A 113,674-nucleotide genomic window follows, 5' to 3' on the forward strand; every position below is an offset into this window, starting at 1 on the left:
ATTCATCTGCTTATTCCACATCTTGATCCACCACTGTCCAGCAAAACTAATCGCAATCAAGCCGGTAGCCATAATGACTGAAACAACAATCAAAATTCCAACACCCGGCAACTCACGGAAATGTTGCAGATCAGCGGCAAACTGACTGGGGAATACAGCAATAATGGCATGCATTACAGAGCCAAAAACACCGTCGAGCAGGCCTAGACCCCATGCAATCACCCAAATGGTGATTGACATCGGTGCCCACACCAAAATGCCTGCAATAAAGTATTTTTTCATTTGCCTATGCTTACGCCTTGCCTAACCTGGCATTTTAGCGGTTTAAGCGACGGCTGGGGACAGTCTAGTAAAGACCAAGACCGATTATCAGAATCCCAGCCAAAAAGCCGCCCGCAAACAGCAAAGCACCTACCAAGAGGCGGTGAGTGCGTCTTTCCTGCATTAAAAGGCCTTTTAAGACCTCTAATTCAGCGTTTTGATCCTTTCGAGGGATTCGCGCTTGCGCCAAACTTTCGGCAATCAGACGTGGCAAGGTTGGCAAAATTTGGGCCCAACTAGGCGCCTCGGCCTTAATACCATCCACCAAAGCCCTCCAACCTAACTGCTGACTGACCCATTTTTCCAAAATTGGCTTGGCAGTCTTCCAAAGATCCATATCTGGATCAAGCTGGCGAGCAAGACCTTCGACATTTAGCAAAGTCTTCTGGAGCAAAGTGAGCTGCGGCTGAATTTCTACCTTGAAGCGGCGGGAAGTCTGGAATAAACGCATCAGCACGATCCCTAGGGAGATTTCCTCTAAAGGACGATCAAAGTAAGGTTCGCAAACGGAGCGTATTGCACCCTCAAGTTCTTCAACACGTGTATTAGCCGGAACCCAGCCAGACTCAATATGCAATTCAGCAACACGACGGTAATCGCGATTAAAGAAGGCTAAGAAATTCAATGCCAGATAACTTTTGTCAGACTGACTCAGTGCACCAACAATCCCGAAATCCAAAGAAATAAATCGACCAAATGTTTCTGGCTCAAGACTGATCATGATGTTGCCAGGATGCATGTCCGCATGAAAGAAGCCATGCTCAAATACTTGCGTGAAAAATATTTCTACGCCATCAGCAGCAAGTTTTTTAAAGTCAACACCAGCAGCGCGCAAATCTGCTGTTCGCCCAATCGAGATGCCATCCATCTTTTCCATCACGATGACATTGGTGTGACATAAATCCCAATACATCTCAGGAATCATTAACTTTTTAGAGTCAACAAAATAGCGACGCAATTGACTTGCATTTGCCGCCTCACGCATAAGATCTAATTCATCATGCAAATAGGTATCAAACTCTGCAACATTCTCACGTGGCTTTAGACGACGACCATCCTCAGAAAGTCTCTCAATGATTTTTGCTAAGTCATAGAGCAAAGCAAGATCGCCATCAATGATTGGCAAAATTCCTGGGCGTAGAACTTTAACTGCTACTGCACGCCCCTCCCACTCTGGATGCTTCTCGGTTCCACGCAATAAGCCAAAGTGCACTTGGGCTACAGAGGCACTAGCTACGGGGGTTGCATCAAAACTAATAAATACTTCTTCGATGGATTGCCCCATCGCCTGCTCAATCAAGCGACAAGATTCGGCATTCGAAAACGGTGGAACTTGGTCTTGTAACTTCGCTAATTCATTAGCAATATCTTCCGGCAGTAAATCACGTCGAGTAGAAAGAACCTGTCCAAACTTCACGAAGATTGGACCTAGCGCTTCTAAAGTCAAACGAATGCGCTCACCTCTTGGAAGAGACTGACCCGGCGAAGTCCAGCAAAGAATAGTTAATAGGCCACGACGAATACCGGGCTTCAAAATATCGCGTAGCAATGGCAATAAGCCATAACGCCATGCAGTGAAGAAAATGAAAGAAAGACGAGCTAAACGACGCACAATGAATTAACCTTTACGCTCTAAAAGTTGGATGCGCTTTTCTACTCGATCAACCGCATCACGCAATGCGTTTAACTCATTTTTGCGAATCATAAAATCTCGTTTATTCAAAAGTACTTTTCTTTCTTCGCTGACGTACTCCACTACATTTTCAAGTAGATCAGTCGCAGCGGACTTCCCAGCAGAAATAAATTTCTTACCTTGACGAACAGCAAAGTTGGCGGGAGCATCTCCAATGAAATGCGCCAGATCCTCTTCATACTCCCACCGAATTTGGCCTGCTAAGCGACCTAATAGTTGGGCCAAGTCAGCATCGCCAGTAATCTTGACTGACTTCATTGCCTGCTCTCGCAAATTACCTGGGCCACCAGCCAAAGCACTCAGCGCCTCAGAAGAGACTTCTAATTCTAAAGAGGGGTCATCAATATTTGACAAAGAGGCTAATGAGCCCTCGGGCGTCAATTCAAAACAGAGTTTACCAATTGGCAGGCTCAACAAAATCACTTTGCCAGCATGTCGCGCTAGCTCTGCCATCGCCCATGGCTCAGCCTTCAGGACATGGTTGATCCCTCGGCAAGCGGCAGAAGCTGCGATATGGTGGGTAGCGGGAGATGCGGTGGTCATAAGTGTAAAAAACCCGCACAAGTGCGGGCTTTCAATGGAAAGTACCTCAAGCTTAAACCAACTGAGAAATACCCGCTAGTACCCAGCCTCCAGGGCCGTTTACTGGCTTACTTAAATTCCAAATTTCAGAAAAATTATTCGCCTGTGCACCGACTTGCTCACGAATCATGCCCGTGAACTGCACGCTACAGTAATAGGTGTTATCGGTTGTCTCAATTCCGATGAGCTGTGCATTGAGCGTAACGACATCGGTTTGATTGGCGCTATCAGCACGACCCGCAAGATCCTGTTCAATTGTCGCGAACATCTCTGGGGTGGTGTACTCACGCAAGGCAGCAAGATCACCCTGATCCCACGCCTTTTGGAGGCCTGAAAAATATTGCTTCGCATTATCTAAAAATGCGTATTCATCAAATCCTGGCGGCAAGGTGGATTGGAATGGCGCAGGCTCGGCGGCAACACCACCAAATGCATTTGCAGCCGGAGTGAATGCAGGCTCCTGCCTAGGGGCTTGATCCATATTTGCGCGCTGCATTCCCTGAGAGGTAACTTGAGGACCCTTATTTGCGCCAGATAAGGCAGGCAACATTCTTCTTATCACAAACATGATGGCAAAGCCTGCTAAAACTGCAATTAACAATCCAGTAATTAATGAAGATGCAGCTTCACCCATACCAAAATGAGATAAGAGATATCCAATACCAAGGCCTGCAGCAAGTCCACCGAGGATTCCACCCATACCGCCAAAGCGGCTTGGTGCTGGCGCCTGAGGGGCTGCAGCTGGTGCCGCTGGTTGAGCTTGTTGAGTTGGTTTTTGTACAGGAGCGGCTTGCTTTTGCATTGGCGCACTTGGCGCCTTACCAATACTTCTTCCGCCACCTAAACGGGCAGCATCAGCATGACCAACGGTAGCAAATATTAAGCTGACACTTAATAGAACTGCCTTGAAAAAATGCTTATTCATATTTTTATCCCCTATAAAACTACTTTAATTCTTAACTGCTAAAAACTACAAAATCACTAGTATTTAATACCAATATGCAGCGCAACGATACCCCCAGTCATCCTATGGGTATCAACCTCATCAAAACCGACCCCCAGCATGATGTCTTTAAGGGCTTCAGCATCTGGATGCATACGAATAGATTCAGCTAAATAACGATAGCTCTCAGAATCCTGGGCAATTTTTTCACCCAACCAAGGCAATACCTTGAACGAATAAGTGTCGTAAACCGGCTGCAAAAAAGTATCGGGCTTAGAAAACTCGAGCACCAATACACGGCCACCCGGCTTAATCACACGCAACATCTCTTTTAAAGCAACATCCTTATGAGTCATATTGCGCAAACCAAAGGCTACCGTCACCACATCAAAGTGAGCGGTTGGAAAAGGGATTTTCTCTGCGTCAAACTGAACGCAAGGCAAGGCCAAGCCTTTATCTATTAGACGATCGCGACCAACACCCAGCATAGAAGCATTAATGTCACTTAACCACACTTGAGCATCTGGGTTATGCCCCCAAGCTGCAGCACGCGCAAAGGCGGCAGCTAAGTCACCCGTACCGCCAGCGATATCTAATACTTTTTGTCCAGGACGAACTTGCGCGCGAGCAATCGTGACTTTCTTCCATAAGCGATGAAGGCCAAATGACATCAAGTCATTCATAACATCGTATTTACTAGCTACAGAATGAAATACCTCTGCGACCTTACCTGCTTTTTCAGCTTCATCAACGCTTTGGTATCCAAAGTGAGTCTTACTCATATTCTTCGCTCTATTTATTTAAATGCTCAATGACTACCGCAAGACTTGCCACCAGCAACACTCATCGGAGTGTCGCGGTCCAGACCGGCAGCAGCTAATTTATCCAAGTGCTCTTTCCAGAGAGCATCATGGTTCTCGCATAAAAATTGCAAGTAGTCCCAGGAGTACAAACCGGAATCATGCCCATCTGAAAATGAAGGCTTCAGCGCGTAATGGCCTACTGGCTCAATATTGGCGATGAGTACCTCACGCTTACCGGTTTGCAAAGTCTCCTGCCCAGGTCCATGTCCTTGCACCTCAGCTGAAGGAGACACTACCCTTAAGAACTCAAATGGAAGACGATACGTATTGCCATTCTCATAACTGAGCTCTAGTACTTTTGACTGCTGATGCACCACAACATTAGTTGGAATCATTAAACCAATACCCTCTCGATACCACCTTGATTTGCTTTGGAAACATAATCTTGCATCCAATCAGGGCCTAATAATTTTTGCGCCATTTCAACGACGATGTAGTCAGCTGTCGTATCACTATCTGCATCAAAACGAGTGAGGCCTTGCAGGCAAGATGGGCAACTGGTAAGTACTTTGACGTCACCAGTGAAATCATCTTTGCGCAATTCATTAGCGCCCTTCTCCATTTCAATCTGCTTACGGAAACGCACTTGAGTTGAGATATCAGGACGTGTCACCGCAAGAGTTCCGGACTCACCACAGCAACGATCATTCTTCTGAATCGCTTTACCGTCTTCTTGCTGAATCAACTCATTTACCGTCTTCAATGGATCTTGCAATTTCATTGGCGAGTGGCATGGATCGTGATACATATATTTCACACCAGTCACGTTCGAAAGTTTGACACCTTTTTCAAGCAAGTATTCATGGATATCAATAATGCGACAACCCGGGAAGATTTGTTCAAACTGATAGCCTGCCAACTGGTCATAACAAGTGCCACATGAAACTACGACGGTCTTGATATCCAAGTAATTTAAGGTATTGGCTACGCGATGGAAAAGAACACGATTGTCCGTAATCATCTTCTCTGCTTTATCAAAGTCGCCATTACCGCGCTGTGGGTAACCGCAACAGAGGTAACCCGGAGGCAATACAGTCTGCACGCCGACATTCCACAACATTGCCTGTGTAGCTAAACCCACTTGTGAGAACAAGCGCTCAGAACCGCAACCCGGGAAATAAAACACGGCCTCTGTATCTGCAGAAGTAGTTTTTGGATCACGAATAATAGGAACGTAGTTTGCATCCTCAATATCCAAGAGTGCGCGAGCCGTTTTCTTAGGCAAGTTTCCAGGCATCTTCTTATTCACAAAGAAAATAACCTGCTCTTTTATATTAGGCTTTGTGACCGTTGCAGGAGGATGTGCAGTTTGCTTGCGTGCCAATTTACGGAAAACATCGTTACCCAAACGTTGGAGCTTATAACCCCAACCAATCATGGTCTTACGAGCTAACTTGATTGTGTCTGGATCGGTAGCATTCAGGAAGAGCATAGATGCTGCTGTTCCAGGATTAAAACGCTGCTGACCCATCTTGCGTAACAAGTTACGCATATTCATAGTCACATCGCCAAAGTCTATTTTGACTGGGCATGGCGTTAAACACTTATGGCAAACGGTGCAATGCGCAGCAACGTCGTCAAACATTTCCCAATGACGAATCGATACGCCACGACGCGTTTGCTCTTCATATAAGAAAGCTTCGATCAATAAAGAAGTTGCCAAAATTTTGTCACGTGGGCTGTAAAGCAAATTAGCACGTGGTACATGTGTAGAGCAGACTGGTTTGCACTTACCGCAACGTAAACAATCTTTCACGCTATCAGCAATAGCACCGATATCACTTTGCTGCATGATGATGGACTCATGACCCATCAAACCAAAACTTGGGGTGTAGGCAATACTGAGATCAGCATGTGGCATTAACTTGCCTTTGTTGAAGCGACCTTCAGGGTCTACACGCTTCTTGTAAGCGCGGAAATCCTTAAGCTCTTCCTCAGTCAAGTACTCTAGCTTCGTAATACCAATGCCATGCTCACCAGAAATCACACCATCTAATGAGCGGGCTAATTTCATAATTCGATCGACAGCCCGATGTGCATCTTGCAACATCTCGTAGTCATCTGAATTGACTGGAATATTGGTATGTACATTACCGTCACCAGCATGCATATGCAGCGCTACGAACACCCGCTTACGCAAAATATTTTTATGAATAGCTTCTAGCTCATTGAGGATAGGCTCAAATGCTAAGCCGCCAAAAATGATTCGGAGCTCAGCACGAACTTCTGTCTTCCAGGAAGCGCGGAGGCTGTAATTCTGCAAGCCTGGGAAATAGGTATCCATCTCCTTGAGCCACACAGACCAATTTGCTCGTACCTTAGCAATCAGTTCAAGTGCTTGCTGTACACGATCACCCAAGATTTCAGCGCTAGGGATTTCATAGTCTTCATCATTCTTGCCAAGCGGCAAGGCGCTCTTTTTCAAGAAAGCCTCAAGTGCATCTAAAACTTGTAATTTATTTTTGAGGGATAGCTCGATGTTGATACGCTCAATACCATTTGTGTACTCACCCATGCGCGGCAATGGAATGACCACATCTTCATTGATCTTAAAAGCATTGGTATGACGAGCAATCGCAGCAGTACGTGCACGATCCAACCAAAATTTCTTGCGCGCTTCAGCACTCACCGCCACAAAGCCCTCGCCCACTCGGTTATTAGCCATGCGAACGACTTCACTAGTTGCTGCCGCAACAGCCTCTTCATCATCACCAGCGATATCACCAATCAATACCATCTTAGGTAAAGAATTGCGCTTGGATTTAGTCGAGTAACCCACCGCTCTCAAGTAGCGATCATCCAAATGTTCTAGGCCAGCAAGGATTGGTCCACCATCCTTGCTCAAGCCATCGAGATAAGCTTTGATTTCTACAATGCTTGGAATTGCTTCTTGCGCTTGACCAAAAAACTCCAAGCAAACAGTACGCATGAATTTAGGCATGCGATGCAAAATCCAAGTGGCGCTCGTAATTAATCCGTCGCAACCTTCTTTTTGAACGCCAGGTAAGCCTGATAAAAACTTATCAGTCACATCCTTACCCAAACCTTCCTTACGGAAGCGCTTTCCTTCTACCTCTAAAATTTCTGTTTTGAGAATACGTTCGCCTGGCTCACTTGAACCATCAGACCAAGTCAGTTGAAAGCGTACTTTTTCTGCAACGTGAATTTTTCCCAGATTGTGTTCAAGGCGTTCAACATCAAGCCAATTACCCTCGGGATCCACCATGCGCCAGCTGGCTAAGTTATCAAGTGCAGTGCCCCATAAGACCGCCTTTTTACCGCCAGCGTTCATAGCAATATTGCCACCAATACAGCTCGCATCCGCTGAAGTCGGATCAACCGCGAACACAAGCCCAGCGCGCTCTGCAGCGTCTGAAACTCTGCGAGTTACTACGCCAGCACCAGTAAAGATCGTAGACACTTCATGATCTACACCTGGTAAATGTTTGCGTTTCACCGCATCGATTTGCTCAAGCTTCTCGGTGTTAATTACTGCCGACATAGCGTAGAGAGGAATAGCGCCACCGGTGTAACCAGTACCACCTCCACGCGGAATGATGGTTAAACCTAATTCGACACAAGCTTTAACTAGGCCGGGAATTTCAGATTCGTAATCCGGCTTGAGAACCACCAGCGGAAACTCAACACGCCAGTCCGTTGCATCAGTCACATGCGCTGCACGTGAGACGCCATCAAAACAAATATTGTCAGAAGCGGTAATGCGACCAAGCTCTTTGCGAGCGCGCTTACGAATTTCTGTAACTTCCTTAAAGCCCTGCTCAAAATTTTCAACCGCGCGATGTGCAGCCTTCAACAAAACCTGAACTTGCTCCACGGATTCGCCGCTGGATCTTTTCTTTACTTCACCAAGGCGATGCCATAGAGCGTCAATCAATAATTGACGGCGATTGGCGTTATCTAATAGGTCATCTTGCAAGAAAGGGTTGCGTTGTACCACCCAGATATCACCCAAGACTTCGAACAACATACGAGCTGAGCGACCAGTGCGGCGAACCCCACGCAAATCATTCAGAACACGCCATGACTCCTCACCCAATAAGCGAATAACGATTTCACGATCGGAAAAGGAGGTGTAGTTGTAGGGGATTTCGCGAAGGCGGGGTGAACCCGCTTCGGCATCCAGCAACTGATTCAAAGCTAATGGAGCGTTCATAGCGTCATATTTGATAAATATGCATTTTAATTGAGGGATCCTGATATTGGCAGGAAACCAATAAAGATGTTGGCCTAAGGTGATAAACCCTTGCAAATCTAAGGGCTTAGAGCCCATTCATGGTACGCTCATCGCATGGCAACGAACTATTTAAAGAAAATTTTATCGGCCCGAGTCTACGATGTGGCCAGGGAAACAGAGCTCCAAGTAGCCCCCGAACTCACAAAGCGCTTAGGTAACCAAGTTTTGCTTAAAAGAGAGGATAACCAGCCGGTTTTCTCCTTTAAATTGCGTGGCGCCTACAACAAAATGGCTCATTTACCCCCGGAAGCCCTAAAACGGGGGGTTATTGCAGCCTCGGCAGGCAATCATGCCCAAGGTGTAGCCCTAGCAGCAGCCAAAATGAAGTGCAAAGCGGTCATCGTGATGCCCCTCACCACTCCCAGCGTCAAAATTGACGCAGTCAAGGCCCGCGGCGGGTCTTGGGTTGAGGTAATTCTGCATGGCGAATCCTATAGCGATGCCTTCAAATACTCTGAACTGCTAGAGAAAAAACGGGGTTTGACCTTTGTTCACCCTTTTGATGACCCCGATGTCATCGCCGGACAAGGAACAATCGCCCAAGAAATATTTCAGCAATACCAAGAACCGATTGATGCCATTTTTGTTGCCATCGGTGGTGGTGGCCTCATTGCTGGCATTGGCGAATACGTCAAAGCTGTCAGCCCAAAAACCAAGGTGATTGGCGTTCAGTCAGTAGACTCAGATGCCATGCGGCGATCACTCGAAGCCAACAAGCGCATTGAGATGAAAGACGTGGGCCTGTTCTCAGACGGCACGGCTGTCAAGCTGGTTGGCAAAGAAACTTTCCGCATCTGTAAACGCGTGGTCGATGACATCATCACTGTCGACACTGATGAGATCTGCGCCGCCATCAACGATGTCTTCACAGATACCCGCAGTATTCTGGAGCCTGCTGGCGCCCTAGCCATTGCAGGCATGAAGAAGTACGTCGAGAAGCACCGCCTAAAAAAGAAAACATTGGTAGCGATCGCTTGTGGCGCGAATATGAATTTCAGTCGCTTACGCTTTGTCGCTGAGCGTGCCGATGTCGGAGAATTCCGTGAAGCTGTTTTTGCCGTCACCATTCCTGAAGAACGTGGATCCTTTAGACGCTTCTGTGAATTGCTCGGTAATCGTAATGTCACTGAATTTAATTACCGCATCGCCGATCAAAGTGAAGCTCATATCTTTGTGGGTATCGGCACACAAAAGGCGGCCGACAGCACCGCCATTGCAAAGCATTTTCGTAAAGCAAAATTTGCGACGATTGATCTAACGCATGATGAGCTAGCGAAGTCACACCTACGTCATATGGTGGGTGGCCGCTCTACTCTTGCAAAAGATGAACTCCTATACCGCTTTGAATTTCCAGAGCGCCCAGGCGCGCTGATGAAGTTCCTCACCAGCATGGCACCCAATTGGAATATCAGTCTTTTCCATTACCGTAATCACGGTGCGGACTACGGTCGTATCTTAGTAGGTCTTCAGGTTCCTAAAAATGAACAGAAGAAATTCCAAACTTTCTTGGCCTCACTTGGATATCCACACTGGAATGAAACTGATAACCCAGCTTATCGTCTATTCCTTAAATGAGATGTAACTCGTAATGTCATACACACTTACCGGGAAACTCGTCGTTGCGATTTCATCGCGCGCATTGTTTGATTTCGAAGAAGAGAATCGTATCTTTGAATCCACTGATGACAGCGCTTACATGAAACTGCAATTAGAGCGTTTATCTAAAGCAGCTCAAACCGGCGTTGCATTTCCATTGGTAAAGAAGTTGCTCGCTTTTAATGAAGAAGGTGAACAACGCGTTGAAGTGGTCATTCTCTCTCGCAATGACCCAGTTAGTGGCTTACGTGTATTCCGCTCAGCCGAGCACCATGGCCTGCATTTAGAGCGTGGCGTATTTACTAGAGGGCGTCCACCCTATCACTACCTACGCTCGCTACATGCCAACTTATTCCTCTCGGCCAATGAAGATGATGTGCGCGCCACGATTGATGCTGGTTTTCCTGCGGCGCGCGTTTATCCAGAATCTAGCAAAACTGCAGAGTCTCACCCGAATGAAATCCGCATCGCATTTGACGGAGATGCTGTTCTTTTCTCCGATGAAGCGGAGCAAGTATTTCAGAGCGAAGGTTTAGTAGCCTTTGTGGATCATGAAAGCAAAAAAGCTGCGATCCCTTTACCGCCAGGTCCATTCAAGCCTTTACTAGAAGCGCTGCATCGCTTGCAACGTAGCACGAGCGAAAAAGGTATGCGTATTCGTACCGCCTTAGTTACCGCTCGCTCTGCACCTGCACATGAGCGCGCCATTCGCACCTTGATGGCTTGGGGTATCGATGTAGATGAAGCTATGTTCCTGGGCGGACTTTCCAAGAGTGAATTTCTGCGCGAGTTTGAACCAGACTTTTTCTTTGATGACCAAACGGGTCATTGCCAATCAGCTGCATCAGTAGCGCCTACTGGTCATGTTGTATCTGGCGTCTCTAATAAACCTAAAAGCTAATGTCCACTATTCCACTTGGCCAGGCAACGCAATATCCTGATCAATATGATCCGAGCCTGCTCTTTCCAATTCCGCGTTCTGAGAATCGCCTCAAGCTAGACATCAAACCCAATCAAGCATTACCTTTTGTAGGTGTTGATATTTGGAATGCCTTTGAGCTTGGCTGGCTCAACAAAAAAGGGAAACCCCAGATTGCTTTGGCAGAGTTTCAGATTCCAGCAGACTCACCCAACATGATTGAATCTAAGTCATTCAAGCTCTACCTGAATAGCCTGAATAGCGCCCGCTTTGAAGATGAGGCAGAAGTGCGCGAAAGATTGATTACGGATTTATCTGCAGTAGCTGGAAGCAAGATTGCCACCCGCATCAATCCAACTGAACTGATTGCCAAAAAAGGTATGCAGGAAATGAGTGGCGTTCTTATGGATCGCCTAGATATTGAGATCGATCCGAGTCTATCTGCTGATCCTAGCTTGCTAGAGGTAAATGAATCTTTTGGACCGATCGAGCAATGTTTGGTCTCCCACCTACTCAAATCGAATTGTCCGGTGACTGGTCAACCAGATTGGGCAAGCGTGCAGATTCGCTATCAAGGTCGTCCAATTTTAGAAGAAGGCCTACTCCGCTACTTGATCGGATTCAGGCAAAAAGGTGAGTTTCATGAGCACTGTGTCGAAACCATCTTCTGCGACATCAAGCGCCAGTGCAAGCCGGAGAAACTTTCTGTCTATGCGCGTTACACACGGCGTGGTGGGTTAGATATCAACCCTTTCCGCACCGATCACAATGCGCCTTGGCCAGACAATACCCGCCACGCTAGGCAATAACTAAGGCTCGAGCACCTGTTTTGATGGTGCTACGCTGGGACCATAAATCAGTTCAAGATTTTTTTGAATACTCGGCACTTGTGAGAAACAGTTTTTAACTAATGCTGGGTTTGTATACCAAGCATCGCTACCCTTAGCCTCATCAACAAATGACTTCATGACGATAGCGCTATCGACATCATCAAGCCCAGCAGCCTTCAGTTTTATAAATCCCGAAGAACAAGCTTTTGCTAAATCAGAGCCTTCTGCCTTGGAAATTCGTTGTAGCAGACTAGGGGCTGAACTATTTAAGATCTGCATAAAATTTTGGCCTGAGCCAGGCATCTGAAAATTCAAAATAGACTCAGATGAAAGATTTTCTCGACTTGCCAATCCTTCAATATTGGACACCGTTGGATAAAACACGCTACGGAAAAATTGAAACTCCAACTTCACAGTAAACAGCAATTGCTTTTCTGATTTAGGATCTTTTTGTAATTGCAGAATTTGCTTATCAGTGAGGCTGCCAACACTTTGATCGGCTTTGTAAACTTGGATTTCAACTGCTCGAATCCCTTTGCGTAATTCTGACCAGCTAAAAGTAACGGGGACCTTAGCATCAACCATTCCCTGCAAAAGACTATTGGCTTTCTTTTGCGTCTCCCCCACTACCGAATTTCCAACTGTTGCCGAAATCCCGCCAATCGCAGCCGCCGAACCACCAGTTGCCACAATTGCAGCGGCCCCCAATAGCAATTTGGCAGACCCAATGAAATCCTGATTTGAGTCGCTCGAACTTCTGACATTCAATACCAAGGAGAGCGCTCCTGGGTTAAATATGGAATAAGTTCCAAGCACCGACATGGGAACGATGGATAAAGGAGTGGTACTCAGTGAGGCGCACTCAGAACCACCCTCCCTGCCATCAAAGGTGGCAATCGGAATTTCTAACTTATCAAGCTTCCCCTTGAAGCCCTGAGTCACAACTGACAACACGAGTTGGGTTTTATCGGATCCCCAAAAACTACGGCTAGCCATTTGGGTGCAACTACTCACAGGAATCACTTCAGAGCTAATCGTGAGGTACCCATCATTACCCCGCCCATCATGTAACCAATCAGGAGGATCCCCTTTAACAAAAGAGGGGTTCATATCTGGAAAGAAAAACGAGGCTGCCAAGGTTGACTGAGGTAAAGCAGCAACGCAAATGGCTATACATGCCAAAAGTGGAGATTTGATTATCCCTGGGAGATTCATGGATTCATTTTAAGGTGAATACGACAAATCAAGCATTTGCATGCGCCTGTATGAAAAAGAAAACCCCAGGAAGCCTGCGCTTTCTGGGGTTGATCGCTACGCAGTCAAATGACTGCTTACGCACCAATTAAAACGGAATATCGTCATCCATTGCGCCAAGGGATGCAGCATTTGAAGAAGCTGGAGCTGACTGCTCAGCCGGCTTTGAGCGGCTATAGCTTTCACCACCATCACCACTGCCACCTACTGGCTTACCACCAAGCATTTGCATTGTTTCTGCAACGATCTCAGTAGAATATTTTTCCTGACCACTAGCATCAGTCCATTTACGCGTACGCAAACGACCTTCTACATAAACCTGTGAACCTTTTTTAAGATATTGACCAGCGATCTCTGCAAGCTTTCCAAAGAATGCAACGCGGTGCCATTCTGTGGTTTCTTTCATTTCGCCAGACTGCTTATCTTTATAACGATCTGATGTCGCTACTGAAATGTTTGTTACTGCGTCGCCGCTTGGCATGTAACGTGTTTCTGGGTCACGCCCTACGTTACCTACGATGATGACCTTATTTACCGAAGCCATGTTGTCTCCCGAAGAAAAATACTGCTGTTATTACTACTAAAAATAAACTACTCGCTTAAATTAAACCAATGAAGCTACGGTTATGTGCTTGCCGCTACATCCTTTGATTCTGAAGCCCTTGTTGGCATAGAACCCATCGACCAAGCAATTATAAGCCAGCATAAAAGTAGTGCCGCGCCCATCACAAAGACCGATAAATCACCATGGCTATCCATCAAGTAACCCCCAATTACAGCGCCTGTAAAGAGGCCAATCGATTGAGTGGTGTTGTAAACACCCAATGCAGTGCCTTTGGATTCTTTAGCAAAGCGGGATACCAATGAGGGTTGCAGAGCTTCAAGTAAGTTAAAGCCCACAAAGTAAACCAATAAAGCAAATGCAATAGATGTAATCGAAGCGGTATTTGTAAACAACACTTCAGCAATCAAAAGCAAAACAATTGCTACTAATAGGATGGTTCTTAGCTGCTGCTTCTTTTCACCAAAAATTAAAATTGGCGCCATCATGAAAAAAGATAGCAAAACAACTGGAAGATAAACCTGCCAATGGGATGCTAATGGCAGGCCCGCTTGTACCAATAAACGCGGCACCACCAAAAACATCGCAACTTGAGTGGCATGCAATACAAACACGCCTGCATTCAGACGCATCAACTCGGGACGCAAAAATACTTCTTTCAAACTCGCTTGCTGCAGCTTGGCCTCAGGCTTAGTGCTGGGTAGAACATAGTAAGTAACAAACATCGCCCCAATACCCAATACTGCCAGTACTACAAAAATTCCACTCAAACTAATTAGCCGATAGATTGGCGCAGCAATCACAAGCGACAGTGCAAATGAAAGTGCAATGCTGCCACCCACTAGGGCCATGGCACGAGTGCGAACTTGCTCACGCGTTAAATCAGCAACCCAGGCAGAGATGGCAGCTGAAACCGCGCCGGCGCCCATTACTCCGCGACCGATAGCAATCCAGAGAAGATCGTCTTGAGCGGCACAAATTAAGGCGCCAGCTACAAATAAAGAAAGTCCCCATAAAACGACTGGTTTTCGACCGATGCGGTCAGAAAGGCGGCCTAAGGGGATGTAGAAGCAGGCCTGAACAATATTGAAGATTCCAAGGGTTAATCCAACCCAAAGGGCATGCTCGCCACCAGGCAAGCCCCGCGCATGAATACTGAAAACCGGCAAAAGCAGGAATAGGCCCAGCATACGGAGGCCAAAAATGCCTGCTAAGGCCAGAGTGGAGCGAAGTTCAGAAGGATTCATGGGAAAGGGCTATATTAACAAGTTACGCTAAAAAATCATGAATAACGAAATTAAGATCCGCGGTGCGCGCACGCACAACCTCAAAAACATCAATCTAGATATCCCTAGAGAGAAATTGGTCGTTTTGACAGGCCTGTCTGGCTCTGGCAAAAGCTCATTGGCTTTTGACACCCTGTATGCCGAAGGCCAACGTCGCTACGTTGAGTCACTATCCGCCTACGCACGTCAGTTTTTGCAATTAATGGAAAAGCCAGACGTCGATACGATTGAAGGCCTCTCCCCTGCAATCTCGATTGAGCAAAAAGCGACTAGCCACAATCCTCGCTCGACTGTAGGTACTGTTACAGAAATTCATGATTACCTGCGTTTATTGTTTGCGCGTGCAGGAACACCGCATTGTCCAGAACATGATCTGCCACTAGAAGCGCAAAGCGTTTCTCAAATGGTAGATACCGTTTTGGCCATGCCTGAAGATACGAAGCTCATGATCTTGGCTCCAGTAGTCAGCGAGCGTAAAGGTGAGTTCGTCGACTTATTCCAAGATTTGCAAGCGCAAGGCTTTGTACGCTTCCGTGTGCGCTCTGGTGGCGGCACAACCAATACTGCTAAAGCAGAGATCTTTGAAGTGGATCAACTGCCAGCTCTGAAGAAGAACGATAAACACTCGATTGAAGTCGTTGTTGATCGCATTAAAGTACGTCCGGATATTCAGCAACGTTTGGCAGAGTCGTTTGAGACTGCATTGCGCCTTGCTGACGGCAAAGCCATGATCGTCAATATGGACACTGGCAAAGAGATGATTTTCTCTAGCAAATTTGCCTGCCCAATTTGTTCGTATTCCTTACAAGAACTTGAGCCACGCCTTTTCTCATTTAATAACCCGATGGGTGCATGCCCATCCTGTGATGGCTTAGGTCATCAATCTTTCTTCGATCCAAAACGGATTGTTGCGCACCCCGATTTATCGCTAGCATCTGGCGCTATTAAAGGCTGGGATCGTCGCAATCAGTTTTATTTCAAACTCTTGCAGACACTCGCTAAGCATGGTGGCTTTGATGTCGAGAAGCCTTTTGAGACTCTGAATAAGAAACAACAAGATCTCATTTTGTTGGGCTCAGGTGATGTCACTATTCCATTTGAGTACATCAACGAGCGTGGCAAAAACAGTATTCGTGAACATGCCTTTGAAGGTATTGTTGCCAACTTTGAGCGTCGCTATCGTGAGACTGATTCAGCAACAGTTCGTGAAGAATTGTCACGCTATCAAAATGTACAAACCTGTCCATCATGCAATGGCAGCCGTTTGCGCAAGGAGGCTCGCTTTGTCAAAGTAGGTGATGGCAAGCAATCACGTGCCATTTATGAAATCAGCGCCCTGCCTTTAAAAGAAGCTAAAGAATATTTTGAGTCACTAGAACTCAAAGGCGCCAAACGAGAAATCGCCGACAAGATTGTGAAAGAGATTGGTTCACGTCTACGCTTCCTCAATGATGTGGGATTGGACTACCTTTCACTTGAACGCAGTGCCGATACCCTCTCCGGTGGTGAAGCACAGCGCATTCGTCTGGCATCACAGATTGGCTCTGGCCTGACTGGTGTCATGTATGTATTGGATGAACCGTCAATTGGTTTGCATCAACGTGATAACGATAGGCTCATCGGCACCCTGAAGCATTTGCGTGACTTGGGCAACAGCGTACTAGTAGTTGAACATGATGAAGATATGATTCGCGCCTCGGACTATGTCATCGATATTGGTCCTGGCGCTGGCGTACATGGCGGTGAAGTCGTTGCTGAAGGTACTCCTGCTGAAGTAGAGGCTAATCCAAAGTCCTTAACTGGCGCCTACTTATCTGGTCGCGAGTGGATCGCTGTTCCGGAAAAACGTATACCGGTAAATGATAAATTTTTAGAAATCATCGGCGCACGTGGAAACAACTTGCAATCGGTTCACGCCAAGATTCCAGTCGGTCTTTTAACCTGCGTCACTGGCGTATCCGGTTCTGGCAAATCAACACTGATTAACGACACGCTGCACCATGCAGTTGCACAGCATATCTACGGCTCGAATGCAGAACCGGCAGCACATGACGCAATCAAAGGCTTAGAGAATTTTGACAAAGTCATCAGCGTTGACCAATCCCCTATTGGAAGAACACCCCGCTCTAACCCTGCTACTTACACCGGACTATTTACACCAATCAGGGAACTCTTTTGCGGCGTACCTGCTGCACGCGAGCGTGGCTATGAAGCTGGACGTTTTTCTTTCAACGTCAAAGGTGGCCGTTGTGATGCCTGTGAAGGTGATGGCGTCATCAAAGTCGAAATGCATTTCTTACCTGATGTCTATGTGCCTTGCGACGTCTGTCACGGCAAACGTTATAACCGTGAGACATTAGATATTCGCTATAAGGGCAAGAATATTCATGAAGTACTCTCGATGACTATCGAGCAAGCCCATGAATTCTTTGAAGCAGTTCCGATCGTCAAACGCAAACTCAAAACCTTGTTGGATGTGGGCTTGGGCTACGTCAAGCTAGGTCAAAGTGCAACGACCTTATCTGGCGGAGAAGCGCAGCGCGTCAAACTCTCGCTAGAACTTTCTAAACGCGATACCGGCAGAACGCTCTATATCTTGGACGAACCGACCACCGGTTTGCATTTCCATGACATTCAACTACTGCTGACCGTTCTTCAGACCCTCAAGAAACAAGGCAACACGATCGTCATCATTGAGCACAACTTAGATGTGATCAAAACTGCCGATTGGATTATTGACTTGGGTCCTAAAGGTGGCGCTGGCGGCGGGCAGATTATTGCTACTGGCACACCAGAAGAAGTTGCTAAGAACGAAGCGAGCTTTACCGGTCACTACTTAGCACCACTGCTGGTTCGCAAACCAGCTCCTGCCAAGAAGAAAAAGTAATTCAAAATAAATCCGTTGAATTACATCATCCGAGCAATTTAGATTCGGCTAAATCAGTCGCTTCTGAATTGCCTGAAAGTACAAGGATGTCGTTAGCTTGTAAACGCAAGTCTGGGGTGAGCTCTAATTTGACATAGTCAGCACCACCTACTTTTCGTCTGACTGCCTGTACGCTCACACCTTCATTTTCAAGATGCAACTCCTCAAGAGTCTGTCCAATACTGGCAGACTCAGGCAGCAAGGTTACAGAGTGCAAACGCCACGACTCCTTGGAGTCCACTTCATCAGCAACACCACGAAAATAGCCGCGCAGAAGGCTATAGCGCGCTTCACGTGCACTCGTAATGCGACGCACTACCTTACGCATAGGTACACCCATCATCAATAAGACGTGTGAGGCCATCATGAGACTACCTTCAATCAACTCAGGTACAACTTCAGTTGCGCCGGCAGCTTGTAGCTTTGCTAAATCCGCATCATCCTTTGTGCGCACTAATACCGTCATGCCAGGACGAAGGTGTTCGACTTGATGCAATACTTTTAATGTTGCTGGAGTATCCGCATAAGTAATCACCACTGCCTTTGCTCTCGATAAGCCGGCAGCCACTAAATAATTTTCTCGACTAGCATCGCCATAGACCACGTTGTCACCAGCAGCTGCGGCCTCTTTCACGCGATCTGGATCCATGTCTAAAGCAATGTAGGGAATCTTTTCTTGATCGAGCATGCGAGCCAAGCTTTGACCTGATCGCCCAAACCCACAAATGACGACATGGTTTTCTGTGCGGACACTTTTTGCGGCAACACGTGTCAGCGCCAGTGATTGCAATAACCACTCATTACTAGAGAAGCGCATCGCAATACGATCGCTATATTGAATCAAGAAAGGTGCGCCGAACATCGAGAGCAGCATTGCCGCCAATACCGCTTGACTCAAAGCGGGATCAATTAAATCCAAACCATCGATTTGGTTAAGGAGAACGAAACCGAATTCACCAGCCTGCGCCAAACACAAACCCGTCCGAATAGAGATGCCAGGACTTGAGCCAAACGCACGTGACAGCAAAGCAATCAAGCCAAACTTAAAGGCCAAAGGTCCAATCAGCAAGAGAAGGACTAGCATCCACTGCTGATAGATCACCTCGAAATCCAAGAGCATGCCAACGGTAATAAAGAAGAGGCCTAGGAGTACATCCCTAAATGGCTTGACGTCCTCCTCCACTTGATGGCGATAAGGCGTCTCTGCAATCAACATACCTGCCAAGAAAGCCCCGAGTGCTAGCGATAAGCCAAAGTGCTCGGTCAGACCTGCCATACCCAAAACAATGAGTAAGAGGTTCAACATGAAAAGTTCTTGGGAGCGCAACTTGGCGACCAAACTAAACCAACGACTCATCAAGGTTTGGCCAATTACAAAAATTAGAACTAAGGCCACCGTAATTTTGATAGAAGCTGCGGATAGCGCTAAAAATAGGTCTCCAGGATTCTTGCCCAGTGAGGGCAACAAAATCAACAGGAATACCACTGCCAAATCCTGGAATAACAAAATACCGATGATGTTGCGACCATGCTCAGTTTCGATTTCTGAGCGATCAGCGATGAGTTTCGTGACGATGGCAGTTGAAGACATCGCCAAAGCGCCTCCGAGGGCAATGGCAGCCTGCCAGGAGATAGGGTAAATCCAGTTCATCAGCAAGCTGGCGGGGACTGCCAGGAGCATAGTCAAAATAACCTGACTACCGCCCAAACCAAATACGATGGTTCGCATGGCCCGCAGCTTATGGAGATTAAATTCCAGGCCAATCGAGAACATCAAGAAAACCACGCCAAATTCAGCCAAATACTTCACTGTGGCCGAATCATTGGCCAAACCAAGGGCATGCGGCCCAATTAGGACGCCAATGGCTAGATAGCCCAAAATAGGGGGTAGCCCAAAATAGCGGAAAATAACTACCCCGGCCACTCCGGAGGCCAGCAAGATGAGAGTTAACTGAAGGACTGACGGCATATACTCACCCCATGATAGCTAAGACTCGTGACCGAACCCTAAAGCTTGCGCGCGACACCCTCACCATTGAGGCTGCTGCACTGCACACAATGCGTGATCGCCTTGAAGGCGCAAATGCAGATGCCCTCGTTTTGGCAGTGGATTTACTGCATTCCTGTAAAGGCCGCATCGTCGTTTCTGGAATTGGCAAATCAGGTCACATTGCCCGCAAAATTGCAGCTACCTTTGCCTCTACTGGCTCACCTGCTTTTTTTGTTCATCCAGCTGAAGCCAGTCATGGCGACCTTGGGATGGTGACCCGTGATGATGTTTTTGTTGCACTATCCAATTCTGGTGAGACCGATGAGTTACTTACTATCGTGCCGATCGTTAAGCGCACTGGCGCAAAACTGATTGCCCTCACCGGCGCGCCAAATTCTTCTTTAGCAAAGTTGGCAGATGCTCATTTAGATACCAGTGTTGAAAAAGAAGCTTGCCCACTTAACTTAGCCCCAACTACCAGCACGACTGCAGCACTAGCTATGGGCGATGCTCTAGCGGTTGCTCTTTTAGATGCTCGCGGTTTTCAGGCTGAAGATTTTCAACGTTCACACCCAGGCGGTCGCTTGGGTCGTAAACAGCTCATGCATGTCAGTGAAGTCATGCGTAGCTTTGATGAGGCCCCTAAGATTGCAATCTCAGCATCCTTGCAAGAAGCTTTGCTTGAGATGACTGCCAAGCGCATGGGTATGGTGGTTACTTTAGATAAGGCAAATAAAGTTGCCGGCATTTTTACTGATGGTGACTTACGTCGCTTATTAGAGAAGAGCACTAATTTAGATGGTCTCACTTTAGAAAAAGCAATTACCTCGGCACCGCGCACAATTCCTCCAGAGCTATTGGCAGAAGAGGCTATTGAGATGATGGAAAAACATCGCATCAACCATTTGGTGGTAACTGATACAAACGGCGCACTGCTTGGTGCATTGAATCTACATGATCTATTTGCCGCCAAAGTTATTTAAGCTGCTCACTAACCAATAATTCATTTACTCAACATATGCCTAGCGCCTTTAACGTTCACAACACCAACCCTCTGAGTCAATATCCACAGGCTTGGGAGCGTGCTGGCGCAGTCAAACTGCTTGTCCTGGATGTCGATGGCGTCTTGACGAATGGTCAAGTGTTTATTGGTGAAAACGGTAAAGAATCTCTGAAGGCTTTTGATATTCAAGATGGATTGGGAATCAAGCTCTTAGAAAAAATTGGTATTCCAACAGCCATCATCACTGGACGTAGCTCCAAAATGGTTTTGGCCCGCTGTGATGAGCTCGGCATTAAGCACGTGCACATGGGCGTTGATAATAAAGCTGCAGCACTAGAAAAGATTTTGCAATCACTTGGACTGAAGTCATCTGACTGCGCTGTGATGGGTGATGATTGGCCTGATTTTCAGATGATGAAGTCTGCAGGCCTAAAGATATGTCCCTCACAAGGGCATGATGCTGTAAAAGAAGTTGCTCACTTTGTCACGATGCGATCCGGCGGTAGTGGCGCGGTACGTGAAGTCTGTGATTTGATCCTGAAGGCACAAAACCGCTATGACGAATTACTCGCTCAGGCGCACGCTTAAGGTCTTTCGCAATGCAACTGAATGCCCAACAAATCAAACTGAGTATCTGGCGAGCTTTATTACGTCTTATGCCTTTGATCTTGATGGGCACACTAACCCTCGTCACATTTTGGCTTGTCAAGAAAAATACGCCAGCAGAAAAATCTGCCATCGAACGCGTTCGCTTACATGAGCCCGATTACATTATTAACAATGGTGCTTTATCTGCACTCAATGAATCTGGCAACACTAAATATCGAGTGCTAGGTAAAAAAGTGACTCACTATGATGATGATGCTTCAATCGATATTGAAACACCTCGGATACGCTTGTTCCCACCTGAAAAATCGCCCGTTACCGTTAAAGCAGATACAGGTCACTTGGATGGCGATCTAACAATTTTGGATCTTATTGATAACGCCGAAATTTTTCGCCCCCCTCAAGCAGCTACAGCAACTGAGCCGGCAAGACCTCGCATGCTTGCACGCTCCTCGTACTTCAAAGTACTGATCAATGACGACATTATTGAGACCGATAAACCCATTACGCTTGAGCAAGGCTTATCTGTTATTCGCTCAACTGATGGCGGCGTATTCAACAACATCGAACAAAGCATGGTTTTATCTGGGCAGGTAAGAGGCCGTATCGAACGCGTTCAACCCGGGGCCCAGCCATGATCTTTCTACGTAAACTCAGCCTATCTTTTGCACTATTAATAGCCTGCTTTATTACCGTTGCTCATGCCGAAAAAGCGGATCAAGACAAGCCGGTTATTTTGGAAGCTGAAAAAGTTTCCGTGAATGATGTGCAACAGGTTTACGAGCTTGATGGTCAAGTACTCTTAACCAAAGGTAGCATTTTGATTACCGGCGAGAAAGGTAATATCAAAGTTGATCCTGAGGGATATGAATACGTTGATGTTCAGGGCAATCCTGAATCCACTGCCAGCTTTAGACAAAGACGTGAAGGGCCTGCCAATGAGTTCATGCAGGGTCGCGGTCAAACAGTTACCTACAATGCAAAAACCGAACTCCTGACCCTGACTGGGGATGCCAGCTTAAAACGTCTTCACAATATGCAAATGCTGGATCAATTACGCGGCTGGAAAATTGACTATGACGATGTTCAGCAACGCTATAAAGTCTCGCCGCCCGCAAACGCCAAAGCTGAAGACCTCCCGCTGGCTAGAGCCATCCTTTCACCAAGAAGAAAAGCTACACTAGAGAAATGACCACGGAATCCAGCAACAATCAAAACTCTGCAACCTTAAGCGCGCAGCATCTTCAAAAGCGTTACGGATCTCGTACAGTGGTGCGCGACGTATCGATAGAAGTAAAGTGTGGCGAAGTGGTTGGACTCCTAGGCCCAAATGGCGCCGGTAAAACTACCTCGTTTTACATGATTGTTGGGCTTATTCCTCTAGATGGTGGCAGTATTGTTCTAGACGGCACTGACATCACCCATCTTCCGATTCATGAACGCGCCCGCATGGGCTTGTCCTATCTCCCGCAAGAGGCTTCCGTATTCCGAAAGCTCAATGTGGCTGAAAATATTCAGGCCGTATTAGAGCTCCAAGTACAAGGTGGTAAGCCGTTAAGCAAGGCAGAGATAGCGCATCGCTTAGATGAGCTCTTGGGCGAACTCCAAATCAGCCATCTTCGCGACAACCCTGCCCTCTCTCTGTCCGGTGGCGAACGTCGTCGTGTTGAGATTGCTAGAGCACTAGCCTCCCAACCTAAGTTCATTCTGCTGGATGAGCCCTTTGCCGGCGTTGATCCAATTGCAGTTGGGGAGATCCAGCGGATTGTGCGCTTCTTGAGAGACCGCCAGATTGGCGTCCTCATCACCGACCACAATGTTCGAGAAACATTAGGCATTTGTGACCACGCCTACATCATCAGCGAAGGTAGCGTGCTGGCATCTGGCAAGCCAGACCAAATCATTGAGAATGATGCCGTCAGAAGAGTTTACCTAGGCGAAAACTTCCGCATGTAAATTTTCAGAGTTTTTGAATATTTATTAAATAAAAATGATCTGCCCCCTTGGTTTTCAGCAAAATCGCTGATACGCTGGAGGCTCATGAAGTTCATTTCCGTATAAACAAGTACAACATTACAGGGGCATGCTGCGCACCCCGGGTAATTATTTGCGCATGCATTTTGTTTTGCTATGAATAGGAGCTGCTGATGAATCTGAAAATTAATAGCCGTCATGTTGAAGTTACTCCAGCTATGCGTTCCCACCTCGAAGCTGGGTTAGCCAAAATTCGCAAACACTTTGACCACGTCCTAGATGCTTCTGCATTTTTGATTGTTGATAACGCCAAAGAAAAAAATCTTCGTCAAGCAGCCGAGATCACTATTCACCTCAAAGGCAAGGAACTCTTTGCTGAAGCGCACAACGCTGACCTCTACCATGCTATGGATGCGGTGGTTGATAAACTTGAGCGTCAAGTAGTCAAGCACAAAGAAAAAATCCAAGATCATCACCACGAAAAGCATTTTGAGTGATGCTTGGCGTCAGGACACCTATAATCAATTGACATGAATGCCCTGACTAATCTTTTCGCTTTAGACCGCATTGCCTTAAATAGCCCCTGTAAAAATCGGGCTGAGGCATTTGCGGCCGCAGGACAGCTCTTTGCCAAGCAGGCAGGATTGGAAGCCGAAGCAATTGTTGGCTTCTTGAATGCGCGTGAGGACCTAGGCTCAACCGCCTTGGGTGCTGGCGTAGCCATCCCCCATGGCCGCGTAAAGGGGCTCAAGCAACCGATTGCCGCCTTCGTCAAATTAAAAGAGCCAATTGAATTCGCCGCGCCCGATGGTGAGGCAGTCTCTATTTTGATTTTTTTGCTCGTTCCAGAAAAAGCAACTCAGCAGCATTTAGAAATTCTGTCCTCGATTGCACAACTCCTGTCTGATCAAGACGCACGTAAGTCGCTTGCTTCAGAAGATAGTCCGGAGAAGGTGTGCCAGCTGCTTCAAACCTGGGGCTCAGCTTGACCACCCAACCCTTACTCCTTGAGGGAGTTACGGCTCAACAGATCTTTGATGACAATGTCTCTGACTTAAAGTTATCTTGGATTGGCGGCCTAGAAGGTGCAGACCGCACATTTCCACCTGAGGCTGTTAAAGCAGCCGCAGCTAGTTCGGATCTCGTGGGTCACTTAAATCTGATTCACCCAAGCCGTATTCAGATTTTTGGTGAGCAAGAGGTTGACTATCATGCCCAGCTGGAACAAAAGCAAAGACAAGAGCAGATCTCGAGCTTAATTTCCAAGACACCTCCTTGCGTCATTGTGGCGGATGGCAAATCAGCTGACGCTGATCTACAACTGTTCTGCCAGAGATCCTCTACACCACTCTTTACAACAGCCATCTCAGCTGCTGAGGTGATTGATCACTTGCGCACCTATCTCACCAAGATTGGCGCACCCCAGATTACTAAGCATGGCGTCTTCATGGACATCCTGGGCTTAGGCGTCTTAATCATGGGCGAATCCGGCCTTGGCAAAAGTGAATTGGGTCTAGAGCTGATTTCTCGTGGCCACGGTTTAGTGGCGGATGATGCAGTGGACTTTGCTCGTCTCGGCCCAGACTACATTGAGGGTCGTTGCCCCGTCATTTTGCGTAACCTCTTAGAGGTTCGTGGATTGGGCTTGCTTGATATTCGCACCATCTTTGGTGAAACAGCCGTACGCCGTAAATTGAAATTACGTTTGATAGTGCAGTTGGTTCGTCGTAATGATGGTGAGTTTGAGCGCCTTCCATTAGAAGCGCAGCATATTGATGTATTGGGCATCCCAATCAGAACCGTCAAAATTCAGGTGGCCGCAGGACGCAACTTAGCGGTTCTCGTAGAAGCCGCAGTACGAAATACTATTTTGCAGCTACGGGGCATTGATACCTTAAAAGAATTCATGGAGCGCCAGCGTTTACAAATGAACGCCGAGGCTGAATCCTCAAAGTCACAAGGTCGACTGATTTAATATGCAAATCAATCTGATTACCGGCATCTCCGGATCAGGTAAATCCGTTGCATTGAGAGCTTTTGAGGATGCAGGCTATGACTGCGTAGATAACCTTCCGGTTACCCTTTTAGAAAACCTCATCACCACGCTAGAAAATGAAAAGAGTGAGCGCATTGCAGTAGCTATTGACGCTCGTCGTGGTCAGTCCATTGCAGAGCTACCCCAGATCTTAGAAAACCTGCGACGTAACCATCAAGTGCGAGTTGTCTTCTTAAATGCTGATACCAATACGCTGATCCAGCGCTTCTCTGAAACTCGTCGGCGTCATCCGCTCTCCGGAAAAACGCAACAGACTCAAGCAGCTACCCTGATCGAAGCAATTGATAAAGAGCGTAACCTCTTAGAGCCCCTGCGCACTCAAGCCCACAGTATTGATACCAGCAATCTGCCTGCCCATGCCCTGCGCTCGTGGATACAGGACCTTCTTAAAGATAAGCCTCAAGGGCTTACCGTGATTTTTGAATCTTTTGGATTTAAAAAAGGCTTACCGAGCGAAGCAGATCTTGTATTCGATGTTCGTTGCCTACCAAACCCGCACTACGACAAAGTCTTGCGTCCTTTATCTGGGAAAGACCAACCGGTTCGCGAGTTCTTGGAAAAAATTCCTGAGGTCGTCAGCATGGAAAATGACATTATTCAATTTATTGAAAAATGGTTGCCCCACTACATTGCAGATGGCCGCAGTTACTTGACTGTTGCCATCGGCTGCACTGGTGGACAACACCGCTCAGTCTATCTAGTAAGTCGCATCATTGCGCATTTTCTGCCGCAAAAAGATTTGGCAGCACTCCAGATTAATTTCTTGAGCCGTCACCGCGAGCTAGACTCAATCCCTGCAACAGCAATTTGATTGGTTGGGGTAAGCCGTACTTTCCGAGCTGACGCAAAGGAACCCACTTCAAGTCCTGGCCTGAGAATTTCATAGCATCACTTGAATTCACATGCCAAATTTGCATCCATAAACGGCGATGCGTAAAAACATGTTTAATCTCTACTCCCCGCTCAATGGATTTACAACCCTTTGCAATACTGGAGATCTTTTCATCTGGCAGTACTAGCTGAAATAATTCTTTCGCAGTTAAATCCACTGAATTGTTGGCTGAAGGTTTGGAGTTTTTTTCTTTAGCCCTCCAAGCAGATTCCGGTAAAGACCACAGTCCGCCCCAGATGGCTTTATCTGGACGCCTTTGTAGCAAAACCGAATCGCCATGCCTGAGCAACAACATATCGCAATTAAATTCAGGGGATTTTGCTTTGATTGCCTTACGAGGCAATAGCAATACTTGATCACTGAGGTTGGCTTGGCATTCTTTTTCAAATGGACATTTCTTTTCACCACCTAAACAAACAGGCTTGCGAGAGGTACACCACGTTGCCCCAAAATCCATCAGAGCCTGCGTATAGACCGGCATATCCTCAGCTTTTTTAGGCAGGAGTGTTTTAGCTAGTAGCCACAACTCATCATTCACCGCTTTTTCTTGGATGGCACCCTCTATGCCAAACAATCTTGCCAAAATACGCTTGACGTTCGCGTCCAGAATTGGCGCCCGCTCATGAAATGCAAAAGCCGCAATTGCGCCTGCAGTGGATCTACCAATACCCTTGAGTTGCTCAAGTAATACCGGATCAGTTGGAAACTTTCCTCCAAACTCCTCCGTAACTTGCTTGGCACAAGCATGGAGATTGCGAGCGCGCGTGTAGTAGCCGAGACCCGCCCATTCTGCCAAGACATCATCTAAGGGCGCAGCAGCCAACTTCTTCACCGTCGGAAAACGTTTCATGAAGCGGGGATAGCGCTCCAGAACGGTAGCTACTTGAGTTTGTTGCAGCATGATTTCAGAAACCCATACTGCATAGGGATCTCGAATACTTTGCCATGGCAAGCCCTGGCGCCCGTCCTTGCCATGCCAAGCGATGAGCTTAGTGGCGAAGTTCTTAATCAGCGCTTCTGACATTGGGGGCAAAAATAAGTAGATCGCTGACCTTGGACTATTTGCTTTATCAGCGTCTTGCATACCTTACAAGGCTGGTCTTTACGATCGTAGACTTTGGTTTGCACCATGAAGTGTCCTGGGTCACCTTCGCTATTTACAAAGTCTTTTAAGGTGCTACCGCCGGCAGCAATTGCTTTTTTCAAAATCAATCTCACTGCAGCAGCGAGTCGAGAGCACTGCGGACGCGTTAATTTTCCAGCAGCTTTTGCCGGATGAATTCCCGCCTCAAATAAACTCTCTGAGCAATAGATATTGCCAACACCCACTACAGCTTGGCCTGCCAATAGAAATTGCTTCACGGCAACACTGCGCTTACGTGAACATTGATATAAAACATCTGCACCAAGTTCACCCTCAAACTCGGATGAAAAAGGTTCGACCCCGAGTTTTTGTAAAAGCGCGTTGCTCTCAATCGGCCCCTTGGATTTTGGATGCCACAAAACGGCACCAAACTTTCTGGGATCATGCAAACGCAAACTCAGCTTGCCAAACTCAAAGGTCACTCGAGCATGCGTCTTTAATGGATCACTGCCGGGCAACACTCTCAAGGTTCCCGTCATTCCTAGGTGTAGCAACAGATATCCGGCATCAAACTCCATTAAGAGGTATTTACCTCGGCGCTCAATTCCCAAGACTTTCTGACCAGAAAGCAGCGTATTTAAATTGCTCGGCACTGGCCAACGCAAGCGACCATCAATAATTTTGACCGTGCTTACACTGCGACCTTCTAAATGGGGCGCAATACCCAATCGGGTAACTTCGACTTCTGGAAGTTCTGGCATAAATGGATTGTAGATTCGCGGATTAGAATGTGCTCATGACCAAATTTTCATTAAAGCCTTCTTTAAGGGCCTTATTGCTCGTAGCTGGACTTGGATTAAGTCTTTCCTCCAATAATGCCGGCGCCAAAACTAGCAGCCTGGATAGCGGTCAAGCCGTATTCGAGGTTTTAGCCTCAGAAATCGCCCTGCAACGCGGTGAAGCTGGCTTAGCCTACAACACCTATTTAGAGCTTGCTCGACAGCTAGATGACCCTCGTTTGGCCCAAAGAGCTATGGAGATTGCCATTACAGCAGGCGCTCCCGATCAAGCACTTCAAGCAGCTCAAGCTTGGGATAGCTTGGCGGGGCCAAAACAAACTAAGCCCAAAGAAGTGCTTGTCACGCTCTTAATTCTGAATCAACGCTGGTCAGATGCAGTCAAGCCTGCGATCTCACTATTAAATCAGCAGACACCAGCGCAACGTGAAATTACTTTGTTACAGATTCAGGCGCTACTAGCCAAGGCCACTGATGAATCAGAAGCTTTAAGGGCTTTTTATGAAATCGTTTCAGCAGTAAAACCCGAACCCAAAGATCCGGGGCTACTCTACACCTACGCAATGTCTGCTGAAAAGTCAGGACAAATCGAAGTTATGGAGAAAACTCTGCGCGACATCTTGCGCAAGAATCCAAATGACGTTAATAGTCTTAACGCACTTGGTTACTCGCTAGCTGATCGTAACCAGAAATTGCCAGAAGCATTTAAGCTCATTAGCAAAGCGCATCAACTCTCTCCTAAAGATGGATTTATTTTGGATAGTCTTGGTTGGGTCAACTTTCGCATGGGTAAAAATGCGTTAGCGCTTGAACAACTGCAACAAGCATTTAACATCAAGCCCGAGGCAGACATTGCTGCGCATATTGGCGAAGTCTTGTGGGTCATGAATCGCCCAATCGAGGCGGAAGATATGTGGCGCAAAGGCCAGCAATTAGATGCCAACAATCCTACTCTCAAAGAAACTTTGAAGCGCTTAAAGCCAGATTGGTCTGTTGCGGATGCAGCCCTCAAAGGCTCATGGGATGGGCGTTTCGCGGTAAAGGTCACCGGACTCACTGAGAGCAAAAATCAAGGTGGCTCAGGTGGATTTACATTGACTCAAGATGCGCTGACTGATGTATTGGAAATTCGCAATCCTGTTGGCGGATCAATTGCCAAGATTACGATTAAACCCGGTGAGGCAATTCTTGAACGTGACGGTCAATTAACAACAGCCATTGATGCCGACACCCTGATTCAAAATGCATTGGGACTTCCACTACCAGCTCGCGGTTTATCTGACTGGTTGCGCGGAAAAACCCGCCCTGGTAGCAATGCAAGCGTGGAGCGAAATGCAAAAGGTCAAGTCAGCAAAATTACGCAAGATGGCTGGACCTTAAATTACAACTGGAATAATTCTCAGCAATTAGAAAAACTGACGATGACTCGCAGCTCTAATATCGGGTCGATTGATATTCGCTTGGTCTTCGATACTCCGAATGAGTGAAGTACGAATGATGAGTAATGCGATAGAACTTCGTTGCCCCGCAAAGCTCAATCTTTTTCTACATATTGTTGGGCGCCGTAATGATGGCTACCATCTACTGCAATCTGTTTTTCAGCTGATTGACTGGTGTGATGTCCTCACCTTGAAGCTCATTCCAGAGAACGAGGTTCGCCGCATCAATCCCATTCCTGGAGTACCCCCTGAGCAAGACTTGGTCGTTCGCGCAGCCCAACTTCTCAAAGAGCACTGCAAGGTTGATCGGGGGATTGAGATCAGCCTTGAGAAAAATATTCCAATGGGAGCCGGCCTTGGTGGTGGATCCTCTGATGCGGCATCCACCCTCATCGGTCTTAATGCGCTCTGGGATCTGCATCTCGATATCGCTACCCTTTGCCAACTTGGCCTCAGACTTGGTGCTGATGTGCCCTTTTTCATCTTTGGCCAAAATGCCTTTGTTGAGGGGGTTGGAGAGAAATTACAGGCAATTTCCTTGGAAACCCAAGACTTTGTGGTGATCTTCCCCAACCAGGGGATTGCCACTGCTCAGATTTTTCAAGACCCTCAATTGACCCGAGATCACGCTCCGATTACAATAGATCGCTTTCTTGCATCGCCAAGCTCATATCAGTCAAATGATTGTCAGGCGGTAGCGGTGCAGAAATGTCCTGAAGTGAAGCAAGCATTAGATTGGATTTACGAGGCAGTGCCAAACTCGGCGCCTTGCATGTCCGGCTCTGGAAGTAGCGTTTTTGCCGCCTTAGACCCTAAGACGGACATCGCGAATCTGGAAATTCTTCTGCAAAATCTTCCAAAAGGATGGATAGGTCGAATTGTTCGGGGGCTAAATAAAAATCCCGCTTACAATTTGATTTCTTCAGATTGACCTGTAGGGGAATCGCCAAGCTGGTTAAGGCACTGGATTTTGATTCCAGCATGCGAAGGTTCGAATCCTTCTTCCCCTGCCAACTACTGTAGATAAGACCAAAAGACATCCATTCGACCCCTACCAAAATTCCAAAATCACCTATGTCCGCCCCAATGAACGCTGATTTACTGACTCTTTTCACAGGCAATGCAAATCCGGTTTTGGCCCATGCGGTAGCCAAAGAGCTCAATCTCCCAATGGGAAAAGCATTTGTTGGTCGATTCTCTGATGGTGAAATTCAGGTAGAAATTCAAGAAAACGTTCGCGGTAAGAACGTGGTTGTTATCCAATCCACTTGCGCTCCAACGAACGATAGTTTGATGGAACTCATGATCATGATTGATGCCCTAAAACGAGCATCAGCAAGCCGCATAACCGCAGTGATCCCTTACTTCGGTTACGCCAGACAAGATCGCCGCCCACGCTCAGCTCGGGTTGCTATCTCAGCCAGAATCGTTGCAAACATGCTCCAGTCCGTTGCTGGCGTTGAGCGTGTTTTAACCATGGATCTCCATGCCGACCAAATTCAGGGCTTCTTCGATATCCCAGTAGATAACATTTATGCCTCCCCAGTTCTATTGGCAGATTTAGAAGCTCAAAAAACCAAAAAAGATCTCATCATCGTTTCGCCAGATATCGGCGGTGTGGTTCGCGCCCGTGCGATGGCCAAGCAATTGGGTACAGATTTGGCAATTATTGATAAACGCCGCCCCAAGGCAAACGTGTCAGAAGTAATGCACCTTATCGGCGAAGTAGAAGGCCGCCATTGCGTCATCATGGATGACATCATTGATACCGGCGGAACGCTCTGTAAAGCCGCTGAGGCGCTAAAAGAGCGAGGCGCTAAGGGCGTTACCGCTTACTGTACGCATGCCGTCCTTTCCGGCGGTGCTGTGGCCCGTATTGCTGCCTCAGAATTAGATGAATTAGTCGTTACTGACACCATTCCATTGACCCCAGAGGCAATGAAAGTGGCAAAAATTCGTCAATTAAGCGTTGCCCCCATCCTTGCTGAGACCCTTTCCCGCATTAGTAAGGGTGATTCAGTGATGTCGATGTTCGCTGAATAAGCCAAAAACAGCGTTTCTACCCCTGTTTTTGGCAGTTTTGAGCCTTTTCTAGGCAAAAACTGTCATTCCCACGATATAATCAAAGGCTTTTCTGTTTGGTCGCGAACGGAAATTAACCTTAATTTAGGAATTCGATATGAAAGTAGTAGCCTTTGAAAGAAGCGTACAGGGAACGGGTGCGAGCCGCCGTCTGCGCAACTCCGGTAAAACTCCGGGCATCATCTACGGCGGTAAAGACGCCGCAACTGTAATTGAGTTGGATCACAACGCACTGTTTCATGCTCTCCGCAAGGAAGCATTCCACTCATCTATCCTTGATCTCGAAATCGGCGGCAAAGCACAAAAAGTGTTGTTGCGCGATTACCAGATGCACCCATTTAAGCCTTTGGTTCTGCACATCGACTTCCAGCGCGTTTCTGCGACTGAAAAAGTTCATATGCGCGTTCCATTGCACTTCATCAATGCTGAGACTTCAGCTGCAGTGAAATTGCAAGGCGCTGTAATCAGCCACATCTCAACTGAATTGGAAGTTTCTTGCTTGCCAGCAGACTTGCCAGAGTTCATTGAAGTGGATCTGAACAAGATTGAAGTTGGTCATGGTATCCACGCTAAAGATATCGCATTGCCAAAAGGCGTTACTTTGGTATTGCATATTGAGCAAGAGAACCCAGTATTAGCTAACGCACGTATCCCAGCAGTGAAATCTGCCGATACTGAACCTGCTCCTGCTGCAGCTGCTGCGGCTCCTGCTGCTGAAGCTCCAAAGGACAAAGCTTAATTACTTAAGCCTTATCTTTGCGACAGAGGAAGCCCGCTTACAAGCGGGTTTTCTTTTTTGCGGAAATGCTTTTATCCTTAAGCACTCATCATGACTAAATTAATTGTTGGCCTCGGTAATCCTGGCGAAGAACACATAGAAGATCGGCACAATGCTGGCTTTTGGTTTGTTGACGCCCTTGCAAAACAATTGAGCACCCGCTTTGAAGCTGAAAAACGTTTTCATGGGAAAGTAGCAAAGGCTAAATGGGAAGGTGAAGATCTTTTCTTACTTAAGCCCAGCACTTATATGAACCTCAGCGGTCAAGCTGTAGGGGCTCTGTGTCGCTTCCATAAAATTACATCCAAAGATGTGCTGGTAGTACAAGATGAGCTTGATCTCAAGCCCGGTACAGCCCGTATCAAGCTCGGTGGTGGCACTGGTGGGCACAACGGCTTGAAAGATATACAAGCTCACCTAGGAACGCCTGAATACTGGCGTCTGCGCCTAGGTATTGGTCACCCTCGAGATCTTGCTGCGGAAGGCGCGCGCGTAATGGATGTTGCCGACTATGTATTGAGAAGGCCTTTACAGGCAGAGCAAAAACAGATTGATGCCAGTATTGAGGATGGCTTAAAAATTCTCGGATTATTTATGAAGGGTGACACTCAGTCAGCAATGCTGGAGTTGCATTCAAAAACGAATTAGCGCGCTACTTTGTAGCTAGGGCTTTTTTGGCAGCAGTTAAGGCTTGATACTTCGCCATGAGTTGCGTTTGATTTTCTGAGAATGCGGGGTTGAGTGGAATACAGTCTACTGGGCAAACCTGCTGACACTGTGGCGCATCGTAGTGCCCCACACACTCAGTGCATTTATTGGGATCAATCTCATAGATCTCTAGACCCATGTAGATGGCATCATTCGGACATTCAGGCTCACATACATCGCAGTTGATGCATTCGTCCGTAATCATTAAAGCCATCTTGTTTACCTACCAGCCTTACTCTTTGCTCTTGTTCGCTTCGATCTTTTTGACCAACCACTTTTCTACGGATGGAAATACGAACTTACTCACATCTCCGCCCATTGAAGCAATCTCACGCACAAAGGTACCGGAGATAAACTGATATTGATCGGATGGCGTAAGGAATAGTGTTTCAACATCAGGCAATAAATAGCGATTCATGCCGGCCATCTGAAACTCATATTCAAAATCAGATACTGCGCGCAAACCACGCACAATCACACGCGCATTGTGCTCACGCGCAAAGTCTTTTAATAAGCCTGTAAAGCCAACAATCTTTACATTGGAATAATGACCGAGCACTTCTTTGGCGATTTCAATGCGTTCTTCTAAATTAAAGAAAGGGCGTTTGCTACGACTATCAGCCACACCAACAATCAGTTCACCAAAAATGCTTGAGGCGCGACGCACCAAGTCCTCGTGACCACGAGTAAAGGGATCAAATGTTCCGGGGTATACAGCTACAGTCATAACGCTCCTAAGGCTTTTTCGGCTACAGGCAAGAGTTTAGTCCCTCTTCGAGCGAAATAGACAAGCTTTTACCTGCCCAGCCTCTAAGTATTTTCCACAATGCCAGTCCGGCACTAAAGCCTCAATCTGCTCACGAGAGCGACTGGCCGGAAACTCCACGTAAATCCCCCCGCCAGCGCTGTCATCGCAAACGCGAGCAGCCTCTATCAGCGCTTGGTTTAATAAGCCCTCTTCTTGAAAGGGTGGATCTATAAAAATCAGATTGCTTGAACGATCGGCTTGTTGCTTTAAAAACTCCAAACTATCTCGGTGCAAAATTTCGACCACTCCGGGAGCGGGAGATGACTGAAGCAAAGCAAAGTTTGCCAAAAGCTTTGAATAGGCCTTCTTATCTTGTTCTAGCAAGGTCACTGAATGAGCATGTCGTGAGGCTGCTTCAAAACCTAAAACTCCGGTACCGGCAAACAAATCCAAGCACTTCAAACCCACTAGATCCTGCCCGAGCCAATTAAATAAAGTTTCACGAACACGATCTGTGGTGGGGCGTAGACCAGATAGATCCAACACACTCAGCAAACGACTACGCCACACTCCACCAATAATGCGGATTTTCTGAGGGAGCTCGGAACGCTTGCCTGGCACAGCGGACTTAACTGGCTTATTTATTTTTAGCCCCCAAGACCACGATCTTCATTCGATCCATGGCTAAGTATTTTTGGAACGCTGCCTTTACTTGCTCAAGGCTGACCGCTTCCACTTGCTTAGTCCATACCTCCATCGTATCGAGAGGCAAATTGTTCCAGGCAATTGAGGAAACGTTATCCAGCAACTTGCGATTGTTATCAATTCTCAAGGGGTAGCCATTAATCAAATTTGCTTTAGCGGCATCGAGCTCAGATTGTGCGGGTCCATCAGCAATAAATTGCGCAATGGAAGAGCTCATCACCTCTAGCGCCAGAGCTGCCTGATCATTCTTGGTTTGCAAGCCCGCCTGAAATATTCCCGCATCCTTACCGGGAGCAAAGTAACTGAATACGCTATAGGCGAGACCGCGCTTTTCTCGAACCTCTGACATGAGACGGGATACAAAGCCACCGCCGCCTAAGATATAGTTTCCGACTAGCAATGGAAAATAATCAGGATTACTCCGGGTTACCGCAGTCATACCCATGGCGATATGCGCTTGCTGCGAATCAAATGGAATGGTGACTTCGCGTTGACTTAAAGGCTCAACTGGTGAACGCTCAAACTCTGGCAACTTGGCAATAGCAGGACCAGACTGAGGCACTCTTTGCAATAAACCCTGAACAATTTCAGCTGCCTCTGCTTTGCTCACATCGCCCACGATGCTGACAATCATTCGATCGCCGCAGTAAAACTGTTTATGAAACTGCTGCAAGTCAGTTGCGCTGATATTGGCAATACTTTGCACTGTTGGAGAATTAGCTAACGGATAATTCCCATAAACCGATTTTCTAAAACGGCGATCCAAAACAGACTCGGGCTTTGTCTCTGCTTCGAGCAATGCAGTAGTCATTCTCTGCTTCTCACGCGCCAGGATTTTGGCATCATAAGTAGGCGCACTCAACATCGCCGACGCCAATTGAACAGCGCGATCACGCAAATCTTTGCGACTCAAAGTCCGAATACGCATGGCGGCACGCTCACCGCTGACAGAAACACCAAGGTTTGCACCCAAGTCGGCAATCTCATCAGCAATCTGCGCCTCAGTCAGTAAACCTTTTTCAGACTTAGCGCCATAGTTCATCAGCTGACCAACTACTGTTGCTAAGCCGCTCTTTGCCGCTGGATCATAACGATCGCCAGCATCAATACTGATTTCAATATCTACCATCGGCAACGCTTTAGTTTGAACGAGGTAGGCTTGCGCGCCCTTGACGGACTCTAGTTTTTCAATCGGCAATATCGCATAGGCGGAGGTACTGACCCCAGCTATCAGAGCGAATACAAGACTAATTTGCTTGATTAATTTATTTAGCAGCACGATTGTCTCCTTGCTTACTCTCATTGGATTGACGTGCCTGCGGATCTAGCACTGCAACTGTCAAGCCTTCATCGACTAAATATTTTTTTGCAACGGCTTGTACTTGTGCGGGAGTGATGGTCTGCATCTTCTCCAACATCACATCAATATCTCGCCATGAGAATCCAGCCATCTCCGTGCTGCCGATTTCCATTGCCTGACCAAAGATTGAATCGCGCTTATAGATTTGATCGGACAAAATGCGCACCTTGATGCGCTTGAGCTCTGACTCCAGAATTCCCTTATCGACAATTTCTTTTAAAGCCTTCCGAATACTGCCCTCAGCCTGCTCTACTGTTTTGCCCTTAGCCATACTGGTGCTAATTAAAAAGAGTTCCGGTCCTCTTGAGATCATGTCGTAACCCACGCCCACATCATTGACAACCCGCTCTTGCTTAACCAGAGTGCGATTCAAGCGGGCGTTGTCATAACCATCTAGGACTGCGGCCAACAACTCCAAGGCATACGGCTCATCATCTTCTAACTTGCCCACTTGTAACTTGGGAACCTTCCATGCCATTGCAAGCTGTGCGCTATCTGCTGGCGCTTTGACCTGCACCCGCTTAATGCCTTTTTGTGGTGGCTCAATCTGTGGTTTACGTTCAGGCAACGCTCTTGCAGAAGCGACTCCATAATATTTTTCTACTGCCTGCAAAATAGCTTTAGGGTCAACGTCACCTGCAATAACAACTGTAGCGTTGTTAGGCTTGTACCAACTGCGATACCAATCACGTGCATCAGCAGCTTTCATATTGACTAGGTCATTCATCCATCCCACTACCGGATGCCGATAAGGTGAACTCATGTATGCAGTAGCCATGAGTGATTCATTTAGCAAGCTACTTGGATTGTCTTCGGTACGTAGGCGACGCTCTTCCATCACCACCTGAATTTCTTTCAAAAACTCTGCATCATCAAAGTTAAGGTTAGACATGCGATCAGCCTCTAGCTTCATCACATCATCTAGCTTGGACTTTTCTACCTGCTGAAAATAGGCCGTGTAATCGCGAGAGGTGAAAGCATTTTCTCGACCGCCTACTGCTGCCACTAAGCGAGAGAACTCTCCTGACTTGACCTTGTCTGTACCCTTAAACATCATGTGCTCAAGAACATGGGCTACACCAGTCTTACCATTGACCTCATCCATAGAGCCAGCTCGGTACCAAACCATATGCGCAACCGTCGGCGCCCGATGATCCTCTCGCACAATCAACTTAAGACCGTTAGAAAGTTGAAACTCATGGGTATTTGCTTGACTTGCGTCTGTAGCTGCCCAGGCGCTGGAGCAGCAGAGCATCAAAGAGAAAGAAAAACGCAATAAAGTGGAGCGCATCTGTAAGATCACCTATCCCAAGTATTTAATTGATAAGATGCAAGGATTAAATTGTATCGATTATGTTCGGCCTACGTAAAACCCTCGGATCCCTATTCAAATCCAATCAGACTGATGAAGCCTGGTTTGATACCTTAGAAGAATCTCTCATTCTGAGTGATGTGGGTCTTCCCACGACTGAACAATTGATCAGCAAACTGCGTAAAGCTGCTAAATCAGAAAAGGCTAGTAGCCCAGAAGATCTCAAGCAACTGCTCATCCATGAGGTAGCAAGTCTCTTAAAGACTCTGGAGCCAAACCCCAATCCCTTGTTCGTGCATGAGCAAAAGACCACACCAGAGGTGTGGCTAGTAATTGGCGTTAATGGTGCGGGCAAGACTACTACCATCGGCAAACTCTGCAAACTCTTTCAATCACAAGGTAAATCCGTTTTACTGGCAGCTGGTGATACTTTCCGCGCAGCAGCACGTAACCAGCTTCTTGAATGGGGTGGCCGCAATCAAGTCGACGTCATCATGCAAGAGAGTGGCGATGCAGCAGCAGTGGCACACGATGCCATTCACGCGGCGATGTCTCGTAAGAGCGATATTTTGATTATTGATACCGCCGGCAGACTTGCGACTCAAGACCATCTCATGGAGGAACTGAAGAAGGTCAAAAGAGTCATCGGCAAGGCCCTTCCTGGGGCGCCTCACCAGACTTTGCTTGTTCTTGATGGCAATACTGGTCAAAACGGTTTAAGCCAAGTAAAGGCCTTTCATGCTGCCCTAGGGCTTTCCGCCCTAATCGTGACAAAGTTGGATGGCACTGCTAAAGGCGGGGTCATCTGCGCGCTAGCCCACACCCTCAGCGATGGACCAAAACCAGCGGTTTTAGCTTTAGGCAAAGGTGAGGGAATTGATGATTTAGCCCCCTTTACAGCCGCCCAATATTCTTCTGAATTATTCAATTAAATCATAGACTTATAGAAGTAAAAAACCATTAGCACTCTCTTGACAAGAGTGCTAAAATAGAAGTCTATTAATACCTAAAATATATAAAAAGAAAATGGTTCAAAAGAAAGCATACAAACCGCAATTGCAAGCAAGGCAAACATTGCCAGCAGCGCAGACTGCTGCGGCTTCGCTTGCCTTTCCGATGTTGCCTTCCCTTGGGGTTGGCACACTCGACTCTTATATCTCGTACGTTAATCGCGTACCTATGCTCAGCGCCGCTGAAGAACTTCACCTCGCGCAAGAATTTCGTCGCACTGAAAATGTGGATGCCGCAAAAACTTTGGTTCTCTCACACCTGCGCTTGGTAGTGTCTGTTGCACGTCAATATTTAGGCTATGGCATTCCGCATGCCGACCTCATTCAAGAAGGCAATATCGGCTTGATGAAGGCTGTAAAACGCTATGACCCTAACCAAGGTGCGCGCTTAGTCTCTTACGCAATCCATTGGATTAAGGCAGAGATTCATGAGTACATCCTCAAGAACTGGCGCTTAGTCAAAGTTGCAACAACTAAAGCGCAACGTAAATTGTTCTTTAACTTACGTAGCAACAAACCTACTTTGGCTGCCTTAACACCAAATGAAGTTGAGGCACTAGCCAAGGCTTTGGATGTCAAAGGCTCTGACGTTAAAGAAATGGAAATGCGTCTTGCTGGTGGCGATGTTGCTCTAGAGGGTGATGACAATGATGATGAGTCAGCCTATGCACCAATTCAATGGTTGGCTGATAACAGTCAAGAACCTACTGAGATGATGGCTGCTGCTGCAACTGATGCATTGCATGGCCCACAACTTGATCAAGCGCTCATGGCTTTAGATGAACGTAGCCGTAACATTGTGCAATCACGTTGGTTAGCAATGGATGCGGATGGCAATGGCACAAAAACATTGCATGATCTCGCCAGTGAATATGGCATCTCTGCAGAGCGTGTTCGTCAGATTGAGACTGCTGCTCTCAAGAAGATGCGCAGCCTCTTACAAACAGAAGCTGCGTAAGCAGTCTTCTCCTCTCAGTTTTTACTTCAGCAGTTCCTTCAAGTCTTGCGCCAAGGTCTCAGCACCTTGCGCATGCTTGATGTAAAGGCGCAAATGCCCCTCTGGATCAAAAGCATAGCTCCCTGCTGTGTGATCCATGGTGTATGAACCAGGACTCGTACCGGGGACCTTCTTGTAATAAATCTTGAAGTCTTTGGTGACCTTTTCTAAAGCAGCTTCATCTGCTGGACGCAGCCCCAAAAAGCGTGAATCAAATGCAGGAACATACTGTTTCAGAATGCTTGCACTATCTCGCTCAGGATCCACTGTTACAAACAGTACCTGTACCTTATCAGCCTGAGGGCCTAATAGGGTCATGACCTGCTGCATCTCGGTTAGCGTTGTAGGACAAATATCTGGGCACTGCGTATAACCAAAGAACATCACAACTGCCTTGCCTTTAAAGTCAGCCAAGGTCCTCACTTTCCCATCGGGATCAAGCAAGCTAAAGTCAGTACCAAACGCCTTGCTGCCAGTGATGTCGACATTCTTAAAGCTCGGCTTAGGGCTACAAGCTAGCAACGCAATACCAATGAGCGACAAAGTCAAAATGCGTGCAATACGCATAGAAAGTTTTGATAAATTCATATTCGTCTCAAATGAAGTAGTGATCGATCAATAGCGCTGCAAACAGCAGAGATAAATACGTAATCGAAAAACGGAATGTTTTCTTCGCTAACTCATCACTATAAGAAACAAATAAAGCGATCACATAAGCCAAGAACATCAGACCTAAAATGATTGCAGAGACTAAATACACCAGCCCACTCATGCCGTAGATATACGGCAGCAAAGTAGCAGCAATCAAGATCAAGGTGTATAGCAAAATGTTGAGCAGGGTAAAGCGCTCACCATGAGTCACTGGTAGCATCGGCAAACCACTTTGCACATAGTCATCACGACGATATAGGGCGAGCGCCCAAAAGTGCGGTGGCGTCCATACAAAAATAATCAGCACTAAGAGCCAGGCTTCTGCAGATAGGCTATTCGTGACTGCCGCCCAACCTAGAGCCGGCGGCATTGCGCCAGATAATCCACCAATCACAATGTTCTGTGGTGTGGCAGGTTTAAGTAACCAGGTATAAATCACGGCGTAACCAACAAAAGTTGCCACTGTGAGCCACATCGTTAATGGGTTGCAGAAGTTCCATAAGATGACCATTCCCAAACTGCCGAGAACAATCGAAAAAATAGTAATGTGAAAAGGTGTTACTTCACCTGTTGCAGATGGCCTCCAAGAGGTACGCTTCATCTTTGCATCAACAGCCTGTTCAATCAAACAGTTCATTGCAAAAGCAGCGCCAGCCAATAACCATATTCCAACAATGCCGCCAATCAGAACCGGATAAGGAACCATGCCAGGAGTAGCCAAAAACATCCCAATGACTGCACAGAACACTGCCAGCTGAGTGACGCGGGGCTTGGTAAGCACCCAGTATTGACGCCAACGCGGCATCGCTACAGGTGCGGAAGGGGTGGGGCTACTCATAATGATTTAACCATCTTAATATGAACGGGGGCACTCCATGAGGACCACTGAGTCAGGCGAACCAAACAGAACACCAAAGCTGCGGAACCGCCAGTGTGCATCAAGGCAGCAAGGAGCGGCCACTGGAAAACTACATTGGAAATGCCTGTCAGGGCTTGAAGAATTAATAAGCCCAGCAATAACTTGGCAATCTTGCCCATTCCAGATAATGCAGAATTACTTAACTGAAGAGCGCTCACTCCCAATAGACTGAGAGCTGCAATAGCAACTACAGCAAACGCACGATGCGCCCAATGAATTGTTTGCAAGGCAACTGGAGAAATAGATTCACCTTGAGCATTCAGGCCCAGCGCACGCCAAAGAGTAAAGCCCTCTTGCCAATCGGTTTCTGGCAAAAGCGCTCCCATGCAAGTCGGAAAATCAGGGCAGGCCAATACCGCGTAATTTGTGCTCACCCATGCACCCAGGAATATTTGCACACAGAGAGTCATCGCGGCAAGTAAGAGCAGCTTCGCAGAAAGTGGCTTGGGCTCAAAGCGCATTGCTGAAGAGGATTTCTCCTCCCACTCTTGCTGCGCATAAGCCGTTAAACAAGCCAGCAAAACTAAAGCCAGCATCAAGTGGATGGTCACAATGATAGGTTGCAATTTGAGTGTCACTGTCCAAGCACCAAACGCTCCCTGAACACATACCAAAATCAGTAAGCCCAGGCTACCCAAAAAAGGTTTCATGCCTAAGCTCTTTAGCTTACTGAAAGCTAAGCCCACCTGAATCAAAATCAAGGCTCCTACTGTCATTGCCAAATAACGGTGAATCATTTCAATCCAGGCCTTGATCACGGTCACAGGGCCAGTAGGCATATTGGCTTCAGCCAGTTGTATCTCGCCGATCGCATGCCATGGGTTTGATGTGCCATAGCAACCAGGCCAATCAGGACAACCCAAGCCAGAATCTGTTAGACGGGTAAAGGCACCAAAGACAATGAGGTCGAAAGTCATAAAGACCAAAACCCAATTGAGCTTTTTGAAAAAGCTGTAGCCCGGTCTAGTCCAGAGATATACCAAAGGCAGACCCGCAAAGACAATTGCAATTGCAGCTAACTCCGCAAGCAATAACAAACTACTCATTGCAATTGTTCACCCTTACGATTGAGGCGCAGTAGTTTCTCGAGATCTTTTTTAATACTGCCAAATTCTTTTGGAGAATTCGTCACTGGGAAAACCATCATCTTCGCCGGACTTGGATCGATCAACTGAATCTTCTGACCTGCACCATCGCGATTAAGCCAAGCATCAAACTCAGACCTCAACTTAGGATCTGCTGGCAAACTCAGTATCTGAAATCCTGCAGTCTTTTGGTCGTAGGCCAACAAGACTTCTGGGTCTACTGGCTTACCATCCGTGTTCACCCAAACTAACTGAACACGACTACTCTCGCGACCGACTGCAATACGCAACTGACGCATCAAAAATAAAGCCTCAAGGCAAGACTCATTTTTAATGGTGCATTCACCAGCGGGTCTAGCCACTAATAAAGTCCACTTGCCATTAAAAGGTATATCAAACCAAGCAGGATTCACATCTTGCACAGGCTGAACCAGGGTTCCGAAATTTGTTTTCCCTCCCTCTGGCTTAAAGACGTAATAAGCGAAATAGGAGGCAATTACTGGCGCTGCACATGCAAGCAATAAAAATAGCATCTGCAGACGACCGCGGCGAGTCTGCGCATTAATTGCCGAGGAATCCATTTGCGAAGCTGGGATTAATAACTCTTTATCACTCACACTCTATCTCCATTCACAGCAAGCTCTCGCCGATATTTCATAAGCCCATTGATGAGCCAAAATAAAAATCCAGCTAATGCCAAAGCAAACCACTGAAAGGCATAAGCATAATGGCGATCGACTCCATTTGTTGGAGAGGGCCAATTTCTGACTAAACCATCTTTTTTGGCTGAATCGGATTCACGAACAATAAATGGCAACTGCTTCCACCCATGACTTTGGGCCTCGAGCGCTAAATCAAAATTTTGCTCAATTCTAGGGCTCGATTTCGTATCGCCTGTTTGCCCTAATTCATAAACCCTTCCAGGGTGAGCAAAGGCAACACCCTCGACAGTCACTACTTCATCTGCAGTCTTGACTGGAGGTAGCTCAGTGCGATTTTCGTTATTCCGGGGAGCCCAGCCTCGATTGACCCAAACAACAGCATCCTGACCCTCTAATTTCAAAGGCATCATGACATAAAAGCCAGACTGCCCCGCACTGCCAGCCCCACCTTCCGGAATAGGACGAGGGCGGTTATCCAGCCAAATAGCCTCAGCTGGTAGAAAACGGCCACGGGCAAGAATACGGCGCTCTGAAGCCTGCTCTAAGCTCAAGCTATCGGCATTAGCATTGAGTACAGGCATTTGCAGTTTGGAAGCCAGAGAATCACCCAAGCGAATCTTTTGATCTGCCCGATTCAACTGCCAAATACCAGCACCACAGCCCACCAAAATCACCAGCAGGGCTGATAAAGTAGCGACTATACGACTAGTAATTAAGCTAGAAAACATATTCACAGGGGTATTTTGAGATGAAATGGATTATTCCAGTTGCACTGCTAATGATTGTAGGAAGCTTAGGCTCTGCTCTCTACTTCATGATGAAGGATAAGGGCGGTAGCTCAAGAATGGTTCAGTCTCTCATGCTTCGTATCGGACTTTCAATAGTACTGTTTCTTGGCATATTGATTGCCCACTACTTTGGCTATATTGAAGCCACCGGTGTTCGGGTGGGAGCAAACTAAGCAATATAAAAGCAGTGACTCAAAACAAATCGGGGCTTAACGCCCCGATTTTTTATTTCCTTACATCCAGTAAACAGCGATGTAGAGGCCGAGCCAGACAACGTCGACGAAGTGCCAGTACCAAGCAGCGCCTTCAAACGCAAAGTGGTTTTCAGCAGTGAAGTCACCACGAATCATTCGACGCAACACAATCGCCAACATCAAGCCACCCAAGAATACGTGGAAGCCATGGAAGCCAGTCAACATAAAGAAGGTTGAACCATAAACACCTGAAGTCAACTTCAAGTTCAGGGCATGGTACGCATGGTAGTACTCATACATCTGAAAGCCCAAGAAGATGATGCCAAGACCAACCGTTGCAGCCAAACCATTGATAGCTTTCTTCATGTGATTTTCACGAAGAGCATGGTGAGCATAAGTAACTGTTACACCTGAGCTCAAGAGCAACAAAGTATTAATGGTTGGGATTGGCCATGGGCCCATAGTTGTAAATTTCTCAACTAAACCTGCAGGACCGTCGTTAGGCCAAACTGCTGTGAAGTTAGGCCAGAGTAATTTGCTCTCTACATCACCCATCCAAGGCATCGCAATATTGCGTGCATAGAACAATGCTGCAAAGAACGCACCGAAGAACATAATCTCAGAGAAGATGAACCAAGCCATCGACCAGCGATAAGAGATATCAACGTTGACGCCGTTTTTACCGGAGTTAGACTCAGCAATCGTGTCGCCAAACCAGTTGTAGAGAACAAACAAAACCCAGAGGACGCCTACTGCAGTTACTGGGCCGCCCCAAGCTGCATGGTTTACCCAACCAGACATACCAGCGCCAAAAGCAAGCAAACCTAGAGCTGCTGATGCTGGATGACTGGATAGTCCAGGAACGAAATAGTAAGGGGTTGAATTGGATGACATCTTATTCTCTCTATTCAATCAAAAAATAATCAATGGGACACAACTGCTTTAACTATCAAAAGGAGTACACCCATAAAAATCAAGGCGCCTAATACTCCCGCAATAATAATGTGGACAAAACTTAATGAAGCTACATCTTCCTGCAATCCTGATTTTTTACGCACACCCAAAAAAGCCCACAAGACGGCGATCATAGATTGCATAAAAGTACTTTTCTTAGTCATGACACCGATTTCGATTTAGGGGTTGTTGAGCCTGCTGGCTGCTGACCAACGCCTAACTCAAAGAAGGTGTAAGACAAGGTAATGGTTTTCACATCAGCAGGAAGTCCCGCATCAATCACAAACACTACCGGCATCTTCTTCATTTCATGAGCCGCCAAGGTTTGCTGCTGAAAACAAAAACACTCCAATTTGGTAAAGAACTCCATAGCGCTTTTAGGCGCATAACTTGGAATTGCTTGGGCTTCTACAGGGCGATTCAAATTGTTTGTGACTTCGTAGACAATTTCTGTCATCTCACCTGGATGTACTTCTAAAAAGTTCTTTACTGGACGAAACGTAAATGGGCCGCGACTATTAGAGTCAAACTCGATAGTTACCTTACGGGAATAGTCGACCTGGGTATTGCCAACCTTGTTTGCACTGTAAGCTCGGATACCGTAGTCATTCTTACTAGTGACCACATTAATACCAGTCACCTCACACAATGCTTTATACATCGGCACCAATGCGTAACCAAAACCAAACATCATTACTGAAGCGATCAATAGCTTGAGTAAGATTTGGCGGTTAATAGAAGCAATAGCAGACATATTGAATAAGGGCCTTAACCCAGCACGCTCCGCTTAAGCAAAATACCGATAAAGAACACGATAGCTACGCTTAAAAGGATAAAACCCAATCTGCGATTACTGGCAGATTGGGATTTGTGTGCGGCTACTTTAGATTCCTGCAGCATTTAACTCTGCAGCATTAGGAGGAGTTTCAAATGTATGGTGCGGTGCTGGTGAAGGCACAGTCCACTCCAAACCTTTGGCACCATCCCATGGTTTCATTGGCGCTTTTTCGCCTTTGCCGTTGTAAGCCGGCAAGACAACAAAGAGTAAGAAATAAACTTGGGACAAACCAAAACCGAGTGCGCCAATAGAGGCAACCATATTGAAATCAGCAAACTGGGTTGGGTAATCAGCATAACGACGTGGCATACCTGCCAAGCCCAAGAAATGCATTGGGAAGAACGTTACGTTGAAGAAAATCATGGAAGTCCAGAAATGGATCTTGCCGCGAGTTTCATTGGCCATATAGCCAGTCCACTTTGGACACCAGTAGTAGAAGCCAGCAAACATTGCAAACAATGAGCCTGCTACTAATACATAGTGGAAGTGAGCAACAACGTAATAGGTATCTTGCACACCAATATCAATTGGAGCCATTGCCAAGATCAAGCCTGTAAAACCACCCATTGTGAATACGAAAATAAAACCAACAGCCCACAACATTGGAGTTTCGAAAGTCATCGAACCTTTCCACATAGTTGCGACCCAGTTGAAAATCTTCACACCAGTTGGAACAGCGATCAACATTGTGGCGTACATGAAGAACAACTGGCCAGTTACAGGCATACCAGTTGCAAACATGTGGTGAGCCCAAACAATAAATGACAAGATCGCAATAGATGCAGTCGCATAAACCATTGAGCTATAGCCAAACAAGGTTTTTCTGGAGAACGCAGGGATGATCTCACTCACAATTCCGAATGCTGGAAGAATCATGATGTACACCTCTGGGTGACCAAAGAACCAGAAAATATGCTGGAACATGATTGGGTCACCACCGCCAACTGCGGAGAAGAAAGAAGTACCGAAATGACGATCTGTAAGAACCATAGTGATTGCACCAGCCAATACAGGCATTACAGCAATCAACAAATAAGCAGTAATCAACCAAGTCCAACAGAACATTGGCATCTTCATCAATGTCAGGCCGGGAGCGCGCATGTTCAAGATGGTCACGATGATGTTAATCGAGCCCATGATGGAAGAAGCACCCAATAAGTGGAGTGCAAAAATACCCATGTCTAAGCCTGGGCCCATTTGTGAGGTCAATGGAGCATACAAAGTCCAACCACCAGCAGGTGCACCGCCAGGAGCTAAGAATGAACCAAACAACAAGCAAGCCGCTACCGGAAGAATCCAGAAGCTAAAGTTATTCATACGAGCAAAAGCCATATCGGATGCGCCGATTTGCAGAGGAATCATCCAGTTCGCAAATCCAACGAATGCCGGCATGATCGCGCCGAACACCATTACTAAACCGTGCATGGTGGTTAACTGATTAAAGAACTCAGGGCGCAAGAATTGCAAACCCGGTTGGAACAATTCCAAACGAATACCCAGCGCCATCACACCACCAGCCAATAAGCTGACGAATGAGAAGATCAGATACATCGTGCCGATGTCTTTGTGGTTGGTTGCAAACAACCAACGACGCCAACCATGTGGCGTGTGATCATCATGCGCGTGGTCGTGTGCGTGATCGTGGGTGGTAGAGACTGTGCTCATGGATTACTCCGGTTTAGTTTGATCTGTATTAATAAATAAATTACTTGCCAGCACGTGCAGAAACAATATCTTGGGTCTGAATAATCTCGCCCGTTTTATTGCCCCAAGCATTGCGGGTATATGTCATCACGGCAGCAATATCGCCATCTGAAATTACACCAGCCCACTTCGGCATCGCGCCCTTACCATTGATAAGAATGTTGTATTGACCAGCTTTTGGTCCAAGCACTACTTTGCTGCCATCAAGCGCTGGGAATGTGCCTGCACCCTTGCCGTTAGGCTGATGGCAAGCTGCGCAATTGGCTGCATAAACTTTAGCGCCGCGCTCTTTTTGCTCATCCAAGGTGTAAACCTTAGTAGGGTCATCAGATGCCCCACCCATTTCTTTTTTCTTCTCTGCCACCCACTTGGTGTAGTCCTCTTGTGAGACTACATTGACCACGATAGGCATAAAGGCGTGCTCAGCACCGCACAACTCAGAACACTGGCCGCGATAGGTACCGATCTTGTCAGCGCGGAACCAAGCATCACGAACAAAACCAGGGATCGCATCTTGCTTAACGCCAAATGCCGGGATAGTCCATGAATGAATTACATCATTCGCTGTAGTAATGATGCGAATCTTTTTGCCAACAGGTACAACCATCTCGTTGTCGACTTCCATCAAATAGGTATTTGATTTAGGAGCCAGATTATTGATAGCTTCACGTGAAGTAGACATGGTGGATAAGAAACTAATGCCTTCACCCTCACCTTTGATGTAGTCGTAACCCCATTTCCACTGATAACCAGTGGTCTTAATAGTGATGTCAGAGTTAGTGGTGTCTTTCATTGCTACAACAGTTTTTGTTGCTGGCAAAGCCATGCCGATAACGATCAACAATGGAATAACTGTCCAAATGATCTCAACAGTAGTGCTTTCGTGGAAAGAGGCAGACTTAGCACCTAATGATTTGCGGTGCTTCAGGATGGAATAGAACATCACCCCAAAAACGCCAATAAAAATGAGCGCGCAAATAATCAACATCATCCAATGCAACCAATGGATTTCTTGCATGATTTTTGTCGCTGGAGCGGCAAAATTCAATTGATTGACAGCTGGGCCGCCTGGCATATTTTCAGCTGCCTGTGCAATTGCAGTGCCGAAGGCTGCTACTAAATAGAGCGAAGCCCTAGTGACTTTTCCAAATAAATTCATCTTATTCTCTGTTTATTGTCGTGAACTTCTGTAGCCATATAGCTCCAGAAAGCCCAAAAAAGCGGTATCAAGCCAATACTTCCAGCGGTGATTATAGGGTTAATTAAGCTCAACAACAAACCGGGTTAACCAGGCCTGCCTCAATCTTGGCAATGGTTTAAAAGATAGTGAGCACTTACACTTAAGCAGAATCACTCCTAGTCTTGCGTCCGATTTGATTTAGATCAATATAGGCGACATGATCTTGGGCCTTGGCAAGGTGCTTACCTAAAGCCCAGGCATGCCCATAAACCACCTCTAAGGTCAGTTTTTTGGGTAATTGGGCGCATTGAGGGGGATCTTGATCTTCGGAAACAAGCAAATTGAGGGCTCTAGCATCAGCTAATAAAAGTGCATCGGAGTCGTAATCCAAGTTTAAGAACTCCATATCCATAACTGGATCTGAAAAACGCTCGCCCAGCAGGGCATCCCCCATATCGTGCATATCCCAGGGACTGGCTAATTTTTGAAGCGGTAATGGCTGCGCCAAAAGTTCTGAGTTAAGTTCTTTGGCGGTATCGGGGCCCAAATAACTCAATGTCAGCAATCCACCCTCTTTAAGCACTCGCCAGCACTCTTGCAAGAAATGCTTCGGATCAGCCAAGTCCTGAATCAAGAGAACGCTGACTACTAAATCTACAGAATTACTAGGGAGATTAATGCGGCCTGTTTTCTTGTAGTCATCAAGAGAAATCTGGGATGCCGACTTCATTCTTGAATTCCAAAAACGAGACACCCTCAGTTTCAGTAAATCAAAACCAGATAGCTCGCTTTCTGGCGCACTATAAAAACGAATTCCCGGAAAACGTTTTGTCAGAAAAGGGGCATGCGCTCCAGGGAAATCTGGAATCAACAGGACATCTTTTGCATCTAACTTCACGATATCTAATTTTTGCAGCATGCGAGCTGCAATTTCATCCTGAAGCCATCTGATTGATTGGGTCATTGGCTCAGTATACTCAGCGGCCCATGCGCGCAATAGAGAATATTTTTCAATCACTTTGTTCTCACCTATTACCAAGCTCATGCATTGTTTGCGGAGTATTTCAGCAACACACTCTCTGCCTGAAGTGCTTAATCCAACTGCAGTCAGATCAATTATCAAATTACGAGTGCTGCATGCAATGCGGCCTCACCCTTACAGCAAAAGAGGTGAAAGAAAAACGTTGTCGAGAGTGCATCACTAACCCACCCCACTTTGATGAAACTTACTGCCTCGATCGATACGATGGCAGACTGCAACCTGCTTTACATCAATTGAAATATCAGCGTCGACTTGCATGTGCACATGGCCTAGCTTCGGCATGGAATGCTCTGCTTGCAAAAGGCTTAATAACCGCGCGCGCAGACTATCTTCTGCCAGTACCATTGAGCCAGGAAAAACTATGCGCCAGAGGTTTTAATCAAAGCTGGGAATTGGCTAGGCGGATTGACTGCGACAAACACATTCGTAAGAATCCACATATCTTGAAGCGCCACCACCACGCTCAGCATCAAGCCAATGAGAACCGCGCTAATCGTCAGACAGCTATTAAAGACATGTTTTATATCAACCTTCAGTATCAGGCTCAGATAGAGTCTGCCTCAGTCATTGTGTTTGATGATGTCATGACCAGCGGGGCAACTTTAAATGAAATTGCCCGCGTATTGAAGGACAATGGTGTGTCTCGTGTTATTAATTGGGTTGTACTGAGAACACTTCGTCCATCACAAAGATCAGAGCATGTTTAACATTGTTTTATTCGAACCAGAAATTCCGCCCAATACAGGCAACATCATTCGCCTCTGCGCAAACACGGGTGCAAAGCTACACCTCATTGAACCCCTCGGCTTCCCCATGGAGGATGCCAAACTTCGCAGAGCGGGACTGGACTATCACGAGTTCGCAAAAGTAAAGGTTCACAAAAACTGGGCGCAATTTCTAATTGATGAAACTCCCAAACCTGATCGTATTTTTGCATTGACGACTAAGGGGTCTGGAAAATTTCATGATGGCAAATATTTACCAGAAGATTATTTTGTTTTTGGCTCAGAAACCAAAGGCATTGCCGAAGAAGTCAGAAGCTCAATTCAAACGCCTAATCAAGTTCGCCTAGCGATGCAAGATAGCAGTCGTAGTTTGAATCTCTCCAATACGGTAGCGATTGTGGTTTATGAAGCATGGCGCCAAAACGGATTGCTTGGCGGAAGTTAAGGTGCTTAAACTTCGACCTTGGGGTCGCGCCCCATGAGTTTTTTCACAGCTTCATGCGGTGAAAGTTTTCCAGATAAGACCTCCCCCATCATGGCAGTAATTGGCATCTCGACACCTAGGCGTGTCGCCAAATTACCTACCGCAGAGGCACACAGTACACCTTCAGCAACATGGCCTAAGTTGCCCAAAATTTCTGGCAAAGGTTTTCCTGCAGCAAGAGCCAAACCAACGCGGCGATTACGAGAGAGATCACCGGTGGCAGTCAAGATCAAATCACCTACTCCAGTTAAGCCCATACAAGTCTCTGGTCTACCGCCTGCAGCTTTTACCAAACGCATCATTTCCGCAAGGCCGCGAGTTAATACTGCAGCGCGCGCATTTAAGCCAAGGTCTAGGCCATCGCCAATACCGGCCGCAATTGCTAAAACATTTTTAATCGCACCACCTAATTCAACACCAACCAAATCGTCGCTGGCATAGATGCGCATATTGCCATGATGGAAAGCGCCTTGAACAATGTCGCATAAGGCATTCGATTTGCTGGCGACAGTTAATGCACAAGGCATACCATTACCAACTTCTTGCGCGAAACTCGGCCCTGATAGAGCTCCGTAAGAATGATGCAGGCCATGACTGTGTAACTTGTCTTCCCGATCTACTACTTGGTGCGGCAACAAGGTAGTGCTGGGCTCCAAGCCCTTGCATAACCAAACAATATTGAGCGGGTGTTTAGCTAAACGTAATACCTGCGCTACCGTTTCCGACAAACCTGACATCGGAGTGGCAATGACTAAAAGGTCGTTTTCCGAAAGGCGTTCAATAGCCCGTTCAAAACTCACTTCTAGTTGCAAGCCCTTTGGCAAGATGACGCCAGGCAAGTAGTCTGCATTTTCGCCAGACTTTTGAATATCTTCTAACTGCTCAGCGCTTCGTGACCACAAACAAACATCGCCAGCCTGAAGATGGCGCGCTGCTTGCGCGGCCATAGCAGTGCCCCATGAACCAGCTCCAAGCAGCGTCACTTTCATGATCTGTGGGCTTTAAAAAATCGACTTAGTGAGGAAGAATGATTTTGCTTTCATCGGTAGAGCCACTTTCCGTTGCAGCAGCTTGCGCAGCCTGCATGATGCGGTGCTCGTACATACCGTGGAAGTTAATCTCATTCAGATGAATCGGCTGGAAACCAGCGCGACTAATGGTGTCAGCAATATTCGAACGCAAGTAAGGATACAAAATTGTTGGGCAAGCAATACCTAACATTGGATCAATTTGCTCTGGTGGAATATTGCTAAATTCAAAAATGCCCGCTTGCTTAGCCTCAACCAAAAAGAGTGCTTTGCTTTCGACTTTGGCTGTTACTGTCCCAATCAAGGTAACCTCAAAAATTTCATCGCTCAAACGTGTCACTGCAACATCCACCTCAACCTCAACTTGCGGCTCAGCAGCAACCAATAAAATTTGTGGTGCGTTTGGCTGCTCTAAAGACAGGTCCTTGAGGTAAATACGTTGAATGCGGAAACCAGGCTCTTTTGAGTTATCTGCTGTATCTGGAGCGGAAGTAGTTTGTTCAGTCATGGGAAACTTTCTGAGTAAATTTTTTTAAGCCAAGAGTGGGTCAAGCTGGCCGGCGCGATCTAGTGCAACTAGATCGTCATAACCGCCAACATGGGTTTCACCAATGTAAATTTGCGGCACAGTACGGCGGCCTGTACGAGTCATCATGATCTCGCGCTGCGCAGGATCACGATCAATGAGGATCTTCTCTAGATTTGCCACGCCCTTCTTCTGCAACAACTTCTCTGCCATAACGCAGTAAGGACAAACTTGAGTGCTATACATCGTAACTTGTGGCATATCGAAGATCCGCTGAATTATTTGACCAATGGCAGGGCTGCAGCCTGCCAGCCTTGAACGCCACCATCCAGAACTGCGACCTCAGAGAATCCAAGCTTCTTGAGTTCTGGAACGACCTTGCGGGCACTCATACCTGAGTGGCAAACCAAAATGATGGGATTTTTACGGTCCAGCTTGAGCTTGTCGATTCCGGACGGGATTTGCTCGGCCAAAAGATGTTTTGCTCCAGGCAGATGACCAGCCTTAAAGTCAGATTCTGGACGTAAGTCCAAAACAGCTGCTTTACGGCGATTCATCCAAATAGTTGCTTCTGTAGGCGATAAGCCTTTTCCGCTAATAAGCGTAGATAATGTGGGGAAGAAGAGTGCTGCGCCCGAAACAAGCAGGAGGGCGATAAGCGCTAAATTATCAATTTGCGTGAGAAAGTTCATCACCGGATTATAGAATGGCTCTATGAAACAACTTGTCCTTATTCGTCATGGCGAATCCGCCTGGAACCTTGAAAACCGCTTCACTGGCTGGGCGGACGTTGACTTAACCCCAAAAGGCACTGAACAGGCCCTTGCTGCCGGAGAAAATCTCCGCAAAGCAGGCTATGAGTTTGACGTGGCCTACACCTCAGTACTCAGAAGAGCCATCCGCACCCTGTGGCATGTTCAAGACACCATGGACCTGATGTGGCTACCCGTAGTCCACAGTTGGAGGCTGAACGAACGTCACTATGGCGCCCTCACCGGCCTGAATAAAGCTGAGACAGCAGAACAGTATGGAGATGCCCAAGTTCACATTTGGCGACGCTCCTACGATGTGCGCCCACCATTACTAGAAAAAGATGATGAGCGTAATCCGCAAAATGATCGACGCTACGAAAAACTCACTGCCTCCGATATTCCCTTAGGCGAGTGTCTCAAAGATAACGTCGAGCGCGTATTGCCTCTTTGGAATGAATCCATCGCCCCCGCTCTCAAAGCAGGCAAGCGCGTATTACTAGTCGCACACGGCAATAGCATTCGCTCATTAATTAAGTATCTCGACCAGGTTTCTGACGAAGACATTATGGAAATCAATGTTCCTAATGGCATCCCGCTTGTTTATGAGCTCGATGACAACCTCAAGCCTATTCAGCATTTTTATTTGGATTAAGGTAAAACAGAAGCATGCGCGTATTTTTCAAGAACTTTGCCCTAGTCTCTGTCGGCCTCATCGCCGGGGTTGCAGCCACCATTCAACTATCAGCCACCGCCCAGCAGGGTGCGACGCTACCTTTGGATGAACTGCGCACATTATCGAATGTCTTTGCTCAAATCAAACGTGAGTACGTTGAGCCAATTGAAGATAAACAGCTACTAACCGATGCCGTCAAAGGTATGGTGAGCAGCCTTGATCCGCACTCTACCTATCTTGATAAAAAAGATTTCTCTGAAATGCAAGAACAAACCAGTGGCAAGTTTGCTGGTCTTGGAATTGAAATCACTTCAGAAGATGGCGTTGTTAAAGTGCTCAACCCAATTGAAGATAGTCCTGCAGCGCGTGCTGGCTTGCAAGCTGGCGATCTGATTACTCGCTTAGATGACAAACCTGTTCGAGGTATGTCACTGGATAAAGCGGTGCGAACCATGCGCGGTACACCAGGTACAAAAATTACTTTGACCGTCTTCCGTAAAAGTGAAGAGCGTAGCTTTCCAGTAACAATCACACGTGCTGAAATTAAAGTGCAGTCCGTTAAAGCCAAAATTCTGGATAACGATATTGCCTGGGTAAGAGTTACTAGCTTTCAAGAGCGCACCGTTCCTGATCTGGCCAAGAAATTAACGGAGCTCGCAAATCAAGATCCCAAAATGAAGGGCATCATTCTTGACCTTAGAAACAATGGTGGTGGCTTGCTACAAGGTGCAGTGGGCGTTGCTGCTGCTTTCTTGCCAGCTGATGCCGTGATCGTGTCTACCAAAGGTCAGACAGCCGATTCAAAACAAGTATTCAATGCAACCCCAGCGATGTACCGCCTCAGTGAGCCTGGTGATCCCTTAGCCGGCGTGCCGGCGATGTATAAAAAATTACCGATGGTAGTTTTAGTAAATGCCTACTCTGCTTCCGCCTCTGAAATCGTGGCTGGTGCATTACAAGATTACAAACGCGCAACCATCATTGGTAAGACTACTTTTGGCAAAGGCTCTGTACAAACAGTACGCCCACTCACCAATGATTCCGCATTGAAAATCACTACGGCCTATTACTACACACCGAGTGGTAAATCGATTCAAGCTTACGGCATTAAGCCCGACATCGCAGTTGATCAAAATAAAGATGGTGATCCTGATGATGTGTTGATTACACGTGAGATCGATAGCGAGAAGCATTTGCGCAACAAGCAATCTTCAGAAGAAAAGTTAGTTGCTGATCGTGAAAAGCGTCGCCTAGAAGAGCTGCAGCGTATTGAAGAAAAAAATGCCAAGAAGACTCCTGAAGAGAAAGAAAAAGACAAGTCTAAAAAACCTGTCCAGCTTGGCAGCGAAGATGACTTCATGCTTACCCAGGCAGTCGCATTTATCAATGGTGAGCCCGTAAAACGCTCAGCCTCCAAGCTAGAGTAAGTTCTAGCAACTAGGCATGCATATGAATGATGAGCAGCTACTTCGCTACTCGCGGCATTTACTGCTAGAAGAAATTGATGTTGCTGGCCAAGAAAAGCTTCTTGGCTCGCACATCCTCATCCTTGGTGCCGGTGGATTGGGAAGCGCGGCCGCACCCTATTTAGCTGCGGCTGGTGTGGGGAAAATAACGCTAGTTGATCATGACAACGTCGAGCTGACTAATTTGCAGAGGCAAATCATGCATAGTCAGAACTCCATCGGCAAAAGCAAGGTGGAATCAGGTAAACAATTTTTGCAAAGCATTAATCCCACTCTCACGATTAATGCAATCGCAGAGAAGGCAACTGAGAATTTATTGAAAGAACTCTTGCCATCAGTAAATCTCGTTTTAGATTGCACCGATAACTTTACTACCCGTCAGCTCATTAATGCAGCCTGCTTTAATCAGAAGGTGCCACTCGTTTCTGGTTCTGCCCTCAAATTTGATGGTCAATTGAGTGTCTTTGATTTTCGGAGTGCAACGTCACCCTGCTACGCCTGCCTTTTTTCTCCGGAAGAACAGTTCGAGGAAGTGAGCTGTGCCAGCATGGGCATCTTCTCCCCTTTGGTTGGCATTATTGGCGCGATGCAAGCGGCCCAGGCACTTCAGGTATTGATTGGCTTTGGTCAGCCTTTAGTAGGAAGAATGTTGCTTTGGAATGCACTTAACACTCAGATTGATGAGATTCGTATTTCTCGCAATCCCACATGCAAGGTTTGCGGCTCCCAACATTAGGGAGTTAAGAGAGCAATCGCTCCAATGCTTTAGCCTGCTCTTCAGGCTCGTAAGCACGCAGGACTCTAGGAACACGGGCTTTTAATAGACCCACATTTGCCTTTAGGATTTCGCGCTTAACTAACAATAGCTGACTGAAGTGCATTGAGAAATCCGTTAGCCCAAGTGCGAGCAATAGCTTTGTTAGGGCAGGATCGCCAGCCATCTCACCGCAAACAGCAACTGGCACATCCGCACGTTTAGCTTGATCAATAATGCTTGCTAGTAAATTGAGAATAGCGGGATGCAAAGGATCGTACAAGTGGGCTACCGCATGATCTGCGCGGTCAATTGCCAAGGTGTACTGAATTAAGTCATTCGTACCAATCGAAAGAAAATCAAATCGATTAATAAACAACGGTAGCATCAATGCAGCTGCCGGAATTTCAATCATGGCGCCAACTTGAATATTCGGATTGAATGCTTTACCCCGCTGATGCAATTGCTGCTTTGCTTTTTCAATCAATCTAAATGTTTCGTCAATCTCTTTCGCATGCGCCAACATCGGAATCATGATGCGTGCCTGACCATGGGCTGACGCGCGCAAGATGGCCCTAAGTTGCGTTAGAAAGATTTCAGGCTCGGTCAGAGACCAGCGAATCGCGCGCAATCCCAGTGGTGATGCCCCAGTCTGAGAAACATCTCCTCCACCGCCCAATGCCTTATCAGCACCAACGTCAATGGTTCTAATATTGACAGGTAAGCCATGCATTAAATCAACTACACGACGATATTCTTGATACTGCTGCTCTTCGTCGGGCAAGGCTTGCTTGCGATCCATAAATAAAAATTCAGAGCGGAATAGGCCAACACCCACAGCACCCAACTTCACTGCCTGAATAGCATCTTCAGGTAGCTCAATATTGGCAAATAACTCAATCTCAACCCGGTCAGCTGTTTCTGTCTTGGCGTGCTTTAACTGTTTTAGTTTACGAGCCTCTTTTAAGGCTTGAGCTTGTAGCTTTCGATACTCGGCAAGGAGCTGTTCATCGGGGGCAACAACAACAACCCCATGCTCTCCATCTAATATTAGCCAATCACCATGACGAATCATTTCACTGGCGTGTCGCACACCAACTACGGCGGGGATTTCCATACTGCGCGCAACAATGGCGGTATGGGAAGTCTTACCACCAAGATCCGTTACAAACCCTGTAAAGGCATGCTCTTTGAAGCGCAGCATGTCATGAGGAGCAATGTCGTGGGCAACAATGATTGACTCAACGCCGATATCACTTACGGGCAAAAAATCGGCATCATTTAAAGGGTCTTTTTTCTGAGCATTTAAAGCTTTAATTACACGCTCAGCCACCTGTCGAATATCGTTGGCACGTTCTTTTAAATACGCATCCTCAATATCTGCAAATTGCTCTAAAAGATCATTCAGTTCGGTTGTTAAGGCCCAAGCCGCATTTAACCTTTGAGTGCGAATTAATTTAATCGGCTTCTCAGCTAAAGCTGGATCTGCCAGAATCATGCCGTGAACATCTAAGAATGCCGCCATTTCTTGTGGCGAATCTTTAGGTAATCCTTGGCGCAATTGCGCTAACTCCAGGCGCACCTGCTCAAATGCATCTAACAACTTTTGGGCTTCCGCCTCTTCTTTGCCAGCTTCAATTAGATAATGACTAACCTCTAATGCTGCACGTGATATCAGTACGGCTTTGCCAATGGCAATGCCTTTAGATACCGCTATTCCGTGCAAAGCAAAAGTCATCCTTATTCGCCCTCACCAAATCGATCGTTTATCAATGCAATTAAGGCTTGCATTGCCTCATCTTCTTTTTCGCCTACAGTTTCTAGCGTCACAGTGCTACCGATTCCAGCAGCCAGCATCATGACACCCATAATACTTTTGGCATTGATTTGGCGGCCATTGCGCGACAGAAAGATTTCGCAAGGAAACTCTGCGGCAAGTTGGGATAACTTCGCAGATGCACGAGCATGTAATCCCAACTTATTAATAATTTCAATTTCAGCAACAGGCATAGTGAGTCCTATTTCTCCGTAGTGGCTTGTTGGGTTTTAGACCCCAATCGTAGGATGCCATTTTGGCCACCTTGGAGCGCCTTTTGAGCCAACTCTTCCAGACTCTCACCACGATGAGAGATGCAACGCATCAACATGGGTAAATTGAGTCCCGCCAAAACAATCACAGGCGCATTCAAACCAGATAACGGCCCTAGGGCTTCAAGCTTAGATGCCACATTGGCTGGGGTAGCACCCATCACATCAGTGAGAATCAAAACGCCTTGACCCGCATTAACGCCGTATGCGGCCTTTAAAACTCGATCGAAGCTAGCCTTTGTATCTTCGTAGGGCGGAATGTCGACAGCCCTTACTCTCTCAGGCACCACACCAAATGCATGCTCAGCAAAACCAAGCATTGCGCTTGCCACTGGGGTGTGGGCAACAATTACGATTCCAACCATGTTTATGCCAATGCCTTTTCGAGCGCTGTTAACCAAAATTTCGGAACATCAAATCCGCTTTGCTCAGTAATTTCTACAAAACATGTTGGGCTAGTCACATTAATTTCTGTGACATAAGCACCAATTAAATCTAATCCTACCAAGAACAAGCCGCGGGCATTCAAAATTGGGGCGAGACGCTCTGCAACCTTCATCTCGGCATCCGTCAGAGGCATAGCCACTCCTTTGCCACCAGCAGCTAAGTTGCCGCGGATCTCGCTACCCTGCGGAATACGAGCCAATGCGAATGGCACTACCTCGCCACCAATCAGCAAGACCCGCTTATCGCCTTGAGCTATCTCAGGTAAGAATTTCTGCACCATCAATGTACGTGCGCCATTCTCGCCAAGCGTCTCCACAATACTGGCAAGGTTCAAGCCATCCGGCCCGACACGAAACACACCCATACCACCCATGCCATCCAAAGGCTTAATCACAATATCTTGATGCTCTTGATGAAATACCTCGATTGCACTAAGTTCGCGCGTGATCAAAGTTGGCGGAATAAGTTCCGGAAATTCAGTAATCGATATTTTTTCAGAATGGTCCCGAATGGCCATTGGACTGTTAAATACGTTTGCGCCCTGACGAACTGCTGCAGACAATAACCAAGTGGTATTGAGGTATTCAATATCAAATGGTGGATCAGTGCGCATCATGACTGCGTTAAAAGTATTTAATGGGCGATCTTCTACGGCGCCCAATTCAAACCAAGCAGTACCGCTTGGCTTAATGTCTAGAGACTGACAATCCGCTACTACAAAGTCATCCCTCCAAAGGATATTGCGACTTTGACAAAACCACAATTGATGCCCTGCCTCTTGCGCAACTCGCATCATTGCCAAAGTGGAATCTTTACTAATCTTGAAAGACTCCAAAGGGTCAGCAATGAAAAGGAGATTCATCTTATGTCCGAGCATTCAAATAAAGTTAAGCAGCTTCAGCATTAGGATCAGAGCGTTCCAACTCTAAAGAAGCGGCTAATAAAGCTAGGCGAGCAACTACGCCATAGAGATAAAAACGATTGGGCGGTGCACTTCCAGGCTTAGCACCTAGATCTGGCATGGAGTTTTGCTCGAAAGCCAAAGGTACAAAATGCATGCCTGGCGCGTTCAGATTCTCATCAGGACCACGGTCCGTATGTACGCGATAGAAGCCGCCGATTACATAACGGTCAATCATGTACACCACTGGCTCAGCAACAGCTTCATTCACTTTCTCGAAGGTATAAACACCTTCCTGAATCAATACATCACTTACCTCAAGGCCTTCTTTGACGACGCTCATCTTATTGCGGTCTTTGCGATTTAAACCTTTGAGTTGAGCAGGATCATTCACCACCATCACACCCATGCCATATGTACCGGCATCTGCCTTGACAACGACATATGGTTTTTCTTTGATGCCGTACTCACGGTATTTCTTAGCCGTTTTCTTGAGAACCTTCTCAACAGCTGCTTGCAATTCTTCCTCGCCCTTGCGCTCATGGAAATTCACATTAGAGCAACTAGCAAAGTAGGGATTAATCATCCAAGGATCAATATCCACTACCTTCGCAAATTTCTTTGCAACTTCATCGTAGGCAGCAAAGTGATTTGACTTGCGGCGCACATGCCAGCCAGCATGCAGGCCTGGTAAGAGGTATTGCTCATGCAGGTTTTCTAAGATCGGAGGAATGCCTGCTGACAAATCATTGTTCAGCAAAATTGAACAGGGATCAAAATCTTTTAGTCCCAATCGCTGCTTCTTCAAACCCAAACGAGATAAAGGCTCCATCAAGAGACGATTGCCATCAGGCAAATCAATCCACGTTGGCTTTTTAATTTCATCCGACAAAGTACCAAGACGTACATTCAGACCCGCTTGACGCAAGATTGAAGACAGACGCGCAATATTCTGCAAGTAGAAGGTATTGCGAGTGTGTCGCTCAGGTATCAACAGTAAATTTTTTGCTTCAGGACAAATCTTCTCAATTGCCGCCATTGCGGCCTGAACTGCCAAAGGCAACATCTGTGGAGATAGATTATTAAAACCACCCGGGAACAGATTGGTGTCGACCGGAGCTAGCTTAAAGCCAGCATTACGCAGATCAACTGAACAGTAGAACGGCGGAGTGTGCTCCTGCCACTCAAGCCTGAACCAGCGCTCAATAGTTGGAGTTGCTTCTAATACCTTCGACTCGAGATCGAGAAGAGGGCCGCTAAGGGCGGTGATGAGATGTGGAACCATTTCACCATTGTAAGATTTTTAAAAGAAAGACGCGGAATCCGAGGATCCCGCGCTTAAAAACCGGGCAGCTAACTAAAGCCGCCCAGTGAGGGGTAAAACAGCTAATTAAGACTCGTAAGCGGACTCACCGTGGGAGCTGATATCCAAACCTTCGCGCTCTTCATCTTCTTTAACGCGTAGACCGATCACCATATCAACCAATTTGTAGGCGATATAAGAAACCACGCCAGACCAAATTAGGGTAACGATGACACCTTGGCTCTGAATCCACAATTGGCTAGCAATGGAGTAATCAGGTGCTGCAGCATTCGCTACATAATCCCAAATACCTGTTCCGCCTAAAGCTGGGTCTGCGAACACACCGGTTAACAAAGCGCCCAAGATACCGCCAACGCCATGCACACCGAATACGTCCAAGCTATCGTCTGAACCCAAAATCTTCTTGAGACCAGAAACACCCCACAAGCAAACTACACCAGCAGCAGCACCGATAACTAGCGCGCCCATTGGGCCTACAAAACCGGCAGCAGGAGTAACAGCAACCAAACCAGCTACGCAACCAGATGCACCACCCAACATGGAAGGCTTACCTTTGTGAACCCACTCAGCAACTGACCAGCTCAATACTGCTGCAGCTGTTGCCAACAATGTGTTTACGAATGCCAAGGCTGCACTACCGTTTGCTTCGAGAGCAGAACCAGCATTGAAACCAAACCAACCGAACCACAAGAGTGAAGCACCAATCATCACGAACACTAAGTTATGCGGCTTCATTGCTTCTTTGCCGTAACCCAAACGTTTGCCGATTACGAATGAACCTACCAAGCCTGCGATCGCAGCATTGATGTGAACAACGGTACCACCAGCAAAGTCGAGAACACCCTTCTGCCACAACCAACCAGCACGCGCTGTGATTGCCTCAAGTGATGCTGCATCTTTGATGTCATCAGGACCAGGCCAGAACCAAACCATGTGAGCGATTGGCAAGTAGCTGAAAGTGAACCAAAGAATTACAAACAACACGATTGCAGAAAACTTAGCACGCTCAGCAAATGAACCAACGATCAAGCAGCAAGTAATGGTTGCAAACGCAGCTTGGAAGGCCATAAATACATACTCAGGAATCACAATGCCTTTACTAAATGTCGCGGCAACTGAATCTGGAGTAATGCCTTGCAAGAACAAGCGATCGAATCCACCAATGAATGCACCACCTTCAGTAAATGCAAAGCTGTATCCATAGAGGGACCACAATACCGTGATCAACGCAAACACAAACATACACTGTACGAGTACAGAAAGAATGTTCTTGCTACGTGTCAAACCACCGTAGAACAAAGCTAAACCAGGCAATGTCATCAAGATTACTAGTGCTGTACACACCATTAACCAAGCTGTATCACCCTTGTTTGGAACTAATGCAGGAGCAGCAGCAACTGCAGCGGCTGCCGCAGCGGCAACTGGCTTAGCTTCATCAGCAAAAGCTGGCGAAGCCACCATGACACTGGTTGCACCAATAGCCAAGGCCATTGCGCTTCCAGCTAGGAGTCGTTTCATCCAAGTTAACATTTTGAACCTCTCTTTAAAGTGCTGACGCGCCGGTTTCACCGGTACGAATGCGAATGACGTGTTCAACTGGGGAGACAAAAATCTTGCCGTCACCAATTTTTCCAGTACGAGCAGATTTTTCAATTGCTTCAATCGCTCGCTCCAAGATGCCATCTTCAACAGCAGCTTCAATTTTTACTTTAGGCAAAAAGTCGACAACATACTCAGCACCGCGATACAACTCGGTGTGCCCTTTTTGACGGCCAAAGCCTTTAACTTCAGTGACGGTAATACCCGAAACTCCCACTTCTGAGAGAGCTTCGCGCACTTCGTCAAGCTTGAAGGGCTTGATGATTGCGGTAATTAATTTCATACGTTTCTCCGTTCAGAGGAAAGAATTAGAAAGTTTTTGTAAGTGTAAGAACGCCTGTTGAACCAGCCAAATTCTTGCCTGTTGGCGATACATAGTTGTATACACCTGAAGAATTTTTTCCTGCATTAGTGCCGATATAAGCAGCAGCTAAAGATAGGCCGCCTCCAAAGTCCTTAGTTACTCCCAATTTCCAATCGGTATAGCTATATAAACTGGAGTTAGATGTACCATCAACTGTTCCAGCAATGTACTGGTAACCAACGTGTGCATTTACTCCAAGACCCCAAATGCCAGTATCGTAGTTAACAGTCAAATCAGGATAGTAAGATCCAGAGCTGTTTTGGTTTCCAAATGTATTGGTTACTGCATAAGAAAACTTCAAGAAACCAGTTACCGGACCGAATGTATAGTTTTGAGCTGCATAAATCTCAGTTGTATTTGGATTTACGTTGGTACCAGTAAAGTTTCCAGTTGTTGGATAGTAGTACTGCAATACACCTAAGTCAGACGCAAAACCTTCGCCAATTAATTCTTTCTTCAAACCGGCATAAAAGTCCATCTCAACAGATGAGGCTACAGAGCCGGAATTTATATTGTTTACCCAACTAATGGAACTATTCCAGTTCCCGATATAGAAACCACTTTCATGAGCGTAGTCAAAGCCGCCTTGGATAGCTGGCTTCAAGTTGGATTGTGAGACACCACGATAGCGGTAGTCGCTTACCAAAGAAACGTTAGCTGTAATTGGGCTTACTTCAGGAGCCTCTGGTGCAGCTGCAGGAGCTGATTGCGCAAATGCCGCTGTTGCGAATAGGCCAGATGCTGCTAGGGCGATGGCTGTCTTTTGAATAGTTTTCATATAAAACTCCTTAGTGGTCATGAAAAAGGGATAAATGCTTTATTGCATGGAGTGATCATGAATCTCGGGAGCCCTCTCAATTTGGTGCGATTCCCCTAAATAAGGCTTATGCCCAATTTTGGTGCTTAGATATGCACCATTTACGTTCATTTTGGTGCAGTTGCAGCATTTTTAACCGGTTTCGCCTGTTTTTGGCGCCACAACTTAAAATAGGATTTGTATCTTTTAAGCAACTTTCAATAGAACGGCGGGCCGCATTATGCAAAAACCAGGCGAAATCCTAGAACAAATCCAGCGCATTGCTAGCGATATGCAAAACAAGGTTGGCGATGCTATTCGCAATTCACCCGCGCAAGAGATTGAAAAGAATGTCCGCGCGATGATGAATCAAGGTTTTCAGAAAATGGACCTAGTTACTCGCGAAGAATTTGATCTGCAATCCAAGGTGCTTGCTAAGACCAGAGAAAAGTTAGAAGCTCTCGAAGCTAAAGTAGCCGCTTTAGAAAAGTCTTAATCAGAATCAGAGTTTCATCTAGAGACTATTCTGGATGAAACTCATCAAAGAAATTAGAGTAAGCCTCTTCAGAAAAAAATTGTTTTGCAGGCACCCGTGCTGGCGCAGTATGCAAAACTGAGATCTGATAAATCCAAGCCCCGTTATCTGGCGTAATCCTGGTGACCCAACGTACACGCATTGACTGCTCGACTGCACCAGTGGATTTGAATTCCAAAAAATAATCTTTAGTGGGAAGACGCTGACGATTAGCCGCTTGATAAAAAGCATCTGTAGTAACAGCGCTTTCTAAATTAACATTTGCACGGTTCAATAGATTGCCTTGCAATTGCTCCAATAATTTAGGCGCAAGCGCGACTTGATCTTTCACTAATTGAATCGTGCTCACCGAATAAATATCATCCTCAATTTTTACTGCCTCTAAGGTTTGTGGAATTTCTTGATTTTGATACGGGAGTTTTCGTTCAATCTTTTCAGGCTTACCTGGAAACAAAGCGCTATAGCCTTCTTGTGGAGACTGCACAGTGCGCCAATCTAATTTGGGGCTGCAAGCGGCAAGTAGAAATGCAAATACTAAAACTACACCAAACTTTTTAAGAATCAGTTTAGACAATGCCAGCCCCATGCGCTTGTTGATCAGCATGGTAGCTAGAGCGCACCATCGCACCCACAGCAGCATGTGAGAAGCCCATTGCATAAGCCTCTTCCTCAAAACGCTTGAAGACGTCAGGATGTACATAACGACGAACTGGCAGGTGGTGTCCTGAAGGGGCTAGATACTGACCAATAGTCAGCATATCAATATTGTGTTCACGCATGTCACGCATGACTTCTAAAATTTCTTCGTCAGTTTCTCCCAAACCAACCATCAAACCGCTCTTGGTTGGAATGTGCGGGAAGCGCTCTTTGAAATCTTTCAGTAACTTTAAAGAGTGTGCGTAGTCAGCACCGGGACGCGCCTCTTTGTATAAGCGTGGAACTGTTTCTAAATTGTGATTCATCACGTTAGGCAAACCTTGCGGCGCATGCTCTGAAAAAATATCCAAAGCCTTATCTAAGCGACCCCGAAAATCTGGAACCAAGACTTCAATCCGAGTGTTTGGGGAGAGGTCTCGTGACTGAGATATGCAATCTACATAATGCATAGCACCGCCATCACGTAAATCATCGCGATCTACGCTAGTAATCACAACGTAATTTAATTTGAGAGCAGCGATCGTACGCGCTAAATTACCAGGCTCTTTTGTATCTAGTGGATCTGGTCTACCGTGACCCACATCACAAAATGGGCAGCGACGCGTACATTTGTCACCCATGATCATGAAGGTGGCAGTGCCCTTGCCGAAACATTCACCAATATTGGGGCAACTTGCTTCTTCACAAACTGTGACCAACTCATTCTCACGCAAGATTTTTTTGATCTCATTAAAGCGAGAATTTCCAGAAGCAGCTTTAACCCGAATCCAATCTGGCTTTTTGAGCACTTGCTCCAAAGGAACAATCTTGATTGGAATGCGCGCAGTTTTTTCGCTCGACTTTTGCTTACGTGAAGCATCGTAATTAAGGTCCTGGCGACTATTGCCAGTGGCGGTGGTATCGAGATCCGGCTTATTGGTAGTCATGATGAACTCAGTTGCTTTTGCAAATGCCCTAAAAGGGTTTGGCTAATAATGTCTATATTGTCCTTGATCCCAAGGGTTTGCATATCAACCGTCCTTAAGCCCTCATACCCACATGGGTGAATACGGGCAAAAGCTGTCAAATCAGTCCATACGTTCAAAGCCAGCCCATGATAGGAGCACCCCTTAGAGACCTTGAGGCCCAAAGCGGCAATCTTAGCGCCCTGATACTCCAATTGCATTGCACTCTCCCGAGCAACATAAATACCAGGCGCACCAGCATGTCTTTCCGCCTGAATTCCAAAGTCGGCAAGCGTATCAATCAAAGCCTGCTCGATTCGGGAGACCAGCTCTTTTACAAAAATCCCCAAACGTCTCAGATCGAGCAGTAGGTACACCACGATTTGCCCGGGCCCGTGATAAGTGATCTCACCACCGCGATCCACCTGTACTAAGGGAATTTGATTACTAGGGGAATGCAAGTTACCCGCATCCCCCGCTAAACCCAATGTGAATACTGGAGGATGCTCAAGAATCCAAATTTGATCTGGAGTGTCGCTATCTCGCTGCTGCGTGAAATCCCGCATCGCTTGATAAGTTGACTCGTAGTCAGCTACCCCCAAATGTTTTACTAAAAAACTCATGCAAATAATTTAGAGAACAACGCTTACCAAAGGATGTGTCGATAGAGTGCGGTACAACTCATCTAACTGCTCACGGCTGGTTGCAGTAATTGGCAAAGTAATGCCGAGATAATTTCCATCCTTAGAAGGTCGTTGCTCAACCTTGCTCTCATCAAGCGTAGGGTCAAATTGACGAGCAATGTGCAAGATTGCAGGCAGGTATTCTGGATTGGTCTTACCCATCACCTTAATTGGAAATTCTGATGGATATTCAATGAGGGATTTTCTATCTTCAGTCATGTCTTTTTCTCTTTCTGAATTTTCTTTATTGATTACGGTGGTCGGGCATACCCAACCAAGCGCCTGTGATGATGTTACGAATGCAATGTAAACGGCGATGGAAAAAGTGATCTGCTCCTGGCACCACTTGCACTGTTAATTCTTGAGGACGCGCCCAATCCAAAACATCAATGAGAGGAATAGTTTCATCCACTTCGCCATGAATCAAAATCGTATCAGCTGGCACGGGGGCTAGGACCCACTTACCTGCTGCACTACCCACCATGACAAACCTCTCAGCTGGACGACCTAGCTCCGCTAAGCGCTGCACTAAATGCGTTCCGACAAAGCTTCCAAATGAAAATCCAGAAACTACCAAAGGCAAGGTATTTGAAGTCTGCACCCAGGCTTGTTGTGATGTGGCCTCAAATTGATTCCAGCTTGAAGGTGTACGCATCCAATCAGTGACATGTAGCAAATCTTCCATCTCGCCAACGCCATCATCATGCACACCAGCTGTAGCACCCACTCCGCGGAAATTAGGGCGCACGCTGACGTAACCCAATTGATTAAAAGCGCGAGCCATCGTTTGAGCAACCTTGTTGTCCATTGTTCCGCCCATTAGCGGATGTGGATGTGCAACCAAGGCCAAACCTCTCACTGCAAAATTAGGGTTGTTTTTTAATTCATCCGGAAGATCAATCGACATTTCGATTTGGCCAACAACACCATCAATATGAATTATTTTTGTGCGGCTATTCATGAGGCAAACTTTCTCAAATCTTTTTAAGCTAACTGCAGACGCTCTACTGGACGTCCTTGTATTAAATGTGACTGGATAATTTCTTCAATGTCTTCAATATCCACAAAGGTATACCAAATACCCTCTGGATAAATCACTGCAACAGGGCCATCAGCACAACGGTCTAAACATCCCGCCTTATTAATGCGAATGTTTCCAGGGCCAGCCAGTCCCAACTCTTTCACGCGTTTTTTTGCATAGTCAAATAATGCAAAAGCATTATGGCGATCGCAGCAATCTTCGCCATTACTACGCTGGTTTAGACAGAAAAAAACATGGTGCTTAAAACTCATAAAAAATCTCAATCAAGGTTTTAAATTAAAGGTGGCTCTATTTCGGAGCACCCAAAGCAAAGCTAATGGCAACCATACTACGGAAACCCATTGCATTAATTCATTAAAGTGTAATAGCCGACCTTGGTACCAGTGTCGTAAGGTCAAAATGAAATAAGGATTGTCTGGCAAGAGATTAATAACTAGGGTGGCACTGACCAAACAAGCGATTGCAAGCCAAGCTTTATTGGATACAGATAATTGCAGTGTCCATCTCAGCAAGAGGGTTCCCAACACCATCCCCCAAATAGCCCCCGCGGTAAGCCACGAGAAACTAAATTCTGCCCCGAATTGCAATGCAGTAAAGGTAATTTTGACCAAAACGGTGAAGCAAAGCAGGCTATTCAATATTTTCCACTGAGGTGCCTTTGTGCGCATCCCTAGAGATAGCAGGAGTCCGGTGCCAAGCCAACAAACCGCCGTAATGATGGATTCTTGGACGAAATGATTCACCACCATTGTTCCCCAGTCGACTGAGGCAAAAATCGCATGACCCCACACCCCGGTCCCCAACCACGAACTCTGGGGGTAGATCTGAGCCCAAGGAAAAAGTAAAAATAAGGCGCAAGCGGCCCAGTTCAAACCAAACCACTGGTCAAAACGACGACGTACTGCGCTACCAGAGAGCCACTGGGGTCCCAAGGGGATCGCCAATAGGCCGCCCATCAACCCACCCAAGACATTGGCCCACCAATCCATTTGACTGGGGATGCGAGTGGGCAACCAAGTTTGCAATGACTCGACGCTAAAAGCCAATACCGCACTAATGCTCAAGGCAATGCCCAGGGCAACGAAATTACGCCAACGTGGATAGCAGGCAAAGACCAACAAAAATCCCAGGGGGATGTAGGCCAGAATATTGACCGAAACGTCAAACAGCGTAATAAATCGGGGTAAAGGAGCATCCAACCAGGCCCAAGCAGCAATCCCGTTGTCAAAGTTGAAATCAAAGGGATTTAGGCTGACATAGACGATTAAAAGCGCATAGCTCAAGCTAATGGCTCTGGCCAAAGGCATTGCTTGGAGAGGCCAAACAAACTTGCGGGGACGCTGATCTTCGTGAAGCATTCCATCATTCTAGGTCAGCTAGGTCAGATCTTTCTACAATAGGAAAATGAGTCCGAATTGCATCCTAGAGCGCGTTGCCACCACCAAATCAACTAATGATGATTTATTGGCCCGCTGGCGTGCCGGGGAATTAATTGATCCCGTTGCTCGTATTGCCCACGAGCAGACCTCGGGCAAGGGTCGAGCTGGAAGAGTTTGGCTCTCCAACCCTGAAGATACTCTGTGCTTTTCCTTGGCCTACCCATTCCAGAAGCGCCCCAATGAACTGAGTGGGCTTAGTCTAGTTATCGGCTTGGCGGCTATTTCCGGCATTGCGACAGCTCTGGGGCTTAGCGAGGATGCGCTTCATCAACAAGGTCTACGACTGAAGTGGCCTAACGATTTACTACTGAACAATGCCAAACTTGGTGGCATCTTGATCGAAGGTGGACAGAGCAATCCAAATTCACCCACTTGGATGGTAATCGGACTAGGTCTGAACTTACGTAACCCAGCACTAATTGAAAAAGACTTAGAGGGTCAATCCTCTTTCGGAGTTGCTGCACTAGATCAACTCACCCCTCATCAAACACCAATTCCCGATACGGAATTTATTTGGCTAAAACTAATTGAGTCATTTGAAAAGTATTTGGCTCAATTTGAGCAGCATGGATTTAGTTACTTTAAAAATTCCTGGGAACGCTGGGATGCCTTCAATAGCGAGTCGGTTTGTATATCCGGCGCAGGTAAGGATCCCATCGTTGGAATTTCTTCCGGGGTTGATGACACTGGCGCACTCCTTCTAAAACAGCATGACAAATTGATTGCCATTCATGCGGGCGATGTTTCTTTGCGAGTTCAATCATGAGTTTGTATTTGGTATTTGATCTTGGCAACACGCGCCTTAAATGGGCCGCCGTTGAATCCATACAGAATATTGCGGACAGGAATAAAAAACTATGGGCATACTCAGGATCGATTAGCACCAAGTCTTTTCAATCACCCGAACTACGCGCGGAACTATCGGACTACATTTCTAAAACATTGCCAAAGCCGGATGCGATTGCATTTTGCTGTGTAGCAGGTAATGCTGCTATTGAAAATCTACGTAGCCTCTTTCCACAATGGCAGGATCTTGAGTGGAAGCAATTTACAGGTAATAGTGCTTACGATGGTGTGCGCACACTCTATCAAGATCCAGGCAAGCTGGGCGCAGATCGATGGGCAGCACTCATTGGCGCAAGAGCACTCTCAAACACGAACACGCTGGTGATTAATGCGGGAACAGCCACCACCATTGATTTATTAGGTGGCAACGGCGTTCATTACGGCGGCTGGATTTTGCCAGGTCTTAGTTTGATGCAAGAAAGTCTTCAACAAAATACAGCGCAACTTCCACTAGCAGTTCGCGCTAGCAATCCTGAAGCTCAAGCAAGCTTTGGCACAACAACGGATGAAGCAATTACTGGTGGTTGTGATGCGGCACAAATAGGAGCGATACTGCGCGCGGCTTATTTAGCTAAGGCTATGAATCATCCTGTCGAGCGAATTTGGCTTGATGGTGGCAATGCCAAAATTTTGGCAAATGAAATTAAGCAGTTTCCAGAACTGGCAGCACTTCCTGTTGAACCGATTGAAGGTTTGGTACTGCGCGGGCTGTGGGCTTGGCTCTTACAAAATCTTTAGCTAGTACGGATCTTGCCTAACAGGGTTGTCGTAGAGCGCTCATACAGAAATGGAATAGCGACTGCTTTGCCGCCCCAAGTTTTCACCAAGCAAGTTTCTTCAAGAGTATCGATTTCATAATCTCCACCCTTAACGTAGATATCCGGATGGATTTTAGAAATCAGATTCACTGGGGTCTGCTCTGTAAACATCACCGCTAAATCCACGCTCTCCAGCGCTGCCAATAAAGCCTGGCGGTCAGCCTCAGTATTGATAGGCCTGTCATCACCCTTCCCCAACATCTTCACCGAAGCATCTGAGTTCACCCCCACCACAAGACTAGCTCCTAAAGCGCGCGCTTGAGCTAAGTAACTGGCATGCCCGCGATGCAAAATATCGAAGACACCATTCGTAAATACCAGGGGCCTTGGAAGCGCTGCAATACGAGCCTCTAACTCTGCTGGGGCGCAGACTTTCGACTCAAAAGAAGGTAAAGGTAAAGAGCTCATAGCGTCATATTAATGGCATTGCGCTAGGCTCAACGATATTTGCCAGAATGTCTTAGACTTGGACATCCCAGCCCCACCCAAAGGTTCAAGATGATTCGTAATATGCCGAGCTACTTACTGGCACTATTTTTCCTGCTACCGGCCATGCAATTCGCAAAGGCGGCTCCTCCAGCATCAGCCAGCTGCAGCCCCCTCCTGTCCCATACCTTCCCCAGATTGCAGGATGAGGCACCTCAAAACCTCTGCCAATATCAAGGAAAAGTTGTTTTGGTTGTTAATACAGCTAGTTTTTGTGGCTTTACCAGTCAATATGAAGGCCTTGAGAAGCTGTATGCCAAATACAAAGATCGCGGCTTCGTTGTACTAGGATTTCCATCCAACGATTTTGGACAACAAGAGCCGGGTAGTAACAAAGAGATTGCTGACTTCTGTAAAAATACCTATGACGTGAAGTTCCCCATGTTTGCCAAGAGCTCAGTCAGTGGCAGCAATCCCAATCCATTATTTAAGATGCTGATTGCTAAAACTGGTACAACTCCTAAATGGAATTTTTATAAATACCTCATTGATCGCAACGGCAATGTTGTGGACTCATATGGCAGCATGACTAAACCATCGAGCAGCAGCATTACTGGCGAGATAGAAAAACTTCTTGGAGAGAAAATTTAGTGGGTAAGAAAAAAGTTGCCATCATTGGTGCCGGTATATCTGGCTTAGGATGCGCATATGCATTAAGGCAGCACCCAGATTTAGATATCACCATATTCGAAGGTGGAAATCACATTGGCGGTCACAGCAATACTGTAGACCTCACACTTGAAACACCTCAAGGCAAAACTACTCATGGGGTGGATACTGGATTTTTAGTATTCAATCGCAAAACCTATCCTCGCTTAGTTCGCCTATTTGAAGAAATTGAAGTGCCGATTGCCCCATCGGAGATGTCTTTCTCAGTATCGATTGATGCCAGCGAAAAAACTGGGCGCAGCAAAAAAATTGAATGGGCTGGTAACGATCTCAATTCTTTCTTTGGGCAACGATCTAATTTGTTCTCGCTTTCATTTTGGAGAATGGCTTATGACATCTTGCGCTTTAATCGCCTTGCTACTCGGCTCGCCGAAGAACAAATCACTTCTAAGCTCGAATACTCAGAACCTGATGAGCGTATTAAAGATTTTTTAGATCGCAACCGCTTTAGCACCAGCTTCAGAGAAAATTATTTCCTGCCGATGATTGGCGCTATCTGGTCATGCTCTGTTGAGCAGATGCTAGAGTTTCCAATTCAGACTATGGTGCGTTTCTGCCATAACCATGGCCTTTTGCAAATTCAGAATCGCCCGCAATGGCTTACTGTTAAAGGCGGTTCAAGAGAGTATGTAAAGCTTTTAGTGGCGGCCCTTGAGAAACATCAAGTCCAATTTGTGCGCGAATCCGCAACGCGAGTTAATACAAGTCAAACTAAAAACTCTCAGGTTGAAGTCATTACCGCATCTGGGTCACACTGGTTTGATGAAGTAATCATGGCTTGTCATAGCGATCAAACTTTAGAGCTAGTGCATGGTATTGACCAAGATGCTCGCAATATTTTGGCCTCGGTTCCTTATCAAAAGAATCGTGCGATTTTGCATACTGATATCAATTTCTTGCCAACTAGCGAGCGCTGCTGGGCAGCCTGGAACTACACTGCAAAATCAGGTGCAACACCAACTGCACAACAACACGTTAGCGTTAATTATTTAATCAACCGCTTACAACCTCTACCTAAAGCATTCGAGAGCACGCAGATTATTGTGAGCTTGAACCCATTGACAGACCCTGATCCAAAATTGGTGCACGAAGAAATTCATTACTCGCATCCAGTCTTTGATATGCGTGCTGTACAGGCACAAAAGCAGTTACCTTTGATTCAAGGCAACTCTTCAGTTTGGTATTGCGGAGCATGGACTGGTTTTGGCTTTCATGAAGACGGTCTGCGATCAGGCGAATTGGTTGCAATGGATCTAATGGAAAGCATCTCTCATCGCGTTAAATCCAGCTCCATTAAAGATGTTCAGTAAATGAATTTGCCAACGATTAATTTCGGAGCGGTTAAGCATCGGCGTTTTCGTCCTGCTAAAAACGCGTTTGGCTATGGTGTATTTACTTTATCTATTCCAATGCGAGCGCGCAGGAATGATCCAGTATTACTCAGCAAACATGGTCTTAGAGACAATCGGTTTGGACTGTTTTCATTCTTCGACCAAGACCATGGCCTAGGAAGTCAGGATAGTCTTTCTTGGATCGAAACAATTCTTGAAGAAAACAACATCCAGAATATTGATGGCGAGATTTGGCTACAAACTTTCCCACGCGTACTCGGCTATGTCTTTAATCCTGTCAGTTTTTGGATCTGCACCCAAGCCAATGGCCAGGTTCAAGCAGTGCTAGCAGAGGTGAATAACACCTTTGGCGAACGACACTGCTACTTACTTCATCACGACTCTGGAAAAGCTGTGCAATCTGGGGAGACTCTAGTAAGTAAGAAGGTCTTCCATGTTTCACCTTTCTGCGATGTTCGCGGGGAATATCACTTCCGCTTCTTATTTCCTCAGGATAGTCATTCAAAGCGGAATATCGTTTGCCGAATTGAGCTCCATGAAGATGGCGCCCCATTGATCAATACCAGTATCAGCGGCCTTGCGCAGGCACTGAGTAAAAGTGCCCTCTATCTTGCGTTCTTGCGGTACCCGCTGATGAGCCTGGGTGTCATCGGCCGGATTCACTGGCAGGCATTGAAATTGTGGCTAAAAGGTGTACCCTTTTATTCAAAACCTAAACCACCAGAACTTGAAATTACTCGATGAATCGCCCCGGTCAATCTCTACTATCTCGACTCACATTCTCCCGTCCGGAGAAGCGGGAGTCTAAGCAACAACAATATCGTGCAAGTACACAGACTTTATTCAGTCTCCTGGCGCAATTGCGTAGCGGGCATTTAGTTCTTACATTACCAAACAAAGAAGTAAGAGAGTTTGGAAATAGCTCGGACCAACTGCATGCAGAAATTCAAGTTTTAGACTGGTCAGTATTTAAGCAAGTTTTATCTCACGGCGATATTGGCTTTGCCGAGAGCTATATTCGAGGTGAATGGAATACGCCAGACCTCAAGTCTGTTCTAGAGCTAGCTATTCGTAACCGCACCATTTTAGAAAAAGCAATCTATGGAAGCTGGTTAGGTTCTATAGCGTATCGTCTGAGGCACTGGTTTAGAGATAACTCCAAATCTGGAAGTCGTAAAAATATTCATGCGCACTATGACCTAGGCAATGCGTTCTATACCCTGTGGCTAGATCCGTCGATGAGCTATTCAAGCGCTTGGTTCTCCGAGGGAGACAAGCAATCCCTGATGGATGCGCAGCGCGCCAAGATCAAACGCATACTAGACTCCATCCACGCTAAACCGGGCGACCAGCTACTAGAGATTGGCTGTGGCTGGGGCGGCTTTATGGAAGAGGCCTTACGTAATGGCAATCAAGTTACAGGTCTCACTTTATCCACAGAGCAAAAAGCCTTTGCAGACAATAGACTTCAAAAGGTCAATGCAGAAGTGGGTAATCAACAGAAATTCGAGGTACGCCTTCAGGACTACCGGGACTGCGCGCAACAATTTGATGGCATTGCCTCAATTGAAATGTTTGAAGCGGTTGGCGAGAACCATTGGGGTGAATACTTCCAAACAGTTGCCAAGAGACTGAAAGCGGGTGGCCGAGCCTGCATACAAACTATCGTCATCGCAGAAGACTTGTTTGATCGCTACCGACATAGCACTGACTTTATTCAGCAATACGTTTTCCCGGGCGGTATGTTGCCTTCACCTTCTAAATTTAAGGCTGCTGCGGCTAATGCGGGTTTAGAGGTTGAGGCAGAGTTTGCATTTGGTGCTGACTATGCCAAAACCTTATGTCTATGGCGCGATAGCTTTAATCATAAGATTGAAGAGATCTATCGCCTTGGATTTGATGAAGCTTTTATTCGACTGTGGAATTTCTATCTCATGTATTGCGCCGCTGGATTCTCTGAAAAGAATATTGATGTCGTGCAATACACCCTCAAACACTCAGATGTTGCTCACTCGAACGATGCCCTGCGCCCATGAAACAAAAAGGATTTGATTCATTTGTAAATCAACGTATTTGGATCATTGGCGCTTCCAGTGGAATTGGTGAAGCCTGTACACAAGCCTTCATCAAGGCGGGCGCAAGAGTTGCTCTTTCTAGTCGTCGCGCTGAGAAACTCAATACCATCGCACAATCCGCAGAACCGGGGCAGGCCTTAGTCTTGCCGCTAGATGTCACTCATCAAGAACAGCTCATTTCAACCTACCAGGCCATCCTCGGATCCTGGGGTGGCTTAGACCTATTGCTATTTGTGTCAGGTGTGTACACCCCATTACGTGCCGATAAATTTGAGTTTGAGATTGCGCAAAAAACCATTGATGCCAACCTACTTGGTCCTATGAGAGCAGTCAGCATTGTTTTACCCAATATGCTCAAAGAGCATGCCGGCCATATTGCCATCGTGGGTAGCGTTGCTGGATATAGTGGGCTGCCAAAAGCCTTGGCCTATGGACCTAGCAAAGCAGGAATTATTAACTTCTGCGAAACCCTGTACTACGACTTGCTACCGCAGGGTGTGAGCGTGCACATGATTTCACCAGGGTTTGTAGCAACCGAAGCGACTGCACAGAATGATTTTGAAATGCCTGCACTCATCACTGCTGAGGAGGCTGCAAAAGAAATTCTCTCAGGACTACAAGCTGGAGAATTTGATATTCACTTCCCTAAGCGGTTTTCAGGATTCTTAAAGTTCCTCAGAATCCTGCCTTACCCACTCTATTTTTGGATCGTACGACGCTTCGTCAAAATCTAAGACTCTGAATTACTTGTACTTGTCCTTGCGGATTTTTTGCTCCAAGTAATCCATCACTGCAATCGCTTTAGCTTTGGTTCCAGCAATCGATGGAGAGGTCACATAGCGACCCTGCATCACAATAGTTGGCACGCCATCAATGCGGTAAGCATCAGCCATCTGTCTTGCCGCACGGGCTTTAGAAACAACCGCAAATGAACGATAAGTAGCCAAGAAAGTATTGCGATCAATACCCTGAGAAGCAACCCAATCTGCAATCTCATTTTCTGTCATGAGACGCTTATTTTCTTTATGCATGGCGTACATCACCTTGTCATTCATCGCCTCACCCTTGCCCATAGCCTCTAAGGCATAGAACAATTGGCTGTGTGGCATGAAGTCATCACGGAAGGCAACTGGCACCTTACGGAATGTGACATCCTTTGGTTGGCGCTTGAGCCAAGCATTTAACTCTGGCTCAAAGTCATAGCAATGCGGGCAACCATACCAAAAGAACTCGATGACTTCGACCTTGCCTTTAGATTCAACGGGCTGAGGGACAGGCAGAATGCGGTAATCAAATCCCTCTTCGATCTTAGGACTTTGCGCAGTAGCAAGGCCTGAAAAAGAAAAGGCCAGACCAAGAATGGTTGCGGATAAAAGGGCTCTCTTAGACTTAGATAATGTAATCATGATTTGCTGGATTTAATAACGCTTGGTTTAATGCCCATGCCATTTAACTTATCTCGCACAGGATTACTTTCTTCAACACTGTTGTATGGGCCAACGCGCACTCGCCAGAGCGTGTTGCCTTCGCTACTAATTTCACTCAATTGAGACTGAATACCCTGAATAGCCAAGCTAGCCTTTTGCGCATCTGCATCCGCACGCTTATTAAACGCACCAACTTGTAAGAAATAAATAGCATCTGATTTTGCAGTAGAGGCTGGAGCGACATCTACTGGCTTCTTGCCATTGGCCAAATCAGCAATGGGATCTGGCGCACTAGCGGCAGGTGCAGCAGCCTTACCTTGCAAAGGCTTATTCAGGTCGAGCGCTTCCGCTGGGGCAGCAGCCTCTCCTTCGGCAGGCGCTGGTCCTGATTTAATAGTTAATGGGAGATTGGGAGCTCTAACTCCGGGGCGCTCTTGAGGCGTATTTTTAGAGAGGTAAAAGGCAATCACAAAAGCAACGCCTAGGCCAACTCCAAGCCCTAAGATAAAACCAAGAATAGTGCCGCCATACTCGGGGCTCGAAGACTGTGTCTTTGGAGCGAAGCTGGTGTGTTGATTGTTTTTTTTCATCGTGTCCCCATCCTTCTTTTTACTTCTTAAGTGCTAGCAAGTACTACAGCTTACATCTTAGCGGGTGCTGATACACCCAATACTTTTAATCCATTTTCAAGCACTTGACGAGTCGCCGAAAGTAAGGCGAGACGGGCTAATTTCAATGCAGGGTCGTCCACCAAAACGCGGTCTGCGTTATAGAAAGTATGGAAGTCTCCCGCTAAATCACGCAAGTAGAAAGCCAAAGCATGTGGCGCCAAATCTGCAGCCGCATCAGTGAGCATTTCTGGGTATTCAGCTAAGCGGCGCAATAAATGATCCGAAGCTTTGCTTTGCAACAAAGAAAGGTCTGCGCCCTTCAGATCAGAAACTTGTCCGCCCCATTGAGTCAAGATTGAGCAAATGCGAGCATGAGCGTATTGCACATAGAAAACTGGGTTCTCATCATTCTGCTGTAAGGCTAAATCCACATCAAACACAAATTCAGTATCGGCTTTGCGAGAGATGAGGAAGAAACGCACGGCATCTCGTCCACGCTGCAGTGCAAGCTCGCGCTCATCAGCAGTCATCTCTGGCGTAACTCCACCAGACCACTCAACCAAGTCACGCACAGTCACATAGGAGCCTGCACGTTTAGATATTTTGACTTCTTCACCATGGCGCATCACTGTCACCATCTTATGCAATACATACTCAGGGTAGGTTTTTGGAATCTCCCAACCACGCTTCTGAGCCACGCCCTGTAAGCCTGAGCGCACACGGGTGATCGTGCCATGGTGATCACTGCCTTGGACATTAATCACTTTTTCAAAGCCACGATTCCATTTACTGGTGTGATAAGCAATATCAGGCACAAAGTAGGTAAAGCTACCATCAGACTTTCGCATGACGCGATCTTTATCATCACCATCATCTGTTGTCTTGAGCCAAAGTGCACCCTCAGACTCATAGGTCTTACCAATGCTTTGCAGCTCTTCGACAATTTTTGCAACACTACCATCGGTATACAAAGAAGACTCTAGGTAGTAGCAATCAAACTTCACACCAAATGTTTTTAAATCGATATCTTGTTCATTGCGTAAATACGCAACGGCAAATTGACGAATGGCCTCAAGATCATCTTTATATTCAGATGAAGCCTTAAAAGCGGTTGCAATCTCTGCAATGTATTCACCGTTATAAGCGCTCTCTGGCCAAGCGGCATCACCTGGCTTAAGTCCATTTAATCGAGCTTGCACTGAGAGTGCCAAGTTCGCAATCTGGACTCCAGCATCGTTGTAATAAAACTCGCGGTGCACTTTAATGCCCTGCGTTGCTAATAAGTTTGCCAAGGCATCGCCGAGTGCAGCCTGACGGCCATGACCAACGTGTAGTGGTCCAGTCGGATTAGCAGACACAAACTCAATCATGGCACTGGAGACTGGGGCAGCTTCTGGAGCTAACTGACCAAACTGGGATCCTGCCGTGAGAACCTCTTGTACCACCGCAGTTTTAGCGGCGTTGCTCAGGCGAAAGTTGATAAATCCAGGGCCCGCGATTTCGCAAGAGGCGATGAGGTCAGCATAGCCGGGCTGCTGCTCAAGGCGCTCAACCAACGCTTGAGCCAACTCCCTAGGATTTAGCTTCCAAGCTTTGGAGAGCTGGAGGGCAATATTGCAAGCGACATCGCCATGGTCTACTGCCTTAGGGCGCTCTAAACGAGGTGCAGGGGCATCGCCCAAACTACGCTCCTGAGCTAAACCCTGCAGGGCTGCGCTCAGCATTTCAATTAAACGATTTTTATTAGTTAACAACATAGATAAGTGAGTTTATCAGGTGGTAAGCTATCGAAATGATCTATCAATTTCGCTCCAAAGCGGGTCCTGACGTCATCATGCTGGCTGATCTGACCCAGCGAATCTTTGAAATTTTGGGCCGCCCATTAGAGCCGAGAGGTATTTTGACGGTTGAGCAATTGCCAGCCCTCATCACCGCCCTAGAAACCGCCATTCTGAAAGACCTGGAAGAGCGGGCTAAAAGTAATGCGGCTGATCAAGAAAATACTGAAAAACCGAAGCTGGCCGATAGGCTGGGCCAGCGCGCCTACCCCTTCTTAGAGCTCATGAAACAGTCCAAAGCCAAAGATGAGCCAGTGATGTGGGGCGTTTAAAGCACCACATCTAGGAAGCTATTAGTCGATCGAGCTAGCCAGCTGGCGACGGATGTCTTCAACAGACTCATTACGGCGCTTAGCAAGATCTTCAATCTGGTCTGCTGACAACTTGCCTACATTGAAATAACGCGCGTCTGGGTGTGCCAAGTAAAAACCACTGACACTAGAAGCCGGGTTCATGGCCATCGACTCAGTCAAGGTCATACCAATGTCTTCCGAACCAATCACGCGCAATAAATCTTTTTTCACTTCATGTGCAGGACAAGCTGGATAACCTGGCGCCGGGCGGATGCCGCGGTATTCCTCATTGATCATTTGGTCATTCGTCAAAATCTCATCAGTTGCGTAACCCCAAAGATCTGTACGAACGCGATGGTGCATCAACTCTGCAAACGCCTCTGCCAAACGATCAGCCAAGGATTGCAACATGATTGCGCTGTAGTCATCATGCTTTGCATGAAACTCAGCAACTTTTTTCTCAACACCGTGACCGGTTGTAACAGCAAAGCAGCCGAGGTAGTCAGCCACCTTAGAATCTTTTGGCGCTACATAATCCGCCAAGCAACGATTAGGTCGACGAACCCCATCAACTACTGGGCGCTCAGACTGCTGACGTAAGTTGTGCCAAACAAACAATGGGTGCTCGCGCGATTCATCGCTGTATAAGACGATGTCATCACCTATCGTGTTTGCTGGATAGAAAGCCACTACCGCATCAGCCTGCAACCACTGACCTTTGATTAATTTATCTAATAGAGCCTGGCCATCTTCAAATACTTTGCGAGCCTCTACGCCAACAACTTCATCATCCAAGATTGCTGGGAACTTACCAGCCAAATCCCACGTCTGGAAGAATGGCGTCCAATCAATGTATTTAGCAATATCACTTAAAGCGAAATTCTTAAAAACACGGCGCCCAATAAACTTCGGCTTCTCAGGCACATAACTAGCCCAATCAATCAGCTCGCGATTCTTGCGTGCAGCTTCTAAAGAGATCGTTGGCGATGCTTTCTTGTTGGCATGCTGCTCACGAATACGGACATAATCATCGCGCAGATCTTGAATAAATTTCTTAGCGCTTTCATCGGATAGCAAGCTTGATGCAACGGATACCGAGCGGGACGCATCAGGCACATAGACCACAGGGCCATCGTAATGTGGCGCAATCTTCACGGCAGTATGCACACGAGAAGTTGTAGCGCCACCAATCATCAGCGGAATTTGACGTTCACGGAAATAATCATCACGTTGCATCTCTTGAGCAACGTAAGTCATCTCTTCTAAGGATGGAGTGATCAAACCAGATAACCCAACAATGTCTGCTTTTTCTTCTTTGGCACGTTTCAGAATTTCTGCGCAAGGGACCATCACACCCATATTGGCAACTTCAAAGTTATTACATTGCAGCACTACTGTCACAATGTTTTTACCAATATCGTGCACGTCACCTTTAACGGTCGCCATCACAATCTTGCCTTTGGCCTTGGCTTCGCCTCCAGAAGCAATATGCAGGCGCTTTTCTTCCTCAATGTAGGGAATCAAAATCGCTACCGCTTGTTTCATGACACGCGCACTCTTAACCACTTGTGGCAAGAACATCTTGCCAGCACCAAACAGGTCACCAACAACGTTCATGCCATCCATTAAAGGGCCTTCAATGACCTCAATTGGACGGCCACCTGCACCCATAATTTGGGCACGCAGCTCTTCAGTATCTTCTTCAATAAAGGTAGTAATGCCATGCACTAAAGCATGAGTTAAACGATCACGCACGGGGGCTTCACGCCATACCAAGTTCTCTACTTGCTTGGCGCCACCGCCCTTAAATTGGTCAGCAATATCTAGCAAACGCTCAGTTGGAGTCTTGCCGTCTTTTTCTTTAAAACGATTGAGCACCACATCTTCAACGCGCTCACGCAATTCAGGATCTAGGTCTGCATAAACGCCAAGCTGCCCCGCATTGACAATACCCATGTCCATACCCGCTTGAATGGCGTGATACAGAAACACAGTGTGAATGGCTTCACGTACGCGATCGTTACCGCGGAAAGAGAAGCTAACGTTGGAGACGCCACCACTCACTTTCGCGCCCGGCAGATTTTCTTTAATCCAGCGAGTCGCATTAATGAAATCTACTGCGTAGTTATCGTGCTCTTCAATACCAGTCGCAATGGCAAAGATATTAGGGTCAAAAATAATATCTTCTGCTGGGAAGCCAATCTCATTCACCAGAATTTGATAGCAGCGCTGACAAATTTCAGTCTTGCGTTTAAAAGTGTCTGCTTGACCTACTTCATCAAAAGCCATCACTACAGAAGCTGCGCCGTAACGACGAATTAGACGCGCTTGTTTTCTGAAAGGCTCTTCACCCTCTTTGAGAGAAATTGAGTTAACAATCGGCTTACCTTGAATACATTTCAGACCCGCTTCAATCACACTCCATTTAGAGGAGTCGATCATGATTGGTACACGAGCAATGTCAGGTTCTGAAGCAATCAAATTCAAGAAGCGCGTCATCGCTGCTTCAGAATCTAACATCGCTTCATCCATATTGATGTCAATGACTTGAGCGCCATTTTCAACTTGCTGTCTTGCAACTACCAAGGCTTCATCAAATTGATTATTCAAAATCATGCGGGAAAATGCTTTGGAGCCTGTAACGTTAGTGCGCTCACCAATGTTTACAAAACCTACTTCAGGCGTGACATTGAAAGGCTCTAAGCCTGAGAGCTTCATTGGCGGCATTGCCTTAGTAGTCTTACTCATGCTGATACCTCCGCGCTCTCGCGATAGAAGGCGCGTGGCTTGCGCTTAGCAACCGCATTAGCAATCGCACGAATATGGTCTGGCGTCGTTCCACAGCAACCACCTACGAGATTGACTAAGCCATCTTTTGCAAAACCATCAACAAGGCTGGATGTAATTTCTGGAGTCTCATCAAAGCCAGTGTCACTCATTGGATTAGGCAAGCCTGCATTGGGATAGCAAGATACAGCGGCATCGCAAATGCGAGCAAGCTCAGCAATATAAGGACGCATCAGCGCAGCACCTAAGGCGCAGTTCAAACCAAAAGTTAATGGCTTAATGTGGCGCAAGCTATTCCAAAACGCTTCAACTGTTTGTCCAGACAAGATACGACCAGAAGCATCAGTCACTGTTCCCGAAATCATCACTGGCAAACGCTCACCAGTTTCTTCAAAGAATTCATCTAGAGCAAACAACGCAGCTTTGGCGTTGAGTGTGTCAAAAATAGTTTCCACTAAAAATAAATCAACGCCGCCTTCAAAGAGGCCTTCAATCTGTTCGCGATAAGAAGCACGCAATGCATCAAACGTTACATTGCGAGCGCCTGGATCATTTACATCCGGAGAAATACTGGCCGTTTTTGGAGTGGGTCCAATTGCGCCCGCCGCAAAACGTGGCTTATCTGGCGTAGAGTATTTTTCACAGGCAGCACGCGCTAATTGAGCAGAGATGACATTCATCTCACGTGCCAAGCCCGCCATTTTGTAATCTTCTTGCGCAACAGAAGTGGCGCCAAAAGTATTGGTCTCAATAATGTCTGCGCCCGCATCCAAATACTGCTCATGAATCTTGCTGATGATTTGTGGCTGGGTGAGAACTAGAAGTTCGTTGTTACCCTTGATATCACCAGGATGAGCCTCAAAGCGCTTGCTAGTCGGTAATCCACGGTAATCCGCCTCATTAAGTTTGTATTGTTGAATCATGGTGCCCATAGCGCCATCCAAAATCAGAATGCGCTGCTTCAGTAGCTCGGGAAGTGCCTGACCACGGGTGTAAGGCTGGGATAAACCATTAGATTGCATTGCTTAACCGGGATTAATCTCTAGAATCTCTTATTGTATTGGCATTAAGCCACTTTTATCTGACCCGGAGCCTGCCCTATGTTTGGAACTATCCCTGAATTCAATCAAAGCCTAGAAATGATGAAAACCATGTGGGGTCAGGGAGCAGGCGGATCGACGCCAGGGCAATTTCCCTTCACTACAGACGCCTCTAAGGCTGCCGGGGGGTTCGGCTCCGCATTTCCAGGGCTTGATACCGATGAGCTAGAAAAGCGCATCAAGGACCTGAAAAGCGTTGAAAACTGGCTCAACCTCAATCTGAACATCCTGAAGTCAACAATTCAGGGCTTAGAAGTACAGCATGCCACCATGATGGCCCTCAAATCCTTCGGAGATGCTGTTTCAGCAACTGCTGCTGCCGCTACCGGCGGATCTACTGAAGAGTCCGGAACGAAGGCTTCTAAACCACGCAAAACCGCAACACGCCGTCGTCGCAAAGCTGGCGACTCAACTTTCCTCGACGAAGTAGGTAATTCAGATGAGCAATAGCCTCACCCATAGCAAATGTCATTTGGTGAATATCTAATTCACGCCTAAATAAAACCGGCACTATCTCACGAGCAGTTGCCGGTTTTTCACATGCTCCAAGAGTTTCTGCCAAGCGCTCATCGTGATGCGCTTTCAACTGATCAATCCGCGGCTTCATTCCTGTAAATGGCTTGCCATGCGATGGCAGTACTAGTGCGTCATCAGGTAGCGGTAGATATCGATCTAAAGAGCTCAGATATAAACCCAAAGGATCTGCATCTGGATCAGCATCATAGACACTGACATTAGTGGAGATGCGCGGCAACAACATATCTCCAGAAATTAATACGCTGAGATCTTTACAGAAAAGTGAAGCATGTTCAGGCGCATGACCAAATCCCATGATCACTTGCCACTCATGTCCACCAATCAAAATCATTTCACCATCAATGATGCGACGATATTGCCGCGGCACGCCCGGAACCATATTGCTGTAGTAATTTGAGCGCGCCCGAATTTTTTCTAAATCTTCTGGCGCAATCAATCCATGTTTCTGAAAGTGATCCGCAGAACCGCCGCCGCCAGCGCGTGCACCAACCGCAGCACCACCCTCTTTATGACTCAGCCATTGCGCGGTTAAATAATCCGTCATAGAAATCCAGAGCGGCGCATTCCATTTTTCGCAAAGCCATTGAGAGAGTCCCACGTGGTCTGGATGCATGTGGGTTACGATCACCCTGAGCACCGGCAAGCCCTCTAGCTGAGTAGCAAAGATCTGATCCCAAGCTGCTTTTGTCTCATCATTAGCAATCCCACAATCCACGATGGTCCAGCCCTGAACGCCTTCAAACTCGTCACGTAGCAGCCATAAGTTGATATGGTCTAAAGCAAACGGCAGGCGCATCCGCAACCAACGAACACCAGGCGCGACCTCCATTGAACTACCCACTTCCGGCAAAGCATCAGCTAAGGGATAATGAATAGAACTAAGATCGCTGGATTGGTTTTTGGTATTCATCTTTTTTCTATTCTAGGTTTGCTTTGACAACAGTTCCATCACCTTGTATCAACTGGTGCGACATCAACCCTGAAAATGGTTTTTGCCGTGGCTGCTATCGCACGCTATCGGAGATTGCAGACTGGTCTGAACTTTCTAACTCTGACAAGCTTGAGGTCTGGGGAAAACTGGAAATACGCAAACCTCAAGCACCACAGTAAGCATTGTTTATTACTTATTTATTGACATCCACAATTAAGCGGCCACGCACATTGCCCGCCATCAGCTCTGCCGCATATTTAATAGAATCCTCCAAACTAATTTCGTGAGAGATCTCCTCTAGAGTTTTGAGATCAACCAATTTACTCAATTGCTCATAAGCAGCAATGCGTTTTGCTTTTGGTACTGTCACACTATTGATGCCATACAAAGTGACGCCACGCAAAATGAATGGCGCAACAGTCGATGGAAAATCCATTCCTTGAGCAAGACCACAAGCGGCAACTGCACCATCACTCTTGGTTTGAGCACAGGCATTAGCTAATGTATGACTACCAACGCTATCGACTACCGCTGCCCAACGCTCTTTTGCTAAAGGCTTACCAGGAGCTGAGAGTGCGGCACGATCAATCACTTCACTCGCGCCTAATTTCTTTAAGTAATCAGCCTCAGACATACGACCAGTACTGGCAACAACCGTAAAGCCCAGCTTGCTCAAAAGAGTAATAGCAAAGCTACCAACACCACCTGCGGCGCCAGTCACTAAGACCTCGCCATCACTAGGCTTAAGGCCATGCTTTTGTAAAGCCATCACACACAGCATTGCGGTGTAGCCAGCAGTACCAATGGCTAGAGCCTGCTTAGCAGTAAATCCTTTTGGCAAGGGAATAAGCCATTCGGATTTCACGCGCGCTTGTTGAGCCAATCCACCCCAGTGGCCCTCACCAACGCCCCAACCGTTGAGTAACACCATGTCGCCAGCCTTAAATTCTGGGCTAGCGCTCTCTAATACTTCCCCTGCGAAATCAATACCAGGAACCATAGGAAAGCTACGTACCACCGGACCCTTGCCGGTAATTGCTAAGCCATCTTTGTAATTCAGCGTGGAATAGAGCACCTTAACTCTGACATCCCCCTCGGGCAAACTAGCCTCATCGACCTGAGTAAGCTCAGCTCGATAACCTTGATCATCTTTATTTACCAAAATTGCGTTAAACATGTCTCTTCCTTTTTAAAGCGCTGCATTCCCCACAGCGAATACGTAATAGGTTTATCCTAACGAGCATTGCTGATTATGGAGGTTTCCATGAAAAAAATTCTACTATTAACTACGATTTCTGGCTTAGGGCTGATTGGCTGCTCATCGAGTCAAATTAACATGTCCATGGGCAATATGCGCCTCATTACCTCCAGCGCAGCACCTCAAGACGTGATGGACTTTGCCAATACGACCTGTAAGAATGATTTCTACCAGGGCGCAAGCTTCCTTTCTAAGGCCGGCAAGGAATATCGCTTTAAATGCGTTAAAGCCGAAGAAAATGAAATCCTGACTCCAATTCCAGGCACGACTATTCCCGTCGATGCACCCGCTGCGACTGCAGCAAAGTAAGTAACTAAATAAGCAAACAAAATGACCCCATTTACCTCCCAAGAGCTCCGCAAAGGCTTTTCTTCCTTTGCAACTGGGGTCACAGTCATTACCTGCTTAGATTCTGACCAGAATGCTCACGGCATCACCATCAGCTCATTCAATACTGTTTCATTAGAGCCACCACTCATTTTGTGGAGCCTTAAAAAGCATTCACGCTTAATGCCCAATTTTGAAGTCGGTCACAAACAGCTAATTCATGTCTTGGAGCGCTCACAAGAAGCAATGGCAATGCACTTTGCCACCGTAAAAGAAAATCAATTTGTGAGCATCCCCCATAAGCTTGCAGAAAGCGGGCTTACCCAAATTGAAGGATGCTGCGCATACTTTGAGTGTGAAACTGTTTCTGTTCATACTGGTGGCGATCACAATATCATCGTCGCTAAAGTACTTAACCTAAAGCACACCCCAGAAAGTCACCCGCTCATATTTGCACACAGCAAATTTATGGGCTTAGATTCATCACTTTAAAAATAACAAAATAGGAATTCTCATGATTCGCTTATGGGGAAGAAAAAGTTCCATCAACGTGCAAAAAGTGTTGTGGTGCCTTGCAGAGCTGGGGCTGGAAGAGGGTAAAGATTTTGAGCGCATTGATGCTGGCCTTCATTTTGGGAAAAATCGCACCCCTGAATTTCTAGCACTCAACCCCAATGGCCTAGTCCCGACTCTGCAAGACGGTGATCTTGTGCTCTGGGAATCCAATACCATTTTGCGATATCTGGTTCGTCAGTACGATAAGTCGAAGCGCTTTCCAGAAGACATTGCCAGTCAGTACCAATCTGAGAAGTGGATGGATTGGCAACTAGGTACGATGTGGCCAAGTTTGCGCGTTGCCTTTCTTGGACTTACTCGGACACCTGAAAACGAAAGAAACTACGAGGTCATTCACAAGGCATATCAAGACACTAATGCTTTGCTCGCATTACTTGATCAACAGCTGACTAATCAGCGTTATTGCTCAGGAGACTCTTTCAATATTGGAGATATTCCACTGGCGCTCTGTGTAAGCAGATGGATTCTCTTAAATGAAACTTTTCCAGAGCAAACGGGGGCGCGCCTTTCTTTGCAGAACGTCGAAGCATGGATGCAGCGCATAGAAGCAGAAACTCAGTACAGCATAGTTGCAGAAAAAGAACTGAATATTGTGAAGTAAGTCAGGCGCTCCAATAGAAAAGGGTGAACTGAGCTCACCCTTTTTCTTTAGCCACTTGCAGAATCAATTACTGTTGCTTGAATTTCTTCTGATGGTGGTCTGCACCAATAAACAAGTACATCGCTGGCACTACAAAGAGCGTAAATAGAGTGCCGATCGACAAACCAGTAAAGATCACAATACCCATCGATTGACGGCCAGCTGCGCCAGCACCAGAGGCAATGACGAGAGGCACCACGCCCAATACCATCGCTGCAGTAGTCATCAAAATCGGACGCAAACGCACGCTACTTGCTTCCACGATAGCGTCCAACTTACTGCGACCAGCTTCTTGCAATTCATTGGCAAATTCCACAATCAATATTCCGTGCTTACTGATTAAACCCATCAGCGTGACAAGTCCAACCTGGGTATACACGTTCAAGGTTGTGAATCCAAGGTTGATAAAGATAAGTGCGCCAAACAAGGCAAGTGGCACTGAAACCAAAATCACAATCGGATCGCGGACGCTTTCAAACTGTGCAGCCAAGACTAAGAACACGATCAAGATCGCAAAGAACATCGTCACCAAGAAACCGCCTGACTCCGCCATGAACTGGCGGGATGGGCCGGCGTAATCCATGGTGTAACCATTGGGCGCAACTTCTTTCAAAGTTTGACGCATGAACTCGAGCAAATCCGCTTGAGAAATAAATGGTGTACTCACACCAGAGATCGTTGCAGAGTTGAGCTGCTGAAAGTGATTAATAGATTGGGGAACTACTTTTTGCTTAATCGTCGCAATAGTGCGCGCCTGAATCATCTGCCCACTAGGCGTACGGATGTAGTAATCCAAGATCTGATCTGGATTTAAGCGGTCCACTTGCTTTACTTGTGGAATGACGCGATAGGAGCGGCCAGCTACAGAGAAGTAATTGACGTAACCGCCACCCAAAGCAGCGGATAGCGCGCTACCAACCTGCTGTTGAGTCATGCCTAGTGCGGCAACTTTTTCACGATCAATTTCTAAAACGTCTTGTGGCTTATCAATCTTCAAATCTGAGTCCACAAAGAAGAAATTGCCACTACGACGAGCCTTATCCAGAACCGCTTGAGATACTTCGTTGAGCTGCTCGTAAGACTCGGTAGTGTTGATTACCACTTGAACCGGCAAGCCCTGCGCGCCAGGCAAAGCCGGAAACTGGAAGGCTGCTACGCGAGCGCCTGCGATTGCATTCCACTTGCTTTGCATATCTTCTTGGAACTTCGTGGCATTGCGACTACGTTGATCCCAATCCTTGAGCAATACACCGCCAAAGCTACTGGTTGGACTGGTGATCTGGAACATCTGTTCATACTCAGGCTCTGCTGCTGATATTTGATAAATCTGATCAGCGTAGGTCTGCATCTGATTAACTGTACTGTTGGGTGGGCCTGAAGCCTGCATCAACACAATGCCCTGGTCTTCTGTTGGCGCTAATTCAGCACGCGCAGTAGCGTAAAGGTAAGCGACTCCACCCAATAAAATCACACCCATCACAATGATGACCTGCCAAGTACTCAAGAGTTCACGTAAAGTGGTTTGATAACTGTGGTGCACCTTATCGAAAATGCGATCGATCTTTTGCACAAACGAGGAAGCTTCTTGCTCCTCAGTAAAGATGCGGGAACACATCATCGGAGAGAGCGTCAACGCAATCAATCCCGATACCGCCACCGCACTTGCCAAGGTAAAGGCAAACTCAGTAAAGAGGGCGCCTGTTAAACCGCCCTGGAAGCCAATCGGGATATAGACCGCGATCAATACAATCGTCATTGCCAAAATTGGACCGCCTAATTCACGCGCGGCGATTAAAGAGGCCTCTAGCGGGGACTTGCCTTCTTTCATATGACGGTCAACGTTCTCAACCACGATGATGGCATCGTCCACTACCAAACCAATTGCAAGCACTAAAGCTAACAATGTCAGCAAATTAATGGAGTAACCCAATACTTGCATTAAGAAGAATGTCCCAATCAAAGAGAGCGGCATCGCAATCACAGGAACTGCAACTGCACGCGCACTTCCCAAGAAAAGGTAAATCACCACCGTCACAATCAATAGTGCTTCTAGTAAGGTAGCTACTACTTCATCAATCGAAGTAGTAATGAACTTTGTGGAGTCATAAACTACTTTGCCCGACATACCTGTTGGCAACTGCTTCTGAATATCTGGTACTGCGGCACGAACACGTTCAGCTACATCAAGCAAGTTCGCCTGAGGCGCTACCTTGATGGCAATAAATACTGAGCGCTTGCCACTAAATGCGACATTCGTGTTGTAGTCCTCGGAGCCCATACTCACAGTCGCCACTTGATCTAAATAGACAATATTGATGCCATCTTTTTTGACAACCAATTTTCGGAACTCATCAAGCGTGTGTAGATCTGTACCAGCCACTAAGTCCACGGCAACCATGTCGCCTTTAGTGCTACCCACCGCTGATAGGTAGTTATTGGCGGCCATCGCGCTATAGACATCATCAGCACCCACGCCAAGGCCAGCCATCTTCTCGCGATCGAGCCAAGCGCGAAGTGCAAATTTTCTGCCGCCAGTGATTTCAGCATTTTGGACGCCGTCTACGGCATCCAATTTTGGTTTGACTACCCGCAATAAGTAATCGGTAATCGCATTGTTCGGAATGTCATCGCTATAAAAGCCCATGTACATCGCCGCAGTCGACTGCCCAATTTGCACAGTCAATACCGGTTGCTGGGCTTGGGGTGGCAGTTGATTCTTGACCGAACTAATCTGCGTCTGAATTTGCGTTAATGCTGCGTTGGAATCGTAATTCAGTTTGAGAGTAGCGGTAATCGTCGAAAGACCGCTCACGCTCATTGATGACAAATAGTCGATACCTTGAGATTGAGCAATCGCCGTCTCTAATGGTTGCGTAATAAATCCAGCAATCGTCTCAGGATCAGCACCATAGTAGGCTGTTGTAATGGTAACAATCGCATTTTGGGTTTGCGGATATTGATTGACTGGCAAAGATCCAACCGCCTTCAAACCAAACACCAAGACAAGCGCACTCACTACCAGTGAGAGCACTGGTCTACGAATAAATATGTCAGTCCAATTCATCTAGGACTTATTCCTGTGGCTGCGGGTTTGGGGAATTCGAAGGCAACACTTTGTTGTTCACAATCAGCGGTGTACCGTTCTTCAGCTTGAGCTGACCGCTAGTAACCACTGTTGCGCCCTCTTCAACCCCCTTGAGAATCGCTACTTGGTCGCCACGTGTTGGCCCTGTAGTCACAAAGACTTGCTGGGCCTCAAGCGCCGGCTTGCCCTGCTTATCTTTCTTACCAGTTGGCTTGGCAATAAAGATTGTCGAACCGTAAGGGTTATAAGTCACAGCCGTTTGGGGCAAAGTCAGCATCTTCACCTCATCACCCAGCTTGATATTCACATTCGCAAACATACCCGGCAAAATCTTTTTATCTGGATTAGCTAGTTGAGCTTCAATCTGAATATTTCGGGTATTGGTATCCACCTTCGGACTGACTGCAGTGATCTTGCCAGTGAAGCTCGCATCTTTGAATGCGTCAGTCGTCACTACAATTTCTTGGCCCACCTTAATCTGCTCAGCATTGCTTTGGGGGAGATTGAAATCTACAAAAATAGGATCCAAGGTTTGAAGGGTGAGCAACTTATCACCTGGGTTAACAAACTGACCAGGGTTAATCATCACGATACCTACACGGCCGCTAAAGGGGGCCTTCAAATTCTTCTTGGCAACTAAGGCGGTTTGCTGTTCTACCTGAGCTTGCTTGGACTTTGCGTCTGCTTTGCTTGTATCAAATACGTTCTTACTAATCGCCTGAATCGCCAACTGCTGTCTATCACGCTCATTAATGACTTTAGCCAAATCTGCCTGAGCCTTCAATGAATTCAGTTGCGCAACATCCGAAGCATCATTCAACTTAATGAGTAGGTCGCCTTCTTTTACATCCATGCCAGATTTAATGGGCACGGTTTGTACAAGGCCACCGATTTCAGTGCTGAGATCTACACCCCTAAATGCGCGCACATTACCAACGCTGGAGAGCTTAGGCTGCCATGCAGTGGTCTCTACTACCATCGTGGAAACAGTTGCAGGGGGCAATCCCATACCAGCAATGAAGTGCTTGATCATGAAAGTCTTGAGTTGATTAAACCCAAAGATCAAGCCCAGCAACAAAAATACGCCACACAACATAATGGTCATGCGTCGACCCAAAGGAGTCATCGATTGCAGTTTGGCGTTGACCTTACTGCGCAAGAAGCGTTCGCGCAAGCGAAACCAAAATCCTTTAGTTTTTTCCCCCAGCGCAATAAGTCTCTCACGCAGTTTCCACTCAACTGCCTTCGCAAGCATCCAAGCCCACAAGGCAACTGCAGCAGCAGTGACTTTGGTTTTAATTGTTTCCAGAAGTTTCATTTTGATCTTTGTTCGCTATGGCTTTTGGTTGAAAGGCTGGGCCGGTACGATTCCACCAGCCGCCGCCTAGTGCTGCAAATAATGCTGCCGTGTCAGAGAATCGAGTTGCTTGCGCAGAAACCGATTTGACTTTAGCAATTTGATATTGATTTTGATAATAGAGAACAGCCAAGTAACTTGCAGTGCCTAACTTATATTGCTGCTGCACTAACTCTAAAGTTTCATAGGCGTAACGCTCTGCGTCTGATGCAGACTTCAATGCTTGGGCACCAGTCTCTAAAGCGCGTAAGGAATCTGCCACTTCTTGAAATGCTTTGAGCACAGTAGCTTGATATTGATAAACCGCTTGCTCGTAATTAGCAATCGCACCACGGCGTTGTGCCAATAACTGACCACCCTGAAACAACGGCTGGAAGATGCCGCCAGCAATAGACCACAGAGTAGCGTTCGGTCCAAACAAAGCTGCACTAGTGAGTGCCGCAGATCCAATGGCACCCGTAATATTAAATTGTGGCAATAAATTAGCGGTGGCTACACCTACCAAAGCATTCGTTGCCTTGAGCTGCGCTTCTGCTGCACGGACATCTGGGCGTTGACGCACAAGGCTTGAAGGCACTGACAGTGGTAACTTCTCTGGCAAATGCAAAGACTTCAAATCAAACTTGGTGATATTGGCATTGCTAGGCAACTCACCCACCAATACTGCCAACTGATTGCGCGCAAACGAAAGATTGCGTTCATAAGTAAATAAATCTACTTGCGAGTTGGAAACTAAAGTCCTTTGTGATGTCACGTCTACTCTTGAGACTGTGCCAATGACTAATTGCTTTTCAGTAACTTCGGCTAAATTGGTTTGCGCTTTCAGAATTTCTTCGGTGGCTTGCATTTGTGCGCGGAGTGCAGCTTCACGGACAGCACTAGTCACAATATTGGCTGTTAGGGAAAGGTATGCACCCTCCAACTGAAACTGCGCAATCTCTGCCTGAGCTCTTGCGCCTTCAACCGCACGACGTGCACCACCAAACACGTCGAGCTTATAGGTGACGTTTACAGAGGCGTTATACAGGTTGTAGGTGTCGGAGCCATAAGGCAAGCCATAAATAGCGGAAGGTTGGAGCTGACGTGTAACCCCACCATTTAAACCAATGGCTGGGAAATACTGACCACCAATTTGTGCGCTGACGTTTTCTTGACTGGCACGTAGGGCAGCATCAGCAGCGCCTAAATTTGGGTTTTGCTGCAAAGCTTTTTTGATCAATACATCAAGCTCTGGAGATTTAAATAATTCCCACCACTGAGCCTCAATATCCGCACCCTCAACAAACTCTTGATCGGTACCGCCTGGAACACCAGGCGCAGTAGCTAGTTTTTTAGAAAGCGCAGTCTCGGTATAGGTAGAGGTATTAGGAGCATCAGGCTGTTTGAAGTCGGGACCAACAGCACATGCAGAGAGAAACCCCGCGGATAACAACGGAAGGTAACGCAAAATAAAGAATTCTTTTGAACCAAACATGTACTGTGACAAATTTCCTTTTCTACAGCAGATATTTGAACATACTTTTCTAATCCAGTCTGTGTAAAGCCTTGATTTAACTAATGAATTTTGTTCACAGCTAAGTGCAGATGTCAAACGAATTTTTTATACCCAAGTCAAATTTTTAATGGGCAATTTTTCCAAAGCTTCCGCTATTGAAATCCTGCATTGCCTGAGCAATCTCTTCTTTGGTATTCATGACAAATGGGCCATAACCCACAATAGGCTCATTAATCGGTTCGCCACTCAGCAGCAAGGCAATCGAGTCTTCCAGTACATTCACTTGAATATCTTGACCTTGATTACTAAACATCAGCATCTGGGCATCTTTGGCGACCACGCCCTCACCAGCCTCAACGGCACCCTTCAGCACAACTAGGGAAGTATTCCAGCCTTCAGGCACGGGAATAGTTGCTGAGCCCTTCTTTAACTTCAGGTCAATCACATTGAGAGGAGTAAAGGTGTTGGCTGGCCCTGTATGGCCATCAAACTCACCAGCAATAATGCGCGCTTGTCCTGCGCCGTTCTTCAAATCAATCGCAGGAATCTGTTTATCCAGAATGGCTTGATAACCAGGCTTAGTCATTTTGAGTTTTGCTGGCAAATTCACCCACAACTGCACCATATTTAGATTGCCACCATTTTTGGCAAAGTCTTCAGAATGAAACTCTTCATGCAAGATGCCGGAGCCGGCAGTCATCCACTGAACATCTCCAGGACCAATAGTGCCGCCCTGACCTGTTGAATCTTTATGAGCTACCTCACCTTCGTAAACAATGGTGACTGTTTCAAATCCACGATGAGGGTGTGAGCCCACGCCTTTACGCTCAGTTGTTGGGGGAAACTCTGCTGGACCTGCATAGTCCAGCATCAAGAAGGGACTCATTTGCTTCCCGAGGTCTTGATAGAAGAACAAGGTGCGCACAGGAAATCCATCGCCCACCCAGTGACCTCGATCATTTCCTTGTAAACCAATGAGTTTTTTCATGATTCCCCCAATTTCTTTCCGATAAAAATCTTACTTAGCTTTTAGTTCAGCGGCAATCTTGGCAATACGCTCACCATAGAGGCGTGCTGTTTCTAAATCGCCCACATTTACCTCATCAGCACTTGCGTCTGAAGGAGTCTGCATCATCGCACCAGCAGAAGAGCCAACATAGTTCACATCATCACGCTTCGCAGCTTTGGAGTTCGAAGGCATTAAACCAGTACCAACCCAGATACCTGAATGCTGCATTGCTAGAGTGAAGAAGTAATGCAAGGTGGAATGCTTATCACCGTTCATCGTGGCAGAGTTTGTGAAACCACCAAATACTTTATCTTTCCACTGCTGTGAAAACCATTGCTTAGAACTGGCATCAGCGAACTTCTTAAACTGCCAGCTCACAGTACCCATATAGGTTGGCGAACCAAATACGATGGCATCAGCAGTATTAAGAGTTTCCCACTGCGCATCGCTGATATTACCTTCGGCATCAATTGCTACCAAGGTGGCATTAGCACCCTTGGCAAGGGCTTCTGCTTGTTTAACAGTGTGGCCATATCCACTATGAAATACAACGGCTACTTTAGTCATGATTATTTCCTTTGAAAAATTGATTTAACTTCTTTTAAAACTGTCACTACTTGTTCAATTTCTTTTTTACTTAACTTCCCGAAAGCTTTGCTTAGATATTCCACATGCTCTGGAAATACCTTCTTAAATAACTTGTCACCGCTCTTCGATAAGCCAATCTTGTAGCTACGTCCATCGTCGGCATTCATAAACTTTTCAATGAGGCCTTTGGCCTCCAGTCGCTCCAGAACGCCCGTCATGGTGCCCTTGGAAACGAGTGTCTTATCCCCCAGCTCCTTGCAAGTCATCGGAGGCTGATTGCCTAGGGTCGCAACAATATCGAACTGGGTCGTTGTTAAGCCCATCTCTTTGATATGCGCTCCAGAGTACGCTTCAAAGGCTTGATATGCCTGAACCAATTCCTTAACGAGCGATAGGTGATTCATCAAAGTACCTCAATTTAGTCTGTATGCGTACTAGTTTAGTACTAGTTCGTACTAATTGCAAGACCCTACAGAAAACAGGATCTTATTGCGCAGAGTCTGGATTACGAAAAATTGTTGGATTGACTGGGCGGGCGCCCAAGGAAAATGCTAAACAGTAATAGCTAGATTCTGAGCGGGGAAACCCGCTCAGAGGGTTGAGTCATTAGCCCTACAGACCAACCATGTATGTAGCCATTACAGAAGTGGTTGTAACACCCTGATATGGCTCTTGACGATAGATGCCATTGATACCCAGGCGCTGATTCTTAGCTAGATCATAGTAAGCACCCAATGTGGCGGTAGCGCGAGTTCTTACAGGGCTTGCATTGAAATTGATGGAATTTAAGCCATATAAACCAGTGGCAGTGTAATTACCGTTACTAGTGTTCAGATCATTTTCTAAGCCAGCACTGGCTAGTAAAACAACATCCGGCATCAGCTTGTAGTTGGCACCCAAACCAGCAACAACAGTTGTAGCGTTTGTATTTACTGCACCATAAGTCAAGGGCGCTGTCACAGCAGCAGAACTACCCTCAGTGTAGCCACCCATATTATTTTGTGAATACCGCAACCCTACATATGGAGACACAGTGGTTTTATCAGCAACAGCAAAGCCATACTTACCAATTGCTTGAGCACCCTGGGATGTCAACGTAGAGGAGCCACTTCCTGCCTCAGTTCCATCAACAACTGGACGAGTCATTGTTGTGTTCTTTTGACCATAGCCAGCAGAAACTTTAACTTCCGCACCCGTACCATCTAAGCGCTCAATCCAAACGCCAAATACACCAACCATTGGACTGGCATTAGCAACCTTCACAATGCCTGTTGAATTGGTTGAGACATTTTGATCGATATAAGCACCCATACGAATCTGATTGTTCATTCGGTATGCACCAATCAATAGTCCGCCAGTACTATTCACGGAGTCGGTATTAGCCGTTGTATAACGACCACCAACGGATACGCAAACATTGTTCTTATCAAACACTGGGCAATCGTAAGTAAAGCCATTTACGAGCACTGTGTTTTGAAGGGTGAATGCATTTTGAAGAGCAGCCGTAGTTTGATTTAAAGCAGCCATTGCTGAAGTGTTGGTGCCACTAAAAGTCAAATCCCAATTATCAGTGCCCGCCACTGCGCCTAGTGTCCAAGTTAAACCTTGGTAAGTTCCAGTCCTAGTTGCTCCAATATTGCCAGTAGGCAAATTCTCTAAAACATTGGCATATGAATTCGTGGTGATAGCCGATCCAGCATAAACCCCAAAATTCATTGGTCCAGAAGTAGGATTTGCGGGCAATACAAAGTAAGTTTGACCGTAATTTACTGCGCCACCAAAAATAATGACGTTGTAATTGCTTGGTAGTTTGGCGCGATAAAACAAATCATTCTGCGCGCTATTTAACGTTCCGATAGTTCCAGTATTGTCAATGCCTGAACCAGAAGCACCGAAACCAGTATGAGCAGAGCCCGTGACAGCACCTAAAGCTAAGTTAGTAATAGTGCCAACCGAACCACTATTGAGAAATCCATACGCACCCGTATTTGAAACTACAGAACCTGAATTAATAAAAGTACCGATTGTTCCACTAGCACCACCAGGAATAGATGCATTTTGTATTGCGTTAGTTGTGGTGCTTTGAATAGTACCGCTGTTGTTTAAGTTTGTAATAGCTCCGGAGGGTGAGATATATATGGAATTACCAGTTAGCCCGTAAATATTCCCAGTGTTATTGAAATTTGAAATAGTAGCGCCACTTTGAACAGCGACACCAAAGGAACTACCAGGGTTGATTGTTGCATTATTGGTAAATGTACCGAGTAAAACACCAGAGCCAGTCGTATTGAAACTACCGGACCCGGTTGCGGTTAGGGAGTAATTATTGGTTATTGATCCGGTAGAGGTATTTACCGTTAAATCGGAACAGTCAGCGGTAGGACTGGCATTGGCTGTACAGGCAGTTGCATGACTGAGACTTGAAAATCCACTCAAACCTCCGATAAGTGAAATTTGAACTAAAGCTAATAATTGATTTTTGATTTTCATTTTTCTTACTCGTTTTTATATACGTTCACCGTTCCACCACAAGTAGCAAAACACTGTCTATACGATTCATCACACTGCCAGTAATTCGGATTTGCTGGGCAGTACTGAGGATTAGGATTGCACTTCTTCACATCATCATGGCTTTGCGCGCGATTAACACAGGCTTGATAGCTGTAATTATTTTGTTGGTGGCAATTATTGGCATTGTTCTGCGCCTGCTGACCCATGGCGTTGTAACAAACTTGCTTGGTTGTCATGCATTGAGTTGCGCAAGTTCTACCTGTTTCAGTTGCAGGGGCAATGTATTCGTAACGGTAGGTAGTGCAAGCGGTCAAGCCTACTGCGACCAATAGCCCTGCGAATAGTGCCCTAATCATCATTATTTGTTAACATGTTATCTATAATACCTATAATTATTACATAGAAACTTACCGGTTTTATTAGCCTACGATGACAAAAGATATTGAAAAGCTAGAAGAAAAAGCTAAAAAATCTCAAAGGCAGATTGATTCAATTGTAAAAGTGGCTCATCGTCTATTTGAGAAAACTGGATATGAGCAAGTGGGGATGCGCGAAATCAGTGCTGCAGCCAATACAACCCCAATGCAGCTATATCGCTTAGGGCTTGATAAACAGGATTTATTGGCCGAAGTCATCCTAAAAGTAAATGCCAAACAAATCGAAGGCATTAAACCATTTAAAGCAAGCAAAACTGGCTCAGCCTCAAAGTTCGTTGAGGGCTATTTACTAACACTGTATGAACAAGATATCGCACTAAAGAGTATTCGCAAGGAAGGCGCAGCATTTGGCTGGAAATGGTCTGAGAAATATGAGTCTTTAATTATTGAACAGCTCATGCAGATCATCAAACCCATCTCAGATGCTCTTATATACGATGGCTTTGATGACATTCAGGCAAGATGCTTTGGTATTTGGTCGCTCTACTATGTAGGCTATCGAAACGCAGTCATGAATAATGCGGATGCTCAAGCTTGCCTTGATTCCATCAAACCAAGTTTGAAACTACTCCTAAGGAAATAAGATGAAATACGCTATTGCACTGGCATTGATGATTATCGCCCTGCCCGCCTTTGCAATTGAGAGGCCTGAAGGCGTTGTTTATTGCCACGGCAAAACGGTCGTGGAGTTCCGTCTGGTGAATCCTGAAAAAAATGGTACTGCATCTGATGTTGATTTAACGATCAACGGTAAGACTAGTCGCGTAATGACTGCCTATTCTTGGTTTGGATCAAACCAAGCTAGCCCCAAAGGGTTTAAGTTTGCGATTCTTGGTGAAAAGCAGTTTGATCCACTTTTGGTATTTGATGGCTATCTTCTGGACGCTAAGAAGCAAAAATACACAAAGTGCAACTGAGTCAAACTACTCGACCGTAACGCTCTTTGCGAGGTTGCGTGGCTTGTCGACATCGGTACCTAGGGCACAAGCGGTGTGATAGGCCAGCAGCTGTAATGGAACTACATGGAGGATTGGGGAAAGTTTTCCGTAGTGCTCAGGCAAACGAATCACATTGATGCCTTCACTACTAGTGATCTCGGTATCTTGATCTGCAAAGACATACAGCTTACCGCCACGTGCTTTGACTTCCTGCATATTGGACTTGAGTTTTTCTAGCAAATCGTCGTTAGGGGCAACTGTGACTACTGGCATCTTCTCAGTAACAAGTGCGAGCGGCCCATGCTTTAACTCACCTGCTGGATAAGCTTCAGCATGAATATACGAAATCTCTTTTAACTTGAGAGCACCTTCAAGGGCAATTGGGTAATGCATTCCACGACCCAAGAACAAAGCATTTTCACATTTAGCAAATGCAGTGCTCCAAGCCATAATCTGAGGCTCAAGTGCTAACACTGCATGCAAAGCTTTTGGCAAATGGCGCAAGTCACGCAAAAGCTCTTTTTCTTGTTCAGGGCTGACCTTGCCTGCGCGCTTGGCTAATGAAACAGCTAGCAGATAGAGCGCAACTAATTGGGTCGTAAAGGCTTTAGTAGAAGCCACGCCAATCTCAGTGCCAGCCTTGGTTAAGAAATTCCAATTCGTTTCGCGAACCATGGCGCTACTTGCAACGTTACAAATCGCCAGGGTGTATTGATGACCCAAAGACTGGGCATGACGTAAGGCTGCCAAAGTATCCGCAGTCTCACCAGACTGGGAAACCACCACAATTAATGTATTCGGGTTAGGAACAGTGGTGCGATAGCGATACTCGCTCGCGATCTCAACCTGCGTCGGAATACCAGCTAAATCTTCTAGCCAGTATTTAGCAACACAAGCAGAGTAGTAACTAGTGCCGCAAGCCAGAATCAGAATCTGATCAAACTTCCTCCACTGCTCAGGATCCGCATTAAAGAGTTCCGGGCCAAAGCTAACAATATTGGCCAGCGTATCGCCGATCGCTCCTGGCTGCTCAAAAATCTCTTTTTGCATGTAATGCTGATAAGGACCTAGATCCACTGAGTCAGCTTGTGCAGGCATAGCCTTATGCTCTCTTTGCACAGATTTACCGGCTTGATCAAGGATCTCAATGCCTTCAGCCTTCAGAATGGCTACATCACCCTCTTCGAGATACATCATCGAATGTGCGCGACCAGCTAAAGCCAGTGCATCAGAAGCGAGGAAGTTTTCATTCTCACCAAGCGCCACAACCAAAGGTGATCCAACGCGTGCACCAACTAAAACATCCGGACGATCTTGCGCAATCACACCGATCGCATAAGCGCCATGTAGTCGTGGCAATACAGATCGTACTGAAGCAACTAAATCAACCTGCTTGCTTGCTACATAAGCTTGATGAATTAAATGCGCGATCACTTCAGTATCAGTTTCAGATGCAAATACATAACCTGCAGACTTCAACTCTGTACGCAGTGATTCGTAGTTCTCAATAATGCCGTTATGAACAACCGCAATCAATCCATCAGAGATATGAGGATGTGCATTTTGTGTGTCTGGTTTACCGTGCGTTGCCCAGCGGGTGTGAGCAATACCTAAAGTGCCGTGAAAATCCTTACCCTGCTCGGCTAACTCAGAAACGCGAGCGGTAGTACGAGCACGCTCAATTGGATGCTTTGCATCATCGCCATTAATTACGGCAAAACCACATGAGTCGTAACCGCGATATTCAAGGCGGCGCAGACCTTCGATCAATACTTCAACAATATTCTTACGCGATGCTGCGCCAACGATTCCGCACATTATTTTTTAGCCTTCACGGATTTTTTGGTGGCTACTTTCTTTGTCGCTACTTTCTTTTCCTTCTTTACTGGGCGTTGCCACTGTAAAGAGATTTGCTTAGCGCGCGACACGGTAAGTTGATTAGGAGGCGCATCTTTAGTCAGAGTCGTGCCCGCACCCAATGTGGCGCCACGGCCAACACGCACTGGGGCAACTAACTGAGTATCAGAACCAATGAAGACATCATCTTCAATAATGGTTTGGTGCTTATTGACACCATCGTAGTTACAAGTAATCGTACCCGCGCCGATATTAACTCTAGAGCCCACGATGGAATCACCAACATAGGCCAAGTGATTGGCTTTGCTATTGGCGGCAATCTTACTGTTCTTCACTTCTACAAAGTTACCAATGTGCACATCATTCGCTAAGTCAGCACCTGGGCGCAAGCGAGCATAAGGTCCAATCAGCGAACTTGCGCCAACTTTTGCACCGTCAATATGGCTGTATGGGTGAATGGTGACATTCTTACCAATCACACTATTGCGAATAATGCAGTATGGACCGACTTTTGTGCCCGCAGCTAAAGTAACGCAACCTTCAAATACACAACCCACATCAATAAAGACATCAGTACCGCACTCTAGCGTTCCACGGATATCGATGCGCGATGGATCCGCCAATGAAACACCGGCATCCATTAATACATTTGCTTGATTGAGTTGATGCACACGCTCTAAAGCGGCCAACTGATCGCGGCTGTTAACGCCAACAGTTTCATATTCAGCATCAGCTTGCGCAGTGCGAATGGGCACACCATCTTTAACCGCCATCGCGATGACATCAGTTAGGTAGTACTCACCTTGAGCATTACTGGCTCGCAAAGACTTCAACCATTTCTTAAGTGAGTTAGTTGGCAGCACCATGATGCCGGTATTAATTTCTTGAATACGCTTTTGCTCTGGCGATGCATCTTTTTCTTCAACAATCTCTTTTACGGAGCCGTCGATATCGCGCACAATGCGACCGTAGCCCGTTGGATTGCTGAGATTTTGAGTCAGAAGCGCTAAAGCGGAATCTTGACCACGTACGCCATCAGCCAATTTAGCTAATTTAGACAGCGTCTTTTTACTTGTAAGTGGCACATCGCCATAGAGAACCAGCGTGGGTTCATTTAAATCTAACTTAGGCAGCGCTTGTAATAAAGCGTGACCCGTTCCTTTTTGCTCAGCCTGCAATGCAGTGCCTACTTTGCCAAAGCGAGAATCTTGTTCGCTGGCAACTTGAAGAAACTCTTTAACATCGGCTGCGCCGTGACCAACAACAACGATGGGGCCAGTTTTAGCGCTCTTGCCTTGTAGATCTAGAGCGGTATTGAGAACGTGCTGGAGAAGGGGTTTCCCGGCCAAGGTTTGGAGAACCTTGGGTAATGCGGACTTCATCCGCTTTCCCTGCCCAGCAGCCAAAATTACGATGTTCATAAGGAGGGATTATAAGACCCCTGAATCAGCGTTCCGCAGGCTATTTCATCGATTTCTGTCTCGTCAATCGCTTTGTCGCCAGCCGATCTTGCGGCAATGCCCGATAGCTCTGTAGAAATCTCGAGATTCTTGAAATCAAAAGCCTCTCCATCCATTAAATGGGATGGCACGATATGGTGCATTGAGCGGAATAGATTCTCGACGCGCCCTGGGTGCTTTTTCTCCCAATCGCGCAGCATCTCTTTCATAGCGCCGCGCTGGAGATTAGGCTGACTGCCACAGAGATTGCACGGAATAATTGGGAAGTTCATATCTACCGCATAACGTTCAAGTAACTTTTCAGGAACGTATGCGAGAGGACGAATGACAATATGCTTACCGTCATCAGATCGTAGCTTTGGTGGCATGCCTTTGAGCTTCCCGGCAAAGAACATATTTAGCATCAATGTTTCTAAGATGTCATCACGGTGATGACCTAAAGCAATCTTGGTAGCACCCAACTCATCCGCAACACGATACAAAATGCCACGACGCAATCGAGAACAAAGACCGCAAGTCGTTTTTCCTTCTGGAACGACACGCTTGACGATGCTATAGGTATCTTGGTTTTCAATATGGTACTGAACGCCCAAAGCTTTTAAATAGTTCGGCAAAATCTCCGCTGGAAATCCTGGCTGCTTTTGATTCAAATTGACAGCAATAATCTCAAAATCAATTGGGGCACGCTCGCGCAACTTCAACAAAATATCGAGCATGGCATAACTATCTTTACCACCTGACAGACAAACCATTACTTTGTCGCCATCTTCGATCATGCCAAAGTCGCCAATTGCTTGGCCAACTAAACGGCAGAGCTTTTTCTCTAGCTTGTTTTCTTCGAAGACGACTTTACGAATATCACTCATAGCGACTAAATTTTTCTGGCTTTTCTTTAAACTTGCTTCATCCGAAATACTTCAACGCCAACAGAGTGGCAATCTGGATAGACATCAGGCTTAGCTGTACTAACACGAGCCGCAATGACCTTCGGATGCAAGAGCATCGCAGTCACGATGTCGTCACAGAAGGTTTCCTGCAAGTGGATATGACCCTGGGAAGACCGTGCCTTAATGGTTTCACGCATAAAGTCGTAATCCACAACCTCTTCCAATAAGTCTTTAGAAGGGGTATTCATATTCAATGGAATATAGAGATCAACATTGAGAATGACGCGCTGCTCAGCCTTCTTCTCAAAATCATGCACACCGATATTAATATAGATTTCATAGTCACGCAGGAATAAGCGGCGGCAATCAACTAAAGCAGGATGAGAAAGAATAGCGTGCATAAATTTTTAACTTTTAGTTTGTTTTAAACATCACATCGCGTGATGATGGCAATAGATGTTGTCCCCCATCCACATATAAGGTCGTACCAGTGATTGCATTTGAGCTAGCTAAAAATACAGCTGCTTTTGCAATATCACTTGGTGTTGATGACTTACCTAATGGAGTCATCTGATGCGCCTTAGTAAAACCTGATTCAGTTTGATCGCCAGAAGTCAGCGTAATACCGGGAGCCAAGCCAATCACCCGCAAGTGCGGAGCAAAATCTACTGCTAGCACTTCAACTGAAGTAAGCAGTGCCGCTTTAGATAATGTGTAAGACAAATAATCTGGATTGAGATTAATTAATTTTTGATCGAGCAGCTGAATCACCGAGGGGATTGATAAATTACTCTCGCTTGCTTTCTTTGTCTGGCTCTTTTGATAGTCAAACATCAACTGAGATAGCAAGATGGGCGCCGCTAAATTAACTTGCATATGTTCTTGCAAACTTTTACTGCTGAGCGGGGCATCTGAATTAGCGCGATCATATTCAAAGATTGAAGCGCTATTCACGAGACACTCGAGACTTTGAAACTCAGCAACAACTGCGGCAAACAAAGAATGGATTTCTGCTTCGCTAGCGAGGTCAGCCTTAAATGCCACGGCCTTACGCCCTAAGCCCTGAATTTCCGCAACGGTAGTCTGGGCATCTGCTGCAGACTGGCCATAATGAATCGCGATATCCCAGCCCTGACGAGCAAATTCCAAGGCAATTTCTCGGCCAAGACGCTTGGCAGCGCCGGTCACTAAAACTGCTTTATTTTGCTGAGGTTGTAGGTTTGAACTCAAGTTCACTTAAATTCTCTTAGACTAGCGAGCTATGGATATTACCTTGACCAGCCTTGAAACGGCTCATACCGAGCTTCTTAGCCAGAAAATAATGGCCGAAATCGCCTCTAATGGCGGCTGGATGCCCTTTTCAAGGTATATGGAAATGGCTTTATATGAGCCAGGCATGGGTTATTACAGCGCCGGAGCCCACAAATTGGGTGCTGGCGGTGATTTCACGACAGCCCCAGAGCTCTCCCCCCTCTTTGGCGCTGCCATCGTAGAAACCCTTTTACCGATTCTGGAGGGCCTGCAAGCCCAAGGACTCCCTACCCAAATTCTGGAGTTTGGCGCCGGAACCGGCAAATTGGCTGAATCCATTCTCACCAGATTGCACGATCTTGAGTTTTCCCTGGATCGCTACGACATCATTGAGATCTCGCCAGACCTAGCCCAAAGACAAGATGAGCGCCTCAAACAACTGGCCGAGAAACTAACCCTATCTACTCAATGCAATTGGTTAAGTTCTTTACCTAGCAACTTCAAGGGCATCATTCTAGCCAACGAGGTAATTGATGCCATCCCTTGTGACGCCATCATTTTTCAAAATGGCTTTTGGTATCAACAAGGCGTCGCTGTAATTGATGGCAAGCTTGCTTGGTCAGCAGGACAACCCGTTGAGCAGTCACTGCTTCCAGAGACCTTACTCACCGGAAACTTTTCTGAAGGCTACCTTACTGAATTACATGCGCCCGCAAATGCTTGGATGCGCCAAGTAGCCAAGCATCTCGATACCGGACTCTTCCTCACTTTTGATTACGGATTTCCGGAGAGCGAGTATTACCATGCACAACGCCTAGAGGGCACACTCATGGCGCATCATCGCCATCATGCTATTCAAGATCCATTTCACCTTCCGGGACTATGTGATTTAACAACGCATGTGGAATGGTCACAGATTGCACGCAGCGCACTCGAGGAAGAAGTTGATGATGTCTATCTCAGCAATCAGGCGTCTTATTTACTAGATGCCGGCATTGGCGATATTGCATTGAAGATTGGTGACCCCAGCAATCCAGAAACTTTCTTACCTATTTCGAACTCGCTGCAAAAACTATTGTCTGAAGCGGAGATGGGTGAGCTCTTCAAAGTCTTTGCATTTTCAAAGAAACTATCTGAGGTACTGCCAGACCATGTCTTAGAGGACTTGCCTGGCCTTCGAGGCAGAAATCGGCTGTAAGTTTTTAAATGCTTACGGCTGCAGTAATAGCTAAGAGTCGCGCAGCATCAACTGCACTACGAATTCTTTCACCGTTAGTTCTCTGGTCTGCAGGAACACCTTCAATAATTTCGGCCGTATTGAGCGATTGAGCATTTTGCATTGCTGAAATTAAAGCGCTGACATTCAAGCCAATACGCTTTGCTAAATTCAACAAAGCATTTCCACGCTCAGGCTTACGCCAAACGTCTGCACGATTAAACCAGGCCAATATATCTGCAGGCTCATAGCTAACACCTGCATCATTGACTGATTTCTCAACGAGTACATTGAGCTCGCTAAATATTTCACTGAAATCACGCACTTCATTTGGCATCTTGACGCACTCCGCCCAAGAGCGAATTTCACTGGCAGGTAAATGCATGAGAGTGACGGCGCATCGATCTTCGAGACGGTTATCTGCTGCATGCAAATGTGCAATGAGTTGCTCGCGGAACTCTTCTTTAGCCAAATAGGATGTCAGCGTTGCCGGCAGCAATACCCTGGCTGCATCAACATCCAGTAGAACTTGGAACATCCGCATTGGCTTATCGGCAGTGAAGCCTCTAGCTAACTCCTGCCAAACTCTCTCAGCCGAGAGTGCCGATAATTCATTGGAATGAACAATCGCCTGTAAAGCAGCCATGGTTTCTGGCGCAACAATAAATTCTGGAAAGCGCGCTGCAAAACGAGCGATACGTAATAGACGCAAAGGATCTTCAGCAAATGCATCGGATACATGACGAAATACTCTAGCCGCTAAATCTTGCTGGCCGTTGTAGGGATCCAAAATAGGCCCCACCCATTTGTCATCAGCACCGACTTCTTGTGCCATTGCATTAATAGTCAGATCACGACGCTCTAAGTCTTGCTCTAGCGTGACGGTCGGGTCGGCATAAAACATAAAGCCCTTATAGCCCTTGCCCGTCTTACGCTCTGTGCGAGCCAAGGCATATTCAGCCTGGGTCTCTGGATGCAAGAACACTGGAAAATCTTTGCCTACCGGACGATAGCCCTGGGCAATCATTTCTTCTACGCTGGAGCCAACAACCACATAATCAATGTCATGCACCGGCAAACCCATGAGGATGTCCCGAATGGCGCCACCAACAGCGTAGATCTTCATGAGCTTATTTCATGCCTTCTAGGGTACGACGGCTAATGCCAAATACTTTAGTTAAAGCATCCACACCATTCAGCGGCAAGATGTTTGGTAACTGCATTGAAGCAATATTGTCGCGAGACATCAAAGTTGGAACAGGTAGGAACTCAAAAGCTAGGGCCTGAAGATAACCAACAAAAGCGGGCACAGGAATGATCGCGCATTTTGTATTGACCTTGCGCGCAGCAAATTCCACAATCTCTTTCATGGTGTAAACGGTAGGGCCAACTAAGTCATAGGATTGATGAATAGTCGATGGCATTTTCAGAGACTTAGTAAATGCACTAGCCACATCATCCACGCTCACCGGCTGAAACTGTGCCCCCGAGTTTGCCAAAGGCATTGCAGGGAATAGCTTGGTTAACTTGGCAAATAAATTAATGAATTGATCTTGAGCGCCAAAAATCACTGACGGTCTAAAAATAGTCCAGTCAAGATTGCTAGCTTTTACTGCGGCCTCTCCATCACCCTTGCTTCGCTGATACATCGATGGGCCATTCGAATCCGCGCCCAATGCACTCATGTGTAAGTAACGCTTGAGGCCATGCAACTGCATTGCAGTAATGATATTTTTAGGGAGCTCTACATGTGCAGCTTCAAATACTTTTCCGTAAGGCTGTGCAGGCTTGTCATGCAATACGCCCACCAAATTAATGACTGCGCCTCCTGGCTTAATTCGTGAGCAAAGTTCTTGCAAGGAATCAAACTCATGTACATCCGCATCTTCTAAGTGCACTTTCGGCAGCATGCGCAATTCACGCGCAGATGCTAAGTGTCTAGTAGGCAGCAAAACGGAATATCCCTCTGCTTGCAACTGGGCAGCCAAGACTCTGCCTACAAAACCGTTACCGCCAATTAGCAGAATGTCATATTTCATAAAACTCCAATGTAGTTGAAATACTAAGGTAGCTCAGATGAGTTTGCCGCTTTAGGAGTAATCACACCTAAACGCTGCTTTAAAGACTGCGACTGCCCATGCATCACTGATGAATAATACGTTGCATTGGCTAAAACATTTTTTACATAGGTTCTTGTTTCATTGAACGGAATGGTTTCCGCGAAGATTGCACCTTCTGTTGGGCTGGTGAGTTTTTCCCGCCAAGTTTTAGAGCGTGATGGGCCAGCGTTATAAGCGGCAGACGCCAGAACCCAAGAACCATCTAAATCTCCCAAGACCATATTCAAGTAATTACTACCCAAAGTGAGATTGGTATTGGTATCAGCAAGTTTGTCATTGGTATAGGAGGTCATGCCAATTTTCTTGGCCACATACTTTGCTGTATTTGGCATTACCTGCATCAAGCCTGAAGCGCCAACCGATGAAGAGGCATTCATGATGAAGCGTGACTCTTGACGAATCAGTCCATAAGCCCAAGCCAAGTTCAAATCAATTTGCTTAGCAATTGGGGATAGCTCATCCCGATATGGAGTTGGGTAACGCAAACTAAAGTCATGTTCTTGCTTAGTACGATCTGCTGTATTCACTACGCGGTCATACAAGCCAATGCGCTTGGCATATTCAGCTGCTGCGAGCAACTGCTTATCGCTCATATTGCGCAACTCCCAATTCCAATCGCGATTACCTTCAAAGCGTAAATTCATGGCATAGAAGCGCTCACCCCGAATAAAGCCCTTACGTTGAGACATGGCATCAATCTCTGCATCGCTAACTTTGGTACGCACAGGCGCATGATTCGATTTACCTAGATCTTCTCGTGCAAGCTGTCCATAAAAGTTGTACTGGTCAGAAACGAGCTCGAGATTCTCGCGAGCTTTTTCATTTTGGCCATCTACCTTTAATGCACGCGCATACCAATAAGTCCAAGCAGGATCTTTGCTGCGCACCGCAGGATTCATACCTTCAATTGCATTCTTTACCAGCGTCCAATCCTTAGCACGTAGGCCCGCACGGACTTTCCACTCTTGGCCCTCCGTAGAAAGAAGCTCGTTGTAGCCTAGCTCCTGCTGAAGGCGATATGCATCATCCGCATTGGGATCTAATTTCTTTGCGAGGAATTGACCTATCACACCCCAAGCAACCGCCTGATTCTCTTTGCTGTAACGAGATGCATTTTGTGAAAAATCTTTAAACGCTTTTGCAGGATCTGCTTTGGCAGATTTAACAATCTCAGCAATAGGATCCTCGCCACCCAAGCGGCGTGACATCGTGTCAAAACCCATCTCGCTAGCAGCGCGACCAATCGCTTTTGCTTCGCTCGGCGTCATACCACCAGCGCCAACCAAAATAGGCACCAATTCTTGGCAAGCCTGACCGAAATAACGCGGGTCCAACAATATTGCGCGCGCATCAAGCCCTACTTTTGTTGGGTTCTCACCTTGAGCTAACTTCGATTGCAAGGAATAGCACTTCACCTGAGTGTCATCATCTAAAACAAACTTGGAGTATTCAGCATCAAAGCGAGACCAGTCTTTACGCTTACCTAAAACGAGCAACCAATCATTGCGCATCCGATCAGCCAGTGCAGTGCCTTGGTATTGATTTAAAAAAGCTACAACTTGAGAGTCCACATTGCTGTCGGATCGAGCACCACCAGCGCTATCAAATAACTGCGGCTTGATGCGGAAATAAGCTACGTAATCGTCATACGGGTAATTCGAGAGGCTGGCAGCTAAGGCCTGTGTACGAGCCACATCATTTCGTTTGGCAGCCTCACGCAATTCAATAAAGGTACGATCACCTTCGGTAATTTCAAAGGCTGAAACTCTGCTTTCTTTAGCAGGAGTAGCTTTTTTAGCTTTTTCTGCAGAAACGTTAGGCACAGCAACTGCCAGAGCTAGAAATAAAATTCCGCCCACTGTTTTTTGCCAGCCACTAAAAACATCAAACCTCTTTTTCACCGTCTTACCTTATCGATTTACTATATCTCTTAATTTTCGCCTGATAATGGTCGATATGCACGGCAATTCTCCAAAATCGCTACGGCAGGACTTACTAGCCCAAAGGAAACAGTTTGCGGCCAGCGCAAGCTATCCCATGGCACGAGAAGCCATTTCGGCTGGCCTAGCCAGTTTTCTGGGCAGCCATGATGCTCAAGTTCAATCTATAGCCCTGTATTGCCCCATACAAGATGAGCTTGATCTGCGGCCCGCTCTATTGGCTTGGGTTAAGAGTCATGCAGGCAAAACACTGGCCCTTCCTTTTGCGCGCCCTGATAAACATTTGGATTTTTATGCATGGCAAGAGGGCGATCTACTAATTCCAAGTCGCCATGGCGTTCCGGAGCCAGACCCTAATAACCCCCGTAGACCTCAAGTCACTCCAGACTGCATCTTGATACCCTGCGTGGGCTGGTCAGAATCCAAGGTGGGCGATAAAACACATTATTGGCGGCTTGGTTATGGGGGCGGCTACTTTGACCGCACCTTGGCTCAGTTACGTCAAGCTAAGCCCAAGCTACTATGCATCGGCATAGGCTTTGATTGGCAAAAATTAGATGATGCTCAATGGCAGGCTCAAACACATGATGAGCCTTTAGATGCCATGCTGACTGAGTCAGGCTTATTAATTACTTATTGAGACTGAGATTGTCTGCAATCGCTAAAACAGCATCTGCCTGATTCAGCGAATAGAAATGCAATCCTGGAGCACCAGCAGTTAAAAGCTGATCGCAAAGGTCGGTAACCACCTCTTCACCAAACGCACGAATCGAAGCAGTGTCATCACCATAAGACTGCAAACGCAAACGAATCCAACGTGGAATCTCTGCGCCACAAGCATCTGAAAAACGCAGCAACTGAGTGCTATTAGTAATCGGCATAATTCCGGCGATCACTGGCTGAGTAACGCCTAAGTCATAAGCCTCATCCACAAAGCGGAAGTAGGCATCGCTGTTATAGAAATACTGAGTCACTGCCGAATTGGCTCCAGCCTTCATCTTCTGTACAAAGAAATCCACATCAGTCGCTGGCGACTTAGCCTGAGGATGACTTTCTGGATATGCGGCCACATCAATGTGGAACCAGTCACCAGTTTCAGCACGAATAAATTCAACTAATTCATTGGCGTGATGGAACTCACCATACTGACCCATGCCAGATGGTAAGTCGCCACGTAAAGCTACGATACGTTTAACACCTAAAGCTTGGTATTGCTTCAACATTTCGCGCACGCTCTCACGTGAGCTACCAACACAAGATAAGTGAGGAGCAACCGCTGCACCTGCAGCATGAATATCGCTCACCACTTTTAATGTGCCAGATTGAGTAGAGCCACCAGCACCAAAAGTCACAGAATAAAAAGCGGGCTTGAGCGTTTCACTAAAACGCTCGCGCACGAGATGCAGCTTGCTCTCACCTTCAGGTGTTTTTGGAGGGAAGAATTCAACGCTTAATTCCATGATCTTGGGCCTGTATCTCTATTTCTCTATTGAACAATATCTAGCAAGGGTACAAATTAATAACGGTAGTGGTCAGCCTTGTATGGGCCTTCCTTCGTTACGCCAATGTAAGAAGCTTGCTGATCTGACAATACAGTTAACTGTGCATTCAATGTCTTGAGCTGCAAACGAGCAACCTTCTCATCTAAATGCTTAGGCAAGGTGTAAACACCGACTGGGTATTTATCTGTACCAACTGCATTCCACAATTCGATCTGTGCAATCACTTGGTTCGCAAATGAAGAGCTCATTACATAAGATGGGTGTCCTGTACCGCAACCCAAGTTAACTAAGCGGCCCTTAGCCAAGATGATGATGCGCTTCTCAGGATTGCCATTAGCTGCCGGGAAAATCACGTGATCTACTTGTGGCTTGATTTCTTCCCACTTGTACTTCTCGATACCAGCAACATCAATCTCGTTATCGAAGTGACCAATATTACAAACGATGGCTTGGTTCTTCATCTTGATCATATGATCATGTGTAATCACATGGTAGTTACCTGTTGCGGAAACAAAGATGTCTGCCTTATCTGCGGCGTAATCCATTGTGACAACACGGTAGCCTTCCATTGCCGCTTGCAATGCGCAGATTGGATCTACTTCAGTAACCCAAACTTGAGCAGACAAAGCACGTAGAGCTTGAGCTGAGCCTTTACCCACATCGCCGTAACCACAAACCACTGCAACCTTACCGGCAACCATGACGTCAGTAGCACGCTTGATCGCATCAACTAAAGATTCGCGGCAACCATAGAGGTTATCGAACTTGCTCTTAGTAACAGAATCGTTCACATTAATTGCTGGGAACTTCAATTCACCCTTAGCAAACATCTGATAGAGACGATGTACACCAGTAGTAGTTTCTTCGGTTACGCCTTTTACTTTTTCTAAGCGTGTGGAATACCAAGTTGGATCTTGCGCCAATTTCTTTTTAATAGCCGCGAACAAAATAGTTTCTTCTTCGCTGGTTGGATGATTCAAGCAAGCTTGATCTTTTTCAGCGCGTGCGCCGAGGTGCAATAACAAAGTCGCATCGCCACCGTCATCCAAAATCATATTGGTGAAGCCGCCATCTGCCCACTCAAAAATACGGTGGGTGTAATCCCAATACTGCTCAAGGGTTTCGCCCTTGATCGCAAACACTGGTGTGCCGTTTGCAGCAATCGCTGCAGCAGCATGATCTTGTGTAGAGAAAATATTGCAAGATGCCCACTGCACTTCAGCGCCAAGCGCTTCAAGCGTCTCGATCAACACTGCAGTTTGAATGGTCATGTGCAATGAGCCAGTAATACGTGCGCCACGCAATGGTTGCTGTGATGCGAACTCGTCGCGAATCGCGATGAGGCCTGGCATTTCAGTTTCAGCAATGGCGATTTCTTTACGACCAAAGTCAGCCAAAGAAATATCGGCGATAGCGCAACGGGTTGCTACAAAGTTATTTAAATCGGAAACGGTACTCATGAATGCTCCAGCTAAATACGATCCAATGCTGGAGTAGAAACTCGCTAGCCATTGAATCATGGGTTAGCGAGCGCAGTTGCAATTAGCAAACTCTGGGGTTACCTAGGAGTCCACTCCCTTCAAGCCTGGGGAAACGCTGGTTCTCAGCATTCCTTGCAACGCTCCTTGAAGGTATGGCGAAATTGTAATCAATTTCGCCATATTTCGCCTCAATACAAAACAAACTGCAAATTTACTACCTAGAAAGCAGATTACAAGCCAGCTGCTGCACGTAAGGCAGGCGCTTTATCGCACTGTTCCCAAGTAAATTCCGGCTCTTCACGACCAAAGTGGCCATAAGCAGCAGTCTTGCGATAAATCGGACGCAAGAGGTTCAACATCTTGACGATGCCTTTTGGACGCAAATCAAAGTGCTCAGATACCAATTGCGCAATCTTCTCGTCAGAGATCTTGCCAGTACCAAAGGTGCTCACCATCACTGAAGTTGGTTTAGCAACACCAATCGCGTAGGAGATCTGGATCAAGCACTTGCTTGCCAAACCAGCAGCAACTACGTTCTTCGCCACATAACGACCAGCATAGGCGGCGGAACGGTCAACCTTGGATGGATCCTTACCAGAGAACGCGCCACCACCGTGAGGGGCTGCACCGCCGTAGGTGTCCACAATGATCTTGCGACCTGTCAGACCGCAATCGCCTTGCGGGCCGCCGATAACAAATCGACCTGTTGGGTTTACCAAGAAGTTAATCGCGCCTTTGATCAAATGCTTTGGCAACACTGGTTTGATGATTTCTTCGATCACTGCTTCGCGCAATTTCTCGAGAGAAATTTCTTCATCATGTTGTGTAGAGAGAACTACGGTGTCGATTGAGTCAGGTTTGCCGTCGACGTAACGCAGGGTCACTTGAGACTTCGCATCTGGGCGCAACCAGTTCAAACGGCCATCACGGCGCAGTTGAGATTGACGCTCTACTAAACGGTGTGACAAATGAATTGGCAAAGGCATGAGCTCTGCAGTTTCGTCACAGGCGTAACCAAACATCAAACCTTGGTCACCAGCGCCTTGATCTAAGCCGTCGTCATGCGCTTTATCAACACCCTGAGCGATGTCAGGACTTTGCTTGTCATAAGCAACTAAAACGGCACAACCTTTGTAATCAATACCGTAGTCAGT

The 113,674-nt window shown here is 46.6% G+C and carries 120 protein-coding genes, 1 tRNA gene and 1 riboswitch (2 of these 122 only partly in view); of the genes, 45 read left to right on the top strand and 76 right to left on the bottom strand.

Annotation, left to right across the window (positions count from 1 at the left end; all coding sequences use genetic code 11):
• From ICN25_RS00570 to ICN25_RS00600, 7 genes are all read right to left on the bottom strand, one after another.
• Positions 1-282, bottom strand: partial view of a DUF502 domain-containing protein gene (locus ICN25_RS00570; protein WP_216178568.1) — the 5' portion only. It extends 372 nt beyond the left edge of the window; only the first 282 of its 654 coding nucleotides appear in the window; it begins with the start codon at positions 280-282; its stop codon lies beyond the left edge, outside the window.
• A gap of 64 nt (positions 283-346) precedes the next feature.
• Positions 347-1,933 carry a ubiquinone biosynthesis regulatory protein kinase UbiB gene (ubiB, locus tag ICN25_RS00575; protein WP_216178569.1) on the bottom strand — a complete coding sequence of 529 codons (1,587 nt, stop codon included), beginning with the start codon at positions 1,931-1,933 and terminating at the stop codon, positions 347-349.
• Between the two features lie 6 nt (positions 1,934-1,939).
• Entirely contained in the window at positions 1,940-2,557 is a 618-nt protein-coding gene (locus tag ICN25_RS00580) for an SCP2 domain-containing protein (RefSeq protein WP_216178570.1), read from the bottom strand.
• Between the two features lie 52 nt (positions 2,558-2,609).
• Positions 2,610-3,521, bottom strand: a complete 912-nt coding sequence (locus tag ICN25_RS00585; protein WP_216178571.1) for a Tim44 domain-containing protein — start codon at positions 3,519-3,521, stop codon at positions 2,610-2,612.
• A gap of 56 nt (positions 3,522-3,577) precedes the next feature.
• Positions 3,578-4,321, bottom strand: a complete 744-nt coding sequence (gene ubiE, locus ICN25_RS00590; protein ID WP_216178572.1) for a bifunctional demethylmenaquinone methyltransferase/2-methoxy-6-polyprenyl-1,4-benzoquinol methylase UbiE — start codon at positions 4,319-4,321, stop codon at positions 3,578-3,580.
• A gap of 26 nt (positions 4,322-4,347) precedes the next feature.
• Complete coding sequence (locus tag ICN25_RS00595) at positions 4,348-4,737, bottom strand: gamma-butyrobetaine hydroxylase-like domain-containing protein (RefSeq protein ID WP_216178573.1); 390 nt, start codon at positions 4,735-4,737, stop codon at positions 4,348-4,350.
• Positions 4,737-8,576 (bottom strand): FAD/FMN-binding oxidoreductase, encoded by a 3,840-nt coding sequence (locus tag ICN25_RS00600; protein ID WP_216178574.1) that lies wholly within the window; start codon positions 8,574-8,576, stop codon positions 4,737-4,739. The genes ICN25_RS00595 and ICN25_RS00600 overlap by 1 nt, the downstream gene beginning before the upstream one ends.
• A 135-nt stretch (positions 8,577-8,711) precedes the next feature.
• On the opposite strand from ICN25_RS00600, the gene ilvA reads away from it, so the two are divergent.
• The 3 genes from ilvA to queF are packed head-to-tail and all read left to right on the top strand — an operon-like array spanning position 8,712 to position 11,981.
• Positions 8,712-10,232: a threonine ammonia-lyase, biosynthetic gene (gene ilvA / locus ICN25_RS00605; RefSeq protein WP_216178575.1), complete on the top strand. Its 1,521-nt coding sequence runs from the start codon at positions 8,712-8,714 to the stop codon at positions 10,230-10,232.
• Between the two features lie 13 nt (positions 10,233-10,245).
• The gene (locus ICN25_RS00610; RefSeq protein WP_215333972.1) at positions 10,246-11,154 is read left to right on the top strand and encodes a 5'-nucleotidase; all 909 of its coding nucleotides are present in this window, start codon (positions 10,246-10,248) and stop codon (positions 11,152-11,154) included.
• Positions 11,154-11,981, top strand: coding sequence for an NADPH-dependent 7-cyano-7-deazaguanine reductase QueF (gene queF / locus ICN25_RS00615; RefSeq protein ID WP_216178576.1), 828 nt, complete (start codon positions 11,154-11,156; stop codon positions 11,979-11,981). Before ICN25_RS00610 ends, queF begins: the two co-directional genes overlap by 1 nt.
• Here the strand turns inward: queF and ICN25_RS00620 are convergent, their stop codons facing one another.
• The 3 genes from ICN25_RS00620 to ICN25_RS00630 form a co-directional block, all read right to left on the bottom strand.
• Positions 11,982-13,184 carry a hypothetical protein gene (locus ICN25_RS00620; RefSeq protein ID WP_216178577.1) on the bottom strand — a complete coding sequence of 401 codons (1,203 nt, stop codon included), beginning with the start codon at positions 13,182-13,184 and terminating at the stop codon, positions 11,982-11,984. It abuts the gene before it with no gap.
• Between the two features lie 160 nt (positions 13,185-13,344).
• Positions 13,345-13,800, bottom strand: coding sequence for a single-stranded DNA-binding protein (ssb, locus tag ICN25_RS00625; protein WP_215333974.1), 456 nt, complete (start codon positions 13,798-13,800; stop codon positions 13,345-13,347).
• Positions 13,801-13,880: 80 nt separating this feature from the next.
• A complete protein-coding gene (locus ICN25_RS00630) occupies positions 13,881-15,065 on the bottom strand; it encodes an MFS transporter (protein WP_216178578.1) in 1,185 nt (394 codons plus the stop codon).
• 37 nt (positions 15,066-15,102) lie between these two features.
• Between ICN25_RS00630 and uvrA the strand changes: the two genes are divergently transcribed.
• Positions 15,103-17,991 (top strand): excinuclease ABC subunit UvrA, encoded by a 2,889-nt coding sequence (gene uvrA / locus ICN25_RS00635; RefSeq protein WP_216178579.1) that lies wholly within the window; start codon positions 15,103-15,105, stop codon positions 17,989-17,991.
• Positions 17,992-18,016: 25 nt separating this feature from the next.
• Here the strand turns inward: uvrA and ICN25_RS00640 are convergent, their stop codons facing one another.
• A complete protein-coding gene (locus ICN25_RS00640; protein WP_216178580.1) occupies positions 18,017-19,999 on the bottom strand; it encodes a monovalent cation:proton antiporter family protein in 1,983 nt (660 codons plus the stop codon).
• 11 nt (positions 20,000-20,010) lie between these two features.
• On the opposite strand from ICN25_RS00640, the gene ICN25_RS00645 reads away from it, so the two are divergent.
• From ICN25_RS00645 to rapZ, 9 genes are all read left to right on the top strand, one after another.
• Positions 20,011-21,003, top strand: coding sequence for an SIS domain-containing protein (locus ICN25_RS00645; RefSeq protein WP_216178581.1), 993 nt, complete (start codon positions 20,011-20,013; stop codon positions 21,001-21,003).
• A gap of 35 nt (positions 21,004-21,038) precedes the next feature.
• Complete coding sequence (locus ICN25_RS00650; RefSeq protein WP_216178582.1) at positions 21,039-21,611, top strand: HAD family hydrolase; 573 nt, start codon at positions 21,039-21,041, stop codon at positions 21,609-21,611.
• Between the two features lie 11 nt (positions 21,612-21,622).
• Positions 21,623-22,267 (top strand): LPS export ABC transporter periplasmic protein LptC, encoded by a 645-nt coding sequence (gene lptC, locus ICN25_RS00655; protein ID WP_216178583.1) that lies wholly within the window; start codon positions 21,623-21,625, stop codon positions 22,265-22,267.
• Positions 22,264-22,821, top strand: coding sequence for a lipopolysaccharide transport periplasmic protein LptA (lptA, locus tag ICN25_RS00660; protein ID WP_216178584.1), 558 nt, complete (start codon positions 22,264-22,266; stop codon positions 22,819-22,821). The genes lptC and lptA overlap by 4 nt, the downstream gene beginning before the upstream one ends.
• Positions 22,818-23,585, top strand: coding sequence for an LPS export ABC transporter ATP-binding protein (gene lptB / locus ICN25_RS00665; protein ID WP_216178585.1), 768 nt, complete (start codon positions 22,818-22,820; stop codon positions 23,583-23,585). Before lptA ends, lptB begins: the two co-directional genes overlap by 4 nt.
• A 191-nt stretch (positions 23,586-23,776) precedes the next feature.
• Entirely contained in the window at positions 23,777-24,100 is a 324-nt protein-coding gene (gene hpf / locus ICN25_RS00670) for a ribosome hibernation-promoting factor, HPF/YfiA family (protein WP_216178586.1), read from the top strand.
• A 33-nt stretch (positions 24,101-24,133) separates the two neighbouring features.
• Entirely contained in the window at positions 24,134-24,592 is a 459-nt protein-coding gene (locus ICN25_RS00675) for a PTS sugar transporter subunit IIA (protein WP_216178587.1), read from the top strand.
• Positions 24,589-25,578, top strand: coding sequence for an HPr(Ser) kinase/phosphatase (hprK, locus tag ICN25_RS00680; protein WP_216178588.1), 990 nt, complete (start codon positions 24,589-24,591; stop codon positions 25,576-25,578). Before ICN25_RS00675 ends, hprK begins: the two co-directional genes overlap by 4 nt.
• Position 25,579: 1 nt before the next feature.
• Positions 25,580-26,470, top strand: coding sequence for an RNase adapter RapZ (gene rapZ, locus ICN25_RS00685; RefSeq protein WP_216178589.1), 891 nt, complete (start codon positions 25,580-25,582; stop codon positions 26,468-26,470).
• On the opposite strand, the gene mutY is transcribed toward rapZ, so the two are convergent.
• On the bottom strand, positions 26,415-27,575 hold the full coding sequence (mutY, locus tag ICN25_RS00690; RefSeq protein ID WP_216179477.1) for an A/G-specific adenine glycosylase: 1,161 nt from the start codon (positions 27,573-27,575) through the stop codon (positions 26,415-26,417). The two genes, rapZ and mutY, sit on opposite strands and share 56 nt — an antisense overlap.
• Complete coding sequence (gene mutM, locus ICN25_RS00695) at positions 27,560-28,396, bottom strand: bifunctional DNA-formamidopyrimidine glycosylase/DNA-(apurinic or apyrimidinic site) lyase (protein ID WP_216178590.1); 837 nt, start codon at positions 28,394-28,396, stop codon at positions 27,560-27,562. Before mutM ends, mutY begins: the two co-directional genes overlap by 16 nt.
• Positions 28,397-28,431: 35 nt before the next feature.
• Between mutM and ICN25_RS00700 the strand changes: the two genes are divergently transcribed.
• The 6 genes from ICN25_RS00700 to pth all read left to right on the top strand — a co-directional run bounded on the left by ICN25_RS00700 (position 28,432) and on the right by pth (position 33,379).
• A complete protein-coding gene (locus tag ICN25_RS00700) occupies positions 28,432-29,919 on the top strand; it encodes a lipoprotein insertase outer membrane protein LolB (RefSeq protein WP_216178591.1) in 1,488 nt (495 codons plus the stop codon).
• A gap of 7 nt (positions 29,920-29,926) precedes the next feature.
• A complete protein-coding gene (gene ispE / locus ICN25_RS00705; protein WP_216179479.1) occupies positions 29,927-30,802 on the top strand; it encodes a 4-(cytidine 5'-diphospho)-2-C-methyl-D-erythritol kinase in 876 nt (291 codons plus the stop codon).
• A gap of 5 nt (positions 30,803-30,807) precedes the next feature.
• Positions 30,808-30,884, top strand: a tRNA-Gln gene (locus ICN25_RS00710).
• A 73-nt stretch (positions 30,885-30,957) separates the two neighbouring features.
• Complete coding sequence (locus ICN25_RS00715) at positions 30,958-31,914, top strand: ribose-phosphate pyrophosphokinase (protein WP_216135680.1); 957 nt, start codon at positions 30,958-30,960, stop codon at positions 31,912-31,914.
• Positions 31,915-32,050: 136 nt separating this feature from the next.
• On the top strand, positions 32,051-32,692 hold the full coding sequence (locus ICN25_RS00720) for a 50S ribosomal protein L25/general stress protein Ctc (protein WP_216178592.1): 642 nt from the start codon (positions 32,051-32,053) through the stop codon (positions 32,690-32,692).
• A 90-nt stretch (positions 32,693-32,782) separates the two neighbouring features.
• Complete coding sequence (gene pth, locus ICN25_RS00725; protein WP_216178593.1) at positions 32,783-33,379, top strand: aminoacyl-tRNA hydrolase; 597 nt, start codon at positions 32,783-32,785, stop codon at positions 33,377-33,379.
• A 4-nt stretch (positions 33,380-33,383) separates the two neighbouring features.
• On the opposite strand, the gene ICN25_RS00730 is transcribed toward pth, so the two are convergent.
• From ICN25_RS00730 to ICN25_RS00750, 5 genes are read right to left on the bottom strand one after another with little or no spacing between them, the layout of a single operon-like run.
• Complete coding sequence (locus tag ICN25_RS00730; RefSeq protein ID WP_216135287.1) at positions 33,384-33,653, bottom strand: YfhL family 4Fe-4S dicluster ferredoxin; 270 nt, start codon at positions 33,651-33,653, stop codon at positions 33,384-33,386.
• An 18-nt stretch (positions 33,654-33,671) separates the two neighbouring features.
• On the bottom strand, positions 33,672-34,166 hold the full coding sequence (gene coaD / locus ICN25_RS00735) for a pantetheine-phosphate adenylyltransferase (RefSeq protein ID WP_216178594.1): 495 nt from the start codon (positions 34,164-34,166) through the stop codon (positions 33,672-33,674).
• A gap of 36 nt (positions 34,167-34,202) precedes the next feature.
• The gene (gene rsmD / locus ICN25_RS00740) at positions 34,203-34,808 is read right to left on the bottom strand and encodes a 16S rRNA (guanine(966)-N(2))-methyltransferase RsmD (protein WP_216178595.1); all 606 of its coding nucleotides are present in this window, start codon (positions 34,806-34,808) and stop codon (positions 34,203-34,205) included.
• A gap of 16 nt (positions 34,809-34,824) precedes the next feature.
• On the bottom strand, positions 34,825-36,171 hold the full coding sequence (locus ICN25_RS00745; protein ID WP_370624676.1) for a M16 family metallopeptidase: 1,347 nt from the start codon (positions 36,169-36,171) through the stop codon (positions 34,825-34,827).
• Positions 36,158-37,543 carry a pitrilysin family protein gene (locus ICN25_RS00750; protein WP_216178597.1) on the bottom strand — a complete coding sequence of 462 codons (1,386 nt, stop codon included), beginning with the start codon at positions 37,541-37,543 and terminating at the stop codon, positions 36,158-36,160. Before ICN25_RS00750 ends, ICN25_RS00745 begins: the two co-directional genes overlap by 14 nt.
• Before the next feature lie 62 nt (positions 37,544-37,605).
• Between ICN25_RS00750 and ftsY the strand changes: the two genes are divergently transcribed.
• Entirely contained in the window at positions 37,606-38,496 is an 891-nt protein-coding gene (gene ftsY / locus ICN25_RS00755; RefSeq protein ID WP_216178598.1) for a signal recognition particle-docking protein FtsY, read from the top strand.
• 94 nt (positions 38,497-38,590) lie between these two features.
• Positions 38,591-39,532 carry an RNA polymerase sigma factor RpoH gene (gene rpoH / locus ICN25_RS00760; protein ID WP_216178599.1) on the top strand — a complete coding sequence of 314 codons (942 nt, stop codon included), beginning with the start codon at positions 38,591-38,593 and terminating at the stop codon, positions 39,530-39,532.
• Positions 39,533-39,553: 21 nt separating this feature from the next.
• On the opposite strand, the gene ICN25_RS00765 is transcribed toward rpoH, so the two are convergent.
• From ICN25_RS00765 to ICN25_RS00785, 5 genes are read right to left on the bottom strand one after another with little or no spacing between them, the layout of a single operon-like run.
• Entirely contained in the window at positions 39,554-40,138 is a 585-nt protein-coding gene (locus ICN25_RS00765; protein WP_216179481.1) for an SCO family protein, read from the bottom strand.
• 28 nt (positions 40,139-40,166) lie between these two features.
• Positions 40,167-41,060 (bottom strand): heme o synthase, encoded by an 894-nt coding sequence (cyoE, locus tag ICN25_RS00770; protein WP_216178600.1) that lies wholly within the window; start codon positions 41,058-41,060, stop codon positions 40,167-40,169.
• Positions 41,057-42,187, bottom strand: coding sequence for a heme A synthase (locus tag ICN25_RS00775; protein ID WP_216178601.1), 1,131 nt, complete (start codon positions 42,185-42,187; stop codon positions 41,057-41,059). The genes cyoE and ICN25_RS00775 overlap by 4 nt, the downstream gene beginning before the upstream one ends.
• Positions 42,184-42,843: a hypothetical protein gene (locus ICN25_RS00780; protein WP_216178602.1), complete on the bottom strand. Its 660-nt coding sequence runs from the start codon at positions 42,841-42,843 to the stop codon at positions 42,184-42,186. The genes ICN25_RS00775 and ICN25_RS00780 overlap by 4 nt, the downstream gene beginning before the upstream one ends.
• Positions 42,840-43,616 (bottom strand): SURF1 family protein, encoded by a 777-nt coding sequence (locus ICN25_RS00785; RefSeq protein ID WP_216862864.1) that lies wholly within the window; start codon positions 43,614-43,616, stop codon positions 42,840-42,842. Before ICN25_RS00785 ends, ICN25_RS00780 begins: the two co-directional genes overlap by 4 nt.
• Positions 43,617-43,636: 20 nt before the next feature.
• Between ICN25_RS00785 and ICN25_RS00790 the strand changes: the two genes are divergently transcribed.
• The gene (locus ICN25_RS00790; RefSeq protein ID WP_114692020.1) at positions 43,637-43,849 is read left to right on the top strand and encodes a twin transmembrane helix small protein; all 213 of its coding nucleotides are present in this window, start codon (positions 43,637-43,639) and stop codon (positions 43,847-43,849) included.
• Positions 43,850-43,909: 60 nt separating this feature from the next.
• Here the strand turns inward: ICN25_RS00790 and ICN25_RS00795 are convergent, their stop codons facing one another.
• The 7 genes from ICN25_RS00795 to ICN25_RS00825 form a co-directional block, all read right to left on the bottom strand.
• Positions 43,910-44,764, bottom strand: coding sequence for a cytochrome c oxidase subunit 3 (locus ICN25_RS00795; RefSeq protein ID WP_216178603.1), 855 nt, complete (start codon positions 44,762-44,764; stop codon positions 43,910-43,912).
• Positions 44,765-44,793: 29 nt separating this feature from the next.
• Positions 44,794-44,967 carry a DUF2970 domain-containing protein gene (locus ICN25_RS00800; protein WP_370624677.1) on the bottom strand — a complete coding sequence of 58 codons (174 nt, stop codon included), beginning with the start codon at positions 44,965-44,967 and terminating at the stop codon, positions 44,794-44,796.
• 17 nt (positions 44,968-44,984) lie between these two features.
• Positions 44,985-45,578, bottom strand: a complete 594-nt coding sequence (locus ICN25_RS00805; protein WP_216178605.1) for a cytochrome c oxidase assembly protein — start codon at positions 45,576-45,578, stop codon at positions 44,985-44,987.
• A 14-nt stretch (positions 45,579-45,592) separates the two neighbouring features.
• Positions 45,593-45,724, bottom strand: coding sequence for a cytochrome oxidase small assembly protein (locus ICN25_RS00810; RefSeq protein WP_015422090.1), 132 nt, complete (start codon positions 45,722-45,724; stop codon positions 45,593-45,595).
• On the bottom strand, positions 45,708-47,327 hold the full coding sequence (gene ctaD / locus ICN25_RS00815; protein ID WP_216178606.1) for a cytochrome c oxidase subunit I: 1,620 nt from the start codon (positions 47,325-47,327) through the stop codon (positions 45,708-45,710). The genes ICN25_RS00810 and ctaD overlap by 17 nt, the downstream gene beginning before the upstream one ends.
• A 40-nt stretch (positions 47,328-47,367) precedes the next feature.
• On the bottom strand, positions 47,368-48,441 hold the full coding sequence (gene coxB, locus ICN25_RS00820) for a cytochrome c oxidase subunit II (protein ID WP_370624698.1): 1,074 nt from the start codon (positions 48,439-48,441) through the stop codon (positions 47,368-47,370).
• Between the two features lie 265 nt (positions 48,442-48,706).
• On the bottom strand, positions 48,707-49,510 hold the full coding sequence (locus tag ICN25_RS00825; RefSeq protein WP_255536621.1) for a methyltransferase domain-containing protein: 804 nt from the start codon (positions 49,508-49,510) through the stop codon (positions 48,707-48,709).
• Positions 49,511-49,683: 173 nt separating this feature from the next.
• Between ICN25_RS00825 and ICN25_RS00830 the strand changes: the two genes are divergently transcribed.
• Positions 49,684-50,295: a ComF family protein gene (locus ICN25_RS00830; protein ID WP_255536622.1), complete on the top strand. Its 612-nt coding sequence runs from the start codon at positions 49,684-49,686 to the stop codon at positions 50,293-50,295.
• Positions 50,288-50,758 carry a tRNA (uridine(34)/cytosine(34)/5-carboxymethylaminomethyluridine(34)-2'-O)-methyltransferase TrmL gene (gene trmL / locus ICN25_RS00835; RefSeq protein WP_216178609.1) on the top strand — a complete coding sequence of 157 codons (471 nt, stop codon included), beginning with the start codon at positions 50,288-50,290 and terminating at the stop codon, positions 50,756-50,758. Before ICN25_RS00830 ends, trmL begins: the two co-directional genes overlap by 8 nt.
• Before the next feature lie 5 nt (positions 50,759-50,763).
• On the opposite strand, the gene ICN25_RS00840 is transcribed toward trmL, so the two are convergent.
• Genes ICN25_RS00840 through ICN25_RS00855 form a run of 4 tightly spaced genes read right to left on the bottom strand, consistent with a single transcriptional unit; the run spans position 50,764 to position 53,043 of the window.
• Positions 50,764-51,786, bottom strand: a complete 1,023-nt coding sequence (locus tag ICN25_RS00840; protein WP_216178610.1) for an NAD(P)H-dependent glycerol-3-phosphate dehydrogenase — start codon at positions 51,784-51,786, stop codon at positions 50,764-50,766.
• 25 nt (positions 51,787-51,811) lie between these two features.
• Positions 51,812-52,333 carry a protein-export chaperone SecB gene (gene secB / locus ICN25_RS00845; RefSeq protein ID WP_216178611.1) on the bottom strand — a complete coding sequence of 174 codons (522 nt, stop codon included), beginning with the start codon at positions 52,331-52,333 and terminating at the stop codon, positions 51,812-51,814.
• A 24-nt stretch (positions 52,334-52,357) separates the two neighbouring features.
• Positions 52,358-52,612, bottom strand: a complete 255-nt coding sequence (grxC, locus tag ICN25_RS00850; protein WP_216178612.1) for a glutaredoxin 3 — start codon at positions 52,610-52,612, stop codon at positions 52,358-52,360.
• A gap of 17 nt (positions 52,613-52,629) precedes the next feature.
• On the bottom strand, positions 52,630-53,043 hold the full coding sequence (locus ICN25_RS00855) for a rhodanese-like domain-containing protein (RefSeq protein ID WP_216178613.1): 414 nt from the start codon (positions 53,041-53,043) through the stop codon (positions 52,630-52,632).
• Between the two features lie 22 nt (positions 53,044-53,065).
• Here ICN25_RS00855 and gpmA point away from each other — a divergent pair, with 22 nt between their 5' ends.
• Genes gpmA through ICN25_RS00870 form a run of 3 tightly spaced genes read left to right on the top strand, consistent with a single transcriptional unit; the run spans position 53,066 to position 55,978 of the window.
• Positions 53,066-53,755, top strand: a complete 690-nt coding sequence (gpmA, locus tag ICN25_RS00860; protein WP_216178614.1) for a 2,3-diphosphoglycerate-dependent phosphoglycerate mutase — start codon at positions 53,066-53,068, stop codon at positions 53,753-53,755.
• A gap of 14 nt (positions 53,756-53,769) precedes the next feature.
• Positions 53,770-55,203: a S41 family peptidase gene (locus ICN25_RS00865; protein WP_216178615.1), complete on the top strand. Its 1,434-nt coding sequence runs from the start codon at positions 53,770-53,772 to the stop codon at positions 55,201-55,203.
• Positions 55,204-55,225: 22 nt separating this feature from the next.
• A complete protein-coding gene (locus tag ICN25_RS00870) occupies positions 55,226-55,978 on the top strand; it encodes a molybdopterin-synthase adenylyltransferase MoeB (RefSeq protein ID WP_216179484.1) in 753 nt (250 codons plus the stop codon).
• 4 nt (positions 55,979-55,982) lie between these two features.
• Here the strand turns inward: ICN25_RS00870 and ptsP are convergent, their stop codons facing one another.
• The 8 genes from ptsP to ICN25_RS00910 form a co-directional block, all read right to left on the bottom strand.
• On the bottom strand, positions 55,983-57,734 hold the full coding sequence (ptsP, locus tag ICN25_RS00875) for a phosphoenolpyruvate--protein phosphotransferase (RefSeq protein WP_216178616.1): 1,752 nt from the start codon (positions 57,732-57,734) through the stop codon (positions 55,983-55,985).
• Positions 57,735-57,736: 2 nt separating this feature from the next.
• Positions 57,737-58,006: an HPr family phosphocarrier protein gene (locus ICN25_RS00880; protein ID WP_216178617.1), complete on the bottom strand. Its 270-nt coding sequence runs from the start codon at positions 58,004-58,006 to the stop codon at positions 57,737-57,739.
• A gap of 8 nt (positions 58,007-58,014) precedes the next feature.
• Positions 58,015-58,449, bottom strand: coding sequence for a PTS sugar transporter subunit IIA (locus ICN25_RS00885; protein ID WP_216178618.1), 435 nt, complete (start codon positions 58,447-58,449; stop codon positions 58,015-58,017).
• A gap of 2 nt (positions 58,450-58,451) precedes the next feature.
• A complete protein-coding gene (gene gshB / locus ICN25_RS00890) occupies positions 58,452-59,393 on the bottom strand; it encodes a glutathione synthase (RefSeq protein WP_216178619.1) in 942 nt (313 codons plus the stop codon).
• A gap of 25 nt (positions 59,394-59,418) precedes the next feature.
• Positions 59,419-60,717, bottom strand: coding sequence for a glutamate--cysteine ligase (gshA, locus tag ICN25_RS00895; protein WP_215334022.1), 1,299 nt, complete (start codon positions 60,715-60,717; stop codon positions 59,419-59,421).
• A 105-nt stretch (positions 60,718-60,822) separates the two neighbouring features.
• Positions 60,823-62,286, bottom strand: a complete 1,464-nt coding sequence (locus tag ICN25_RS00900) for an ammonium transporter (RefSeq protein ID WP_216178620.1) — start codon at positions 62,284-62,286, stop codon at positions 60,823-60,825.
• 13 nt (positions 62,287-62,299) lie between these two features.
• Entirely contained in the window at positions 62,300-62,638 is a 339-nt protein-coding gene (locus ICN25_RS00905; RefSeq protein WP_011903792.1) for a P-II family nitrogen regulator, read from the bottom strand.
• A gap of 25 nt (positions 62,639-62,663) precedes the next feature.
• Positions 62,664-63,497: a TorF family putative porin gene (locus ICN25_RS00910; RefSeq protein ID WP_216178621.1), complete on the bottom strand. Its 834-nt coding sequence runs from the start codon at positions 63,495-63,497 to the stop codon at positions 62,664-62,666.
• A gap of 259 nt (positions 63,498-63,756) precedes the next feature.
• Between ICN25_RS00910 and ICN25_RS00915 the strand changes: the two genes are divergently transcribed.
• Positions 63,757-64,011, top strand: a complete 255-nt coding sequence (locus tag ICN25_RS00915) for an accessory factor UbiK family protein (protein WP_015422110.1) — start codon at positions 63,757-63,759, stop codon at positions 64,009-64,011.
• A gap of 25 nt (positions 64,012-64,036) precedes the next feature.
• On the opposite strand, the gene ICN25_RS00920 is transcribed toward ICN25_RS00915, so the two are convergent.
• From ICN25_RS00920 to ICN25_RS00950, 7 genes are read right to left on the bottom strand one after another with little or no spacing between them, the layout of a single operon-like run.
• The gene (locus ICN25_RS00920) at positions 64,037-64,624 is read right to left on the bottom strand and encodes a hypothetical protein (RefSeq protein ID WP_255536623.1); all 588 of its coding nucleotides are present in this window, start codon (positions 64,622-64,624) and stop codon (positions 64,037-64,039) included.
• On the bottom strand, positions 64,617-65,633 hold the full coding sequence (lipA, locus tag ICN25_RS00925; protein WP_216178622.1) for a lipoyl synthase: 1,017 nt from the start codon (positions 65,631-65,633) through the stop codon (positions 64,617-64,619). The genes ICN25_RS00920 and lipA overlap by 8 nt, the downstream gene beginning before the upstream one ends.
• A complete protein-coding gene (gene lipB, locus ICN25_RS00930; protein WP_216178623.1) occupies positions 65,630-66,274 on the bottom strand; it encodes a lipoyl(octanoyl) transferase LipB in 645 nt (214 codons plus the stop codon). Before lipB ends, lipA begins: the two co-directional genes overlap by 4 nt.
• Before the next feature lie 9 nt (positions 66,275-66,283).
• A complete protein-coding gene (locus ICN25_RS00935; RefSeq protein ID WP_114654086.1) occupies positions 66,284-66,553 on the bottom strand; it encodes a YbeD family protein in 270 nt (89 codons plus the stop codon).
• 25 nt (positions 66,554-66,578) lie between these two features.
• A complete protein-coding gene (locus tag ICN25_RS00940) occupies positions 66,579-67,295 on the bottom strand; it encodes an alpha/beta hydrolase (RefSeq protein WP_216178624.1) in 717 nt (238 codons plus the stop codon).
• Between the two features lie 23 nt (positions 67,296-67,318).
• Positions 67,319-67,627 (bottom strand): ferredoxin, encoded by a 309-nt coding sequence (locus ICN25_RS00945; RefSeq protein ID WP_216178625.1) that lies wholly within the window; start codon positions 67,625-67,627, stop codon positions 67,319-67,321.
• A gap of 12 nt (positions 67,628-67,639) precedes the next feature.
• Positions 67,640-68,734: a VanZ family protein gene (locus ICN25_RS00950; protein WP_216178626.1), complete on the bottom strand. Its 1,095-nt coding sequence runs from the start codon at positions 68,732-68,734 to the stop codon at positions 67,640-67,642.
• A 46-nt stretch (positions 68,735-68,780) separates the two neighbouring features.
• Between ICN25_RS00950 and ICN25_RS00955 the strand changes: the two genes are divergently transcribed.
• Together ICN25_RS00955 and ICN25_RS00960 are read left to right on the top strand one after the other, a co-directional pair.
• On the top strand, positions 68,781-69,581 hold the full coding sequence (locus ICN25_RS00955; protein WP_216178627.1) for a biotin--[acetyl-CoA-carboxylase] ligase: 801 nt from the start codon (positions 68,781-68,783) through the stop codon (positions 69,579-69,581).
• A complete protein-coding gene (locus ICN25_RS00960; RefSeq protein ID WP_216178628.1) occupies positions 69,578-70,399 on the top strand; it encodes a type III pantothenate kinase in 822 nt (273 codons plus the stop codon). The genes ICN25_RS00955 and ICN25_RS00960 overlap by 4 nt, the downstream gene beginning before the upstream one ends.
• Here the strand turns inward: ICN25_RS00960 and rfaE2 are convergent.
• Positions 70,396-70,887: a D-glycero-beta-D-manno-heptose 1-phosphate adenylyltransferase gene (gene rfaE2, locus ICN25_RS00965; RefSeq protein WP_216178629.1), complete on the bottom strand. Its 492-nt coding sequence runs from the start codon at positions 70,885-70,887 to the stop codon at positions 70,396-70,398. The genes ICN25_RS00960 and rfaE2 overlap by 4 nt on opposite strands.
• A 90-nt stretch (positions 70,888-70,977) precedes the next feature.
• Here rfaE2 and ICN25_RS00970 point away from each other — a divergent pair, with 90 nt between their 5' ends.
• The 5 genes from ICN25_RS00970 to ICN25_RS00990 are packed head-to-tail and all read left to right on the top strand — an operon-like array spanning position 70,978 to position 75,795.
• Positions 70,978-71,556, top strand: a complete 579-nt coding sequence (locus ICN25_RS00970; RefSeq protein ID WP_216178630.1) for a glutathione peroxidase — start codon at positions 70,978-70,980, stop codon at positions 71,554-71,556.
• Positions 71,556-72,944 (top strand): FAD-dependent oxidoreductase, encoded by a 1,389-nt coding sequence (locus tag ICN25_RS00975; protein WP_216178631.1) that lies wholly within the window; start codon positions 71,556-71,558, stop codon positions 72,942-72,944. The genes ICN25_RS00970 and ICN25_RS00975 overlap by 1 nt, the downstream gene beginning before the upstream one ends.
• Positions 72,945-73,730: a DUF1365 domain-containing protein gene (locus ICN25_RS00980; RefSeq protein WP_216178632.1), complete on the top strand. Its 786-nt coding sequence runs from the start codon at positions 72,945-72,947 to the stop codon at positions 73,728-73,730.
• A complete protein-coding gene (locus tag ICN25_RS00985) occupies positions 73,727-75,022 on the top strand; it encodes a cyclopropane-fatty-acyl-phospholipid synthase family protein (protein ID WP_216178633.1) in 1,296 nt (431 codons plus the stop codon). The genes ICN25_RS00980 and ICN25_RS00985 overlap by 4 nt, the downstream gene beginning before the upstream one ends.
• Positions 75,019-75,795, top strand: coding sequence for an SDR family oxidoreductase (locus ICN25_RS00990; protein ID WP_216178634.1), 777 nt, complete (start codon positions 75,019-75,021; stop codon positions 75,793-75,795). The genes ICN25_RS00985 and ICN25_RS00990 overlap by 4 nt, the downstream gene beginning before the upstream one ends.
• Positions 75,796-75,804: 9 nt before the next feature.
• On the opposite strand, the gene ICN25_RS00995 is transcribed toward ICN25_RS00990, so the two are convergent.
• From ICN25_RS00995 to argS, 3 genes are read right to left on the bottom strand one after another with little or no spacing between them, the layout of a single operon-like run.
• Entirely contained in the window at positions 75,805-76,467 is a 663-nt protein-coding gene (locus ICN25_RS00995) for a thiol:disulfide interchange protein DsbA/DsbL (RefSeq protein WP_216178635.1), read from the bottom strand.
• Positions 76,464-77,078 (bottom strand): SPOR domain-containing protein, encoded by a 615-nt coding sequence (locus ICN25_RS01000; protein ID WP_216178636.1) that lies wholly within the window; start codon positions 77,076-77,078, stop codon positions 76,464-76,466. The genes ICN25_RS00995 and ICN25_RS01000 overlap by 4 nt, the downstream gene beginning before the upstream one ends.
• Positions 77,079-77,128: 50 nt before the next feature.
• Positions 77,129-78,856 carry an arginine--tRNA ligase gene (gene argS, locus ICN25_RS01005; protein ID WP_216178637.1) on the bottom strand — a complete coding sequence of 576 codons (1,728 nt, stop codon included), beginning with the start codon at positions 78,854-78,856 and terminating at the stop codon, positions 77,129-77,131.
• A 35-nt stretch (positions 78,857-78,891) separates the two neighbouring features.
• Between argS and ICN25_RS01010 the strand changes: the two genes are divergently transcribed.
• Positions 78,892-79,209, top strand: a complete 318-nt coding sequence (locus ICN25_RS01010) for a DUF1840 domain-containing protein (protein ID WP_216178638.1) — start codon at positions 78,892-78,894, stop codon at positions 79,207-79,209.
• 21 nt (positions 79,210-79,230) lie between these two features.
• Here ICN25_RS01010 and metH read toward each other — a convergent pair whose 3' ends face one another.
• Together metH and ICN25_RS01020 are read right to left on the bottom strand one after the other, a co-directional pair.
• Entirely contained in the window at positions 79,231-81,978 is a 2,748-nt protein-coding gene (gene metH / locus ICN25_RS01015) for a methionine synthase (RefSeq protein ID WP_216178639.1), read from the bottom strand.
• A complete protein-coding gene (locus ICN25_RS01020) occupies positions 81,975-83,039 on the bottom strand; it encodes a homocysteine S-methyltransferase family protein (protein ID WP_216178640.1) in 1,065 nt (354 codons plus the stop codon). Before ICN25_RS01020 ends, metH begins: the two co-directional genes overlap by 4 nt.
• Positions 83,040-83,117: 78 nt before the next feature.
• Here ICN25_RS01020 and ICN25_RS01025 point away from each other — a divergent pair, with 78 nt between their 5' ends.
• The gene (locus ICN25_RS01025; RefSeq protein ID WP_216178641.1) at positions 83,118-83,567 is read left to right on the top strand and encodes a PhaM family polyhydroxyalkanoate granule multifunctional regulatory protein; all 450 of its coding nucleotides are present in this window, start codon (positions 83,118-83,120) and stop codon (positions 83,565-83,567) included.
• On the opposite strand, the gene ICN25_RS01030 is transcribed toward ICN25_RS01025, so the two are convergent.
• Entirely contained in the window at positions 83,479-84,564 is a 1,086-nt protein-coding gene (locus ICN25_RS01030) for an MBL fold metallo-hydrolase (RefSeq protein WP_216178642.1), read from the bottom strand. The two genes, ICN25_RS01025 and ICN25_RS01030, sit on opposite strands and share 89 nt — an antisense overlap.
• A 23-nt stretch (positions 84,565-84,587) precedes the next feature.
• On the opposite strand from ICN25_RS01030, the gene ICN25_RS01035 reads away from it, so the two are divergent.
• Entirely contained in the window at positions 84,588-84,764 is a 177-nt protein-coding gene (locus ICN25_RS01035) for a DUF1289 domain-containing protein (protein ID WP_216178643.1), read from the top strand.
• A gap of 14 nt (positions 84,765-84,778) precedes the next feature.
• Here the strand turns inward: ICN25_RS01035 and ICN25_RS01040 are convergent, their stop codons facing one another.
• Entirely contained in the window at positions 84,779-85,762 is a 984-nt protein-coding gene (locus tag ICN25_RS01040) for an MDR family oxidoreductase (protein ID WP_216178644.1), read from the bottom strand.
• Positions 85,763-85,849: 87 nt separating this feature from the next.
• Between ICN25_RS01040 and ICN25_RS01045 the strand changes: the two genes are divergently transcribed.
• The 3 genes from ICN25_RS01045 to ICN25_RS01055 are packed head-to-tail and all read left to right on the top strand — an operon-like array spanning position 85,850 to position 87,347.
• Complete coding sequence (locus ICN25_RS01045) at positions 85,850-86,152, top strand: hypothetical protein (protein WP_216178645.1); 303 nt, start codon at positions 85,850-85,852, stop codon at positions 86,150-86,152.
• A 21-nt stretch (positions 86,153-86,173) separates the two neighbouring features.
• A complete protein-coding gene (locus tag ICN25_RS01050) occupies positions 86,174-86,662 on the top strand; it encodes a flavin reductase family protein (protein ID WP_216178646.1) in 489 nt (162 codons plus the stop codon).
• A gap of 22 nt (positions 86,663-86,684) precedes the next feature.
• Positions 86,685-87,347 carry a glutathione S-transferase family protein gene (locus ICN25_RS01055; protein WP_216178647.1) on the top strand — a complete coding sequence of 221 codons (663 nt, stop codon included), beginning with the start codon at positions 86,685-86,687 and terminating at the stop codon, positions 87,345-87,347.
• A 67-nt stretch (positions 87,348-87,414) separates the two neighbouring features.
• On the opposite strand, the gene ICN25_RS01060 is transcribed toward ICN25_RS01055, so the two are convergent.
• The 8 genes from ICN25_RS01060 to ICN25_RS01095 all read right to left on the bottom strand — a co-directional run bounded on the left by ICN25_RS01060 (position 87,415) and on the right by ICN25_RS01095 (position 97,790).
• Positions 87,415-90,450, bottom strand: a complete 3,036-nt coding sequence (locus ICN25_RS01060; RefSeq protein ID WP_216178648.1) for an efflux RND transporter permease subunit — start codon at positions 90,448-90,450, stop codon at positions 87,415-87,417.
• A 7-nt stretch (positions 90,451-90,457) separates the two neighbouring features.
• Complete coding sequence (locus tag ICN25_RS01065; protein ID WP_255536624.1) at positions 90,458-91,789, bottom strand: efflux RND transporter periplasmic adaptor subunit; 1,332 nt, start codon at positions 91,787-91,789, stop codon at positions 90,458-90,460.
• Positions 91,767-93,302: an efflux transporter outer membrane subunit gene (locus tag ICN25_RS01070; protein ID WP_216178649.1), complete on the bottom strand. Its 1,536-nt coding sequence runs from the start codon at positions 93,300-93,302 to the stop codon at positions 91,767-91,769. Before ICN25_RS01070 ends, ICN25_RS01065 begins: the two co-directional genes overlap by 23 nt.
• Before the next feature lie 145 nt (positions 93,303-93,447).
• Positions 93,448-94,311, bottom strand: coding sequence for a pirin family protein (locus ICN25_RS01075; RefSeq protein ID WP_216178650.1), 864 nt, complete (start codon positions 94,309-94,311; stop codon positions 93,448-93,450).
• Between the two features lie 30 nt (positions 94,312-94,341).
• On the bottom strand, positions 94,342-94,899 hold the full coding sequence (locus tag ICN25_RS01080; RefSeq protein WP_216178651.1) for a flavodoxin family protein: 558 nt from the start codon (positions 94,897-94,899) through the stop codon (positions 94,342-94,344).
• A gap of 2 nt (positions 94,900-94,901) precedes the next feature.
• Complete coding sequence (locus ICN25_RS01085) at positions 94,902-95,324, bottom strand: MarR family winged helix-turn-helix transcriptional regulator (protein ID WP_216178652.1); 423 nt, start codon at positions 95,322-95,324, stop codon at positions 94,902-94,904.
• A gap of 208 nt (positions 95,325-95,532) precedes the next feature.
• Complete coding sequence (locus ICN25_RS01090) at positions 95,533-97,410, bottom strand: autotransporter outer membrane beta-barrel domain-containing protein (RefSeq protein WP_216178653.1); 1,878 nt, start codon at positions 97,408-97,410, stop codon at positions 95,533-95,535.
• A gap of 5 nt (positions 97,411-97,415) precedes the next feature.
• On the bottom strand, positions 97,416-97,790 hold the full coding sequence (locus tag ICN25_RS01095) for a hypothetical protein (protein ID WP_216178654.1): 375 nt from the start codon (positions 97,788-97,790) through the stop codon (positions 97,416-97,418).
• Between the two features lie 70 nt (positions 97,791-97,860).
• Here ICN25_RS01095 and ICN25_RS01100 point away from each other — a divergent pair, with 70 nt between their 5' ends.
• Together ICN25_RS01100 and ICN25_RS01105 are read left to right on the top strand one after the other, a co-directional pair.
• Entirely contained in the window at positions 97,861-98,451 is a 591-nt protein-coding gene (locus tag ICN25_RS01100; RefSeq protein WP_216178655.1) for a TetR/AcrR family transcriptional regulator, read from the top strand.
• Position 98,452: 1 nt separating this feature from the next.
• Entirely contained in the window at positions 98,453-98,785 is a 333-nt protein-coding gene (locus tag ICN25_RS01105) for a hypothetical protein (protein WP_216178656.1), read from the top strand.
• Between the two features lie 6 nt (positions 98,786-98,791).
• On the opposite strand, the gene glmS is transcribed toward ICN25_RS01105, so the two are convergent.
• Genes glmS through ICN25_RS01130 form a run of 5 tightly spaced genes read right to left on the bottom strand, consistent with a single transcriptional unit; the run spans position 98,792 to position 104,246 of the window.
• On the bottom strand, positions 98,792-100,624 hold the full coding sequence (gene glmS / locus ICN25_RS01110; protein WP_216178657.1) for a glutamine--fructose-6-phosphate transaminase (isomerizing): 1,833 nt from the start codon (positions 100,622-100,624) through the stop codon (positions 98,792-98,794).
• A complete protein-coding gene (glmU, locus tag ICN25_RS01115; RefSeq protein ID WP_216178658.1) occupies positions 100,624-102,084 on the bottom strand; it encodes a bifunctional UDP-N-acetylglucosamine diphosphorylase/glucosamine-1-phosphate N-acetyltransferase GlmU in 1,461 nt (486 codons plus the stop codon). The genes glmS and glmU overlap by 1 nt, the downstream gene beginning before the upstream one ends.
• On the bottom strand, positions 102,081-102,989 hold the full coding sequence (gene ttcA, locus ICN25_RS01120; RefSeq protein WP_216178659.1) for a tRNA 2-thiocytidine(32) synthetase TtcA: 909 nt from the start codon (positions 102,987-102,989) through the stop codon (positions 102,081-102,083). The genes glmU and ttcA overlap by 4 nt, the downstream gene beginning before the upstream one ends.
• Before the next feature lie 26 nt (positions 102,990-103,015).
• Positions 103,016-103,411, bottom strand: a complete 396-nt coding sequence (locus ICN25_RS01125) for a dihydroneopterin aldolase (RefSeq protein ID WP_216178660.1) — start codon at positions 103,409-103,411, stop codon at positions 103,016-103,018.
• A gap of 13 nt (positions 103,412-103,424) precedes the next feature.
• Positions 103,425-104,246: an SDR family oxidoreductase gene (locus ICN25_RS01130; protein WP_370624678.1), complete on the bottom strand. Its 822-nt coding sequence runs from the start codon at positions 104,244-104,246 to the stop codon at positions 103,425-103,427.
• Between the two features lie 85 nt (positions 104,247-104,331).
• On the opposite strand from ICN25_RS01130, the gene ICN25_RS01135 reads away from it, so the two are divergent.
• Positions 104,332-105,459 carry a class I SAM-dependent methyltransferase gene (locus tag ICN25_RS01135; RefSeq protein WP_255536627.1) on the top strand — a complete coding sequence of 376 codons (1,128 nt, stop codon included), beginning with the start codon at positions 104,332-104,334 and terminating at the stop codon, positions 105,457-105,459.
• A gap of 4 nt (positions 105,460-105,463) precedes the next feature.
• Here ICN25_RS01135 and ICN25_RS01140 read toward each other — a convergent pair whose 3' ends face one another.
• Genes ICN25_RS01140 through ICN25_RS01150 form a run of 3 tightly spaced genes read right to left on the bottom strand, consistent with a single transcriptional unit; the run spans position 105,464 to position 109,498 of the window.
• Entirely contained in the window at positions 105,464-106,603 is a 1,140-nt protein-coding gene (locus ICN25_RS01140; protein WP_216178662.1) for a polynucleotide adenylyltransferase, read from the bottom strand.
• A gap of 4 nt (positions 106,604-106,607) precedes the next feature.
• A complete protein-coding gene (locus ICN25_RS01145; RefSeq protein ID WP_216178663.1) occupies positions 106,608-107,516 on the bottom strand; it encodes a complex I NDUFA9 subunit family protein in 909 nt (302 codons plus the stop codon).
• Between the two features lie 23 nt (positions 107,517-107,539).
• Positions 107,540-109,498 carry a transglycosylase SLT domain-containing protein gene (locus tag ICN25_RS01150; RefSeq protein ID WP_370624679.1) on the bottom strand — a complete coding sequence of 653 codons (1,959 nt, stop codon included), beginning with the start codon at positions 109,496-109,498 and terminating at the stop codon, positions 107,540-107,542.
• 55 nt (positions 109,499-109,553) lie between these two features.
• On the opposite strand from ICN25_RS01150, the gene ICN25_RS01155 reads away from it, so the two are divergent.
• On the top strand, positions 109,554-110,177 hold the full coding sequence (locus ICN25_RS01155) for a 5-formyltetrahydrofolate cyclo-ligase (RefSeq protein WP_255536628.1): 624 nt from the start codon (positions 109,554-109,556) through the stop codon (positions 110,175-110,177).
• On the opposite strand, the gene metF is transcribed toward ICN25_RS01155, so the two are convergent.
• From metF to metK, 3 genes are all read right to left on the bottom strand, one after another.
• Positions 110,167-110,997, bottom strand: a complete 831-nt coding sequence (metF, locus tag ICN25_RS01160; protein WP_216178665.1) for a methylenetetrahydrofolate reductase [NAD(P)H] — start codon at positions 110,995-110,997, stop codon at positions 110,167-110,169. The two genes, ICN25_RS01155 and metF, sit on opposite strands and share 11 nt — an antisense overlap.
• Positions 110,998-111,053: 56 nt before the next feature.
• Positions 111,054-112,499: an adenosylhomocysteinase gene (ahcY, locus tag ICN25_RS01165; protein ID WP_216178666.1), complete on the bottom strand. Its 1,446-nt coding sequence runs from the start codon at positions 112,497-112,499 to the stop codon at positions 111,054-111,056.
• A gap of 61 nt (positions 112,500-112,560) precedes the next feature.
• A riboswitch (S-adenosyl-L-homocysteine riboswitch) is annotated at positions 112,561-112,672 on the bottom strand.
• Positions 112,673-112,750: 78 nt separating this feature from the next.
• Positions 112,751-113,674, bottom strand: partial view of a methionine adenosyltransferase gene (gene metK / locus ICN25_RS01170; RefSeq protein WP_215302209.1) — the 3' portion only. The gene runs 243 nt beyond the window's last position; only the last 924 of its 1,167 coding nucleotides appear in the window; its start codon lies off the right edge, out of view; its stop codon occupies positions 112,751-112,753.

Source organism: Polynucleobacter sp. 80A-SIGWE, from assembly GCF_018882295.1.
Classification (GTDB): Bacteria; Pseudomonadota; Gammaproteobacteria; order Burkholderiales; family Burkholderiaceae; genus Polynucleobacter.

Bases quoted from the DNA above. Each gene is read 5' to 3' on its own strand.
- ICN25_RS01060 (WP_216178648.1), bottom strand. From the start codon at position 90,450: ATGAATTGGACTGACATATTTATTCGTAGACCAGTGCTCTCACTGGTA.
- ICN25_RS00900 (WP_216178620.1), bottom strand. From the start codon at position 62,286: ATGTTAACTTGGATGAAACGACTCCTAGCTGGAAGCGCAATGGCCTTG.
- hpf (WP_216178586.1), top strand. From the start codon at position 23,777: ATGAATCTGAAAATTAATAGCCGTCATGTTGAAGTTACTCCAGCTATG.
- ICN25_RS00855 (WP_216178613.1), bottom strand. From the start codon at position 53,043: ATGAACTTTCTCACGCAAATTGATAATTTAGCGCTTATCGCCCTCCTG.
- ICN25_RS00810 (WP_015422090.1), bottom strand. From the start codon at position 45,724: ATGCTGCAGGAATCTAAAGTAGCCGCACACAAATCCCAATCTGCCAGT.
- ICN25_RS00995 (WP_216178635.1), bottom strand. From the start codon at position 76,467: ATGATTACATTATCTAAGTCTAAGAGAGCCCTTTTATCCGCAACCATT.
- ICN25_RS01075 (WP_216178650.1), bottom strand. From the start codon at position 94,311: ATGAAAAAACTCATTGGTTTACAAGGAAATGATCGAGGTCACTGGGTG.
- ICN25_RS01010 (WP_216178638.1), top strand. From the start codon at position 78,892: ATGATCTATCAATTTCGCTCCAAAGCGGGTCCTGACGTCATCATGCTG.
- pth (WP_216178593.1), top strand. From the start codon at position 32,783: ATGACTAAATTAATTGTTGGCCTCGGTAATCCTGGCGAAGAACACATA.
- argS (WP_216178637.1), bottom strand. From the start codon at position 78,856: ATGTTGTTAACTAATAAAAATCGTTTAATTGAAATGCTGAGCGCAGCC.
- ilvA (WP_216178575.1), top strand. From the start codon at position 8,712: ATGGCAACGAACTATTTAAAGAAAATTTTATCGGCCCGAGTCTACGAT.
- ICN25_RS00870 (WP_216179484.1), top strand. From the start codon at position 55,226: ATGAATGATGAGCAGCTACTTCGCTACTCGCGGCATTTACTGCTAGAA.
- ICN25_RS00720 (WP_216178592.1), top strand. From the start codon at position 32,051: ATGAAAGTAGTAGCCTTTGAAAGAAGCGTACAGGGAACGGGTGCGAGC.
- ICN25_RS01050 (WP_216178646.1), top strand. From the start codon at position 86,174: ATGACCCCATTTACCTCCCAAGAGCTCCGCAAAGGCTTTTCTTCCTTT.
- gshA (WP_215334022.1), bottom strand. From the start codon at position 60,717: ATGGTTCCACATCTCATCACCGCCCTTAGCGGCCCTCTTCTCGATCTC.
- ctaD (WP_216178606.1), bottom strand. From the start codon at position 47,327: ATGAGCACAGTCTCTACCACCCACGATCACGCACACGACCACGCGCAT.
- rfaE2 (WP_216178629.1), bottom strand. From the start codon at position 70,887: ATGAGCTCTTTACCTTTACCTTCTTTTGAGTCGAAAGTCTGCGCCCCA.
- ICN25_RS00940 (WP_216178624.1), bottom strand. From the start codon at position 67,295: ATGAATAGCCGCACAAAAATAATTCATATTGATGGTGTTGTTGGCCAA.
- ICN25_RS00955 (WP_216178627.1), top strand. From the start codon at position 68,781: ATGAGTCCGAATTGCATCCTAGAGCGCGTTGCCACCACCAAATCAACT.
- ICN25_RS00830 (WP_255536622.1), top strand. From the start codon at position 49,684: ATGCAATGCGGCCTCACCCTTACAGCAAAAGAGGTGAAAGAAAAACGT.
- coxB (WP_370624698.1), bottom strand. From the start codon at position 48,441: ATGCCAGGCGGCCCAGCTGTCAATCAATTGAATTTTGCCGCTCCAGCG.
- ICN25_RS01055 (WP_216178647.1), top strand. From the start codon at position 86,685: ATGATTCGCTTATGGGGAAGAAAAAGTTCCATCAACGTGCAAAAAGTG.
- ICN25_RS00630 (WP_216178578.1), bottom strand. From the start codon at position 15,065: ATGAATCCTTCTGAACTTCGCTCCACTCTGGCCTTAGCAGGCATTTTT.
- ICN25_RS00600 (WP_216178574.1), bottom strand. From the start codon at position 8,576: ATGAACGCTCCATTAGCTTTGAATCAGTTGCTGGATGCCGAAGCGGGT.
- lptA (WP_216178584.1), top strand. From the start codon at position 22,264: ATGATCTTTCTACGTAAACTCAGCCTATCTTTTGCACTATTAATAGCC.
- lptC (WP_216178583.1), top strand. From the start codon at position 21,623: ATGCAACTGAATGCCCAACAAATCAAACTGAGTATCTGGCGAGCTTTA.
- ICN25_RS00795 (WP_216178603.1), bottom strand. From the start codon at position 44,764: ATGTCATCCAATTCAACCCCTTACTATTTCGTTCCTGGACTATCCAGT.
- ICN25_RS01090 (WP_216178653.1), bottom strand. From the start codon at position 97,410: ATGAAAATCAAAAATCAATTATTAGCTTTAGTTCAAATTTCACTTATC.
- metF (WP_216178665.1), bottom strand. From the start codon at position 110,997: ATGGAATTAAGCGTTGAATTCTTCCCTCCAAAAACACCTGAAGGTGAG.
- ICN25_RS01145 (WP_216178663.1), bottom strand. From the start codon at position 107,516: ATGAAATATGACATTCTGCTAATTGGCGGTAACGGTTTTGTAGGCAGA.
- gshB (WP_216178619.1), bottom strand. From the start codon at position 59,393: ATGAATCTCCTTTTCATTGCTGACCCTTTGGAGTCTTTCAAGATTAGT.
- ICN25_RS01025 (WP_216178641.1), top strand. From the start codon at position 83,118: ATGTTTGGAACTATCCCTGAATTCAATCAAAGCCTAGAAATGATGAAA.
- ICN25_RS00935 (WP_114654086.1), bottom strand. From the start codon at position 66,553: ATGACTGAAGATAGAAAATCCCTCATTGAATATCCATCAGAATTTCCA.
- ICN25_RS00985 (WP_216178633.1), top strand. From the start codon at position 73,727: ATGAATCGCCCCGGTCAATCTCTACTATCTCGACTCACATTCTCCCGT.
- ICN25_RS00960 (WP_216178628.1), top strand. From the start codon at position 69,578: ATGAGTTTGTATTTGGTATTTGATCTTGGCAACACGCGCCTTAAATGG.
- ICN25_RS00715 (WP_216135680.1), top strand. From the start codon at position 30,958: ATGAACGCTGATTTACTGACTCTTTTCACAGGCAATGCAAATCCGGTT.
- ICN25_RS00990 (WP_216178634.1), top strand. From the start codon at position 75,019: ATGAAACAAAAAGGATTTGATTCATTTGTAAATCAACGTATTTGGATC.
- ICN25_RS01040 (WP_216178644.1), bottom strand. From the start codon at position 85,762: ATGTTTAACGCAATTTTGGTAAATAAAGATGATCAAGGTTATCGAGCT.
- ICN25_RS00905 (WP_011903792.1), bottom strand. From the start codon at position 62,638: ATGAAATTAATTACCGCAATCATCAAGCCCTTCAAGCTTGACGAAGTG.
- ttcA (WP_216178659.1), bottom strand. From the start codon at position 102,989: ATGAGTGATATTCGTAAAGTCGTCTTCGAAGAAAACAAGCTAGAGAAA.
- trmL (WP_216178609.1), top strand. From the start codon at position 50,288: ATGTTTAACATTGTTTTATTCGAACCAGAAATTCCGCCCAATACAGGC.
- rapZ (WP_216178589.1), top strand. From the start codon at position 25,580: ATGCAAATCAATCTGATTACCGGCATCTCCGGATCAGGTAAATCCGTT.
- ICN25_RS00885 (WP_216178618.1), bottom strand. From the start codon at position 58,449: ATGGTTGGAATCGTAATTGTTGCCCACACCCCAGTGGCAAGCGCAATG.
- ICN25_RS00790 (WP_114692020.1), top strand. From the start codon at position 43,637: ATGAAATGGATTATTCCAGTTGCACTGCTAATGATTGTAGGAAGCTTA.
- uvrA (WP_216178579.1), top strand. From the start codon at position 15,103: ATGAATAACGAAATTAAGATCCGCGGTGCGCGCACGCACAACCTCAAA.
- rpoH (WP_216178599.1), top strand. From the start codon at position 38,591: ATGGTTCAAAAGAAAGCATACAAACCGCAATTGCAAGCAAGGCAAACA.
- ICN25_RS00880 (WP_216178617.1), bottom strand. From the start codon at position 58,006: ATGCCTGTTGCTGAAATTGAAATTATTAATAAGTTGGGATTACATGCT.
- queF (WP_216178576.1), top strand. From the start codon at position 11,154: ATGTCCACTATTCCACTTGGCCAGGCAACGCAATATCCTGATCAATAT.
- ICN25_RS01045 (WP_216178645.1), top strand. From the start codon at position 85,850: ATGAAAAAAATTCTACTATTAACTACGATTTCTGGCTTAGGGCTGATT.
- ICN25_RS01065 (WP_255536624.1), bottom strand. From the start codon at position 91,789: ATGAAACTTCTGGAAACAATTAAAACCAAAGTCACTGCTGCTGCAGTT.
- ICN25_RS00730 (WP_216135287.1), bottom strand. From the start codon at position 33,653: ATGGCTTTAATGATTACGGACGAATGCATCAACTGCGATGTATGTGAG.
- ICN25_RS01155 (WP_255536628.1), top strand. From the start codon at position 109,554: ATGCACGGCAATTCTCCAAAATCGCTACGGCAGGACTTACTAGCCCAA.
- ICN25_RS00865 (WP_216178615.1), top strand. From the start codon at position 53,770: ATGCGCGTATTTTTCAAGAACTTTGCCCTAGTCTCTGTCGGCCTCATC.
- ICN25_RS01125 (WP_216178660.1), bottom strand. From the start codon at position 103,411: ATGCACGCTATTCTTTCTCATCCTGCTTTAGTTGATTGCCGCCGCTTA.
- ICN25_RS01140 (WP_216178662.1), bottom strand. From the start codon at position 106,603: ATGAAGATCTACGCTGTTGGTGGCGCCATTCGGGACATCCTCATGGGT.
- ICN25_RS00610 (WP_215333972.1), top strand. From the start codon at position 10,246: ATGTCATACACACTTACCGGGAAACTCGTCGTTGCGATTTCATCGCGC.
- ICN25_RS01070 (WP_216178649.1), bottom strand. From the start codon at position 93,302: ATGTTTGGTTCAAAAGAATTCTTTATTTTGCGTTACCTTCCGTTGTTA.
- ICN25_RS00595 (WP_216178573.1), bottom strand. From the start codon at position 4,737: ATGATTCCAACTAATGTTGTGGTGCATCAGCAGTCAAAAGTACTAGAG.
- ICN25_RS00580 (WP_216178570.1), bottom strand. From the start codon at position 2,557: ATGACCACCGCATCTCCCGCTACCCACCATATCGCAGCTTCTGCCGCT.
- ICN25_RS00840 (WP_216178610.1), bottom strand. From the start codon at position 51,786: ATGAAAGTGACGCTGCTTGGAGCTGGTTCATGGGGCACTGCTATGGCC.
- ICN25_RS01085 (WP_216178652.1), bottom strand. From the start codon at position 95,324: ATGAATCACCTATCGCTCGTTAAGGAATTGGTTCAGGCATATCAAGCC.
- gpmA (WP_216178614.1), top strand. From the start codon at position 53,066: ATGAAACAACTTGTCCTTATTCGTCATGGCGAATCCGCCTGGAACCTT.
- ICN25_RS00805 (WP_216178605.1), bottom strand. From the start codon at position 45,578: ATGTCTGCTATTGCTTCTATTAACCGCCAAATCTTACTCAAGCTATTG.
- ftsY (WP_216178598.1), top strand. From the start codon at position 37,606: ATGTTCGGCCTACGTAAAACCCTCGGATCCCTATTCAAATCCAATCAG.
- ICN25_RS00700 (WP_216178591.1), top strand. From the start codon at position 28,432: ATGACCAAATTTTCATTAAAGCCTTCTTTAAGGGCCTTATTGCTCGTA.
- ICN25_RS00585 (WP_216178571.1), bottom strand. From the start codon at position 3,521: ATGAATAAGCATTTTTTCAAGGCAGTTCTATTAAGTGTCAGCTTAATA.
- ICN25_RS00775 (WP_216178601.1), bottom strand. From the start codon at position 42,187: ATGAGTAGTTTGTTATTGCTTGCGGAGTTAGCTGCAATTGCAATTGTC.
- mutM (WP_216178590.1), bottom strand. From the start codon at position 28,396: ATGCCAGAACTTCCAGAAGTCGAAGTTACCCGATTGGGTATTGCGCCC.
- ssb (WP_215333974.1), bottom strand. From the start codon at position 13,800: ATGGCTTCGGTAAATAAGGTCATCATCGTAGGTAACGTAGGGCGTGAC.
- ispE (WP_216179479.1), top strand. From the start codon at position 29,927: ATGATGAGTAATGCGATAGAACTTCGTTGCCCCGCAAAGCTCAATCTT.
- ubiE (WP_216178572.1), bottom strand. From the start codon at position 4,321: ATGAGTAAGACTCACTTTGGATACCAAAGCGTTGATGAAGCTGAAAAA.
- coaD (WP_216178594.1), bottom strand. From the start codon at position 34,166: ATGACTGTAGCTGTATACCCCGGAACATTTGATCCCTTTACTCGTGGT.
- ICN25_RS00915 (WP_015422110.1), top strand. From the start codon at position 63,757: ATGCAAAAACCAGGCGAAATCCTAGAACAAATCCAGCGCATTGCTAGC.
- lptB (WP_216178585.1), top strand. From the start codon at position 22,818: ATGACCACGGAATCCAGCAACAATCAAAACTCTGCAACCTTAAGCGCG.
- ICN25_RS01095 (WP_216178654.1), bottom strand. From the start codon at position 97,790: ATGATGATTAGGGCACTATTCGCAGGGCTATTGGTCGCAGTAGGCTTG.
- ICN25_RS00800 (WP_370624677.1), bottom strand. From the start codon at position 44,967: ATGCAATCTATGATCGCCGTCTTGTGGGCTTTTTTGGGTGTGCGTAAA.
- ICN25_RS00750 (WP_216178597.1), bottom strand. From the start codon at position 37,543: ATGCGCTCCACTTTATTGCGTTTTTCTTTCTCTTTGATGCTCTGCTGC.
- ICN25_RS00980 (WP_216178632.1), top strand. From the start codon at position 72,945: ATGAATTTGCCAACGATTAATTTCGGAGCGGTTAAGCATCGGCGTTTT.
- ICN25_RS00910 (WP_216178621.1), bottom strand. From the start codon at position 63,497: ATGAAAACTATTCAAAAGACAGCCATCGCCCTAGCAGCATCTGGCCTA.
- ICN25_RS00945 (WP_216178625.1), bottom strand. From the start codon at position 67,627: ATGAGTTTTAAGCACCATGTTTTTTTCTGTCTAAACCAGCGTAGTAAT.
- ICN25_RS00650 (WP_216178582.1), top strand. From the start codon at position 21,039: ATGCCTAGCGCCTTTAACGTTCACAACACCAACCCTCTGAGTCAATAT.
- lipA (WP_216178622.1), bottom strand. From the start codon at position 65,633: ATGACTACCAATAAGCCGGATCTCGATACCACCGCCACTGGCAATAGT.
- cyoE (WP_216178600.1), bottom strand. From the start codon at position 41,060: ATGAGTAGCCCCACCCCTTCCGCACCTGTAGCGATGCCGCGTTGGCGT.
- glmS (WP_216178657.1), bottom strand. From the start codon at position 100,624: ATGTGCGGAATCGTTGGCGCAGCATCGCGTAAGAATATTGTTGAAGTA.
- metH (WP_216178639.1), bottom strand. From the start codon at position 81,978: ATGAGTAAGACTACTAAGGCAATGCCGCCAATGAAGCTCTCAGGCTTA.
- ICN25_RS01000 (WP_216178636.1), bottom strand. From the start codon at position 77,078: ATGAAAAAAAACAATCAACACACCAGCTTCGCTCCAAAGACACAGTCT.
- ICN25_RS01135 (WP_255536627.1), top strand. From the start codon at position 104,332: ATGGCCGAAATCGCCTCTAATGGCGGCTGGATGCCCTTTTCAAGGTAT.
- ICN25_RS00785 (WP_216862864.1), bottom strand. From the start codon at position 43,616: ATGTTTTCTAGCTTAATTACTAGTCGTATAGTCGCTACTTTATCAGCC.
- ICN25_RS01080 (WP_216178651.1), bottom strand. From the start codon at position 94,899: ATGACTAAAGTAGCCGTTGTATTTCATAGTGGATATGGCCACACTGTT.
- ptsP (WP_216178616.1), bottom strand. From the start codon at position 57,734: ATGACTTTTGCTTTGCACGGAATAGCGGTATCTAAAGGCATTGCCATT.
- ICN25_RS01105 (WP_216178656.1), top strand. From the start codon at position 98,453: ATGAAATACGCTATTGCACTGGCATTGATGATTATCGCCCTGCCCGCC.
- ICN25_RS00825 (WP_255536621.1), bottom strand. From the start codon at position 49,510: ATGACCCAATCAATCAGATGGCTTCAGGATGAAATTGCAGCTCGCATG.
- ICN25_RS00970 (WP_216178630.1), top strand. From the start codon at position 70,978: ATGATTCGTAATATGCCGAGCTACTTACTGGCACTATTTTTCCTGCTA.
- secB (WP_216178611.1), bottom strand. From the start codon at position 52,333: ATGACTGAACAAACTACTTCCGCTCCAGATACAGCAGATAACTCAAAA.
- ICN25_RS00765 (WP_216179481.1), bottom strand. From the start codon at position 40,138: ATGCGTATTGCACGCATTTTGACTTTGTCGCTCATTGGTATTGCGTTG.
- lipB (WP_216178623.1), bottom strand. From the start codon at position 66,274: ATGAGTTTTTTAGTAAAACATTTGGGGGTAGCTGACTACGAGTCAACT.
- ICN25_RS00645 (WP_216178581.1), top strand. From the start codon at position 20,011: ATGATAGCTAAGACTCGTGACCGAACCCTAAAGCTTGCGCGCGACACC.
- ICN25_RS00640 (WP_216178580.1), bottom strand. From the start codon at position 19,999: ATGCCGTCAGTCCTTCAGTTAACTCTCATCTTGCTGGCCTCCGGAGTG.
- ICN25_RS00675 (WP_216178587.1), top strand. From the start codon at position 24,134: ATGAATGCCCTGACTAATCTTTTCGCTTTAGACCGCATTGCCTTAAAT.
- ICN25_RS01020 (WP_216178640.1), bottom strand. From the start codon at position 83,039: ATGCAATCTAATGGTTTATCCCAGCCTTACACCCGTGGTCAGGCACTT.
- ahcY (WP_216178666.1), bottom strand. From the start codon at position 112,499: ATGAGTACCGTTTCCGATTTAAATAACTTTGTAGCAACCCGTTGCGCT.
- glmU (WP_216178658.1), bottom strand. From the start codon at position 102,084: ATGAACATCGTAATTTTGGCTGCTGGGCAGGGAAAGCGGATGAAGTCC.
- ICN25_RS01100 (WP_216178655.1), top strand. From the start codon at position 97,861: ATGACAAAAGATATTGAAAAGCTAGAAGAAAAAGCTAAAAAATCTCAA.
- ICN25_RS01030 (WP_216178642.1), bottom strand. From the start codon at position 84,564: ATGAATACCAAAAACCAATCCAGCGATCTTAGTTCTATTCATTATCCC.
- mutY (WP_216179477.1), bottom strand. From the start codon at position 27,575: ATGTCAGAAGCGCTGATTAAGAACTTCGCCACTAAGCTCATCGCTTGG.
- grxC (WP_216178612.1), bottom strand. From the start codon at position 52,612: ATGCCACAAGTTACGATGTATAGCACTCAAGTTTGTCCTTACTGCGTT.
- ICN25_RS00950 (WP_216178626.1), bottom strand. From the start codon at position 68,734: ATGCTTCACGAAGATCAGCGTCCCCGCAAGTTTGTTTGGCCTCTCCAA.